General features: G+C 47.0%; 117 protein-coding genes, 1 other RNA gene and 3 other annotated features (2 of these 121 running past the window's edge). Of the genes, 21 read left to right on the plus strand and 97 right to left on the minus strand.

Annotated features, from left to right (window positions below; translation table 11 throughout):
- Positions 1 to 116 carry the 5' portion of a DNA-dependent RNA polymerase subunit epsilon gene (locus KNQ04_RS00570; protein WP_214846610.1) on the minus strand. It extends 103 nt beyond the left edge of the window, so the window shows 116 of its 219 coding nt (coding positions 1–116); its start codon is at positions 114 to 116; the stop codon falls past the left edge of the window.
- Between the two features lie 171 nt (positions 117 to 287).
- Between KNQ04_RS00570 and KNQ04_RS00575 the strand changes: the two genes are divergently transcribed.
- Positions 288 to 1,064, plus strand: coding sequence for a Cof-type HAD-IIB family hydrolase (locus KNQ04_RS00575; protein ID WP_214846611.1), 777 nt, complete (start codon positions 288 to 290; stop codon positions 1,062 to 1,064).
- Positions 1,065 to 1,522: 458 nt separating this feature from the next.
- Here KNQ04_RS00575 and KNQ04_RS00580 read toward each other — a convergent pair whose 3' ends face one another.
- The 5 genes from KNQ04_RS00580 to KNQ04_RS00600 form a co-directional block, all read right to left on the minus strand.
- A complete protein-coding gene (locus tag KNQ04_RS00580; protein WP_214846613.1) occupies positions 1,523 to 2,191 on the minus strand; it encodes a potassium channel family protein in 669 nt (222 codons plus the stop codon).
- A 107-nt stretch (positions 2,192 to 2,298) separates the two neighbouring features.
- On the minus strand, positions 2,299 to 3,321 hold the full coding sequence (locus KNQ04_RS00585; protein WP_214846615.1) for a cytochrome d ubiquinol oxidase subunit II: 1,023 nt from the start codon (positions 3,319 to 3,321) through the stop codon (positions 2,299 to 2,301).
- 12 nt (positions 3,322 to 3,333) lie between these two features.
- The gene (locus tag KNQ04_RS00590) at positions 3,334 to 4,722 is read right to left on the minus strand and encodes a cytochrome ubiquinol oxidase subunit I (protein ID WP_214846617.1); all 1,389 of its coding nucleotides are present in this window, start codon (positions 4,720 to 4,722) and stop codon (positions 3,334 to 3,336) included.
- A 236-nt stretch (positions 4,723 to 4,958) separates the two neighbouring features.
- Complete coding sequence (locus KNQ04_RS00595; protein WP_214846619.1) at positions 4,959 to 6,071, minus strand: N-acetyldiaminopimelate deacetylase; 1,113 nt, start codon at positions 6,069 to 6,071, stop codon at positions 4,959 to 4,961.
- Positions 6,055 to 6,945, minus strand: coding sequence for a transcriptional regulator CcpC (locus KNQ04_RS00600; protein ID WP_214846621.1), 891 nt, complete (start codon positions 6,943 to 6,945; stop codon positions 6,055 to 6,057). Before KNQ04_RS00600 ends, KNQ04_RS00595 begins: the two co-directional genes overlap by 17 nt.
- A gap of 65 nt (positions 6,946 to 7,010) precedes the next feature.
- Here KNQ04_RS00600 and KNQ04_RS00605 point away from each other — a divergent pair, with 65 nt between their 5' ends.
- Positions 7,011 to 7,400, plus strand: coding sequence for a disulfide bond formation protein B (locus KNQ04_RS00605; RefSeq protein WP_214846623.1), 390 nt, complete (start codon positions 7,011 to 7,013; stop codon positions 7,398 to 7,400).
- A 78-nt stretch (positions 7,401 to 7,478) separates the two neighbouring features.
- Here the strand turns inward: KNQ04_RS00605 and KNQ04_RS00610 are convergent, their stop codons facing one another.
- From KNQ04_RS00610 to KNQ04_RS00640, 7 genes are all read right to left on the minus strand, one after another.
- Positions 7,479 to 8,753 carry a phytoene desaturase family protein gene (locus tag KNQ04_RS00610; protein ID WP_214846625.1) on the minus strand — a complete coding sequence of 425 codons (1,275 nt, stop codon included), beginning with the start codon at positions 8,751 to 8,753 and terminating at the stop codon, positions 7,479 to 7,481.
- 176 nt (positions 8,754 to 8,929) lie between these two features.
- A complete protein-coding gene (gene nadE / locus KNQ04_RS00615; protein ID WP_214846627.1) occupies positions 8,930 to 9,745 on the minus strand; it encodes an ammonia-dependent NAD(+) synthetase in 816 nt (271 codons plus the stop codon).
- 50 nt (positions 9,746 to 9,795) lie between these two features.
- Entirely contained in the window at positions 9,796 to 10,275 is a 480-nt protein-coding gene (locus tag KNQ04_RS00620) for a BsuPI-related putative proteinase inhibitor (RefSeq protein WP_214846629.1), read from the minus strand.
- Between the two features lie 85 nt (positions 10,276 to 10,360).
- On the minus strand, positions 10,361 to 10,573 hold the full coding sequence (locus KNQ04_RS00625; RefSeq protein ID WP_214846630.1) for a hypothetical protein: 213 nt from the start codon (positions 10,571 to 10,573) through the stop codon (positions 10,361 to 10,363).
- A gap of 356 nt (positions 10,574 to 10,929) precedes the next feature.
- Entirely contained in the window at positions 10,930 to 12,021 is a 1,092-nt protein-coding gene (locus KNQ04_RS00630; protein WP_214846632.1) for a conserved virulence factor C family protein, read from the minus strand.
- Between the two features lie 90 nt (positions 12,022 to 12,111).
- Positions 12,112 to 12,825, minus strand: a complete 714-nt coding sequence (locus KNQ04_RS00635) for an alpha/beta fold hydrolase (RefSeq protein WP_214846633.1) — start codon at positions 12,823 to 12,825, stop codon at positions 12,112 to 12,114.
- Between the two features lie 8 nt (positions 12,826 to 12,833).
- A complete protein-coding gene (locus KNQ04_RS00640; protein ID WP_251136807.1) occupies positions 12,834 to 13,394 on the minus strand; it encodes a GNAT family N-acetyltransferase in 561 nt (186 codons plus the stop codon).
- 133 nt (positions 13,395 to 13,527) lie between these two features.
- Here KNQ04_RS00640 and KNQ04_RS00645 point away from each other — a divergent pair, with 133 nt between their 5' ends.
- The 4 genes from KNQ04_RS00645 (at position 13,528) to KNQ04_RS00660 (ending at position 17,611) form a co-directional block, all read left to right on the plus strand.
- Positions 13,528 to 14,256 carry a hypothetical protein gene (locus tag KNQ04_RS00645; protein ID WP_214846634.1) on the plus strand — a complete coding sequence of 243 codons (729 nt, stop codon included), beginning with the start codon at positions 13,528 to 13,530 and terminating at the stop codon, positions 14,254 to 14,256.
- A 260-nt stretch (positions 14,257 to 14,516) separates the two neighbouring features.
- Positions 14,517 to 14,810 carry a hypothetical protein gene (locus KNQ04_RS00650; protein WP_214846635.1) on the plus strand — a complete coding sequence of 98 codons (294 nt, stop codon included), beginning with the start codon at positions 14,517 to 14,519 and terminating at the stop codon, positions 14,808 to 14,810.
- A gap of 540 nt (positions 14,811 to 15,350) precedes the next feature.
- Complete coding sequence (gene brnQ / locus KNQ04_RS00655; RefSeq protein WP_214846636.1) at positions 15,351 to 16,676, plus strand: branched-chain amino acid transport system II carrier protein; 1,326 nt, start codon at positions 15,351 to 15,353, stop codon at positions 16,674 to 16,676.
- Between the two features lie 65 nt (positions 16,677 to 16,741).
- The gene (locus tag KNQ04_RS00660) at positions 16,742 to 17,611 is read left to right on the plus strand and encodes a DegV family protein (protein WP_214846637.1); all 870 of its coding nucleotides are present in this window, start codon (positions 16,742 to 16,744) and stop codon (positions 17,609 to 17,611) included.
- A gap of 53 nt (positions 17,612 to 17,664) precedes the next feature.
- Here the strand turns inward: KNQ04_RS00660 and KNQ04_RS00665 are convergent, their stop codons facing one another.
- Genes KNQ04_RS00665 through KNQ04_RS00675 form a run of 3 tightly spaced genes read right to left on the minus strand, consistent with a single transcriptional unit; the run spans position 17,665 to position 19,327 of the window.
- Positions 17,665 to 18,159 carry an HAD family hydrolase gene (locus tag KNQ04_RS00665; RefSeq protein ID WP_214846638.1) on the minus strand — a complete coding sequence of 165 codons (495 nt, stop codon included), beginning with the start codon at positions 18,157 to 18,159 and terminating at the stop codon, positions 17,665 to 17,667.
- Positions 18,159 to 18,782, minus strand: a complete 624-nt coding sequence (locus KNQ04_RS00670) for a phosphatase PAP2 family protein (RefSeq protein ID WP_214846640.1) — start codon at positions 18,780 to 18,782, stop codon at positions 18,159 to 18,161. The genes KNQ04_RS00665 and KNQ04_RS00670 overlap by 1 nt, the downstream gene beginning before the upstream one ends.
- Positions 18,782 to 19,327, minus strand: coding sequence for a phosphatidylglycerophosphatase A family protein (locus KNQ04_RS00675; protein ID WP_214846642.1), 546 nt, complete (start codon positions 19,325 to 19,327; stop codon positions 18,782 to 18,784). The genes KNQ04_RS00670 and KNQ04_RS00675 overlap by 1 nt, the downstream gene beginning before the upstream one ends.
- A 145-nt stretch (positions 19,328 to 19,472) precedes the next feature.
- On the opposite strand from KNQ04_RS00675, the gene KNQ04_RS00680 reads away from it, so the two are divergent.
- A complete protein-coding gene (locus KNQ04_RS00680; RefSeq protein WP_214846643.1) occupies positions 19,473 to 19,985 on the plus strand; it encodes a YjcG family protein in 513 nt (170 codons plus the stop codon).
- An 8-nt stretch (positions 19,986 to 19,993) separates the two neighbouring features.
- Here the strand turns inward: KNQ04_RS00680 and KNQ04_RS00685 are convergent, their stop codons facing one another.
- The gene (locus tag KNQ04_RS00685) at positions 19,994 to 20,197 is read right to left on the minus strand and encodes a hypothetical protein (protein ID WP_214846644.1); all 204 of its coding nucleotides are present in this window, start codon (positions 20,195 to 20,197) and stop codon (positions 19,994 to 19,996) included.
- A gap of 131 nt (positions 20,198 to 20,328) precedes the next feature.
- On the minus strand, positions 20,329 to 21,102 hold the full coding sequence (gene fabI / locus KNQ04_RS00690) for an enoyl-ACP reductase FabI (RefSeq protein ID WP_214846645.1): 774 nt from the start codon (positions 21,100 to 21,102) through the stop codon (positions 20,329 to 20,331).
- A gap of 144 nt (positions 21,103 to 21,246) precedes the next feature.
- Between fabI and KNQ04_RS00695 the strand changes: the two genes are divergently transcribed.
- A complete protein-coding gene (locus KNQ04_RS00695; protein ID WP_214846646.1) occupies positions 21,247 to 22,416 on the plus strand; it encodes an FtsW/RodA/SpoVE family cell cycle protein in 1,170 nt (389 codons plus the stop codon).
- 38 nt (positions 22,417 to 22,454) lie between these two features.
- Here KNQ04_RS00695 and KNQ04_RS00700 read toward each other — a convergent pair whose 3' ends face one another.
- From KNQ04_RS00700 to yjbM, 3 genes are read right to left on the minus strand one after another with little or no spacing between them, the layout of a single operon-like run.
- Complete coding sequence (locus KNQ04_RS00700; RefSeq protein WP_214846647.1) at positions 22,455 to 23,339, minus strand: RluA family pseudouridine synthase; 885 nt, start codon at positions 23,337 to 23,339, stop codon at positions 22,455 to 22,457.
- A 19-nt stretch (positions 23,340 to 23,358) separates the two neighbouring features.
- Positions 23,359 to 24,162 carry an NAD kinase gene (locus tag KNQ04_RS00705; protein WP_214846648.1) on the minus strand — a complete coding sequence of 268 codons (804 nt, stop codon included), beginning with the start codon at positions 24,160 to 24,162 and terminating at the stop codon, positions 23,359 to 23,361.
- 10 nt (positions 24,163 to 24,172) lie between these two features.
- Positions 24,173 to 24,823, minus strand: a complete 651-nt coding sequence (gene yjbM, locus KNQ04_RS00710; RefSeq protein ID WP_214846649.1) for a GTP diphosphokinase — start codon at positions 24,821 to 24,823, stop codon at positions 24,173 to 24,175.
- Between the two features lie 105 nt (positions 24,824 to 24,928).
- Here yjbM and KNQ04_RS00715 point away from each other — a divergent pair, with 105 nt between their 5' ends.
- The gene (locus KNQ04_RS00715) at positions 24,929 to 25,504 is read left to right on the plus strand and encodes a CYTH domain-containing protein (RefSeq protein WP_251136808.1); all 576 of its coding nucleotides are present in this window, start codon (positions 24,929 to 24,931) and stop codon (positions 25,502 to 25,504) included.
- A gap of 90 nt (positions 25,505 to 25,594) precedes the next feature.
- Positions 25,595 to 26,386 carry a DsbA family protein gene (locus KNQ04_RS00720; RefSeq protein WP_214846651.1) on the plus strand — a complete coding sequence of 264 codons (792 nt, stop codon included), beginning with the start codon at positions 25,595 to 25,597 and terminating at the stop codon, positions 26,384 to 26,386.
- A gap of 167 nt (positions 26,387 to 26,553) precedes the next feature.
- Here KNQ04_RS00720 and pepF read toward each other — a convergent pair whose 3' ends face one another.
- The 3 genes from pepF to cls are packed head-to-tail and all read right to left on the minus strand — an operon-like array spanning position 26,554 to position 30,949.
- A complete protein-coding gene (gene pepF / locus KNQ04_RS00725) occupies positions 26,554 to 28,356 on the minus strand; it encodes an oligoendopeptidase F (protein WP_214846653.1) in 1,803 nt (600 codons plus the stop codon).
- 21 nt (positions 28,357 to 28,377) lie between these two features.
- Entirely contained in the window at positions 28,378 to 29,424 is a 1,047-nt protein-coding gene (locus KNQ04_RS00730; RefSeq protein ID WP_214846655.1) for a competence protein CoiA family protein, read from the minus strand.
- A 13-nt stretch (positions 29,425 to 29,437) separates the two neighbouring features.
- Complete coding sequence (cls, locus tag KNQ04_RS00735; protein WP_214846657.1) at positions 29,438 to 30,949, minus strand: cardiolipin synthase; 1,512 nt, start codon at positions 30,947 to 30,949, stop codon at positions 29,438 to 29,440.
- Between the two features lie 73 nt (positions 30,950 to 31,022).
- Between cls and KNQ04_RS00740 the strand changes: the two genes are divergently transcribed.
- Entirely contained in the window at positions 31,023 to 31,745 is a 723-nt protein-coding gene (locus KNQ04_RS00740) for an SDR family NAD(P)-dependent oxidoreductase (protein ID WP_214846659.1), read from the plus strand.
- A gap of 56 nt (positions 31,746 to 31,801) precedes the next feature.
- Here the strand turns inward: KNQ04_RS00740 and mecA are convergent, their stop codons facing one another.
- The 3 genes from mecA to KNQ04_RS00755 all read right to left on the minus strand — a co-directional run bounded on the left by mecA (position 31,802) and on the right by KNQ04_RS00755 (position 33,324).
- Positions 31,802 to 32,428, minus strand: a complete 627-nt coding sequence (gene mecA / locus KNQ04_RS00745) for an adaptor protein MecA (RefSeq protein ID WP_214846661.1) — start codon at positions 32,426 to 32,428, stop codon at positions 31,802 to 31,804.
- Between the two features lie 176 nt (positions 32,429 to 32,604).
- Positions 32,605 to 33,003 carry a transcriptional regulator SpxA gene (gene spxA / locus KNQ04_RS00750; protein ID WP_029330996.1) on the minus strand — a complete coding sequence of 133 codons (399 nt, stop codon included), beginning with the start codon at positions 33,001 to 33,003 and terminating at the stop codon, positions 32,605 to 32,607.
- A 183-nt stretch (positions 33,004 to 33,186) separates the two neighbouring features.
- The gene (locus KNQ04_RS00755; protein WP_167331086.1) at positions 33,187 to 33,324 is read right to left on the minus strand and encodes a hypothetical protein; all 138 of its coding nucleotides are present in this window, start codon (positions 33,322 to 33,324) and stop codon (positions 33,187 to 33,189) included.
- Between the two features lie 223 nt (positions 33,325 to 33,547).
- Here KNQ04_RS00755 and KNQ04_RS00760 point away from each other — a divergent pair, with 223 nt between their 5' ends.
- Positions 33,548 to 34,081 (plus strand): HD domain-containing protein, encoded by a 534-nt coding sequence (locus tag KNQ04_RS00760; RefSeq protein WP_214846663.1) that lies wholly within the window; start codon positions 33,548 to 33,550, stop codon positions 34,079 to 34,081.
- A 40-nt stretch (positions 34,082 to 34,121) separates the two neighbouring features.
- On the opposite strand, the gene KNQ04_RS00765 is transcribed toward KNQ04_RS00760, so the two are convergent.
- From KNQ04_RS00765 to KNQ04_RS00785, 5 genes are all read right to left on the minus strand, one after another.
- Positions 34,122 to 35,075, minus strand: coding sequence for an ABC transporter ATP-binding protein (locus KNQ04_RS00765; RefSeq protein ID WP_214846665.1), 954 nt, complete (start codon positions 35,073 to 35,075; stop codon positions 34,122 to 34,124).
- Complete coding sequence (locus KNQ04_RS00770; protein WP_214846667.1) at positions 35,075 to 36,148, minus strand: ABC transporter ATP-binding protein; 1,074 nt, start codon at positions 36,146 to 36,148, stop codon at positions 35,075 to 35,077. The genes KNQ04_RS00765 and KNQ04_RS00770 overlap by 1 nt, the downstream gene beginning before the upstream one ends.
- Before the next feature lie 27 nt (positions 36,149 to 36,175).
- Complete coding sequence (opp3C, locus tag KNQ04_RS00775; protein WP_214846669.1) at positions 36,176 to 37,207, minus strand: oligopeptide ABC transporter permease; 1,032 nt, start codon at positions 37,205 to 37,207, stop codon at positions 36,176 to 36,178.
- The gene (locus tag KNQ04_RS00780; RefSeq protein WP_214846671.1) at positions 37,207 to 38,133 is read right to left on the minus strand and encodes an ABC transporter permease; all 927 of its coding nucleotides are present in this window, start codon (positions 38,131 to 38,133) and stop codon (positions 37,207 to 37,209) included. The genes opp3C and KNQ04_RS00780 overlap by 1 nt, the downstream gene beginning before the upstream one ends.
- Before the next feature lie 333 nt (positions 38,134 to 38,466).
- Positions 38,467 to 40,077, minus strand: a complete 1,611-nt coding sequence (locus KNQ04_RS00785) for a peptide ABC transporter substrate-binding protein (RefSeq protein ID WP_214846672.1) — start codon at positions 40,075 to 40,077, stop codon at positions 38,467 to 38,469.
- Positions 40,078 to 40,347: 270 nt separating this feature from the next.
- Here KNQ04_RS00785 and KNQ04_RS00790 point away from each other — a divergent pair, with 270 nt between their 5' ends.
- Positions 40,348 to 40,728, plus strand: a complete 381-nt coding sequence (locus tag KNQ04_RS00790; protein WP_214846673.1) for a DUF3899 domain-containing protein — start codon at positions 40,348 to 40,350, stop codon at positions 40,726 to 40,728.
- Between the two features lie 60 nt (positions 40,729 to 40,788).
- Positions 40,789 to 40,997: a binding site (T-box leader), on the plus strand.
- Between the two features lie 56 nt (positions 40,998 to 41,053).
- Positions 41,054 to 42,055, plus strand: a complete 1,002-nt coding sequence (gene trpS, locus KNQ04_RS00795; protein WP_214846674.1) for a tryptophan--tRNA ligase — start codon at positions 41,054 to 41,056, stop codon at positions 42,053 to 42,055.
- Positions 42,056 to 42,140: 85 nt separating this feature from the next.
- Here trpS and KNQ04_RS00800 read toward each other — a convergent pair whose 3' ends face one another.
- The 16 genes from KNQ04_RS00800 to recD2 all read right to left on the minus strand — a co-directional run bounded on the left by KNQ04_RS00800 (position 42,141) and on the right by recD2 (position 58,690).
- Complete coding sequence (locus tag KNQ04_RS00800) at positions 42,141 to 43,784, minus strand: peptide ABC transporter substrate-binding protein (RefSeq protein ID WP_214846675.1); 1,644 nt, start codon at positions 43,782 to 43,784, stop codon at positions 42,141 to 42,143.
- A gap of 216 nt (positions 43,785 to 44,000) precedes the next feature.
- Entirely contained in the window at positions 44,001 to 45,539 is a 1,539-nt protein-coding gene (locus KNQ04_RS00805) for a peptide ABC transporter substrate-binding protein (protein WP_214846676.1), read from the minus strand.
- Between the two features lie 97 nt (positions 45,540 to 45,636).
- A complete protein-coding gene (fabF, locus tag KNQ04_RS00810) occupies positions 45,637 to 46,875 on the minus strand; it encodes a beta-ketoacyl-ACP synthase II (protein WP_214846677.1) in 1,239 nt (412 codons plus the stop codon).
- A gap of 1 nt (position 46,876) precedes the next feature.
- Positions 46,877 to 47,821, minus strand: a complete 945-nt coding sequence (locus tag KNQ04_RS00815; protein ID WP_214846679.1) for a beta-ketoacyl-ACP synthase III — start codon at positions 47,819 to 47,821, stop codon at positions 46,877 to 46,879.
- Positions 47,822 to 48,032: 211 nt separating this feature from the next.
- The gene (locus tag KNQ04_RS00820; RefSeq protein WP_214846681.1) at positions 48,033 to 48,218 is read right to left on the minus strand and encodes a hypothetical protein; all 186 of its coding nucleotides are present in this window, start codon (positions 48,216 to 48,218) and stop codon (positions 48,033 to 48,035) included.
- A 69-nt stretch (positions 48,219 to 48,287) separates the two neighbouring features.
- Positions 48,288 to 48,995 carry a 5'-methylthioadenosine/S-adenosylhomocysteine nucleosidase gene (mtnN, locus tag KNQ04_RS00825; protein ID WP_214846683.1) on the minus strand — a complete coding sequence of 236 codons (708 nt, stop codon included), beginning with the start codon at positions 48,993 to 48,995 and terminating at the stop codon, positions 48,288 to 48,290.
- A 54-nt stretch (positions 48,996 to 49,049) separates the two neighbouring features.
- Positions 49,050 to 49,523, minus strand: a complete 474-nt coding sequence (gene greA / locus KNQ04_RS00830; protein ID WP_214846685.1) for a transcription elongation factor GreA — start codon at positions 49,521 to 49,523, stop codon at positions 49,050 to 49,052.
- A gap of 56 nt (positions 49,524 to 49,579) precedes the next feature.
- A complete protein-coding gene (udk, locus tag KNQ04_RS00835; RefSeq protein ID WP_214846687.1) occupies positions 49,580 to 50,227 on the minus strand; it encodes a uridine kinase in 648 nt (215 codons plus the stop codon).
- Positions 50,228 to 50,243: 16 nt separating this feature from the next.
- Positions 50,244 to 50,885, minus strand: a complete 642-nt coding sequence (locus KNQ04_RS00840) for an O-methyltransferase (protein WP_214846689.1) — start codon at positions 50,883 to 50,885, stop codon at positions 50,244 to 50,246.
- A 71-nt stretch (positions 50,886 to 50,956) separates the two neighbouring features.
- The gene (mltG, locus tag KNQ04_RS00845; RefSeq protein WP_214846691.1) at positions 50,957 to 52,105 is read right to left on the minus strand and encodes an endolytic transglycosylase MltG; all 1,149 of its coding nucleotides are present in this window, start codon (positions 52,103 to 52,105) and stop codon (positions 50,957 to 50,959) included.
- A gap of 80 nt (positions 52,106 to 52,185) precedes the next feature.
- Complete coding sequence (locus KNQ04_RS00850; protein WP_251136809.1) at positions 52,186 to 52,482, minus strand: DUF1292 domain-containing protein; 297 nt, start codon at positions 52,480 to 52,482, stop codon at positions 52,186 to 52,188.
- On the minus strand, positions 52,466 to 52,753 hold the full coding sequence (locus KNQ04_RS00855) for a DUF1292 domain-containing protein (RefSeq protein ID WP_029331015.1): 288 nt from the start codon (positions 52,751 to 52,753) through the stop codon (positions 52,466 to 52,468). The genes KNQ04_RS00850 and KNQ04_RS00855 overlap by 17 nt, the downstream gene beginning before the upstream one ends.
- Positions 52,754 to 52,768: 15 nt before the next feature.
- On the minus strand, positions 52,769 to 53,191 hold the full coding sequence (gene ruvX / locus KNQ04_RS00860) for a Holliday junction resolvase RuvX (protein WP_029331016.1): 423 nt from the start codon (positions 53,189 to 53,191) through the stop codon (positions 52,769 to 52,771).
- Positions 53,188 to 53,457 carry an IreB family regulatory phosphoprotein gene (locus tag KNQ04_RS00865; RefSeq protein ID WP_029331017.1) on the minus strand — a complete coding sequence of 90 codons (270 nt, stop codon included), beginning with the start codon at positions 53,455 to 53,457 and terminating at the stop codon, positions 53,188 to 53,190. The genes ruvX and KNQ04_RS00865 overlap by 4 nt, the downstream gene beginning before the upstream one ends.
- Positions 53,458 to 53,491: 34 nt before the next feature.
- Positions 53,492 to 56,134, minus strand: a complete 2,643-nt coding sequence (gene alaS, locus KNQ04_RS00870; RefSeq protein ID WP_214846693.1) for an alanine--tRNA ligase — start codon at positions 56,132 to 56,134, stop codon at positions 53,492 to 53,494.
- 330 nt (positions 56,135 to 56,464) lie between these two features.
- Positions 56,465 to 58,690 carry an SF1B family DNA helicase RecD2 gene (gene recD2, locus KNQ04_RS00875; protein WP_214847371.1) on the minus strand — a complete coding sequence of 742 codons (2,226 nt, stop codon included), beginning with the start codon at positions 58,688 to 58,690 and terminating at the stop codon, positions 56,465 to 56,467.
- Between the two features lie 123 nt (positions 58,691 to 58,813).
- Between recD2 and KNQ04_RS00880 the strand changes: the two genes are divergently transcribed.
- The gene (locus KNQ04_RS00880) at positions 58,814 to 59,362 is read left to right on the plus strand and encodes a VOC family protein (protein ID WP_214846694.1); all 549 of its coding nucleotides are present in this window, start codon (positions 58,814 to 58,816) and stop codon (positions 59,360 to 59,362) included.
- 189 nt (positions 59,363 to 59,551) lie between these two features.
- Here KNQ04_RS00880 and KNQ04_RS00885 read toward each other — a convergent pair whose 3' ends face one another.
- Genes KNQ04_RS00885 through cymR form a run of 4 tightly spaced genes read right to left on the minus strand, consistent with a single transcriptional unit; the run spans position 59,552 to position 62,910 of the window.
- Positions 59,552 to 60,265, minus strand: a complete 714-nt coding sequence (locus KNQ04_RS00885) for a tetratricopeptide repeat protein (RefSeq protein WP_251136839.1) — start codon at positions 60,263 to 60,265, stop codon at positions 59,552 to 59,554.
- On the minus strand, positions 60,222 to 61,346 hold the full coding sequence (gene mnmA / locus KNQ04_RS00890) for a tRNA 2-thiouridine(34) synthase MnmA (RefSeq protein ID WP_214846695.1): 1,125 nt from the start codon (positions 61,344 to 61,346) through the stop codon (positions 60,222 to 60,224). The genes KNQ04_RS00885 and mnmA overlap by 44 nt, the downstream gene beginning before the upstream one ends.
- Before the next feature lie 12 nt (positions 61,347 to 61,358).
- Positions 61,359 to 62,489 (minus strand): cysteine desulfurase family protein, encoded by a 1,131-nt coding sequence (locus KNQ04_RS00895; protein WP_214846696.1) that lies wholly within the window; start codon positions 62,487 to 62,489, stop codon positions 61,359 to 61,361.
- A gap of 13 nt (positions 62,490 to 62,502) precedes the next feature.
- Entirely contained in the window at positions 62,503 to 62,910 is a 408-nt protein-coding gene (gene cymR, locus KNQ04_RS00900) for a cysteine metabolism transcriptional regulator CymR (protein WP_029331024.1), read from the minus strand.
- 67 nt (positions 62,911 to 62,977) lie between these two features.
- Between cymR and KNQ04_RS00905 the strand changes: the two genes are divergently transcribed.
- A complete protein-coding gene (locus tag KNQ04_RS00905; RefSeq protein ID WP_214846697.1) occupies positions 62,978 to 64,291 on the plus strand; it encodes a replication-associated recombination protein A in 1,314 nt (437 codons plus the stop codon).
- 41 nt (positions 64,292 to 64,332) lie between these two features.
- On the opposite strand, the gene KNQ04_RS00910 is transcribed toward KNQ04_RS00905, so the two are convergent.
- The 20 genes from KNQ04_RS00910 to KNQ04_RS01000 form a co-directional block, all read right to left on the minus strand.
- Positions 64,333 to 65,097: a tRNA threonylcarbamoyladenosine dehydratase gene (locus KNQ04_RS00910; protein WP_214846698.1), complete on the minus strand. Its 765-nt coding sequence runs from the start codon at positions 65,095 to 65,097 to the stop codon at positions 64,333 to 64,335.
- 111 nt (positions 65,098 to 65,208) lie between these two features.
- Positions 65,209 to 65,397, minus strand: a non-coding RNA gene (ssrS, locus tag KNQ04_RS00915) — 6S RNA.
- A 67-nt stretch (positions 65,398 to 65,464) separates the two neighbouring features.
- Positions 65,465 to 66,667 (minus strand): DASH family cryptochrome, encoded by a 1,203-nt coding sequence (locus KNQ04_RS00920; RefSeq protein ID WP_214846699.1) that lies wholly within the window; start codon positions 66,665 to 66,667, stop codon positions 65,465 to 65,467.
- 309 nt (positions 66,668 to 66,976) lie between these two features.
- Entirely contained in the window at positions 66,977 to 67,561 is a 585-nt protein-coding gene (locus KNQ04_RS00925) for a DNA-3-methyladenine glycosylase (RefSeq protein ID WP_214846701.1), read from the minus strand.
- Positions 67,562 to 68,009: 448 nt separating this feature from the next.
- The gene (gene aspS / locus KNQ04_RS00930) at positions 68,010 to 69,773 is read right to left on the minus strand and encodes an aspartate--tRNA ligase (RefSeq protein WP_214846703.1); all 1,764 of its coding nucleotides are present in this window, start codon (positions 69,771 to 69,773) and stop codon (positions 68,010 to 68,012) included.
- Entirely contained in the window at positions 69,770 to 71,050 is a 1,281-nt protein-coding gene (hisS, locus tag KNQ04_RS00935; RefSeq protein ID WP_251136810.1) for a histidine--tRNA ligase, read from the minus strand. Before hisS ends, aspS begins: the two co-directional genes overlap by 4 nt.
- A 43-nt stretch (positions 71,051 to 71,093) precedes the next feature.
- Positions 71,094 to 71,315 (minus strand) — a binding site (T-box leader).
- Positions 71,316 to 71,371: 56 nt separating this feature from the next.
- Positions 71,372 to 71,809 (minus strand): D-aminoacyl-tRNA deacylase, encoded by a 438-nt coding sequence (gene dtd / locus KNQ04_RS00940; RefSeq protein WP_214846705.1) that lies wholly within the window; start codon positions 71,807 to 71,809, stop codon positions 71,372 to 71,374.
- A 12-nt stretch (positions 71,810 to 71,821) separates the two neighbouring features.
- A complete protein-coding gene (locus KNQ04_RS00945) occupies positions 71,822 to 74,020 on the minus strand; it encodes a RelA/SpoT family protein (RefSeq protein WP_214846707.1) in 2,199 nt (732 codons plus the stop codon).
- A 140-nt stretch (positions 74,021 to 74,160) separates the two neighbouring features.
- On the minus strand, positions 74,161 to 74,679 hold the full coding sequence (locus KNQ04_RS00950) for an adenine phosphoribosyltransferase (protein ID WP_029331033.1): 519 nt from the start codon (positions 74,677 to 74,679) through the stop codon (positions 74,161 to 74,163).
- Positions 74,658 to 76,967 carry a single-stranded-DNA-specific exonuclease RecJ gene (recJ, locus tag KNQ04_RS00955; RefSeq protein WP_214846709.1) on the minus strand — a complete coding sequence of 770 codons (2,310 nt, stop codon included), beginning with the start codon at positions 76,965 to 76,967 and terminating at the stop codon, positions 74,658 to 74,660. The genes KNQ04_RS00950 and recJ overlap by 22 nt, the downstream gene beginning before the upstream one ends.
- A gap of 70 nt (positions 76,968 to 77,037) precedes the next feature.
- Entirely contained in the window at positions 77,038 to 77,955 is a 918-nt protein-coding gene (secF, locus tag KNQ04_RS15800) for a protein translocase subunit SecF (RefSeq protein ID WP_353049697.1), read from the minus strand.
- Positions 77,945 to 79,249 (minus strand): protein translocase subunit SecD, encoded by a 1,305-nt coding sequence (secD, locus tag KNQ04_RS15805; RefSeq protein WP_353049698.1) that lies wholly within the window; start codon positions 79,247 to 79,249, stop codon positions 77,945 to 77,947. The genes secF and secD overlap by 11 nt, the downstream gene beginning before the upstream one ends.
- Positions 79,250 to 79,402: 153 nt before the next feature.
- On the minus strand, positions 79,403 to 79,693 hold the full coding sequence (gene yajC, locus KNQ04_RS00965; RefSeq protein WP_214846710.1) for a preprotein translocase subunit YajC: 291 nt from the start codon (positions 79,691 to 79,693) through the stop codon (positions 79,403 to 79,405).
- A 70-nt stretch (positions 79,694 to 79,763) separates the two neighbouring features.
- Positions 79,764 to 80,909: a tRNA guanosine(34) transglycosylase Tgt gene (gene tgt, locus KNQ04_RS00970; protein WP_214846711.1), complete on the minus strand. Its 1,146-nt coding sequence runs from the start codon at positions 80,907 to 80,909 to the stop codon at positions 79,764 to 79,766.
- Positions 80,906 to 81,949, minus strand: a complete 1,044-nt coding sequence (queA, locus tag KNQ04_RS00975; protein WP_214846712.1) for a tRNA preQ1(34) S-adenosylmethionine ribosyltransferase-isomerase QueA — start codon at positions 81,947 to 81,949, stop codon at positions 80,906 to 80,908. The genes tgt and queA overlap by 4 nt, the downstream gene beginning before the upstream one ends.
- A 3-nt stretch (positions 81,950 to 81,952) precedes the next feature.
- A complete protein-coding gene (gene ruvB / locus KNQ04_RS00980) occupies positions 81,953 to 82,948 on the minus strand; it encodes a Holliday junction branch migration DNA helicase RuvB (protein ID WP_088837524.1) in 996 nt (331 codons plus the stop codon).
- 7 nt (positions 82,949 to 82,955) lie between these two features.
- Positions 82,956 to 83,549, minus strand: a complete 594-nt coding sequence (ruvA, locus tag KNQ04_RS00985) for a Holliday junction branch migration protein RuvA (protein ID WP_214846713.1) — start codon at positions 83,547 to 83,549, stop codon at positions 82,956 to 82,958.
- 127 nt (positions 83,550 to 83,676) lie between these two features.
- The gene (gene nadA / locus KNQ04_RS00990) at positions 83,677 to 84,774 is read right to left on the minus strand and encodes a quinolinate synthase NadA (RefSeq protein ID WP_214846714.1); all 1,098 of its coding nucleotides are present in this window, start codon (positions 84,772 to 84,774) and stop codon (positions 83,677 to 83,679) included.
- Complete coding sequence (gene nadC, locus KNQ04_RS00995) at positions 84,764 to 85,606, minus strand: carboxylating nicotinate-nucleotide diphosphorylase (RefSeq protein ID WP_214846715.1); 843 nt, start codon at positions 85,604 to 85,606, stop codon at positions 84,764 to 84,766. Before nadC ends, nadA begins: the two co-directional genes overlap by 11 nt.
- Positions 85,575 to 87,005: an L-aspartate oxidase gene (locus KNQ04_RS01000; protein ID WP_214846716.1), complete on the minus strand. Its 1,431-nt coding sequence runs from the start codon at positions 87,003 to 87,005 to the stop codon at positions 85,575 to 85,577. The genes nadC and KNQ04_RS01000 overlap by 32 nt, the downstream gene beginning before the upstream one ends.
- Positions 87,006 to 87,102: 97 nt before the next feature.
- On the opposite strand from KNQ04_RS01000, the gene KNQ04_RS01005 reads away from it, so the two are divergent.
- Complete coding sequence (locus KNQ04_RS01005; protein WP_214846717.1) at positions 87,103 to 88,188, plus strand: cysteine desulfurase family protein; 1,086 nt, start codon at positions 87,103 to 87,105, stop codon at positions 88,186 to 88,188.
- 26 nt (positions 88,189 to 88,214) lie between these two features.
- Positions 88,215 to 88,757 (plus strand): transcription repressor NadR, encoded by a 543-nt coding sequence (locus KNQ04_RS01010; RefSeq protein ID WP_214846718.1) that lies wholly within the window; start codon positions 88,215 to 88,217, stop codon positions 88,755 to 88,757.
- A gap of 649 nt (positions 88,758 to 89,406) precedes the next feature.
- On the opposite strand, the gene KNQ04_RS01015 is transcribed toward KNQ04_RS01010, so the two are convergent.
- The 23 genes from KNQ04_RS01015 to KNQ04_RS01125 form a co-directional block, all read right to left on the minus strand.
- Positions 89,407 to 90,684 carry a hemolysin family protein gene (locus KNQ04_RS01015; protein WP_214846719.1) on the minus strand — a complete coding sequence of 426 codons (1,278 nt, stop codon included), beginning with the start codon at positions 90,682 to 90,684 and terminating at the stop codon, positions 89,407 to 89,409.
- A gap of 48 nt (positions 90,685 to 90,732) precedes the next feature.
- Positions 90,733 to 92,028, minus strand: coding sequence for a GTPase ObgE (gene obgE, locus KNQ04_RS01020; RefSeq protein WP_029331046.1), 1,296 nt, complete (start codon positions 92,026 to 92,028; stop codon positions 90,733 to 90,735).
- A gap of 15 nt (positions 92,029 to 92,043) precedes the next feature.
- Positions 92,044 to 92,529, minus strand: coding sequence for a Spo0B domain-containing protein (locus KNQ04_RS01025; RefSeq protein ID WP_214846721.1), 486 nt, complete (start codon positions 92,527 to 92,529; stop codon positions 92,044 to 92,046).
- A 69-nt stretch (positions 92,530 to 92,598) separates the two neighbouring features.
- A complete protein-coding gene (gene rpmA, locus KNQ04_RS01030) occupies positions 92,599 to 92,877 on the minus strand; it encodes a 50S ribosomal protein L27 (RefSeq protein WP_012370976.1) in 279 nt (92 codons plus the stop codon).
- Positions 92,878 to 92,891: 14 nt separating this feature from the next.
- Entirely contained in the window at positions 92,892 to 93,230 is a 339-nt protein-coding gene (locus KNQ04_RS01035; RefSeq protein WP_214846723.1) for a ribosomal-processing cysteine protease Prp, read from the minus strand.
- 3 nt (positions 93,231 to 93,233) lie between these two features.
- Positions 93,234 to 93,542 (minus strand): 50S ribosomal protein L21, encoded by a 309-nt coding sequence (gene rplU / locus KNQ04_RS01040; RefSeq protein WP_012370978.1) that lies wholly within the window; start codon positions 93,540 to 93,542, stop codon positions 93,234 to 93,236.
- A gap of 15 nt (positions 93,543 to 93,557) precedes the next feature.
- Positions 93,558 to 93,627 (minus strand) — a sequence feature (ribosomal protein L21 leader region).
- A gap of 67 nt (positions 93,628 to 93,694) precedes the next feature.
- A complete protein-coding gene (locus KNQ04_RS01045; RefSeq protein WP_214846724.1) occupies positions 93,695 to 95,041 on the minus strand; it encodes a ribonuclease E/G in 1,347 nt (448 codons plus the stop codon).
- Positions 95,042 to 95,103: 62 nt separating this feature from the next.
- Entirely contained in the window at positions 95,104 to 95,952 is an 849-nt protein-coding gene (gene minD, locus KNQ04_RS01050) for a septum site-determining protein MinD (protein WP_214846725.1), read from the minus strand.
- A gap of 5 nt (positions 95,953 to 95,957) precedes the next feature.
- Positions 95,958 to 96,632 (minus strand): septum site-determining protein MinC, encoded by a 675-nt coding sequence (locus KNQ04_RS01055; RefSeq protein WP_214846726.1) that lies wholly within the window; start codon positions 96,630 to 96,632, stop codon positions 95,958 to 95,960.
- Between the two features lie 3 nt (positions 96,633 to 96,635).
- Positions 96,636 to 97,139 carry a rod shape-determining protein MreD gene (mreD, locus tag KNQ04_RS01060; protein ID WP_214846727.1) on the minus strand — a complete coding sequence of 168 codons (504 nt, stop codon included), beginning with the start codon at positions 97,137 to 97,139 and terminating at the stop codon, positions 96,636 to 96,638.
- On the minus strand, positions 97,132 to 98,016 hold the full coding sequence (gene mreC / locus KNQ04_RS01065; protein WP_214846728.1) for a rod shape-determining protein MreC: 885 nt from the start codon (positions 98,014 to 98,016) through the stop codon (positions 97,132 to 97,134). The genes mreD and mreC overlap by 8 nt, the downstream gene beginning before the upstream one ends.
- 14 nt (positions 98,017 to 98,030) lie before the next feature.
- Complete coding sequence (locus KNQ04_RS01070; protein ID WP_214846729.1) at positions 98,031 to 99,065, minus strand: rod shape-determining protein; 1,035 nt, start codon at positions 99,063 to 99,065, stop codon at positions 98,031 to 98,033.
- A gap of 162 nt (positions 99,066 to 99,227) precedes the next feature.
- A complete protein-coding gene (gene radC / locus KNQ04_RS01075; protein ID WP_353049699.1) occupies positions 99,228 to 99,881 on the minus strand; it encodes a RadC family protein in 654 nt (217 codons plus the stop codon).
- 26 nt (positions 99,882 to 99,907) lie between these two features.
- The gene (locus KNQ04_RS01080) at positions 99,908 to 100,486 is read right to left on the minus strand and encodes a Maf family protein (RefSeq protein ID WP_214846730.1); all 579 of its coding nucleotides are present in this window, start codon (positions 100,484 to 100,486) and stop codon (positions 99,908 to 99,910) included.
- A gap of 106 nt (positions 100,487 to 100,592) precedes the next feature.
- Positions 100,593 to 101,315 carry a hypothetical protein gene (locus tag KNQ04_RS01085; protein WP_214846731.1) on the minus strand — a complete coding sequence of 241 codons (723 nt, stop codon included), beginning with the start codon at positions 101,313 to 101,315 and terminating at the stop codon, positions 100,593 to 100,595.
- Positions 101,312 to 103,027, minus strand: a complete 1,716-nt coding sequence (locus KNQ04_RS01090; protein WP_214846732.1) for a fimbrial assembly protein — start codon at positions 103,025 to 103,027, stop codon at positions 101,312 to 101,314. The genes KNQ04_RS01085 and KNQ04_RS01090 overlap by 4 nt, the downstream gene beginning before the upstream one ends.
- An 18-nt stretch (positions 103,028 to 103,045) precedes the next feature.
- A complete protein-coding gene (locus KNQ04_RS01095; RefSeq protein WP_214846733.1) occupies positions 103,046 to 103,801 on the minus strand; it encodes a prepilin peptidase in 756 nt (251 codons plus the stop codon).
- A 65-nt stretch (positions 103,802 to 103,866) separates the two neighbouring features.
- The gene (locus tag KNQ04_RS01100; protein ID WP_214846734.1) at positions 103,867 to 104,349 is read right to left on the minus strand and encodes a type II secretion system protein; all 483 of its coding nucleotides are present in this window, start codon (positions 104,347 to 104,349) and stop codon (positions 103,867 to 103,869) included.
- A gap of 133 nt (positions 104,350 to 104,482) precedes the next feature.
- The gene (locus tag KNQ04_RS01105) at positions 104,483 to 105,700 is read right to left on the minus strand and encodes a type II secretion system F family protein (RefSeq protein ID WP_214846735.1); all 1,218 of its coding nucleotides are present in this window, start codon (positions 105,698 to 105,700) and stop codon (positions 104,483 to 104,485) included.
- 4 nt (positions 105,701 to 105,704) lie between these two features.
- Entirely contained in the window at positions 105,705 to 106,748 is a 1,044-nt protein-coding gene (locus KNQ04_RS01110) for a type IV pilus twitching motility protein PilT (RefSeq protein WP_214846737.1), read from the minus strand.
- Positions 106,745 to 108,409, minus strand: a complete 1,665-nt coding sequence (locus KNQ04_RS01115; RefSeq protein WP_214846739.1) for a GspE/PulE family protein — start codon at positions 108,407 to 108,409, stop codon at positions 106,745 to 106,747. Before KNQ04_RS01115 ends, KNQ04_RS01110 begins: the two co-directional genes overlap by 4 nt.
- Before the next feature lie 8 nt (positions 108,410 to 108,417).
- A complete protein-coding gene (locus KNQ04_RS01120) occupies positions 108,418 to 108,735 on the minus strand; it encodes a hypothetical protein (protein WP_029331064.1) in 318 nt (105 codons plus the stop codon).
- A gap of 25 nt (positions 108,736 to 108,760) precedes the next feature.
- Positions 108,761 to 110,089 carry a VanW family protein gene (locus KNQ04_RS01125; protein ID WP_214846741.1) on the minus strand — a complete coding sequence of 443 codons (1,329 nt, stop codon included), beginning with the start codon at positions 110,087 to 110,089 and terminating at the stop codon, positions 108,761 to 108,763.
- Between the two features lie 175 nt (positions 110,090 to 110,264).
- Here KNQ04_RS01125 and KNQ04_RS01130 point away from each other — a divergent pair, with 175 nt between their 5' ends.
- From KNQ04_RS01130 to KNQ04_RS01140, 3 genes are read left to right on the plus strand one after another with little or no spacing between them, the layout of a single operon-like run.
- Positions 110,265 to 110,789: a prepilin-type N-terminal cleavage/methylation domain-containing protein gene (locus KNQ04_RS01130; protein WP_214846742.1), complete on the plus strand. Its 525-nt coding sequence runs from the start codon at positions 110,265 to 110,267 to the stop codon at positions 110,787 to 110,789.
- Positions 110,752 to 111,369 (plus strand): PilW family protein, encoded by a 618-nt coding sequence (locus tag KNQ04_RS01135; RefSeq protein WP_214846743.1) that lies wholly within the window; start codon positions 110,752 to 110,754, stop codon positions 111,367 to 111,369. Before KNQ04_RS01130 ends, KNQ04_RS01135 begins: the two co-directional genes overlap by 38 nt.
- 17 nt (positions 111,370 to 111,386) lie before the next feature.
- Positions 111,387 to 112,967 (plus strand): type II secretion system protein, encoded by a 1,581-nt coding sequence (locus KNQ04_RS01140; RefSeq protein WP_214846744.1) that lies wholly within the window; start codon positions 111,387 to 111,389, stop codon positions 112,965 to 112,967.
- Positions 112,968 to 113,009: 42 nt separating this feature from the next.
- Here the strand turns inward: KNQ04_RS01140 and KNQ04_RS01145 are convergent, their stop codons facing one another.
- Both KNQ04_RS01145 and KNQ04_RS01150 read right to left on the minus strand, forming a co-directional pair.
- Positions 113,010 to 113,699: an ankyrin repeat domain-containing protein gene (locus KNQ04_RS01145; RefSeq protein ID WP_214846745.1), complete on the minus strand. Its 690-nt coding sequence runs from the start codon at positions 113,697 to 113,699 to the stop codon at positions 113,010 to 113,012.
- A gap of 17 nt (positions 113,700 to 113,716) precedes the next feature.
- Positions 113,717 to 115,343, minus strand: partial view of a DUF5057 domain-containing protein gene (locus KNQ04_RS01150; RefSeq protein ID WP_214846746.1) — the 3' end only. 1,976 nt of this gene lie beyond the right edge of the window; the window shows 1,627 of its 3,603 coding nt (coding positions 1,977–3,603); its start codon lies beyond the right edge, outside the window; it ends in the stop codon at positions 113,717 to 113,719.

Consider the following 115,343-nt stretch of genomic DNA (forward strand, 5'->3'; position numbering starts at 1 on the left):
TGATCAATCGATGTTCGCACGTCACGAATGCTCTCTCCTTCAACATACATAACCTCTGTCCGTTCTCTTACTGGTGCTTCCGAACGAAGCGGTTGATAAAATACTTTAAAAATCATACTTAGCAACTCCTTATCAGTCCATTGTTTTTTGTCCTTAGATTAGTATACACGAAAACGGTTCATTTTTTCATCCTTATTCGACAACTGATGTCTGCTTGAACCTTAGGGCTATGCTATACTTTCATTTGTATCCGGCTAATCAGCCAATTAAATAGAGAAGGTGAAACCATGGCAAATCAAAAAGTCGTCTTTTTCGATATCGATGGAACCTTGCTTCACGATGGTCATTTCATACCGGAATCGACAAAACAAGCAATTAAACAACTCCAAGCAAACGGCGTCTACGTCGCCATCGCGACAGGTCGCGGTCCAGCAATGTTATCTGGCGTCCGTGAACTACTCGGCATCGATACGATCATTGGCTATAACGGTCAAATCGTCATTCATCAAAACGAAGTCATCTATAAACGGCCGCAACCCGTCGATGATCTGAAACACTTAACGTCACGTGCAAAAGATAATGGACACACCCTTGTCTATCTCGGTGAGAAACAGGGCTTCACGACGCGTCAAGCGGACGAGACGGTCGCGACATCACTCGGCGCACTCGATATCCCACTCCCTGCTTATAATGAAGAAGCTTACGCGACACACGATATCTTCCAGACACTTGTCTATTGTCAGGCAGAAGAAGAAGCGATCTATACGGAAAACTACCAAGCGTTCGACTTCATCCGTTGGCACCCACAGGCAATGGACGTCATCAATGCCGGATCGTCAAAAGCAGATGGAATTAAACAATTCCTCCGTTTAACGGACATCAAACGTGAAGATACGTTTGCCTTCGGTGACGCGCTGAACGACCTCGAGATGCTACGGTATGTCGGAACCGGCATTGCGATGGGCAATGGGTTAGACGAAACAAAAGCCGCCGCTGACTTCGTCACGAAACATATCCTCGAAGACGGCATCTCCCACGGTCTGAAAGAATTCCAATTAATTTAAAAGCTACACAAAAAAGCTGAGGAAACCCCTCAGCTTTTTACAGCGTGTAGACAAACTCTTATGAAACGTGAACAGGCGATAACGAGAGACAATCCGGTCGCGCTTCCCTGTCTCGCCTCGTCTTCAAAGCGGCAATCGGTCACGCCGCTACAGCAAAGCTGCAGGGTCGCGACCGATTGCCTTTCGCTTCAAAAGCGATTCGAGACGGATTGCTCCCTAAACCGTCTGCATGACTGGCTTTTCGTCATGGTATTCTCTAAAAAGCATCACGTTTCGTTGACTCCTGCGGGGAAAAGTGCGTTTTTTACGCACTTTCAGAGGCAGGCAAGACCCTGCTCGTTGTCCGTTAGAATCAAGGAGCAACGGCTTGTGCCTCGCCCGAGGAAAGCAACGAAAAAAGACGTTTTGATCTCCCGATAGCACGTTGTCTACAGCCTGAAAAAAGCTGAGGAAATCCCTCAGCTTTTTACTTTATGAATGGCTCGTTCGAGACGGTCTAAGTCTTCATTCTCCCCGATGACGACGAGGTAATCCCCTTTTTCGATGATTTCATCTGCTTGCAACGAAATCATGACACTTTCGCCCCGTTTGATGGCGACGACGTTCGCCCCATACTTACTCCGTAAATCAAGGTCGATCAACGTTTTATTTGCCATTCGATCACTGACCTTAATCTCGACGATTGAAAATTCTTGTGACAAATCGAGGTAGTCCAAGATATTTGAGCTCATCAGACCGTTCGCGATTCGGACACCCATATCCCGTTCCGGATGGACAATGAAGTCAGCCCCGATTTTCCGTAAAACTTTTTCATGGTAATCATTTGTGGCTTTGACCGTGATCGACTTGACCCCGAGTTCCTTTAAAATCAAGGTCGTTAAAATCGAAGCCTGGATGTTCTCACCAATCGCAACGATGACATGGTCAAAATTTCGAATCCCAAGACTCTTCAAGACGTTTTCATCCGTCGTATCGGCGATGACGGAGTGTGTCGCGATCCCCATGTATTCATTGACACGTTCTTCATCCGAATCGATTGCCAGGACATCGTACCCATTCTTTGACAACTCACGGACGATCGAACCGCCAAAACGCCCCAAACCAATTACTGCAAACTCTCCATTCATGTTCAACTCTCCTTCACATTTCGCTTCGTCAGTAGTAGTGTACCCGATTCCTTCTTAAAATACTATAAACGCCTTCACAGTGCGTGAAGGCGTTTAAGGTCTAGTAGTTATTTAGATTTTTTTCCTCTGACATAATCATTATCAAACAGGAAGAGGCGTAAGATCAGATAGAGTGCCGGAATCAAGAGCAACAATCCAAAAATAAAGACTACGACGAGTGATGTCGCCATCGTCTCATTGACGACTGACTTATTGATATCGATATATGGATACAGGATATAGGGAAGGTGTGTGTATCCGTACCCGAACCACGCAACACCGTACTGGGCCATGACAGCGATAAACGCAATCCCATAGTTTTTCTTCAAGTACACAAGCGTCAATGCAACACAGAAAAATACAAAACTTGCTGCGAACCACCACCAGTTGCCGTTCAGAATATTTTCATAGTGCCACGCCGCTTGATTTTTTAAACCGAAGAAGACAAGCGCACAGACGATGATTGTCGGAATACTCCAAAAGAGTGCCCATTTTCGAATCAAATCACTGGCTACCGTGTCCCGTGCCTTATCTGCATAAAACAGTAAGAACATCGCACTGATATAAAGAACAGACACGATGGCGAGCGCGACGACCGTCCAGGAATAAAAGTTCGTGAATAACTTCGTCCCTAAAAATTCGACAGTCTCGTTCGTTTTACGAATGAATCCACCTTGACTGATTGTCAACGTCGTTGACATCGCGGCTGGAATCAACAGCCCTGTCGCCCCGTAAAGAAACGTATAAAACATACTGTCATTTGAGCCATAGTTCGCAAAGGCATAAAAGCTACCACGTATTGCAATCAACACAAGTACGATTGACGCCGGCACGAGGAGAGCCGTCCCGTAATAATAAGCGGTATCCGGGAAAAACCCGACGAGACCAACAAAGAAGAAAACGAAGAACACGTTCGTCACTTCCCAGACGGGTGAGAGATAACGTAAAATCAATCGATTCGTCAAATGATCCCGTTTTGTATATTTCGAGTAAAACGCATAAAATCCAGCACCGAAGTCAATTGAGGCAACGATGAGATATCCATAAAGGAACGTCCAAAGTACGGTTATTCCTAGTGTTTGAATGTCCAACTCGTTCCCTCCTTATTTTTGATCGTCTGCAAACATCGCTTCACCACGTGTATGATGATTTTCTGCGAGTTCTTTGCCGACCGGGTTATTTTTAAACATTCGCAATAAGACAATTGTACAAATCGTCCCGAGCAAGAGATACAATAAGCTGAACAAAATCAACATCGGTCCGACAGCAGTTGATGTCGTCGCCGCGTCAGCCGTTCTCATAATACCATACAGCGTCCACGGTTGACGTCCGATTTCGGCATACATCCAGCCCGCTTCAATCGAGACAATCGCGAGTGGTCCACCGATAAAGATTCCACGAAGTATCCACTTGTTATGTGGATTTAGCTTCTTCAGTCGGAAAGCTAAAATGAACAGCGCAGAAATCACTGTCAAATACATTCCGATTGATACCATGATGTCGAAGAAATAGTGAACGAATAATGGTGCTTGATCTTCTTTTGCAAACTCGTTCAAACCAATAACTTCCGTATCAGGTGCTCCACCTGCAAGAATTGATAAGGCATATGGGATTTTGACGGCACCTTTAATATCATAACTCCCATCTTCCCGTTGATCGAGAATCCCGCCAAAAATTAGTTCAGCTTCATTCGTTGTCTCAAAATGCCACTCGGCTGCCGCTAATTTTTCCGGCTGATACTTCGCAAGGTATTTCCCGGAGAAGTCTCCGACAAGTGCTGTCGAAAAGGCAAAGATTAATCCGGCCATGACCGTAAGACGAAGTGCTTTTTTATGATAGGCTGTCTCGGCTGCCGATAGTGTTTTTTTACGTAACAGATGGAACGCCGCGATAGCTGCTAAGATGAAGGCAACCGTCAAATAAGCCGAGACGATGACGTGCGTCGCTTTTGTTGGTGTTGCCGTATTGAACATCGCTTTCAATGGTTCGATTTGTGTCAATGTTCCGTTGACGATTTTAAACCCTTCCGGCGAGTTCATGAACGAGTTGACCGTCGTGATGAAGAAGGCCGACGCCGTCGCTCCGATGACGACCGGAATTCCGATTAACCAGTGTAACCACGGATTTTTAAACCGATCCCATGTGTAGAGATAAATCCCGAGGAAAATCGCTTCAAAGAAGAAGGCGAACGTTTCCATAAAGAGCGGCAAGGCAATCGTCTGTCCGGCTACTTGCATCAATGAAGGCCATAAGAGTGATAATTGTAACCCAATCGCCGTCCCCGTTACGACTCCGACCGCTACCGTTACGATATAACCGCGCGTCCAGCGTCGTGCCAATAAAATATAATCCGGATCTTTTCGTTTAATTCCGATGTACTCGGCTGCGAGTACCATCAATGGAACTCCGACACCAATCGTCGCAAAGATGATGTGGAACGCTAGTGTGAGCCCTGTCAACAATCGACTGAGCATTACTGGATCATTGAACATGTGTGTAGCCCCCCTCTTCCTAAACGTACTTCTATATATTGTTTATATCCGTATCATAGAGAACATAACCCTTTGTGTCTGTTCTAAATGTTTGATGTAACAAATTGTTCACATCTATTCGTGATTTTTTTCACAAAACGTTCGAAAACTATATCACATCGCTAAATGAAAGCCCTTCACTTCATTTTTAAAGAAGCAAAGGGCTTTTTGAAACTCATTTTTACATTCCATCCACCTTAGACATATTCACGGAAATAATGGTCCATCAAATTAATGATGAAAGGAATCGCCTGTTCATCCGGATTCAGCGTCGGCTGATGTAATCCGGACGTCGGATTGTTGATTCCGAGCCAAAACATCATGCCCGGAACTTCTTTTAGCATGAATCCAAAATCTTCGCCCGTCATCGCAGCGTCACACTCGACGTAGTCAGCATTCATTTTGACGAACGATGAAAATTTATCGACGACGTTTTTGTCATTGACGACTTCATAATATCGGTTCCCGAACTGTAAATCGATCGTTACACCAAACGAAGCTTCGATTCCACGGACAATATCGCGGACCCGTTCTTCTAGCTTCTCCATGTCAGTCCCGTTCAGCGCACGCATCGTGCCGTCTAAAACAGCCCGACCGGCGATGACGTTTTCCCGAATCCCCGCATCGACTTTCCCAATCGTGATGACACTACAATTCATCGGGTTGATCGATCGGCTGACAATCGTCTGAAGTTGCATGATTAAAGCAGCCTGTGCGACGACTGTATCGACCGTCAGATGTGGAAATGCGGCATGACCACTTTGTCCGTAAATCGTGATGTGGACTTCTCGTGCACTTGCGAAGAGTACGCCTGGTCGGCTTGCGATCGTCCCGACCGGATACTCAGGAGCCACATGGAGACCATACATTTCACTCGGGCGATATTTTTCAAATAACGGACTTTTAATCATCGGTTCCGCTCCACCCGGCCCTTCTTCCGCCGGTTGGAATAAGAAGACGACGTCATCCATGATCGGCAACTCGACGAGGCGGCGAAGCAGACCTAACGCAATCGATGAATGGACGTCATGTCCACACGCATGCATCATGCCGGCATGTTCCGAACAAAATGGCAGACCCGTTGCTTCTTCAATCGGTAGACCATCGATATCTGCACGGTAACCAATCGTCCGATTTCCCGTCAACCCTTTGACACGAACGAACACACCTGTCTCGAACGTATCGTAGCTAACACGGTCTTCAGGATAGCTTCGAATCTGATTTAAGATGAACGCTTGCGTCTTGAACTCCTTAAACCCAAGTTCCGGTATTTTATGAAGTTCTCTCCGCATTTCAATCGCATATTCCATCTGACTGACTTCCTCCTTCTTCTTTTACGATGTCCCAAAAGGCTTGGACTTGTTTTAATTCAAGCATGGACTCCGTCGATAAAATCCAAGTATCTCGTTTCAGTACTTTACCAGAAGACGTCTTCAACGGAATCTGCATCACTTCGCTCGATTCTTGAATCGTCGACTCTGGTAAAATCGCGAATCCAATTCCATGTAACGCCATTTGCTTACACGTTTCGATTTGGTCGACGACGAGTGTTCGAGCAGGCGGGCTTGAAAAACGATCTTGCCACCATTCGAGTATCTCTTGATAGTACGTCGAATCACTTTTGAACTGGATGAATGGTCGGTCTGTTTTACGGAGCTGTTCAAGTGATGTCAATTCGCTATCCACGAGATAAAGAGGGTCTGAAAATAATCGTTCTTTGACGCCTTTCCAGTCCGGGTTTCCGCGAATGATCCCGATATGAAAATGTTCTTCGAGCATATGCCGCATCATTTCACTCGACCACCCCGTTACGAGTTGGACACGGACGTGTGGATAACGCTCAACGAAACGCTTGAGTACACGGGGTAACCAATACTGACCCATGATGGAAGCAACCGCAATCCGAAGGGTCCCGTATACCGCTCCTTCTTCGGCAGTCAGTTCACTTTTTAACTCTAATTCTTTTCGATTCATTTCTTTTGCGAGCCCGATGACTTTTTCTCCTTGGGGCGTAATGCTTAATCCACGGGAAGAACGGATGAACAACTTCGTCGCCCACCTTCGTTCAATCGCGACCAGTCGTTGGCTGAGTGCTGGTTGCGAGACGAAAAGACGTTCGGCTGCTCTTCGCATATTCAACTCTTCCGATAAAGTAATCAACATTTCCATTTCCGACACTTGCAATGTAAGATTCGACTCCTCATGATATAAGATGGCATTAGTTTAACACGTTAGAAAGGAAGGTACATATGTCACGCTATCATTTTATGTTAATCGTCTCAACGATCGCGACTTTAGGAAGTCTTTACTTCAGTGAAGTTCGTGGCTTTATTCCTTGTCCGCTTTGCTGGTGGCAACGAATCTTCATGTACACGACGGCATTTTATTTAATCATCACACTCTTTCGCAACCGTCCGGTCGACGCATTTTTCATTCGTTCGTACGTCATATTCGGTTGGGCGGTCGCCGTTTACCATGTGATTTTAGAACGTCTCCCGGATGGTGAAGCCTTATGTACAAGTGGATGCTTGATTAAGTGGGTCAACTATTTCGGTTTCTTGACGATTCCGACAATGAGTCTTATCGCCTTCTCCACCCTCTTAATTCTCGCTTTTTATCCGAATAAAAAAAGCGTCTAATCTGCGCTTTTAAAGCACGTCCTCCAATCCGTTGCAAAGCAGGCATTCTCTTCCTGAAAGAAGAAAACGCCTGCTTTTTTATTGCCATTCGTGTGCTACTGCATAGGCGCTAGAAACGGACAACTCCGAAAGTTGCCCCTCCCCTTCACACCAATCCCCGGCAAAAGCGATCGCTTCGTCCGATTCTAAGAAACACGGCAACGGGTGTTGACCCATCTTCCACTTGATTTCTTGGACGATCGCCCGCTTCATCGTCCGTTCCGTCACAAGACGGTCACGCCAGCCCGGATAATGGTGATCCAACAGTTCATGAATCTGTTCTACTTTTTGTTCAATGTAAGCTGCTTGATCAACTTGACCGTGTTCAAGATAGGCAACCGTCTGTAACACTTGACCATCAGTCGGACTAATACTTGCATCATAGTGTGATAAATCCGTTACAAAAAGCTGATGTGTCCGGTCAAAAACATATGAATATGGCGTATCGATGTACGGACAGAGTCCGACATCATAGACAAGGACTTCGACCGGTTCAAACCGGGCATAGGGTTCAATAAACTGTTGGACGGATTGCGGAAGAGCCATTTTCCGCATTTCTCGCGGAGGAATTGCGAAGATTACACGATTCGCCGCCCATTCGACTTTTTTTCGGTCACGTACTCGGTAACCGACTCCACTTTCTTCAACTGCTGTAACCTTCGTTTTCCGGTGAATCGTCCCACCATGTGCGAGAAAAACACGCTCCAGTTCATCGATTAACGTCTGCCAGCCACCAGCGATATAGGAGACCGGTTTTCGGGTTCGAAATAACTTTCGATAATAGTCGAAATAAACAGACGATGGAATGTTTTCAGGTTCTGCCGTAAAAAAATTGCTCGATGCTAAATCAAGCATCAGTCGCGCGACGTCCTCCTCAACCTTTTCCTGAATCAACCACTGTCCAATCGAAATCTCTGCTTCCCCACGCTCAATCGACAGCATCGTTTTGACGACTTCCCACGTAAAGCGAATCTTATCTGTTCCTTCGACAAGCTCTGTCTTTAACAATCCCATTGCGTTTGCCGGAGCCGCAGTCAAATGTCCGGCAAATTCATATTTTGCTTTTGCCGAAGAAAAATCGAGCCAGGTGATATCAAGTTTTAATTGTTTGATGAGCAATCGTATTGCGGATTGATCGCGCCCATACACCGCATGCGCCCCGTAATTGAACGTGAATCCTTTAAGTACTTGTGAAGTTGCCCGTCCGCCTAAGGCACCGGCATCGTACAAATGAATCTGTTTCCCTTGTGCAGCGAGTAATGCCGCTACAGATAAACCGGCCAATCCTCCTCCAACGACTGCAATTGTCTCCAAGTAACATCGCTCCCTTTTTAGTCGAAAGTAATTGTTTTAGTCTTTTCCCGAATCCATACAAAAAAAACGGCGACCACACGGATCACCGTTTCAGACGGTAAAAAATCAAATTTCTTTTTTAGGAGTGCAGTCGTTCATGTCTCTCACATGTGTGGAAACTTTCATCAACGCAGCTATTATTTCCACCAGTCATCTAACGGCGAGACTGGCATATGGTGCTTATGCCCAACTCGCTTGTACTGCGTTTCAAGCTTCTGTTGGCTCGCACTCGAAATCTTTTTCCCTTCAAGGTAATCATCGATTTCATTGTATGTCATGCCTAAAGCAAGTTCGTCAGGTAAACCTGGACGATCGTCTTCTAAATCCGCCGTCGGAACTTTATCAATTAAACCGGTCGGCGATTCGAGATAACGAAGCAATTCTTTTCCTTGCCGTTTATTCAGTCCTGTCAGTGGTGTCAAGTCACATGCACCATCACCATGTTTCGTGTAAAACCCTGTTACGAACTCTGCCGCGTGATCCGTACCGACGACTAAACAACCATAATGTGCCGCTAAATCATATTGCGCCTTCATTCGTTCCCGTGCTTTTGTATTTCCTTTACTAAAGTCTGATAAGACAGCGCCTGTCGCCTGCTCAAAAGCTGCCATTGAGGCTTCGACGGCGGGTTTGATGTCGACACGTAACGAATGATCCGGACGAATGAAGGATAGGGCAAGTTGCGCATCCGATTCATCTTGTTGCTGACCATATGGTAATCGGACTGCGTAAAACTGAACCGCTTTCCCCGTCTCTTCTCGAAGTTCTTCGACCGCTAATTGACAAAGGCGACCGGCAAGCGAGGAATCTTGTCCGCCTGAAATACCAAGGACAAATCCATTTGCCCCTGTATGAAGGAGGTATTCTTTTAAGAACCGAATCCGGGTCGTTACTTCTTCTTTGGCATCGATGACGGGTTTGACACCTGTTACTTGAATGATTTCTTGTTGCATTGTTTCGTCACACTCCCATTTTTCTATTTTTACCTGCTATTATTTTAGCATCATGGATTCGCTTTCGAAATATTCGCTGTTGCTTTTGTGGACGGCACCGTCGCATCCTCAAACTGTTGCACAGTCACAACCTCGACTTGTTGTGCTGTATCCCCCTCTACTAGCTCAATTGTTATTTGGTATTCCTTTTCTTCTTTCGGCTTAAACGGTTCCGTCTCAATTGCCTGGGTGAATACTTGTTCTTTTGAATACGTATAGACGTTTTGTTCATTAGAATCGCGTACTACCAATTCAAATTTCTGTGAAGAGGGATAGGTGACGCTGACTGCATGGTCATTTGGATTTCTTAAACGAACGGTCGCTTCGATTTCTGTCGCTGTTACTTGTTGTGCCGTTACCGAGATTGTAATCGGTTGCTTCGACTTGTTCTGATTTGTTTGACTCGCTGAATTACTTTCTTTCACTTGACCGCAGCCTCCTAACACAAGCAGTAGTCCAATCAGTAATAGGTGTATCCAACTCTTTTTCAATGAATCCCCCTCCTTCTCCTCTTTCATTTTAGCATACAAAAAAGGAGAGACCGTGGTCTCCCCTCGGTCTCTCCTTCATCGTTCATTAAGCAACCGGCATTGCTGTTACACCCGTCGTGTGCGCGAATAATTGTTCCATCCCCGTCGCAAATAATTCGTCACAAATGGCATCCGTCGCAGTCGCTGGTGCAACAAGTGTAATCGTCCGGCTGTCGCCTGTTTCGATTGTTACGAATACCCCTGAGCCTGTCCGTTCTTTATATCCTACCGCCAAGTCTGTTTCTGCAAAAAGTATCATTTCCCCGCATCTCCTTCGTTATGTTAGATTTCAGTGGAACCAACGCTCTTGGTTGCTCGCGAATCCGTTATGTTGATTTCACTTTATCAAACGTCGAAAAGAGTGGGTAAATTGTCATTCGACAATTCATGTCAAAACTTTATGCCACTTATAAAATCCATAATTTGGATGATATAAAATGAGTGTATTTTCTTATAATTCATAAAGAATACCGTTAAATTTCAAACAGATTTCAAAAACATTACAATTATTTTTTCATTTTTTACCAGGACATAAGTCTCATAGGTAAAAAATGACTAGACACATGTCATGTTATTTTGTCGAATGATTGTCTTAATCAGGTTATTTTCAGGTTCTTATGAACTTTCATCTATCAAACGATTCATTTGTTGCCAAACTGTCCCTAGTGCTTCTTCCCCACTCTCGATCCGTGCTAATGCAAGCTCCGCTTGAAGCGCTACTTCATATTCTTTATCTTGGCTCGCTTCTTTTAAACAGGGAATTGCCCGTTCCGTTCCGACATCGAAGAGAAAACGTGCTGCCCGCCACCGGACTAGTTTGTTTTTATCCGTTAATGCTTCAATCATCATCGGTTCTGCTTGAGGTAATGCCCAGTCCGATACCGTGTCTCCGGCCGTCCGGCGAACGATACTTGACGGATCATGCAGGGCGTTCGTGATATATTCGAGCAGTTCCTCCCGATTTTCTTCGAACATCCCAAGTTTAACAATCGCCTGTCTTCTAATTGGCATCTTTTCATCTTGGAGCATCTTCGCATACGCCGATACCCACGTCAGGTCGATTGGTAATTCGTCAAGCGCTGCAAATCGCTCTTTCCAATCGCTCGAACTGAGCGCCTGTCCGTCAAACGTGACATCCTCTCCTGAGGCGAGTACTTTTAAGCGTTCGACGCGTTCTGGCGGATAGGCAATTTCAAGTTCTTGCGCAACTTCGGTCAAACTTGCTTCTAGTTCACCATAGCGAGGGGCTTGTTCCACCCAACGTCGGTCACTGATGACGTTTTTGACGAAGGGTTGGACAAACAATGCCGCCTCCCGAAACCGTTCTGGCAACCCTTGGCGTTTTTCTTCTAATCCTTTGACACCTTTAATCTGCATCGGTACGCCGAGAATAAATTGAACGAATAGATGGACCGGCTCAAATGCGGCATCCGTTTCATGTTTTTCGACGTCACTTAAGACTTCACCGAATGCCCGTCGTATTTCGATGACGAGTGTCCGCCAATCATATTTCGGATATCGTTCGACCGCTAAAAAATCACTGACTTGATAAACCGATTTGATTCCCGGAATGTCTAACAGTTTCGTTACATGATCCGGTGCACCAAAAGCATGTTCGAACGTCTGTCCCTTCTCGGAAAATGTTTCATCCACAATCACCTTCATATTGTTCGGACTCGGTGTTGGTTCAATTGCTACGATTTTCATATTGATCCCTCCCACTCCATCATTCAGAAAAATGAACGAAAATGCAATGCAAAAGCTCTACGAAATGATTCGTAGAGCGTTGGTTATCGATTACGCAAATCGCTCCTCGATGATCTCACAAAATTCATCTGGCGTTTCGAGCATTCCCATATGTCCGCTCGGTGTAGATTGGAATACGACGTTTTGATTTTTGAACGCAAATGCACTTTCTTCAGAAATCAATGAATCATATTCGCCGTGAATAATGAGACCAGGAACTGACGTTTGACTCAAGACGGCCGTTTCATCTCGACGATCGCGCATGGCTGCGAGCGCCCGGATGGCCCCTTCAACCGTCATCATGTATCCAATTTCACGCGCCTCTGAAATCAGCATTTCATCTGCACCCTCGGCAAATAAACCGGGAATCATCCCGTCGACGAAAGCACGGACTCCAATTTCCTCGACACGGCTGATATTCTGATTCCGCTTTTGTTTCGCTTCTGCCGTGTCTGCTTTTCCCGTCGAGTAGACGAGACCAAATCCGGCAATTTTTTCATGATAGGCTTCGACGATTGCTGCCGTAATGTATCCGCCAAACGAATGGCCGATGATGATCGGATTCTCTATTTCGCGCCGCGCTAAATCGTTCATGACCCATTCCGCAAACCCTTCGACTGTATCAGGGCCTACATCTTCTCCTTCATGACCAGGTAGACGTAAAGGAAGTACATCAAATGACAATCGAAGTTTAGCCTCGACCCGGCTAAAATAATCCGTTCCCCCAGCAAATCCATGTAACAATACGAGTGTTTTTTTCGACATCGACTAACTCATCCCTTCCATTCCGATGCAAGCATGCGGTAGATTGTTAAATCCATAAATCGCCCATGACTGTAGGCATAATCTTCAAGTAACCCTTCAGCTTGAAAACCAAGCTTTTGGACAAGGGCATTCGAGGCACTATTTTCAGGTGCGACGAGGGCGCTGATCCGATGAAGCGCAAATTCTTCAAAACCATGTGTCAAAACCGCTCTGGCCGCTTCTGAAGCGACCCCCTGCTTCCAGTAATCTTGACTGACTTCAAACCCGATTTCGGCCCGATGATACTGCGCCAACCAGTTATGGAAGCCAATCGTCCCAATCAGACGATTTGTTTGTGCATCAGCAATCGCCCAACGGATGGCTTTTCCTTGTGTGAACTGTTCTTTAAAGTAATTGATGACATTTTTAGCTTCATATACTGTGACGAGTGGATCCGAACCGTAGTAATACATCACTTCTTCGTCAGAAAGAATTTTAAATAACTCACGCGCATCTTTATTTTCAAGTTCTCTTAGGACAAATCGTTCTGTCGTCAATTCTGGAAATGGTTTTCGTAATCCCCACATCATCTATCACCTCTTTTTTGCTTCTATTCTTTATTATGCCCGTTTTTAAAAGGAAATATCCTTTTAGGTCGATTGAAGTTTTGCTAATATGAAAATAGTATTTCAGTGAGTCAAGAAAGAAAGGAAGAATGTCAGTATGTCGAGTTCCATGCTTTACTTATATGAGGATGCTGAAAATCATCGCCTAACCTTGTCTGGAGTATCCTTTTCACATTTTATTACCGCACTCGATCTAAAACGTCCGCTACTTGTGTCTGGAGTTGACTTCAAGTCGGTCAAACAATCATTTCGTACTGGACTAAGTTATGTCGAAGCACATGAAATCAATCAATTTTCGCAATCGACCGATGTCATGCGCCATCCGCTGAATGCAATTGATATTCGTTCTTCCCACTCACTCGATACATTAACAGATGCTGAAATTGCCGAGCTCCTGTTTTTGATGCATATGAAGCGCGGCATGCCTAGTCCTTTTGCGCCGTCGATTGAAAACGAGTTCGCTTACTTTAGCGAGTCAGATGGTTTACAAGCGACCGTTTACTTGAAGGACTGGTCGCAAATCGAACAAATCATTTCCGTCTTAATTCAACAAAAAATCCGGCACGAACTACGTGGTTTGTCCCCACTCCCGCTAACGGCTGAGATACTAATCCGGGTACGTCAGTTGCTGAGCGAAGGCGTTTTGATCGATTTTGCAAACATCAAACGATCAGTGTTCACACGGCAAATTCATATCCCGCTTTATATTGCTGGCCGGTACGAAGATATGAACGTACTTCGAGAAGATTTTGAATCTGAAAAAGAATCGATCATTCCTCGCGGCGAACTGATTCACCGTAAAAAACACTGGTATTTCGAGGTATGATGATCTTCAGCATCGCTATCAATAAATGATAGGATGCTTTTTTCATATTCGTTTCCAATGAATTCAGGAGTATCATTTCAAAAAATCTAGTATGATACAATACTATTTTTAATTAATTGAATTTTCTCACAAAATAACACTAGCTTCTTTTCTATACTTCGCTATAATGAGGATAACCTTTTAAAGAAATTAGAAGTTGCATGTGTTTTTTCTTAAAAATGTCTACCTATTCGTTGTGTTAATCGAAGGAGGAACTAGTTATGGATCAGTTAAAAGTGAACGGAATCGGATCATTCACCAAATTCGTGACGAATGGCAACATCCTCAAATTAAAGGATGCGTCGATCGGCGAACTGAAAGTATCGTTGAATGATGCGAGCTCAATGGCAATTTCACCAATCGATGAAGAGACCGGAATGTTTATCATCCGTGGTCAGCAACAAGAACCCCTTGTCGAGCTGACACTCCCTCGTCAATCGTGTGAAGTCGTTCACGCTTGGCTACTCCATAAAATGAGACGACACAAAAAAGGTCGTTTCATTGCTACTAGCTAAATTTTCATTTCAAATCCTGATCTCTCATTTCAAGAGGTCAGGATTTTTCTTATGGATTTCATCAGCGTGACTCAAATTTTTTTCTTTAGTCCTGTCAACAATGGTATCGGTTACAATCCATTTCTCTTTAAAATAAGTTGTCAGAAAATATTGATTAATCATTTTTCACGTGTTACCCTTAGACAAATTCAAGCGAGAGGAGCACCATATCATGACGAACGTAGACATGACTTTGAACCAGCGACTGATTATTCTATGCACGAGGGACTGAAAACATTTCACTTTGTAGGTTGAAATGATTTTCGGGCCCTCCTTTCGATGCATCGAATGAGGCGCCCGGTGAGACGTGAGGCGCCTATCCGACAATGGATAGGTTTTTTTATTTCCGTTTTACGGTTTTTTCTGACAATCGATAGCAGTTAAAACATGCATCTTTTAACTCCTTGAAGCAAGAAAGACAAATGTTTTGAAATTTATTTATATCGATCAATTTCTAATGGTATAGTGAGTAAGATTATGAGGAATCAGGAGGCATTATATATGTTGAACCGTAAAGATTTATTTGCTTTAGGATTTATGATTTTTGCTCTATTCTTTGGTGCCGGAAACTTAATTTTCCCACCTGAGCTCGGTGCCCTTGCCGGAACACAATTTTTACCTGCTATGCTCGGTTTTATCGTGACCGGGGTCGGATTACCGTTAGCAGGCTTAATTGCAGTCGCTTGGGTTGGCGGAGGCATTAGTACATTAGCAAATCCGCTTCCGAAAGCCGTTGGTGCTTTCTTGACGTTTGCACTTTACGTCGCAATCGGTCCCTTCTTCGGAATACCGAGAACGTCCGTCGTCACGTATGAGCTTGGTGTCGTCCCCTTTTTAGGTGAACCAAGTCAGACGACTTTAATGATTTCGTCTTCACTCTTTTTCCTAGTGACGGTTTACCTCGTCTTAAAACCCGGTAAGTTACTCGATATCATCGGACGGTTCATCACACCGTTATTGTTGACTGCACTGATGATCCTGAGTATCAGTAGCATCGTGAACCCGCTTTCTGCTGTCAAAGCACCAGCTCCTGCATACGATAGCTTTACGAACTCCTTTGTCCAAGGGTTCCTTCAAGGATATTTAACACTTGATGCACTCGGCGCACTCGTCTTTGGTGTCATCGTCTTGCATACGCTTCACACAAGAGGCATTAAAGAACGGACGATGCAATTGAAGACCGTCACACGCGCCGGTTTAATCGCAGCTGTATCGTTGACCGTCGTCTATACGGGTCTTGGATTCATTGGACGAAACAGTTTTGGTGCCGTCGGTTCGGTCAAAGGACCTGCACTGTTGCAACAGTATGCGGATAGCACGTTCGGTACGGTTGGATTAGTCATCTTAGGAACAGCGATTTTACTCGCTTGTTTAACGACATCTGTCGGACTTGTCACTGCATTTTCAGAATATTTGGTTTCGTTATTCAAAGCTCTGTCATTTAAAGTCGCTAGTCTCATGACAACCGTTCTTGGTTTCGCGATTTCAATCTTCGGATTGTCGACACTATTATCAATCGCCATCCCTGTTTTGATGTTCCTTTATCCAATCGTCATCGTCTTGATTGCCCTGACATTCATTCGTTCGTTCATCAAACGACCCGCTATCGTATATGGCGCGACACTTTTCGTGACAGCACTGCTCTCTTTATTGAGCGCCCTCGCGTCACTAAAAGTTTTATCAGGCTTCGCCAGCGAACTTTATAAAGCCTTCCCACTTGTTGATCAGAATATGGCTTGGTTATTACCTGCCCTCGCCACATTCATCATCAGTTCATGGATTGGACATGTATCGAGCAACTCCGTCGCCCAAAAACAAGCGAGTTGATGATTCCGCTTTCATGCTTATGGTATGATAGAGGAAATTGAATGTTTACTGGAGGCGTCGTTTGAATGGATAAAATTGCTTGGATTACCGATAGTATGGCATTTTTCCGCGAAGGAGAAGCAGAAAAAATCGGAGTCCACGTGGTGCCGACACAACTCATCATCAACGGAGAATCTTACCGAGAGTATGTCGACATCTCAATTGAACAATTAGATGAAAAAATGAAACAGCATGCTTCTGCCATACCGACGACTTCTCAACCGTCGTTCGGTGAGTTAGTTGAATTGTATGAACATCTAAAAGCTGAAGGATATGATTATGGTTATGCGATCCATATTACAAGTGGTCTGAGTGGAACATATGCCAGCTCGGTTGCCGCAGCAGATGCTGTCGGCTTCAAGTTATATGCGATCGATTCCTATACGGGCGCAGCAAACCAACAAGAAATGATTAAGCTTGCGATGGAACTCGCCGCTTCAGGTAAACAACCGGAAGACGTCATGGGCGTCCTTGAGAAGTTCAAACATGCCTCTCATTTTTATTTAATCATCGGCAACATGGAAACGATGCGGCGGGGTGGGCGTGTTTCTAGCAGTCAATTTTTACTCGCGAACATGCTGAACATAAAACCGATCGTGACGTTTAACGAAGAAGGTAAACTTGTACCGTTCAAAAAAGTTCGGTCCTTAAAAAAAGCCTTCCAAGAGATGGCGACAGAAGTCGTAACGAAAATCCAACAGCATGGACTACACCGGCAGACGCTTTACATCGGTCACACGTTAGCACGCGCTGACGCTGAAAAACTGCGTGACGCGATTCAGTCAAAGATGGCTGAGATTTCAATTGAAATTACTCAGTTCGGTCCTTCAATCTTATCTCATGCAGGGTCTGAAACAGTTGGTGTCTATTGGTTCGACAACATCGAATACGCTTGATGAAGCAAATAAAAACAGCATCCTGCCTCGTGGCGGGATGCTGTTTTTCCACTTTATCCATGCGATCGCTTAAACAGTTCTTCTAACAAAGCCGCTTCGTCTTCAACCGGCATCAATGCTTCGTGGGGGCGATCAAGTAAGGGAGACAAGGTCGTTGCCGGATAGACGGCCCAGTCAACTGTTTCAACTTCTTCCAAGTAGGTCAAAATCGAACTTAAGTTTGCCTCTCGGTCGTATTGACGTAACCAGTTCACATATCGTTTATCGGGTTTGCCGTCCTTTAGCAAGACCTCACCTTTTTCAAGAATCGCCCATTTTGGTTTGGCATCAATCTGAAACAATTCAAGCTGTTTAAATTGCTCGATTGTGCGATTCGTCACGGGAATCACTTGATTGATTTCGACTAACCGCTTCAGACGTAAATGTGACCGCATCGTCATAAACCGTTTGTTCCCGTCCATTCGTTCAACGAGTAAGGTCGGTTTATTTATTTTTTGCATCGTCGCTTCATCAAACAAAATACTCGCATCCATATCCAGTAACAACATTAATTATAAATCCCCTTTTTTCGTCTCGGTGCTACGAACGCATACGACAGACTGAGGACGAAGGCCGCAAATAAAAAGCCTCCGAGTACATCAGAGAAGTAGTGGACGTTCAAGATAATCCGTGAAGACCCCATTGCGAGAACCATTAATGTACAAAGTGTGCTGACGACAATCCGTCCTGTCCGATTCAAGAAACGCCACGCAAGGACGATGAATCCGCCGTAAACGGCAAATGCCATCGATGAATGTCCACTCGGAAAACTATAACCTACACCACCAACTAAGTCGTTGAGGGACGGACGTTCTCTGACAAAAATCAATTTTACGACTTGATTTAACACACCGACGGAAAGGCAGGCAACGAAGTACCAAATGCTTCCGACTTTATCCCGCCAAATCAAGTAGCTGCCGATGGCAAGTAGACTCGTAATCGTCACGGCTCCTACGCCTGATCCAATCTGTGTGAACCAAGAAACGTAACTCCCGGGGACACGTTCAGCCATCTCGTTTGATAATTGTGCGTCAAACAAAAAATACCCGGTCAGGCGAATCGATAACGCAATCGTCAAAAAAAGAACGAGTACGATTCCTGAGACGATTAACGCCCGCTGATTTGGTTTCATTAGTAAGTTCCCTTCCGTTGCTCAAGTTCTTCTGCAGAGTAATCTTCTTTATCCCGTAAACGGTGCGCAAGTCGTCCGGATGCGTTCGCTGCAATTGCGGCAACGATATCATCCATAAAGGTATTGACACGCCCATCATCGACTTTCGTATCTAATTCTTTGATGATACCGATTTTTGCTTTGTCAAGGTAACCGAATGTCGTGACGGCAATCGAACCGTAGGTGTTGACTGCACCAATCGCAATTGTTTCATCGACACCAAACAATCCCTCATCACTTCGAATTATCGATAGGAGTGGTTCGGACAATAAACCTTTTTCCGCAAGGATATCGAGTTCTGCTCCCACTAAAATAGCGTGTTGGAGCTCACGTTTCTCGAGAACACGTTCGACTGAGCTGAGACATGTCTCAAGTGTCAGCGCGTCCGTATAAGGTGCTTGCATCTGATATACGATTTCAGCAATTGCATGAATCGTCACACCTCGTTCATGTAGTTTTTCAATCGCTGCTTGTTTGACCTCTTTTGAATGTGCTTTTTCTTTCATGGCTAAATCCACCTCTCTGACAAAGTTCTTCACAAGTATACACGGATTCCTAGACTCCCTTCAAACTTCTTTGACATCGCGCTCATAATCCGTCATGATTATTTTGTAAAGCGTTATCATTTTAGGGGAAAGTAGGGGATTTTCGATGAACATCGGGGTAGTTTTGTTTCCATCGAAACGCATACAAGATTTTGCGAACTCGTACCGGAAACGATACGATTCGAAGTATGCTTTGATTACACCACACATTACGATGCGTGAACGTATTAATGTAGATGAAAGTGAGCTTGAAACAATCGTTGCTGAGCTGAACAAGGTTGCGCAACAAACGAAGCCACTAGCATTACACCTTCAAGGGGCACGTTCGTTCCACCCGACGAACAATGTCTTGTTCTTAAAAGTCATGCCGACGGACGAATTGGAACAATTGCACCGCGCCTTACATTCAAATGCACTCGAACACAAACCGAAATATGATTTTTTGCCACACATCACGATTGGACAAGATCTTTCTGACGTCGAATTGTTCGATGTGTTAGAGCGATTAAAAATGGAAGACATTCGTTTCCAAGAAGAGGTCACAAAAATGGCGCTTTTATATGAACTAGAAAACGGTTCATGGAGCGTCTATGAAACATTCCGTTTCACACAACACTAATAAGATAATTAAACTTCCCGGTCGAACTTACGACCGGGAAGTTTTAGTTCGGGCAATACTCCGTATGCATTCGCTTGTTCCTCTAATTCGTAATCGTGTGATTGAATGCGTTCAATCGGATTGATGCGCGCAACGGGTTCTGTTTTTCGTTCCGGCTCGACTCTGACTTGTCGGTTAACATATTGAACCACCGTGAAATCGATTTGATACATACGTCTTCCCTCCCTATCTCTGTAGTCGTTATTTTCCTCATCTATTTGTCTTATTCCCAAAATAGCTTTTTAGAAAACAAAAAAAACCAGGGTTCCCCCCGGTTTAGATACACAGTAAATAGATTGAGTACTTAAAGAATGTGGAAACCACTATCGACGTGAAGAATTTCACCCGTTACACCGCTCGACATTTGTGACAAGAGGAACAATCCACTTTGACCAATCTGTTCTGTCGAGACGTTGCGGTGAAGTGGCGCACGCTCTTCGATGCTATCGAGAATCGAATTGAAGTCCCCTACACCTTTTGCTGAAACCGTACGTACCGGACCAGCCGAAATCGCATTGACACGGACACCTTGTTTTCCGTATTCCGCCGCTAAATAACGGACGCTTGCGTCAAGTGCAGCCTTCGCGACACCCATGACGTTATAGTTCGGGACCATCTTCTCGCCACCGAGGTAAGTTAATGTGATGACTGAAGCATCTTCTGTGAAAAAGTCTTTCGCTGCTTTGACGACTGCCGTTAAGCTGTAAGCAGAAATATCAAGGGCTTGGGCAAACTGATCACGCGTTACGCCTGAAAATTCGCCTCGCAACGCCTCTTTATCGGCAAAGGCGATTGAATGGGCGATCCCTGAAATCTGTCCGTGATCCGCATGAATCTTTTGGAACACTTGCTCGATTTCTTCATCACTCGTTACGTCACATGTATAGTAAGTAGCTGGTCGCGATAATTCTTTTCCTAACTTTTCGAGCGGCGCTTTAAACCGTTCGCCTACATACGTAAACGCAAGACTTGCACCTGCCGCGTCAAGCGCTCGTGCAATTCCCCAAGCGATTGAGCGTTGATTGATGACACCCATTACAACATACGTCTTCCCCTCAAGTGAAGGATAAATATTCATTATGAGTTCCCCCTTAAATTAGTACCTGGTAATAACACCTATATCTAGGTTACAAAAACGTAACGCTTCTGTCAACCATCGCTCTTGATATTGCGATTTTGATAAATTACGTTAATATAGAAAGAGATAGAAAGTAGGGATGAAATGAACCGTTTTAAATCATTTACACAACGATATGATAACACGTTACTCTTTTTACTCGGTTGCCTAATGATCATCAGTGTCATCGCAATCTATACGGCGCAACCTTTTTTGCAAGGTGCGATTAGCGAAATCAACTTCATGGCGAAGCAGATTCAGTGGTATATCATCGGATTTATCGCATTATCCGTCGTCATCCTGATTGATTATGAACAACTCAAACGATTCCATTGGTACTTATATGGTGCCGGAATCCTTTCTTTGATCGGTCTCGTCGTCTTACGTGGAACACCGCTCGTCGCGAACATTAAAGGGGCGTACGGGTGGTATCAGCTTCCGGTCATCGGAACGGTCCAACCGGCAGAGTTCATGAAGTTCTTTTTGATTGTCTCGTTAGCCGCCGTCATCTCTGAACATAATGCACGATATGTACAACATGAACGTGATTTTTTACTTCTTCTCAAAATGGTCGGCGTAACACTACTTCCACTCGCCTTAATCATCATCCAGCCCGATTTAGGAATCGGCTTAATTTTATGTGTCATTCTGGCTTGCGCAATGCTTTTATCCGGCCTCAACTGGAAATGGCTACTGAGTTTATTTGCCTTGTTCACGGTCTCGATCGCCGCGTTTTTCTATCTCTTTTATTTTCAAAATGATGTACTTGCCACTTTCTTCCCGGGACACGCGATGAACCGGATCATGGCTTGGTTACAACCGTTCGAATATGCGGATGATTTATCGTACCAGCTCGTCCAATCAATCAATGCCATTGGCTCTGGACAAATGTTCGGCGTCGGGTACGGGAAACTCCAGGTTTCCGTGCCGGAGTTGCATACGGACTTCATTTTCACCGCCATCTCTGCCCACTATGGATTTATCGGAGCAGCTGTCGTTTTAATCATTCTCTTTTTATTCGTCTACCGTCTGATTCAAATCGCACTCGAAACCGCGGATCCGTTCGGAACATATATCGTAACCGGATATGTTGCGATGTTCACGTTTCAAATCTTCCAGAACATCGGTATGACGATGGGTGTTTTGCCGATCACCGGTCTCCCACTGCCTTTCATCAGCTATGGTGGATCGACGATGATCGTTAACTTAGTCGGACTCGGACTCATCATGGCAATTGCTTCCCAGTCACGTGTTTCGATGTTTGATGAAGATTAAAAAAAGAGTTGATTCCAAGTTATCGGAATCAACTCTTTTTATCGTTCTAAGAACAAATCACTTGGTAACGGCGCTTCGAACATGACCATCTCCCGCGTTCCCGGGTGAGGAAACCGTGCACTTGCACTATGGAGCGCCTGACGTGGAATGAGCGGCGTCCCACGATACATCGTATCTCCGACTAACGGATGACCGAGTGCTGCCAGATGAACCCGAATCTGATGCGTCCGCCCGGTTTCGAGTTTAATCTCTAACTGAGAAACCGTTCGCATGAACGCTTCAGTTGCCGTACTCTTCAAGATATGCGTGACTGCCCGTTGACCATCTTCCCGGACCATCCGTTCCATGAAGGAATGATCCGTCTGACCGATCGGTAAATCAATCGTCTGTGGAGCGAGTTCCCCTTCAATCAATGCAACATAGCGCCGATCAAGCAAACCATTTTGCTGCATCTTACTCAATTGGTGATGGGCTAACGCATGTTTTGCAAAAATCACGAGACCGCTCGTATCACGATCCAGTCGATTGACGATATGGATGGCATACGGTATCTGTTGTTGTTTATAATACCCTAACACAAAATTAGATAACGAACGTTCCGGATGGAGACGCGAGGGAATCGAAGCCATGCCTGGCGGTTTATTGACGATTAGTAACCACTCGTCTTCAAAGATGATATCGAGGTCCCCTTGTGTCGCAATCATATCTGCTGCCGGCTGTTCTTCCGGAAAAGTGACATGGATTTCGTCAGCGAGCACGACACTCTCATTGACGTTGACATGTTGACCATTTCGCAAAATGTCCCCGTGATGTTTTATCGACACGAGCATTTTGCGGGAAATTTGGAGGCGTGTCGTACAAAAGTGTCCGACACTCCAACCGACTTGTTCTTGTGTAACTGTTTCTTTCAATTCAAATGCCATCATCGCTTACCTCTTCTACTTAACTTCTTTCTTCCGCTAAAAACGACTCTCGGACACGCTCCCAGAACGGGAATGAACGAAAACGGGCGAATTTCACTTTTTTATCTGAAACACGACAACGGATTGACGTCACATTTTGGTGCACGATCGACGCATAATGATCGTACGTCAATTGAAAATCAATCGGATTGACCGGCCGGATCTCGACGTCATGGTGTTTCGGTAACAACATCGGTGAACCAATCGTCCGATACACCCGATTATTGATCGATGCCATTTCTGTGATTTGAATTGCTTCGAGTGCCGGGTGAACAATCGCTCCCCCTAATGCCTTGTTGTACGCCGTTGATCCGGAAGGCGTTGAAATACACAATCCGTCACCACGGAACGTCTCAAAGTAATCACCGCGAATCGATAAGTCACAGACGAGTGTCTGATTGAAACTCTTAATCGTACATTCGTTTAAGGCCAATAATTTGTTATGCGAGCCGTCAGCATAATCAATCGATAGCTCAAGTAACGGATATTCGACCGTCGCTAAATCCTCATCGGCGATGTGACGAATCAGTTCATCCATTTCCTCTGGACGCCAGTCCGCGTAAAAGCCTAAATGTCCGGTATGAATCCCGACGAGCGTGATGGCCTCGACTTGGTTTAAATAAGAATGGAACGCTTGTAACATCGTCCCGTCCCCACCAATCGAAATGACGATTTCAGGAGTTGCCGCGTCATGGACACTCCCTCTAGCAATCAGCGCTTGTTCTAATTGGTCGCGTAAGGTACGCGAGCGGTCATCATCTCGTGCAGTAATCGCAAAACGCATGGTCACCCTCCTACTCGCTTACTCGATTATTTGTTTGTTTAACATCTCGTTCACGTAAGACGAGCTGTGCATCTTGAATTTCTACTTTTAGTTGACTCATTTCTGCATCTAATAAAAAGGCGGCCTCTGCGGCACGTCGTAGACGTTCCCGCGTCTCTTCCGGAATATTCCCTTGATATTTATAGTTCAATGAATGTTCGATCGTCGCCCAAAAATTCATCGCCAGTGTCCGAATTTGAATCTCGACGAGCGTCGGGATTTCTCCTTCAATGGTTTGGACCGGATAGGCAATGATGATGTGGTAGGAACGGTATCCACTATCTTTTTTTTGTGTAATATAATTTCTTTCCTCGACAATTTTAAAATCACCACGTGACCGTAAGAGTTCCAGTACATGAATGATGTCGTCGACAAATTGACACATGATGCGTAAGCCGGCAATATCTTGCATCTCTTGTTCTAAAGAACTGATCGCAATCGATTTCCGCTCCGCCTTTTGCACGATACTCTTGACCGGTTTGACCCGTCCCGTGACAAATTCAATCGGTGAATGTTCCCCACGTTGCTGAAATTGTTTTCGAATGGCCTTTAACTTTACCTTCAGTTCATCTACCGCAATTTGATACGGCGCGAGAAATAAATCCCAATTTTCTTTTGTCATCGTTTTCGTCACCACTTTTAGTCTAAATTGTTGGTTCAATTCGTTCCACTACTCCATTCATGTTATCATATTTTCAAGCATTCAACTAGAAAGGTGTGAGGTACGATGAGACAAGAAATGGAAATTGAATTTAAAAACCTGCTAACGGAAGTAGAATACGAACGACTCATGAACCATTACGGCAAAGAAGTTGATCCTATATGGCAAGCAAACGATTACTTTGATACCCCTACATTCGAGTTACGCAAACAAGGGGCTGCCCTCCGGATTCGTGAAAAAAAGACCGGGCTCGTCTTGACATTAAAGCAACCAAAAGATGATGGACTGCTTGAGACGCACGTTACATTATCTGAAACGGAAGCAGAAGAACTGTTCAAGTATGGAATCATCCAGTCAGATGCAATGAACGAGCAATTGCGTCCATTCAACCTCACCTCTTCACTCGAACACTTGGGACGCCTTGAGACGACTCGCTTTGAAACGCTGCTTGAAAGTGGTCTCCTCGTTCTCGATAAAAGTAACTATCTCGGTGTGACGGATTATGAACTCGAGTTCGAGGTGACAGACTACACGCAAGGAAAAATTGCGTTCACGAAACTGTTGACAGAACACGAAATTCCGCAGCGTGAAACAAAAAATAAAATCGTCCGTTTCATGGAGCGTAAAGCGGTTTCACGCTAATCGTGTAAAAATGTACAAGCAAAACCTTTGCTCTTTCTTTTTTTTCGTTGCTAAAATAGGGTAACGATAACAACAGGAGGGGGTGAACGGATGGAACACGAACAATGTAACGGTTCATATTGTTCATTGGACGAACCATCAATTCAACAACCGACGAAACCACTAGAAATTTATCACTTTCTAGATGTGACACAAACAGATGGTTTACGGTTGATACCCGTTCTCAAGAAATTAGAGTTAGAATACGGTCATCTTTTCCGATTACGGACGATCGCAACAATTCCTTGTGCGCCGTCGCGATCAGCTTGTGATATGTCACCGTTGTTGATTTTAAAGGCACTTGAATTGCAAGGAAAGACATTTGGTATGCGTTTCATGCGACGTCTGCGGATGTTACACAACGTCGAGGGTGAGAGTGCCTATAGCCGCTCTTCCTTAATTCGCCTGGCTGAAGATTTGATTGAATTCGGTCTCGACTTGAATGAATTTCATCGTGACGTTGAATCCAATATGATTCAACGGATGCTTGAAAAGGAAACACAACTGGTGACGGAGTGGGATGTACGGATTCTTCCGACACTTGCTTTCGTTGGTGATGAAGAAGCAATCAAAGCTGAAGGTGCATATGAATATTTAGTCTATGTGTCGATTTTGAATGAATTATTAGATCAGCCGTTCGAGAAACAAGCCAAACCACCTCTCGAACAATTCTTGAGACGGTATGAAACAGCAACAACTTCTGAAATCGCCTTTATCTACGATGTGACAGAAGCTCAAATTGAACATGAACTAAAAAAACTTGCCCTCCAACAAAAATGTGTTTCACATTCTTATTGTGACGGTAAGGTATGGCGTCATTTAAAAGATTCAGCACACGCTTAATCATCAAAAAGGTGTTTCCGCAATTGCGGAAACACCTTTTTTTGATTCACATGAATATTGGATGGGGGAAAAAGAGAATCATCAGGGGATTGTGACCCTCTTCACATTATTAGTATAAAGGAGATGACCATCCTTTTCTACTGTTTGTGTAAACAGTCACAAAGTTGTCATTCTCCAAGTAACGCTTCGAATTCATCCAAGACATGCTCAAATTGACGAAGTGCTGCTTCGACTGGTGCTTTCGTCGTCATGTCGACGCCAGCCGCCTTCAATACTTCGATCGGATAATCACTTGATCCCGCTTTCAGGAAGTTCGTGATATAACGATCAACAGCCGGTTGCCCTTCTTCGAGAATCTGTGTCGTCAATGCCGCTGCTGCCGAAATGCCTGTCGCATATTGGTAGACGTAGTAATTGTAGTAGAAGTGTGGAATCCGCGCCCACTCAAGACCGATTTCTTCATCTAATACAATCCCTTCCCCAAAATATTTTTGATTCAACGCATAATACGTTTTCGTCAGGAATTCTGGTGTCAATGATTGTCCAAGACGGGCCGCCTCATGAATCTCATGTTCAAACTCGGCAAACATCGTTTGACGGAACAACGTCCCGCGGAATGTCTCAAGTTGATTGTTCAAGAGATACAGTTTTTCCTGTTTATCCGTGACCCGTTTCAGCAAGTAATCATTCAACAAGGCTTCATTGGTCGTCGACGCCACTTCCGCTACAAAAATCGAGTAATCCCCATATGCATACGGTTGGGATTGACGCGTGTAATAACTATGAACCGAATGACCGAACTCATGTGCTAACGTAAAGAGGTTATTGACGTTGTCCTGCCAATTCATCAAGATGAACGGCTGTGTATCGTATGCACCTGAAGAATATGCCCCGCTACGCTTACCACGTGTCTCGCGAACATCGACCCAGCGTTCCGTCAATCCTTCTTCTAAGATTTGCTTATACTCGTCTCCAAGCGGTGCCAATCCATCCACCATCAATTGTTTTGCTTCTTCGTACGTCACCTTCATGTCGACTTCACCGACGAGTGGTGTATACATATCATACATATGCAGCTCATCTAATCCGAGGACCCGTTTTCGTAAAGCGACATAACGATGGAGTAACGGGAGGTGCTCATGAACCGCTTCAATCAACCCATCATAGACTGCTTCCGGAATCGCATTGCCATGTAACGCCGATTGACGTGCTGACGTAAACTTACGGACGTCCGCATAGAAATTATCCTTTTTGACTGATCCTGCAAGTGTGGACGCTAATGTATTCGTATAGTTGCCATACGTCTCATACATTGCTTTAAACGCCGCTTCACGGACAGAACGGTCTTTCGACTCTAAGAATGTAATGAACCGACCATGCGTCAATTCTGTTTTTTCCCCGTCTTCGCCTTTGATTTTCGGGAATTTCAAATCAGCGTTGTTCAACATCCCGAATGTCGTACCTGATTGTCCGAGTACTTCTCCAGCTTTTGCAAGAATTGCCTCTTCCGCTTCAGTCAAAACATGTTCCCGCTCACGATTGAGTTCGTCAAATGCATGACGGTAGACGGCGAGTTTTGGATTTCGGTCTAAAAACGCCGAGATTGTCTCAACTGGTACCGCTAGCAGTTCCGGCGTCATGAACGCCAAAGATGCCCCAATTTGTGAAGCAAGTGTCCGCGCACGGTCGTTCATCGCTTGATAGAAGCTGTCTGCCGTATTCTCATCATAACGCATGTGCGCGTATGTATAGAGCTTATGCAAGCGTCTTGAAATCTCATCCCGTAGCTGTAATCCTTCAAACAGCGTTCCGTCGTCTTTGGCAAGTCGTCCTTTGTAATCTATCATCAAAGGTAACATCGCTTTGACCGATTCAAAATCCTCTTCCCATGCCTCGTTTGTTTCATAAATCGATTCTAAGTTCCACGTTTCTTCTACCGTGACATCTTTTCGTGTTAATAGTTCTGCCATATGAATCACTCCTTTACTCCATTATATACCTGTTTCCTTTTCGACAAACAACTGAACAGCTCCTGCTAAACGAACATCTTCTTCAAAACGGTTATGATGATTCAATTGATTTTCTTGATTTAAGCGTTGAGCGATGTCAATTAAGCAACTCCATTCGCCGACAACACGTTGTAGCACATCTGACGTATAGAGGATACGGCAGGTATCGAGACATGTCATCAGTGCATGCGTAAGACGGTTTTCCGTATAGGTTCCACGTAATGCTAAATAAATTGAAATTTGGAGTTCAAATGGATGGACTCGAAATGCGAGTAATGTTGTTAGTGGGAGGAAACAAAGGGCGGGAAGCGACAACACATGCATCCCTGCTTCGTAAAGGGGTTGTTTCAGGAGGTGGTTCGGCATGGAGGAGAAAAACGGACGCATCCGATACTTACGGACCATCTGAATCCAAGAGGTAAGAGGAAATTTCCGGGGAAATGCTTCAGGGGTCGGTGTCAGGAACTGTGCCAACGACATGTCAAGTCGCTGACAAATGACGAGGTGCTTCGTAAAGGGAATTGCATAACCGTAACGATTGATGTTACCATTCTCGATTAAATCGAGATAACCATTCGTCTGGAGTGCCTGTTTCATCCAACCATCCAGCTTGATGATGCGCCCGGATGTAGGATGAAACCCAATCCACCGTACCTCAAACATCATCTGGCGATCCAGCCGGTAGCGCCTCTCCCATTCTTCTCGTGTCATCTTCGAACGTTGGATCTCAATCCCAAGCCGTCGTTCAGGAAGCCAGATATCAAATCGTCGTTGACCATGCACTTTTTCTAATTCAGCAAGATAACCTACGCGACCAAAATAACGCACCAAATGCGATTTCCAGCCTAGATGCGCACTCGATTCACCTGTACATCTGGCAAGATGGACAAAGTGAATCCGTTTACGCCCCTGCCTAACCCGTAAACGGTTCAGGCAGTATGGACAAAATAACTCCATTTGTTTGAGACGTTCGGCTTGTATAAGTTGGCTGTTAATCCGCCGCCCGGATTTGTCAATAGCTTCGAACATGAAACCACTCCTTTTAGAGTAGAGGTGAGAACAGACGCGAAATCGACTCAATCAAACGTTGCGAAAAACTGCGTTGACTAAAATAGTGACGATCGACTTCAGTCGAATGCGAGAAATCCTCATAAAAATCTCGTGTGAGCTCATGAACCGAATTTGTACCATATAAAAAGGCGTTCACTTCAAAGTTTAGATGAAAACTCCTTAAATCCATATTCGCCGTACCCATCGTTGCAATCGCGTCGTCGACGACGATGACTTTAGAGTGCATGAATCCTTTGTTGTATTCATAGATTTTGACACCTGCTTGGAGCAAGTCATCGAAGTAAGAGCGACTGGCGTAGAAAACGACTTTATGGTCGGGAAAACTCGGCAACAAAATTCGCACGTCAATGCCTGACATCGCCGCTGTTTTTAGCGCTGTCATCAAATCCTCATCCGGAATCAAGTATGGGGACGCAATATAGACGGAACTACGCGCCTCCGTGATCAGCGCGAAGTAAAGCGACTTCATCGTCTCTTGCGGTTCGTCTGGTCCGCTGGCGATGATTTGAACGCCGCCTGTCGCATCCGTGACGACTTCAAGCGGTTCCATATAAAAAGGTGTGAACAGACGCTCTCCTGTCATGTAATACCAATCCTGTAAAAAAATCAATTGAAGCTCAGATACAGCCTCTCCGCGTACGATGAGATGCGTATCACGCCAAAATCCGAATGCTTTATCTTTTCCGATGTATTCATTTCCGACATTGATGCCACCTGTAAAGGCGACCGTCCCATCAATGACAACGATTTTACGGTGGTTGCGGTAATTCGATTTACTCGAAATGAACGGTAAGACGACTGGGAAAAATGCATGGACTTCAATTCCTGCTTGCATCATTTTCTTGAAATAGGCCTTATCTGTCGAAAAACAACCAACCGCATCATATAAAAAGCGGACCTCAACCCCTGCTTCTGCTCGCTCAATCAATGCAGCCTGTAACTCAAGTGCTAACGCATCATCTCTAACGATGTAGTACTCGAGATGGATGTGATGTTCTGCTCGGCGGATTTCCTCAAGCAAGAGGGGAAACTTTTCTTGACCATTCGTTAAAACCTTTGTATGGGTATTATACGAAATCGGTAGACGGCTGATTGAATCGATAAGTCTTACAACCTTCGTGTAATGTCCATGTTCGAACACTGGATTGTGTACGCCGTGATCAAACTGGGTACGATATTTAATATATGACTCTTCATCCAACATCGCTTTTAAACGGAACATTTTTTTGCGACGGTAGTTTTGACCAAAAGTAAAATAAACAAACACGCCGACGACCGGAAGTGCCATCATGACAAGCGCCCAGACCAATGTGCGCTCTGGATTACGGTTTTCAAGTAAAATAATGACAAATACACTTAAGACGATCAGGATGATGACGACCGATAGCCACCCGACCATGTAGACGCTCCAGTAATATGACAAAAACGCTAAAAGGCTAAAGGTCAACAGTAGAGTCATAAGTAATTGCACACGTCGTAGCATCTAATCCCCTCCTTTTTCTTTTTAGTTATGTATCCACATGCTTGACTCTATCATCAGAAGGGAAGTTAATGAGATGAAAACGTACATCGTAACCGGTGCGACAGGCGGAATCGGCGAAGCGACTGCGCTCCAACTCGCGAAAGAAGGACATACCATCCTTGCGTTAGGAAGAAATAGAGACAAAGGATCAGCGCTCGAACAACACGGGCAAGGCAACATTCACTTTTTCCAAGTCGACTTGGTAAATCCAGTTGAAATCAAACAGTTTTTTGACGACACAGCAACGGAATTTCCGAAGATTGATGGAATCTTCAACAATGCAGGAACTTTCGGAAAACCGGTCGCGCCGGAACGTATCACCGATTTGCAGCAGGAAGTCTTCCAAGTCAATTATCACGCGCCGGAACAAATCATTCAACTTGCAGTAAAACGTTTTACAAATGGAGCGTCAATCGTCAACAACAGCGCGATTGTCGGACATGTCAAATTCCCGGCGATGTTACTTCCTTATGCCTCATCAAAAAGTGCTCTCCTCACTCTTACGAAAACGTATGCTGCCCGGTTTCATGGAAAGTATCGCTTCAATGCGGTCTGCCCGGGTCCGGTCGATACGGCACTGAGTCACGCACTGTATGGGGGGAAAGACAAGTTCGACCTGGCGATGAAACATCACTTACGGGGAAAAGCCGCACAACCGGAAGAAATCGCTGAGGTCGTCTGTTTTTTATTATCCGATAAAGCAAGCTACATCAATGGTCAATCGTTAATCGTCGATGGCGGTTATACATTAAGCTGACTGCCCAAAAAAGGACTGCCCCTTTCGTATAGGAGCAGTCCTTTTGAGTGTACCTTTTAGTTCGTAAAATGCTTACGGATGACAGCGAAGACATCTTCTTCGATGATCGTTTTACCGTATTCTGCAATCGGATGAATCGTTTGCTCGCTAAATCGTAAATACTCGGCGATTAAACTCATCACGTTCTCTTGTCCTTCGACTTCCACGTCATCTTTGAAATGAACATGGAGGAAGTAAGAGCCATCTTTTTGATAGAGCGCTGTTTTCAATTCTTTAAAGACAGGTGCTTCTGCATATTGGCTAAGAGCAATGATATGCTCAAAATCCGTTGTTTCGAAGATGACGTCTTGGCTGAGTTCTGTTTCTTTATCGTCCGCCTCAGACATTGCTGAGCGGAGTAATGAATCTAACTCCTCTTCATCCACTTGTTCACCATCGACAGTCGTTTTAGCGATTGTGACCGTTACTTCAAGACCTTTTTCAAATGCTTGAACTTGTATCCATAGTGGACCTTCGAAGGAGATGGACTCTTTTTCATTCGCTTCATCCATCATCTGCCAGAATAACTGTTCTCCACGCTCACGGTTATACCAAATTTCGTCTCGGGCGAAGCCGCGGCGTTCGATATCCGTGTACGTAATGAAGAACTTGACCGTGTTGTCATTGACGCGTTCGATTTTCAATATGTCCACTCCTTTCATCTCGCTCTTATCTAGTATACGAACGAGCACTTAACATGGATTCAAAAAAGAATCCCTTCTTAACCATATAGGGTATATTCCTTTGTTGTCTTTATTTTAACCTTTTTTGACGGTAACAAAAAGCACACTGCTCACGGAAGCAGCGCGCTCATCATTTTTTATTCATTTACCAACCGTTGTGCTTCCATCAATTGGAAAGTACGAACTTTTCGTGGTAAGAAACGACGAATTTCATCTTCGTTGTACCCGACTTGAAGTCGTTTTTCGTCAATTAAAATCGGACGACGTAACAGACCCGGATATTCTTGAATCAAATCGTATAAATGTTGTAGTGACAAATTCTCAACAGAAACGTCAAGTTTCGAGAACACCTTTGAACGTGTTGAAATGATCTCGTCTGTTCCGTCTTCCGTCATGCGAAGGATTTGTTTGATTTCGTCGAGCGATAAAGGCTCTGAGAAAATGTTTCGTTCGACAAACGGGATTTCATGTTCTTCAAGCCACGCGCGCGCTTTACGACAAGAAGTACAGCTTGGTGAAGTATAGAGTGTTACCATTGAAAAACATCCTCCCCCTGATTTACATCATTTCGAAGCTCATGAAAAGGATGGTCCTTTTCGGAAGGTTCGATGATGATTCTATTACTTGATAGTTTACATTGAAAATAACATAAAACCCAGCTATTTTTTTAAGATGAGTGTTCTTTTCGTAAAAAAACTCGCTGGAGCCACAAAGTGACTTCAGCAAGCTGGTGTGTGATCAAAGGGCTGAGAAATCGTTTCTTTTGCTTTCGGGAGTTTCATTTCTTTTAATTTCTTTTCGAAAATATCCCGCAAAAGTCGTTTTTTCAACTTTTTCTTCTTATCACGTTCTTTCATATCCGACACCTCACTCGGTCCGAAAAAAGAACAAGCAACCAACGAAAGCTGAATTATCATCTTCTACATTAATTAGTATACCACGTTTGACTAAATTCTATTCCTACTTCAGGGAATTAAATGTGTGAGATTGTCGCTTCAGTTAGGTCCAATAGTTGCAATTTCTTGCACATTCACGTAGAGTATATAGAAATACTTACTCGTTGAAAGGAGCACTTCAGTTATGCCAGTTACTTTAGTTACGATCATCGAACACCCGATTGCCCAAAAATATTTAGAGCGTTCTGGATTAAATCATGCGATTTCAGTAGCAGAACGTGCTTTGACACTTGCGACAAAACGTGGTCTTGACGCCGATTCTGCGACAAAAGCAGCGTTGCTTCATGATATCGGTCATTATGAATGGTATACCGACGGAACGTGGAATTATGATTTATACCGTCAAAACGATATTCATGCGATTAAAGGTGCAGAACGTGCCCACAAACTATTGATCCGGTTAGGTGAAGAACCAGCACGGGCAAAAGAAATTTCGCTCGCCGTCCTCTTACACACCGATTCGTACTTGCCACCAGGCACGATCAACCGTACGCCCCTCCAGCAACTCGTCCATGATGCCGATACGTTAGAGGAACAACCGGGCGGATTGCATCACTATGAGAAAATCCCGTTTGACGAAGCCGTTAAACGGCTTGATGCGCTAGACGCTGTCGTCCACCGCTTCAGTAACCTTCCACGAATCGCTTCAGAAAACTAAAAAAAGGCATTCCTGAACGATTCAGGAATGCCTTTTTTTGTTAGACGAGCTGTGCTTGGTATGCTTCAAGTTCAGCCTCTGTCATCGATACATAATGACCTGGCTCGACTTCACGTAGTGGTGGAATACTCGAATCATCTTTCGATTTACCCACTGCTCCGCCTGCCGGACGGTCATAGATGATCCGCTTACGTGTCCGCTCATGCTCTGGGTCTGGAAGTGGGATCGCAGACAAGAGTGATTTCGTATACGCATGGACCGGGTTTTCGTATAAACGATCCGCATCACATAGTTCAACGAGGTGACCTTGGTACATAACGCCGATTCGGTCCGAAATGTACTTCACCATCGAAAGATCGTGCGCGATGAATAAATACGTCAAACTGCGGTCGCGTTGCAATTGTTTCATTAAGTTGACGACCTGTGCTTGAATCGATACGTCAAGTGCTGAAATCGGCTCATCGGCGATGATGAAGTCCGGTTCTACTGCAAGTGCACGGGCAATCCCGATCCGTTGGCGTTGACCACCAGAGAATTCATGGGGATAACGACTCGCGTGTTCCTTCGTCAGACCAACTGTTTCTAATAAATCGTAGACACGGTTATTACGCTCTTCTTTTGAATTCGCAAGACCGTGGATATCAATTCCTTCTGCGATGATGTCTCCGACTGTCATACGTGGGTTAAGCGACGCGTATGGGTCTTGGAAAATCATTTGCATCGCACGGTTGAATTTCAATTTTTCTTTGCGCGATTTTTTAGCATGAACATTTTCACCTTTGAACAAGACTTCTCCGTCCGTTGCATCATACAAGCCGATGATTGAACGACCTGTCGTCGATTTACCACAACCTGACTCTCCAACGAGACCGAGGACTTCTCCTTCATAAATATCGAATGAAAGACCGTCTACTGCTTTGACGACACGTCCGCGACCGATATTAAAGTGTTGCTTCAAGTTATTTACTTCAAGTAATTTTTTACGATTCTCCATTACTTAAGACCGCCTTTCAGAAGCGATTGCGCAAATGAGCTATCTGGACGATATTTCAATGCGAGCTCGCGGATCGCTGCTGGTGGTTCCACGTATGGAGCTTGTGGATGTAACAACCACGTTGCTGCTTCATGTGTATCTGTGATCGGGAAGAACGGAGGTTCTTTCTCGAAATCAATTTTCATCGCATACTGATTACGTGGTGCGAATGCATCACCTGTAGGCGGATGAAGTAAGTTGGGTGGTGTACCTGGAATCGCCGGTAAGTCCTGCGAACGATCGTCTGAAGGACGCGGCATCGACCCGAGCAGTCCCCATGTGTATGGGTGGCGTGGCTCGTAGAAAATCTCATCGACCGTTCCTTTTTCAATCAGTTTTCCAGCATACATAACAGCTACGCGGTCTGCCATGTTCGCAACGACACCAAGATCGTGCGTGATGAAGATGATCGCTGTACCCGTTTTTTGTTGAATATCTTTTAGGAGCTCTAAAATCTGTGCTTGAATCGTTACGTCGAGTGCTGTCGTCGGCTCATCGGCAATCAAGACTTTCGGGTTACATGCGAGCGCAATCGCGATAACGATCCGTTGACGCATTCCACCGGAAAGTTGGTGTGGATATTGTTTTAAGCGTGCTTCCGGATTCGGAATCCCGACGAGCGTCAATAATTCAAGTGTCCGTTTTTTCGCAGCGTCGCCTGTCAATCCTTGGTGACGCTTCAACCCTTCCGCAATCTGTTTATAGATTGTCATCGTCGGGTTGAGAGATGTCATCGGATCCTGGAAAATCATCGCGATATCGCGTCCGCGGACTTTTTGCATTTCTTTATCCGACAATTTGACTAAATCGCGGTCTTCAAAAATGATTTCACCCTTTGTGATTTCACCAGGAGGGTTCGGGATCAAACGCATGATTGCTTTTGACGTAACCGACTTACCTGAACCTGACTCACCAACGATTGCGAGTGTCTCGCCTTTTTTTAAATCAAACGATACGCCGCGGACGGCTTGTACCGTCCCAGCATACGTATGGAAAGCGACGGTTAGGTCGCGTACAGATAAAATAGTTTCCATTGTGGATGAACTCCTCTCTAATTTCCGTTAGCGGCGTAGACGTGGGTCGAACGCATCCCGTAATCCATCTGCCAACATGTTGAAGCTGATCATGAGGAGTACGAGGACCATCGATGGGACTACGAGCAAGTAAGGGAATGTTTTCAATTCTTTGTACCCTTCGTTGATCAATGTACCAAGGGACGGTTGTGGTGGAGCAAGTCCAAGTCCAATGAAGCTAAGGAAGGCTTCGAAGAAGATCGCACCCGGAATCGTAAACATAAGTGAGATGATGATAATTCCAAGAGTATTTGGAATCAAATGTTTGAATACTAAACGTACGCTAGAAGCCCCAAGTGTACGGGCAGCAAGAACGAATTCTTGGTTCTTAAGTTTCAGGATTTGTCCACGAACGAGTCGACTCATCCCGATCCACCCTGTAATCGTCATCGCCAGGATGATTGTCGTGATCCCCGGCTCGAGAATCAAGATGAACAAGATGATCAAGATTAAGTTTGGAATCCCTGTTAAGATTTCCGCGATCCGTTGTAAGATGTTATCGACACGACCGCCATAGTAAGCTGAAACTCCGCCATACGTAACACCGACGATGACATCGATGATCGCAGCTACTAAACCGATGAAGAGCGAGATACGTGTCCCTTCCCAGACACGTGACCATAAGTCACGCCCGAGATGGTCTGTACCAAACCAGAAGTTTTCTGAAACTTGTTTTTGGTCATAAAAATCAATTTCTTTTTCACCGAGTGTCGCCATTCCGTCAAATCCAGCCCATTCAAGACCTGTGACTTTAGGAGGTAGCTTCGCTTGCGTGATTGTTTGTGTATAGGCATCTCGTCCTGAAATCATTGGTCCAAAAATCGAGAGTAAGGCGATGATGATAATGACGACTAACGAAAGAATCGCTGCTTTATTTTTGCGGAGACGCATCCAAGCATCTTGCCAGAAGTTCAAACTTTTTCCGGCGATTCGCTCCCCCGCTTGTTCATTGAATTCGACTGTTTGAAACAGTGATGAATCAAACTGTTCAGTTTTCGCATTTGAATTTTGCTCTGCCATTATTCATTACCCCCCAAACGAATCCGTGGATCAACGACTCCGTAAAGCAAGTCGACAATCAATACCATGAGAATGAAGACCGCTGAGAAGAACAGTGTCGTTCCCATGATGACTGTATAGTCATTTTGTGTGATTGATGATACGAACAATTCACCAAGACCCGGTACAGCAAAGATTTTCTCGATAACGAACGTACCCGTGATCAAAGCTGCTGTCATTGGTCCGAGAATCGTAATCGCTGGAATCAAGGCATTACGCACCATGTGCTTCCAAGTGATTGATTGCCCGTCTAGGCCTTTTGCCTTAGCGAGCGTGACATAATCTTGTCCCGTTACTTCAAGCATCTCCGTCCGGACGAACCGGGCAATCGATGCCGTAACACCTAATGACAAGGACACTGTCGGAAGAATCGTATGTGCTGGGCTTTCCCAGAAGGCGACCGGCAAAACGCCCCATTTCACTCCAACATAGTATTGTAGAAGAGAAGCAAATACGAAGGATGGTATGGAAATCCCGAGTACCGAGATGAACATTGCGCCAAAGTCGACTGCTGTATTGTGTCGAAGCGCCGCAACAACTCCAAGTACGAGGCCCGCTAATACTCCGAGAATAAGTGCTTGAGCTCCTAATTGAGCAGATGGTCCAATCCGTTCCATGATTAAGTCTGTAACTGGACGGCTATCGTATTTAAACGATACACCTAAGTCTCCTTGGAACATGTTGACCATGTACGCTGCGTAGCGTTGTGGAAGCGGATCGTTCAAGTTGTACTTATCCCGAAGGATTTGTAATTGTTCAGGAGCAAGCTTTTCCTGGTTTTGGAACGGTGAACCCGGTAACAGATCCATCAAGAAGAACGTGAATGAAGCGATGAGTAAAAACGTCAGTACGCCGTAAGTAAGGCGTTGAGCTAAATAACGGCCCATAGATGGCACCCCCTATAAAGATTTTTCTGTTTTTTTCGAAAACATCAATAAAACCAGTATGACGTAAAATTGTCGGAACATTCAAGAATTTTGTTGTAAAATTTTAAATTCTTTTTATTCCAACCTGGTTGATGCCCCCATGGTTACTGCTTTTTCACAGTTAACCAATATTTCAGAATTTTTCGTTTGATTCCATTATACTTTGCTACCAAAGTAATTAGAACATCTTTTTTACGAAAAGTTCACATTTCATCCAGAAATGAGCATCCATTCAGAAAATGTAGTATAAAACAGGAGCGTTCCCTGAGCATATATCGGGACGCTCCAGTTTTGTTACTTCACATCAACATATTTGTACTGGAAGTCAGCACCAAATAATTGACGGTTAAAGTTTTTGATTGATGAACGGCTCAAGTAAGCAGCACCTGATTGATACAAGGGTGCAATCGCTTGATCCTTCTCGATGAGTTGAGCCTCTGCTTGTTTAAAGAGATCAAGACGTTTGGCGACGTCTGATTCGTCGTTCGCAGCATTCAACAATTTATCGTATGCTGACGATTTGTATTTCACGTCGTTTTGGCTATTTGTTGATTCGAAAATCGACAAGTTTGACATTGGATCTTGATAATCCGGACCCCAAAGCGAATACGAAATTTGGTAGTTCCCTTTTGCCTCTAAATCCAGTTTATTTTTGAAAGGTTGTTGTTTGATTGAAACTGTCACGTTCGGCAGGTTCTTCTCAATTTGTCCTTTCATGTATTCACTGATTTTTTTAGAGTCTTCGCTATCGAACGACAACAATTCAACGGTCGTTTTCTTATCTCCGTTTGCTTTTTTCCAAAGATCAGCCGCTTCTTTACCGTCACGGTCAAACCAATTGATGTCGCTCGTGTAATCTTTTCCGGCCTCATCTTTGATGAAATCTTTTGGAATGAAGCTTGTTGTTGGAATCGAACCGTTCGCAAGTAACGTATCTGTGATTCCTTTCGGATCGATGGCACGTGCGATGGCTTTACGCGCATTGACATCTTTCATCGTCGCATCTTCATTGTTGAACTTCAAATAAGCGACTGACGAACGAAGTGCTGTCTTGAACTCTGGTTTTGATTCATACGTCGCGACTTGCTCAGACGTAAGTCCTGCATAATCGATATCGTTTGCATCATAGAGATTTGCGACAGTCGATGTGTCTTTAACCACACGAATTGTAACTTCGTCCAATTTGACAGCATCTTTATCCCAATAGTTTTCATTTTTCGTTAAAACACGTTTTGAATCCGTTTTCCACGAAGTCCAGACAAATGGTCCATTGTATAACAATTTATCAGGTTTCAGTGAGAAATCTTTTTCATTCTTTTTATAGAACTCTTCACTGATCGGTGTATACGTACCGAATGACGTCAGTGACAAGAAGTACGGCGCCGGGCGCTCAAGTGTGACTTCGAGTGTTTTATCATCTAATGCTTTAACACCTAAATCGTCAACTGGTTTTTTCCCTTGTGAGACGGCTGAACCATTTTTAACGGTGTCAAAGATATATGCATATCCTGAACCTGTATCTGGGTCAACTGCACGTTTCCAGGCAAATTCAAAATCTTGAGCTTTTACAGGTGAGCCATCCGACCATTTTGAATCACGAAGCGTAAACGTGTATGTGAGCTTATCGCTCGAGACATCCGTTTTTTCTGCTAATGCAGGAACTGCCTTACCGTCTTTATCTAAGCGGTAGAGACCTTCCATCGTGTTTCCGATCATGTTGAATGCAACAGAATCCGTCGCTTTCGCCGGGTCGACCGTTGTAATGTCGGATGTATCCGTTAGGCGTAGATTTTTCTTGCCATCAGAAGATCCTGTTTCTTTATCTCCGCTAGTCGAGCATCCAGCAAGAATGGCACTTCCTGCTAACATGACGGATAACGCGAGACCGACAGTTTTTTTCTTCATCGGTGAGTCATCTCCTTTTCAATTTTCAAGTTGCCATAAATCGTTATGACATCAAAAACGTCTTGTCGATTCCACATACATTCCCCAAAATGTATTGACCTGGTTTCGAAAACTTAAACGAAGTGATAAATTGATTTTATGTGAGAATAGCAATATCGTCAAGTGAATAGTCACACTATTTGCCGTTTTGAGACACCAAACGTAATCTATTCGTAACTTTCTTAACCTTTGCGTATAATGAACATATCACCCATCTTTAGGAGGTCTAGCATGCGCTTTCAATTATTTCGTCCCATTCTGATTGCATTGATTTTATCGGTCCTTTACACCATTTGGGCAAGTGTCACGGATTCCACTCATTCTCTTTTTTATCATTTCTCCGGTGGTCTGTTCATTTCGGGGTTCATCTTACTGGCGATTGGATTGTTTTCGAATATGTCGGCGAACGGATTTTTTAAGGGGCTGACGGCTGGTTTCAAAAAACAGCGGGAGGCAAAATTACGGGAAGTCGACGGTGACTACTATGAGGACGAGGATGAAGAACAAGAAATCTTTGAAGAAAAACGGACTCGGGCATTAAAACGGACGGCACCATACCTGTCAAGCGGATTACTCTGCATCGTCCTCTCGTTACTCTTGTCATTCATTTAAGCGAATTATGCGTGACGTTGAATAGTCGACTATGGTAAAATCTTGTTAAGTTAGACGTATAATAACACAGAGAAGAAGAGTAGTACATCTAGTCGTCGCTTTAAGAGAGTCCATGGTTGGTGTGAATGGATAGCGGACGCGGATCGAATGGACTTCGGAGTGGCTGACTCGAACCATGAAGTAGAGTCAGACGGGATTGCCCGTTACAGCAATTTAGAGCGGCTATGGTTATAGCAACTTGGGTGGCAACGCGATGACTCGTCCCTTGATTTTTTCAAGGAGCGAGTTGTCTTTTTTTTATTCTATTTTTCGGAGGGACTCTGTCATGAAAACGATTTTTTCAGGTATTAAACCAACAGGTACGGTTACATTAGGGAATTACATCGGCGCGATGAAACATTTTGTCAATCTACAGGACGATCACGATGCCTACTATTGTATCGTCGATTTACATTCGATCACCGTCGACATCGACCGCGTCGAATTGATGAACAACACGCGTGCACTCGCTGCCCTGTACATCGCAAGCGGACTCGATCCGGAAAAAGCGACGATTTTTGTCCAATCCGAAGTCAAAGCACATGCACAGCTCGGGTGGATGTTGACGTGCCTAGCCGGGATGGGCGAACTGGAACGTATGACCCAGTACAAAGATAAATCGCAAGGAAAAGAACGAATTGGTGCCGGACTTTTTGTTTACCCGACATTGATGGCTTCTGACATCCTCCTGTATGACGCGGAACTCGTTCCCGTCGGCGAAGATCAAAAACAACATATCGAGTTAACACGTGACTTAGCACAACGTTTTAACAGCCGTTACTATGAAACGTTTAAACTACCTGAACCTGTCATCGCAGAAACCGGTGCCCGCATCATGAGTTTGACGACGCCTGAGAAAAAGATGTCAAAAACGGATACGAATCCAAAAGGTTACATCACGATGCTCGATGCACCGGACGTCATCCGGAAAAAAATCAAGTCGGCCGTGACGGACTCGGAAGGGATCGTCAAATTCGACCGTGCGAATAAACCCGGTGTTTCTAACCTACTCGAAATCTATTCGTTACTTGCGAATATCTCGATTCCTGATCTTGAAGCGAAATATGATGGATTGAACTATGGTGTATTCAAAACCGATGTTGCAGAGGCGATTGTCGCGGAACTTGAACCGATTCAAAAACGCTACTATGATTTGATTGACTCGGAAGAACTTGACGCGATTTTAGACCAAGGACGTGACAAAGCGGACCTGGTCGCTTCCCGTAAACTTGCAAAAGTCGAAAAGGCGATGGGGCTTCAACGTAAACGTGCGAAAGTCAAAAAATAAGAATTCATCCCGGCGAGTCGTTCATCCGACTCGCTTTTCTGTGCAAAAAAAACACTTCCGAAAAATCGGAAGTGTTTTTAAAAACTTATTTGCCTTCGATTGAAGCCCATTTGTACGAGAAGTCTGCGCCGAAGTTATGTTCGACAACACCTTTTACGTATGGTTTAACGAGGAACGCACGTCCACGTTGATAAACAGGTGAGATCCCTGCTGAATCAAGAAGGATTTTTTCTGCCTCTTGAAGTTCAGACCAACGTTTTGCTGCATCCGTTTGTGTTTGTGCATCTTTGACGAGTTTATCGTACTCTTTATCCGACCACTTACCACGGTTGTATGGTCCGCCAGTCAAGAAGAGATCGAGGAACGTCATTGGATCTTGATAGTCAGGACCCCAGCCTGCGAATGAGAATTCGAAGTCGCCTTTGTTTTCAAGATCAAGTTTGTTTTTGAATGGTTGTTGCTTGATTGTGACTTTCATACCTGGAAGGTTTTTCTCAAGCTCACCTTTCAAGAATTCACCGATTTTCTTCGCATCATCACTATCGTAGTTAAGAAGCTCGAGTTCGATTGAATCTTTTCCAATCTCTTTTAAGCCTTCTTCCCACAGTTTTTTCGCTTCGTCCGCATTGAACTCGTTGAACGTCGGATACTTTTCACGGAAGTCTTTGCCGTCAGCATCTTTTGCGAAGTCTTTTGGTACAAGATAGTTTGCTGGAAGTGATCCGTTCGCCAAGATGACGTCCGTGATTCCTTTTTTGTTGTATCCCATATCAATCGCACGGCGGATTTTTTCATTATCCAACCCTTTGACTTTTGTATTCAAGTAAAGGTAGAAGATTGTAGACTCACCTTTAGTTTTGAATTCTTCATTATCTTGATACTGGGCTACGAATTCAGAAGAGAGACCTGTCCGGTCAATCGTTCCTTTTTCGTACAGGTTGACAGCAGTTGAAACTTCCTTAACAACTTTAACGTTGATTGTTTCCAACTTGACGCTATCTTTATCCCAGTAATTATCGTTTTTGACCATTTTCCAGCCTTGTTCACGTGTCCAGTCCGTCAACTTGAACGGTCCGTTGTAAAGTGATTTATCAGCTGTCGAACCGAAGCCCTTACCGATTTTTTTCGAAAGTTCTTCTGATTTCGGCATGAATGGACCGAACCCAGTCAATCCGAGGAAGTAATCCGCAGGTGATTTTAATTTCACTTCGAACGTTTTATCGTCAACCGCTTTAACGCCTACAGCATCACGATCGCCTTTTTTCGTATTGTAGTCTTCAGCACCTTCGATGTTGTAGAAAACATACGCATATTGCGAAGCATTCTCCGGGTTAAGCACTTCTTTCCATGCATACTCGAAATCTTTTGCCGTGATTGGTGTACCGTCAGACCATTTAGCATCACGCAGCTTAAACGTGTACGTCAATTTGTCGTCAGAAACCGTGTGGCTTTCCGCAATCCCCGGTGTCGGTTGTTGCTTGTCATCCAAACGATAAAGACCTTCCATCGTGTTGTTCAACACGTTGAACGAAACCGAGTCCGTAGAAGTCGTTGGGTTGAGCGTAGGGATATCCGCGCTCTCAGTCAGGTTAAGCGTCTGTTCACTTGATTTTTTGTCCGAACCGTTGTCGCCCGATGAATCATTTGAATCAGTCGTCGAACAAGCAGCAAGGAATGCGCTTGATACGAGCGCTACTGATGTAGCGAGTGCAAAACTTTTCTTTTTCATGATACGATGACCCCCCATAAATTTCCAAAGCTAGTAATCAAAAGCTTTTGCCCGAAAAAAAAAGCAGTACTTTTTATCCGAACAAAACTCTTCGTTACAAATAGTTTACAATGTTCTGATAATTTTGCAAAGCTTTTATCCGATTTTTCTAAATATTTTTTCAAAAAAGAACTAGGACATGATCAATGTCAATGTCCTAGTTCCGAAAAAATCCATTCATTTTTTTACCGAACGCAGCAAGTACTCTGGTCCATAAACCGGTACGGTCAGGCCGGATATCCCGTCTTTTAGCAACATATTTTCTGTCGTTTGATAAAGTGGAATAATTACAGTTTCCTCTTCAATCAATTGTTGCTCCGCTGTCCGGTATCCTGTTGTTTTTTCCTGTATTGTTTTTGCTTTTCGGGTCATTTTAATCAACTTATCGTATTTTTCCGAATCAAAGTTGACGGTATTCAATGGATTATCTGACACAAATTGATTGAGATAAGCAAGTGGTCCTGGATAATCCGGCATCCAGCCCGTAAGCGTCATCGAATAATCACCGGATTGTTGCAAACGTACTTTATCTTCAATCGGTACATTTTTATTAATGATGTCAATACCAGGTAATTTTTTTTCAAGAATTTGTTCGATGTTCTTTCCGAGTGCAACTGCTTTTTTATCATCAAAATTCAACAACTCAATCTTGATTTTTTTATCGGATGCTGTACGCCATTTTTTGACCGGCTCATTTTGACGTGGTGAGAGCCACTCATCATCTGTCACGACAAACCGATTCGTCGGTTTTCCAGAGAGTCCAACCGGCAAGTCATTGATTTCCTGCATCGAAAGACTTGAAGCAATCACTTGCCGTGCTTTACGATTCTTAAACGTTTGATCCGTCATATTAAAAGCGAGATAAAAGACGCCACTGCGTTTTTTACGGTACGTCGGTTCATCGCCTGCTACTAATTTTTCATCAAAACCTTCGACTAACGGTAACATGTCGACCTGTTTTGTTCGGTAGGCATCGATTTGCTCCTGTGTGTTTTTTACGATGATGCTGTTGACCGTATCGAGCTGGACGACGTTCGCTTGATGATAATGACCGTTTTTTTCGAGTTGGTACGCATTCTTTTGCATGCTTTTGATTTTAAACGGGCCATTTCCATTCAAATCCGTCCATTCGTCCACTTTCGGTTGCGGGTAAAAGACAGACATCGCAAGTAGTTTCGGTAAATCCGACACAGGTTGATTTAATTCAATGACGAGGGTCGACTTCCCTGTCGCTTTTACACCTAAGTGGTTCGGTGCAAGTTCACCATCGTTGACTCGCCGTCCATTTTTAAAGACTTCAAACAAAAAGCCATACGGAGAATTGGTTTGATTCGACGCGACACGCCGGAAACTATCGACAAAATCCTGTGCTTCGACGTGTTGTCCATTTGCAAACTTCGATTTTTTCAATTCAATTGTATACGTCAAGCGATCATCTGAAACAAAAATCGCACGGGCCAGCCCTTTTCTGACTGTTGGTCCCCCCGTAAAGACGAATAATCCTTCATATAATTGCGCAAGCAAGGTTTGCGACCGATTATCCGTTGCTAAGGCGATATCCGGTATTTGAGGCATCGATGACTCAATCAGCGTCATCTTTTGTGGTCGTTCAGGTTCAGTCGCTTGATCGGTCTTTTGCCGAAAGAGTCCGAACCCACTAAGACTTACAGCTACTACGATGAATACTACGAGAATACGTTTTAATGATTTAGACATGTTTTTCCCTTTCTTACTTCAGAGTGACCCTATTATTCAAACAGAATTCGTCAAAAAAAGCGACCGTCCTGTCTTATCGACAGTAGGTCGCCTGACTTTACGCTTGATATCGTTTAAAGACGAGTGACGCATTGTGCCCGCCAAAACCGAGCGAGTTACTTACTGCATACTCGACGTCCCACGACCGGCTACCTTCACGGACGTAGTCTAAATCACAGCCTTCACTCGGCTGTTCGAGATGAATCGTCGGGTGGACGGTTTGCTCTTGTAGCGACTTGATTGTCGCAATCGCTTCAACGCCGCCTGCTCCACCGAGTAAGTGACCAATCATTGACTTCGTCGAATTGATGGCAAGTTTCTCTGCATGTTCTTTAAAGACAGAATGAATCGCTTTTGTCTCAAGAACATCGTTCATCGGCGTACTTGTCCCATGGGCGTTGATGTATTGAACGTCGGTCGGCTCAATGTTCGCATCTTGAATCGCCATCGCCATTGCCCGTGCTCCTCCGTCACCATCTGGGTCCGGTGCCGTGATATGGTACGCATCTGCTGTCAGACCGTACCCACTGACTTCTGCATAAATCTTCGCGCCGCGTGCGATGGCGTGCTCATATTCTTCAAGAACGAGAATACCTGCTCCTTCGCCCATGACAAAACCGTCGCGCCCTTCGTCAAATGGTCGGCTCGCCGTGTTCGGATCTTGGTTCGTCGACATCGCTTTATTCGCACAAAAACCAGCGAAGGCTAAGTTCGTGATTGGTGCTTCTGCTCCACCGGCAATCATTACATCAGCATCACCACGTTCGATTACGCGTAACGCTTCTCCGATGGCGTTCGTCCCGGAAGCACAAGCAGTGACGGAACAGTTATTCGGTCCTTTTGCTCCCGTATAAATTGAAACTTGACCACTCGCCATGTTCGGAATCATCATCGGAATGAAGAACGGACTGACACGACGGTGACCGCGTTCGAAGTAAATCTTCGCTTGTTTTTCGATCGTCTCGACGCCGCCAATCCCTGAACCGATCCAGACTCCTGTCCGTTCTGCATTTGATTTGACATCAAGTCCCGCATCCTTCACAGCTTCCATGCTCGCAACAAGTGAATAATGAACAAACCGGTCCATTTTACGTGCTTCTTTTGCTTCGATGAATTCCGTAATATCAAACCCTTGTAGCTCTCCCGTTACTTTCGTCGGGTACTCATCAATATCAAGCCGCTCCATCGGACGAATTCCATTCTCGCCAGCTTTCAACGCCTTCCAAAACGTGTCAACATCGTTTCCGATTGGCGTCAATGCGCCCATTCCTGTCACTACAACTCGTTTTCTCATCATATCAGTTGTTCTCCTTTTTCGTCCAAGTAATGTATGAAGCTCCCCATGTCAATCCGGCACCAAATCCGGCAAGAACGAGTGTCGTTCCGGGTTGTAATCTTCCTTGACGCCGTGCTTCTTCTAGTGCCAGTGGAATCGATGCAGCTGACGTGTTCGCATGTTCGTCGATTGTTACGATGACTTTATTTTCATCAATCCCTAAGCGCTCGCGTGCAGCATCGATAATACGTAAGTTCGCTTGGTGTGGAATTAACAAATCCAATGACTCAAGTGATCCATTCGCTTTCTTGATCACCTTATCAACGATGTCCGGTAATTTCCGAACGGCGAATTTAAAGACTTCGCGTCCATTCATTTCAATCGGTCCATCTAATTCTTTAAATAACAGATGTGCTCCCCGACCATCTGTTCCAAGTTCAAAAGCATTCAAACCTTGCTGTTCTGTCGGTCCGAGTACGACTGCACCCGCCCCGTCACCAAATAAAATCGCAGTCGACCGGTCTGACCAGTCAACGATGCTTGACATCTTTTCAGCACCGATGACGAGTGCATATTTTGAATTGGTCGCAGCCATCATACTGGATGCGGTTTGAAGAGCAAAGATAAACCCACTGCATGCCGCACTGACGTCAAACGCCGTCGCCCCTAATGCGCCGAGTCGTTCTTGAACGATACAAGCTGTCGAGGGAAATGCCCGTCCGGTCGCTGTACCGACGACAATTAAACCGATATCGTCTGCCGTTACATTCGCATCCAGAAGTGCTTGTTTTGCCGCTTCCATCGCAAGGTCCGTCACATCGACTTCGTCTGCCGCAACCCGTCTCGCACCGATTCCTGTCCGTGTCCGGATCCATTCATCACTTGTATCAAGCGTTTTCGCTAAATCATCATTTGTAATTCGACGTTCTGGCAAAGATGTCCCTAGTCCTACGATTCCGATATTCATATGGTTGCTCCTTTAGTATTAGTATCTGGTACTAATATAAAGCGTTAAGTTCTTTTTGTCAAAGAAAAAAGAAGAGCCCCTACGAATAGGGACTCTCAGACTGTGAACAACGTGCTATCGGGAGATCAAACGTCTTTTTCCGTTGCTTTCTTCAGGCAAGGCGCGTTAAAAACGCACTTTTCCCGTAGGAGTCAACGAAATGTGACGCTTTTTAGGGAATGCCGTGAAGAAAAGCCGGGCATGCAGACGGTTTAGAGCGCAATTCGTCTCGAATCGCTTTTAAAGCGAAAAGTAATCGGTCACGCCCCTGCAGCTTTGCTGTAGCGGCGCGACCGATTGCCGCTTTGAAGACGAGGCGAGACAGGAAGCGCGAACGGATTGCTTCTCGATATCGCATGTTCACGCTGCGTAAGAGTTTGTCTACATGTTGAGAGCCCCTAAGAATAGGGACTCTCTTGTCTCACTCTTACGCTTCCGAATCTGCAAGTGTCCGAACGACTTCCATGACCATCTTCGCAGAGTTGATTGATGCGATTTCTAAAAACTCGTCAAATGAGAGGGAAGCTTCTTCATCCGCACTGTCTGAAATCGAACGCGTCACGACGAACGGCACATCGAACTGGTGGCAGACTTGAGCAATCGGTGCTGCCTCCATCTCGACTGCTGCGACATCCGGGAAGTTCTGTTTAATGACTGTCGAACGTTCCGTGTCATGAATGAAGGAATCTCCTGTCACGATTAAACCATGGACGACGTTGATTGCTTCCATCCGCTCGATGACGGTTTCCGCTGTCGCAACGAGTTTTGCATCAGCAATGTAAGCAGCCGGCATACCCGGTACTTGTCCATATTCATATCCGAATGCTGTCACGTCGACATCATGATGTCGGACTTCCGTTGAGACAACGACGTCCCCGACCGTAAGTCCTGCTTTAAACCCACCCGCAGAACCCGTATTGATGACAGCAGTCGGTTTGAAATGATCGAGTAATAACGTCGTACCGATTGCCGCATTGACTTTCCCAATGCCGGATTTCAAGATGACGACCGGAACGCTGTTCAATAACCCTTCATAGAAATGATAGTTAGCGATTACCGTATCCTTGCGTTCAGACAGTTCATTCCGAAGTAAGTTGACTTCTTCTTCCATTGCCCCGATGATTGCGATTGGCATGCTCATTCCTCCATCAAACAGAAAGCCGGATTGCTCCGGCTTCGCAGTTTCTATTTATTTAATCGATGTAATTTTAACGGCAAAGTCTCCACCTGGAGCTTGAACCGATACTTTTTCACCCACACCATGACCGAGCAGGCTTTGCGCGATTGGTGATTCGTTTGAAATCTTACCTGTGAACGGATCGGCTTCAGCACTTCCGACAATCGTATACGTTTCTTCTTCATCATCTTCAAGGATTAAGAAAGTGACTGTCGTTCCGATACTGACGACCGAAATATCCTTTTCTTCTTCAGAAATGATGGCGACGTTACGTAACATTTCTTCGAGTTGTGCAATCCGTCCTTCGACCATCGCTTGTTCTTCCTTCGCAGAGTCATACTCCGCGTTTTCTGACAAGTCACCGAAAGATCGAGCAATCTTGATATTTTCAACTACTTCCTTGCGGCGGACTGACTTCAATTCATTTAATTCATTTTCAATGTTCGCTTTACCTTCAAGCGTCATATAATACTGTTTTTCTGCCATTTTTGTCACGCTCCTTTTTATTCCACTAGTATAGTATACTCACATCTTTTTTGGAATCAATATCCTCTTTCGTCGAGTGCGGACCGGTAATCGAGAATCGCACGAATCTTCGTCACGAGTAAATCAATCGCGACATGGTTCTCTCCACCTTCAGGGACGATGATATCCGCATAACGTTTCGTCGGTTCACAAAACTGAAGGTGCATCGGTCGGACGACATTCGTATATTGCTCGACGACAGAGTCGATCGAGCGACCGCGTTCATTCATGTCACGTTGCATCCGTCGTAAAATCCGAACGTCTGCGTCCGTATCGACGAACACTTTAATATCCATCAGTTCCCGTAATCGGTCATCTTCAAGCGCCAAGATGCCTTCGACGATGATGACGTCACGCGGCTCGAGCTTAATCGTCTCTGCTGCCCGTGTGTGTGCGACATAGTCATAGACAGGTTTTTCGACCGCGATGTTCTCACGTAATGCTTTAATATGCTCAATCAATAAATCGTTATCGAATGCAAACGGGTGGTCATAATTCGTTTGATATCGTTCTTCCATTGAAAGTGTACTTTGATCTTTATAGTAGGCATCTTGTTCAATCATGACGATTGATTCACTCGGGAATGCCTCGACAAGCGAACGTGCGACTGTCGTCTTTCCAGATCCCGTACCTCCAGCAACGCCAATTACAACCGGTTTTTGCATTGAATTTGTTCCTCCATCATTCCGACTTTATTTTCCGACTGACGGAAACACCGTCTCCGAGTGGAAAAATCGTCGTATCATATTGTTCGTGTTCCATCATCCAAACTGTGAATTCTTTGACCAGACGGACGAGGCGTCTTCTTCTGCGATCGAATGTTTTCGGATCCGTTTCGAGCACATCACCATGTAAAAACAGATTATCCGTGTATAAAATACCGCCTATTGGCACGAGTCGCCCATAACCGTTAAAGAACTTTTTATACTGCCCTTTCGCCGCATCGATGAAAACAGCATCGAACTCTTGGTCAAGGGTTTCGGCTAATTCTACTGCATCCGCAAAAACGATGTCAATCCGGTCCGCAACATCTGACCGGGCGATGAATGCTTTTGCTTCTTCATATCGTTTCGCATTTCGCTCAACCGTCGTGATGCGGGCATTCGGTAAGACCCGCGCCATCCGAATGGCACTGTATCCGATTGCCGTCCCGAGCTCAAGAATCCGTTTCGGTTGCTGAAGTGTCAGTAACGACAATAACACTTCTGATCCTGTCAGTTCAATGATCGGGATGTGGTGTTCCACCGCGTATGCTTCCATTTCTGTCAGCAAAGCATCACGTGGCTTAATCATCGCTTCGACATACGTTGTAAACTCATTCATTCGGACTGCTCCTTCTCCGCATAAACAGGTTGACCTAGGACAAAAAAACTTGTCCCAAATCAACCCGACGCTCATTGCTCTTTACTTGCTTCGTATTCGACCCATTCCGGTTTATACTTCACGACATTACGTTGGTGCTCTTCATACGTTTCTTCATAAAGTATTTGACCTTTTGGATTTTTATCACTCGGTGGTCGAGCGAAGAAATACACATATTTTGTTTTATTCGGATTCAGGACGGCAAGGACGGAGTCTTTGCTGACAGTCGAGATCGGACCGATTGGAATTCCCTCATATTTATACGTATTGTACTTTGAGTTATTCTCTAAATCCTTCAGTGTCGTCAAGGCTGTATTTTCACCTGTACCGTACCAGACGGTTGGATCTGACTGGAGTTTCATTCCATCGTCGAGGCGATTTTTGAAGACACCGGCGATTTCGCGGCGATCTTTTGCAGTGGCAGCTTCTCGTTCTACCATCGAACCGAGACTGAGTACTTCATGGAATGTCATCCCCGACTTTTTAATCGCATCTGCATTCGCATCATAGACCTTCTCCATCTCGTCAAGCATCGTTTCGGCAATTTGATTTATGCTTTTTCCTTTATCAAATTCATACGTCGCCGGGAACAAGTAACCTTCGAGGGAATAGAGTACACCCTTTTGTTTAACTTCATCCGTCAACATCGGATATTTCTCAATCAAACCGTTGATGTACGTTTGATCCGTCAATGCTTTACGAACGGTATCCTGCTTGAAGCCCGTTGCTTTCGCAATCAAAACAATCTGTCGATCCATCGTGATCCCTTCAGGAATCGTCATTTTGACATCTGCTGCCTTCATGACTTTTCCGGTTTTCAACGTATCGATGATTTCGTCAGGTGTCATCGCTTGCGTCAGCGTGTACGTTCCCGCTTGGAATGACGATTCATTCTTATAACGAACGTAATAGCGGAAAATCGTTTCATTCGCAATCAAGTCTTTATCCTTCAGGATATTTGAAATCGTACTTGTTCCAGCACCTAACGGGATTTCGACTTTAACGGATTTTGTTGCGTCTGCGTTGACGGGTTCTAATGAGTTTTTCAAAAAGATATAGATGACCGCTCCCGCTACTAAGAAAATCGTGAACAACACTGAAAGAATGATTAGCGTAATCCGGCGCGATGTCCGGCGGCGCTTGTTTTCGACTTCAGCATTGTGCTTCCATTCGTTCTCCATCGGTTCCTCCTTTTTCTCTTAAAACAAGGTGATCTCGAAAGAGCAGTGCTCCTTCGACATCACCTTATACACGAGTCGTTTTATTCAAGCTCGTCTTCTAATGTATTAAAGACTTCTTCGATTTCATCCCATGTTTCTGCATCGTCTTCTTCGATTGGGACAAGGTTGAAGTCATTGTCTCCGTCGCCATACTCGTCTAGTTCGTAAACGAAGATGTCGACTTCTTCCGCGTTGTCATAGTCAGCACCGACTGGCTCGAGGAAGATATACGTTTTGTTCGAGCGTGGGCTCTCATAACGTAACCGCTCCATAAATTCGAAATCATTACCTTCACCATCTGGAATTACGTAACGTGTTGGTTCATTCTGTTGCATCATTCATCCGCTCCTTTAATGCAGTCTCGAGTTCATCCCAAGTCTGCTCATCATTTTCATCGATCAGGCTTAATTCAAAATCATCGTCGCCTTCTCCATACTCATCAATCTCACAGATGATTAAATCATCTGCGCCATCTTCCGGATTTCCGATCATTTCGAGGAACAGGTAGGTTTTACCTGTCCGCTCGCTGACATAACGGTACCATTCTTCGAAAAGATGTTCGCCACCGTCTTCATCCGGAAAGAGATACTGGCGTTTTTCTTCAGACATGTCATTTCCCCCTCGTTATCGGTTTGCCCGATCCAAATACGATTGTAGGATCATGACCGCCGCCATCTTATCGATGACTTGTTTACGTTTCTTCCGACTGACATCCGCGTCAATTAACATCCGCTCTGCCTGCATCGTCGTGAGACGTTCGTCGACAAGAACTGTTGAAAGTCCTGTCGCTGATTCGATTTCGCGTGCAAATGCTTCACTTGCCTCTGCCCGTGGACCAATCGAACCGTTCATGTTTTTCGGATGTCCGATGACGATGATTTCGACACCGTACTCCTTAATGATTGCCTCTAGCCGCTTGAAGGCGACAGGATAATCGGGTTCTGTCCATTTGACGGTTTCGACGCCTTGCGCTGTCCAGCCCATCAAATCACTCACCGCGACCCCAATCGTCTTCGAACCGACATCGAGTCCGATCGCACGCTTCATTTTTTGTCTCCACTCTCCGATAAATAGGATTTGACGAGTTCTTCAAGCAATTCGTCTCGTTCAATCTTACGGATTAGATTACGTGCATCATTATGACGAGGAATGTAAGCAGGATCCCCGGAAAGAAGGTATCCGACGATTTGATTAATTGGATGATATCCCTTCTCTTCTAAAGCATGATAGACCGTCAACAACACTTCACGTGTCGCTGCTTTACTATCGTCTTCTGGAAAATTAAATTTCATCGTTTGATCCATCTGACTCACGTTAATCACCTCTTTCATTTACACTACTTTTCTATTATGCCAGTGATTGCGCATAATGTGAAGCATACGCCAACGCTTCATTTAATTTCGAAACATCTTTCCCACCTGCTTGGGCCATGTCCGGGCGTCCGCCGCCGCCGCCGCCGCAACGTGTCGCGACTTCTTTAATCAGCTTCCCAGCATGATAGCCTTGGTCAATCAAGTCTTTTGAGACGCTTGCGACAAGGTTGACTTTGTCTCCTTGTGCACTACCAAGAACGATGATTGCTGACTCGAGTGAACCTTTCAGTTCATCCATCATCCCGCGTAATGCATCCATATCAGACACATCAACACGTTTCGAAAGGACATGAACGCCATTGATGAGTTCAACGTCGTCTTTGAGTGAGGCCGCTTCAATATTGGATAGTTTTGCTTGTAGTGATTCGTTTGCGCGTTCTGTCTCACGCAATTGAACTTGTAAGGCTTCAATCCGGCCTGGAACTTCCGTCGTTTTCGTCTTCAGGACACGTGCTGCTTGTTCGAGCGTTTCAAGGTGTCCATTCATGACACGATAAGCGCCAGCGCCTGTCACGGCTTCAATCCGACGTGTCCCAGCTCCGATTCCTGATTCAGAAACGATTTTAAAGAGACCGATTTCAGCCGTATTCTTGACATGGATTCCACCACATAGTTCGATCGAATACGTTCCTGCCGATACGACACGGACCGTCTCGCCGTATTTTTCGCCGAACAATGCCATCGCACCTTTTGCTTTTGCGTCGGCAATGTTCATTTCTTCGATGTCAACTGCAAGTGATGCCCAGATTGCCTGATTGACATCTTGTTCAATCGTTTTCAGTTCGTCTGCTGTGACTGCACCAAAATGAGAGAAGTCAAAGCGGAGACGGTCTGCTGACACGAGTGATCCTGCTTGATTGACATGCGTTCCGAGCGTATCTTTTAGTGCTTTATGCAACAAGTGGGTTGCTGTATGGTTTTTCGTAATGGCTTTACGTGCTGCCCCTTCCACTTCTGCAACAACGTCAGCGTCTGCGAGTACAATCCCCGTCCGAACGATGACTGTATGCAAGTTCTGACCGTTTGGTGCTTTTTGAACGTCTTTGACGTCTAAGATGAAATCTTTTCCTTCAATCGTTCCCGTATCCGCCACTTCCCCACCACTTTCCGCATAAAACGGTGTGATGTCTAAGATGACTTGTGCTTCTTCTCCTGCTGCGACTTCTGTCACGCGCTCACCAGCATGAAGCAATGCGACGATTGTTGCATCTGTCTTCAAGTCCGTATAGCCGATGAATTTGCTTTCCACTGTCAATGTCGCAAGCACTTCCGACTGTTGTTGCATCGATCCGCCATCTTCGCGTGCGGCACGAGCCCGCTTGCGTTGCTCATCCATCGCCCGTTTGAAGCCTTCTTCGTCAACTGCCATCTGATGATCTTCTGCGTATTCAACCGTGAGTTCGAGTGGGAAACCATACGTATCATAAAGACGGAATGCATCTTCACCACTAATCGTATGTTCGCCGTTCTTTTTAGCGTTTTGTGCGACGGTGTTCAAAATCAACAATCCGTCATGGAGTGTCTCATGGAAACGTTCTTCCTCATTTTTGATGACACGTTTGATGAAGTCTGCCTTTTCCGGAACTTGTGGGTAGAAATCGACCATGACACTACCGACCGTATCCACGAGTTCGTACATGAACGGACGTTCGATGCCAAGCATCTTCGCATAGCGGACTGCCCGGCGAAGTAAACGACGGAGGACATACCCGCGTCCTTCGTTTGAAGGCAATGCGCCGTCCCCGATCGCAAACGAAACCGTCCGGATGTGGTCTGCGATGACTTTGAACGCGACATCTAGTTTCGAATCTTCCCGGTATTTTTTACCGCTGATTTCTTCCGTCTTATGAATGATCGGCATGAATAAGTCTGTATCGAAGTTCGTCGGCACGTCTTGTAAGACACTTGCCATCCGTTCAAGACCCATTCCTGTATCGATGTTTTTACGTGGAAGTTCTGTGTAGTTCCCGTTCCCATCATGGTTGTACTGACTGAAAACGATGTTCCAGATTTCAAGGTAACGTTCATTTTCGCCACCCGGGTACAGTTCTGAATCATTCGGGTCGTCTCCAAAAGCCGGACCACGGTCAAAGAAAATTTCTGTGTTCGGACCAGATGGCCCTTCACCGATTTCCCAGAAGTTATCTTCTAACGGAATGATTCGTTCGGCCGGCACACCAAGTTCAAGCCAGATTTGGCGTGCAGCATCGTCTTCCGGGTGGATCGTCACGGACAAGAAGTCTGGATCAAGTCCATACCATTCGTCACTCGTCAACAATTCCCAACCCCATTTGATTGCATCTTCGCGGAAGTAATCACCGACGGAGAAGTTACCGAGCATTTCGAAGAAAGTATGGTGACGGGCTGTTTTCCCGACATTTTCAATATCATTCGTCCGAATGGATTTTTGTGCATTGACGATGCGTGGATTGTCCGGGATGACGCGTCCATCAAAATATTTTTTTAAGGTCGCGACACCTGAGTTAATCCAAAGCAGTGTTGGATCTTCCACTGGTACGAGTGACGCACTCGGTTCGACAGCGTGGCCTTTCGTTTTGAAGAAATCGAGATACATCTGGCGGATTTGTGCGCCAGTCAACGGTTTTAATGGTTTCATCGAAAATACCCCCAATTAATTAGTAAGTTCATCCTGAACGCAAAAAAACGATGCATCATCCCCTAGGAAAGGGACGAAAGCATCGCTCTCGTGGTACCACCCTCGTTCGTAACATCCGCTGTTACGGATGTTACCTCGAAAAATCCAATAACGGGGATTAACCGCAAGTGTTTTCACTCGACTCAAGAAGGAGCTTCAAATGAGGCATCACGGAGCTGGTTGCAGCAAATCCATCTCTCTCTTCGTCATGATTGCCTCATTCTACTTATCTTCTATCAACGTTTTGCGTCCATTCATCTACCGTGATTATTACCTATCCGGCGTCTTCCGTCAAGTCTTTGTCGCACCACCGAGACGCTCAATCAAACGCGTCCGCCGGCGTGGTTCTTCTTCTTGCGAGGCCTTATGGAACGCCCGCGGGTCCCCGAACAACAACAAACTTGTTTTCGCCCGGGTCACGGCCGTATAAATCAAGTTTCTCGAATGCTTAAAAGCACCCGTAAAGAAAACCGGCATCAGAACGATTGGGAATTCAGACCCTTGGGCTTTATGGATCGTGATTGCATAGGCATGCGTGAACTGATCCCAATCACTGCGATTGTATTCGACTTCCGTCTGGTCAAAACGGGCGATGATCTTATCGACCTTATCAACGTTTTCTTTCGCAAAAAAGATATTAACGATTTCGCCGATGTCGCCGTTATAGACGTTTTCCTCTGCATTGTTGACGAGTTGCAGAATTTTATCCCCACTGCGGTACAGTCGATTCCCTTGCTTGACTTCGCGTTTCTTCGGCGCCTCCGGATTATAGACACTTTGTAAAACGAGATTAAGTTCATCAATTCCGACTTGTCCGCGGTACGTCGGGGCAAGGACTTGGACATCAAACTTCGAGTAGCCTTTCGCTAACGCTTTTTCAGCGAAGGCAGCGATGCCGCGTAACGATTCTTGTGGGGCAAGCGAATAAAAGCGGCGGTCCGATAACGGGGCTAACAAATCGGCTGATGTAACACGATTTTTCAAATCATGGGCCAGTCGTAAAATCGACGAATCTTCCGCCTGCCGGTGAACGACATTAAGTCGCACAACCGGGATTCCGTCCGTATCCATCAAATCAGCCAAAACTTGTCCCGGACCGACCGACGGCAATTGATCACGGTCACCAACGAACAAAATTTTCATCCCGTTCGGTACGGCACGAAGGAGACTCGACAACAGGTAGATATCAATCATCGATGACTCATCGATGATCAAAACTTTTCCGGTGATTGGTTGATCTTCATTCAATTGAAAATTTGATCCGTCGTATTTCAACAACCGATGGATTGTCATCGCCGGAACATCAGTCGCTTCAGACAATCGTTTTGCAGCACGCCCGGTCGGTGCGACGAGGACGTACGGATACACATCCCCTGATTTGACCTGACTTTTTTCAAGCGGCCAGTCATGGATTTCTTGTAAGGCATGTAAGATTCCTTTGATGACCGTCGTTTTCCCTGTTCCCGGTCCACCAGTCAAGACCATCAATGGTGCTTTAACTGCCAACTCAATCGCTTCTCGTTGTTGCGTCGCATACTCCATCCCGAATCGTTCTTCGAGCTGGCCGATGGCCGTTAAAATGGTCGCGACGTCGACTTCTTGTTCTGCTCCATTCGCCATGACACGTGCCAGTTCTTTTGCCGCCCTGACTTCAGCATAATAAATCGTTGGCAGATACAGACATCCTTCTTCTAGTTTCACTTTATCTTCCGTCAACAACAGCTCGATTGCTTGTTCAAGGCGTTCACCCGGGTCTTCACCTAACAGGCGGGGGGCGCGTTGCAACAACGAATCAATTGTCGCAAAGGCATGCCCTTCCCCTGCTTCTTGTTCGAGTATGTGCATCACGGACGCTGCAACACGTTCCGGATGAAGACCAACTAATCCGAGATGTGACGCAATTTGATCGGCTGTCTTAAACCCGATTCCGCTCACTTCGTACATCAAGGAATACGGGTTTTCACGAATCCGCACCATCGCGTCTCCTTCGTAGGCGGCATAGATTTTTGCGGCCAATTTCGGCGTGACGTCGAACGGCGCTAAAAACAACATCAATTGATCGACGCCATAAAGTGTTGCCAGACGACTAAAAATGACATCCGCTTGTTTTTGTTTTAATCCGGGTACCCGGTCAAGGGCCCGGCTGTCTTTTAAGATGACATCGATCGCATCTTCACCGAGTGCTTCGACGATATTTTTCGCTGTTTTCGGACCAATGCCGGTAAACGAACCATTCGTCAAAAAGCGGACTGCGGCATGTTTCGTCATCGGGACAGAGCGGCGAATCAACTCCGCCTTTAATTGTTTTCCGAACCGTGGATGGTCAATCAGTCGCCCGAATGCTTGATACGTGCCACCCAGTTCAATTCCGACACCGGTACCGGTAACGACGAGTTCCGTTTCTTTCAGTTCAAAGTTTTTTTCTTTTACAGCCATCAATACGATGGAATGCGCTTCTTCCTCGGAGGAGAAGAGCACACGTTTGACACGACCGACTACTTGATGGGGGTGCTCCATCACTCCACCTACTTTCTTGTACGATACGATTTCACTACGCTCTCATCATCATAGCATTCGTTTAAGCGATTTAAAATCAGGGAAAGTGAACTTCAACTAAAATTTGAATTGGAGGAAAAACTTGTGGAACGATTACCGATTGCTGGTTTATGTGAGTTAGTACTCGAAGTAGAAGATATGGAACGTGCCGTCAACTTTTGGCACGGAACGCTTGGCCTCCCTGTCGTCGAGCAGTGGGCCCCGGATGATGCGGAACCAAGTAAAGAACAAGCCGCTCAAGATGGCGTCTGGGCGACATGGCTCTACATCGGAGGCAATACCCGGCTCGGTCTTTGGCTGAAACGTGACTTTACGTTAGAAGAACGGACCGTCAAACGCCTCCCGGTCACGGAGTGGGATTCACTTTATGATGAAGGGGGCGAACACGTCCACTGTGCCTTTTACGTTGAAAAAGACCGATTCGACACGGCATTAAAGCTGTTACGTGAGGCTAACATCGACGTTAAGATTCGCGAATGGGATGAACAGGAGACGGCAAACGCCAAAGAATACTCTGCGTATTTTAAAGATACCGAACAAAACGTGATTGAACTCTACACAAAAAATATGGACGAAGCGTACAAAGATTTTTCTGGTCCACCGCAACGCGTCGTACGTGAAGTCGGAAACTAATGAACCGCCAATCTACTTACTTCGCCTGGCTATGCACTAAACGATTTTGAATCCTAAGAAGTTGTAAAAAAAATGGCCGACAATCCCGTGAAAAGTGGGATTGTCGGCCATTTTGATTGATGCAGGACGGAAACGTCCGCCGCACGGCTTGATGCTAATCTGACTTATGAGTCAGATCCATCATTGACTTCATTTTAACAAAGAGTCCATTTTCGCTTTCGCATCTTGTGCGAGCGTATGATTCGGCTGATATTCAAGAACCGTCTCAAGCTCTGTATAACACGCTTCTTGCTGACCGAGAAACGCGAGTGCGATTGCATAGTTATAGCGTGCGTCCGTGTGTGTTTCTTCTAACAATAAAACTTGTTCGAAAATTTCTGCCGCTTCTTCAATCTGTTCATTTTGCGCGAGTGCCAGTCCATATTGGAAGGCAATCTCGACGTCGACGCCGTTCAATTCCGTCGCTTGTTTTAAACGTGGAATTCCCCGAACAGGATCGCCGAGTTTTTGATATGTCAAACCAAGCATGAAATGCAGATCCGCGTCATCAAGTCCGTGGAGTAAGGCGAGCCGTAAGGCATCTTCCGCCTCGACGAGTTGCTCCGCTGCGAAGAACAATGCCCCTTTCGCATAGTGGGCACTAGCAAACGTTGGATCAATCGTGAGCGCTTTTTCATAAAAACGTAATGCCCGGTCCGCGTCATCCATCGATTGAAGCAACGTCCCCAAATTGACGTAAGCCGTCGGGTCATTCGGATTTTCTTCAATCGCATCGTTGAACGCTTGCGCCGCCAGTTCGTAATTTCCCGCTTCTAAATGTCTAAATCCTACTTCATTATAATTCATCGTGTTCTCTCCCTTATGCAAGATACGTGAGACGTTCGCCTGCTTTGTACGCTTCATCAATCGTTGCGCCACCTAAGCAGACATCACCATCATAAAAGACGACGGCTTGTCCCGGTGTGATGGCCCGTTGACGTTCGTCAAAGGCAACATCAAGGCGCCCATTTTCGAGCAAGCGGACCGTCACGCCTGAGTCTTCTTGACGGTAGCGGAACTTCGCCGTACAGCGGAATGTATCGCCGACTTTCAGTGGTGCCGTCCAGCTGATGTCTGACGCGTATAAGCCTTCCGAGTAAAGCAGTTCATTATGGAACCCTTGCTCGACGAACAAGACGTTATCCGCAAGATTTTTTCCGACGACGAACCAAGGTTCACCGTCCCCACCAATTCCTAGTCCATGGCGTTGACCCATCGTGTAATACATCAAACCGTCGTGACGTCCCATGACTTTCCCGTCGAGTGTCCGCATTTCACCTGGTTGTGCCGGGAGGTATTGGCTGAGGAATTGTTTAAAGTTCCGTTCACCGATGAAACAGATACCGGTCGAATCTTTTTTCTTCGCTGTCGCCAAGTTCGCTTCTTCCGCGATTTTCCGGACTTCTGATTTTTCCATGTGACCGATTGGGAACATCGCTTTCGCAATTTGGTCTTGTGACAGTTGGTTCAAGAAATACGTTTGGTCTTTATTCGTATCGACGCCACGGAGTAACTTGTGTTCTCCGTCTTCATAGACCGCACGCGCATAATGACCGGTCGCGACAAAATCCGCGCCGAGACGCATCGCGTGATCGAGGAACGCTTTGAACTTGATTTCCTTGTTACACATGACATCCGGATTCGGTGTCCGACCCAGTTTATATTCATTCAAGAAATACGTGAACACTTTGTCCCAGTATTCTTTTTCGAAGTTGACCGCATAGTACGGGATGCCGATCTGATTGGCGACCGCAATCACGTCCTCATAGTCTTCCGTCGCTGTACAAAAACCGTCTTCATCCGTATCATCCCAGTTTTTCATGAAGATTCCGATGACGTTGTACCCTTGTTCTTTCAGCAAGTGTGCCGTGACGGACGAGTCGACGCCGCCAGACATCCCGACGACGACCGTCGTCTCACTTGGTGCTTTTGCTCTTGTATTCATTGCTTTCACCTCTTATTTGTTCTGAAACGATTTTACGACATCTATCAATCCTTGTGCGAGTAGTTCGACTTGCCCGACATCATTGCCCCGTCCGAAACTAATTCGGACCGATTGACGTGTCCGGTCATTTTCACCGTACATCGCAGACAACACGTGCGATGGTTCAATTGAACCTGCCGTGCAGGCACTTCCGCTCGAGACGGCAATGCCGCGCATATCGAGCATGATTAAAAACGGTTCAATCTCGACGCGTGGGAAATAGAGGTTGACGATATGCGGCAATCCTTGAACCCCATTTAATTCATAAGAAATCGAAGCCGCATCGAGTCGTTCAAGTAACAGACGACGCAAGTCTTCCGTCTGTTTCTTCCGCGTGTCGCGTTCCACTACGTTCAGTTCGACTGCTTTCGCGAAACCAACGATTCCGGCAACATTCTCCGTTCCTGCCCGACGTTTCCGCTCTTGTTCGCCGCCGTACGACTGCGCTGCTAACTGGACGCCCGTCCGGACATACAACATGCCGACACCTTTCGGTCCATTGATCTTATGGCTCGATGCCGACAATAAGTCGATGTTGCATGCTTCGACATCAAGCTTCATTTTTCCGAACACTTGCACGGCGTCCGTATGAAACAGGATCTTACGTTTGCGTAAAAGTCGGCCCATCTCAGCAATCGGTTGCAGTGTCCCGACTTCATTGTTTCCGGTCATGACCGATACGAGAATCGTATCCGGACGAAGTGCTGCCGCAAGTGCTTCGACCGTGACGACGCCCGTCTCTGGAACTTCTAAATAGGTCACGTCAAATCCACGTTTTTCGAGTTCCTCGAACGCATGCAATACGGCATGGTGTTCAAAACGTGTCGTAATCACGTGGCGCCCTTGTGTTTGATATTTCATCGCTGCTCCAAGAATGGCGTAGTTATCCGACTCCGTCCCGCCTGCCGTGAATATGATTTCGTTCGGTTTTGCCTCTAACTCACTCGCGATCGTCCGGCGTGACGCGTCAATCGCTGCCCGGCCCGAACGACCGAACGCGTGGACGCTCGACGGATTTCCGAATTGCTCGAGCATATAGGGTGTCATCGCTTGAAGTACATCAGGGTGCATCGGCGTTGTCGCCGCATGATCAAAATACATCATTTCGTCTCACCTTTCATATATAGAACATATATCCTGTATCATCATCTTCCGCTAAGTCTTTTAACGTCGTCGAATCAAGGACTTGATCGACCGCACTTTGGATTTTATCCCATAACTTACGTTTCGTCACTTCGTCACAGTTATCCCCTTCGACGACGACGAGTGGTCCTTCAAGCAAACGGATGATATCGCCTGCCGTGATTTCTTCTGCTTTACGACCTAACTTATAACCGCCGTAAGCGCCACGGACACTTTTGACGAGTCCACCATTCCGGAGTGGGGCAATCAATTGCTCCAAATAATGCTCCGACAAATTGTACATCTGGGCGATTTTCTTTAAGGATAACGGCTTTTGCTCGCCTCCTTTGGCGAGTGCAATCATGATTGTCAGACCGTAACGGCCTTTCGTCGAGATTTTCATCATGCGAAATAACATCCTTTCTAGTATAGTAGGAGCTGAATCCACGTGGAAAGAAGGAACGCTACCTATGGCTAATTTATTTGAATCAAAATATCCCGCTGGACCGCTCGCCAATCGGATGCGTCCTCAGTCACTGGACGAAATCGTCGGTCAACGGCATTTGATTGGGGAGACAACACTTTTACGTCGTGCCATTCTTGCCGATCGACTCGGAACGGTCATCTTTTACGGACCACCGGGAACCGGAAAAACGACACTGGCGCGTGTCATCTCGAGCTATACGAAGTCGGCTTTCGAACAGTTGAACGCCGTCACCGCAAAACTGGATCAATTACGCGATGTCTTGAAGGCGGCAGAATCTCGTCTACAGTTCGATGATCAAAAAACCATCCTCTTCTTAGATGAAATTCATCGTTTCAATAAAATGCAACAAGATGCATTATTACCGGCTCTTGAAGCGGGTACGATCACCTTGATTGGGGCGACGACAGAAAATCCGAGTTTTGAGGTCAATGCCGCCTTACTTTCCCGGGCGACCGTTTTTCGGTTCGAGCCCCCAACTGCAGACGATTTACGTGTCGTTCTCAACCGGACTTTACAAGATAAAGAACGTGGTCTTGGAAAATATCCGATTTCGATTACAGAAGAAGCAATCGACCACTATGTCAAACTATCTGACGGCGATTATCGCGCCTTACTAAATGCACTTGAACTCGCTGTCTTGACGACACCGGAAGTTGACGGTGAAATCACAATCGACCTCGCCGTCGCCGAAGAATCGATTCAGCAAAAAGCATTAAAATACGATAAAGATGGCGATCGCCATTATGACGTCATTTCCGCCTTTATTAAGTCCATCCGCGGATCCGATCCGGACGCTGCCCTCTACTGGCTCGCCGTCATGATTGAAGCGGGTGAAAGTCCACGGTTCATCGTCAGACGGCTCTATGTCCATGCTGCGGAAGACATCGGTTTATCAGATCCTCAAGCCTTGTTGATCGTTGATGCTTGTGCACGTGCCTGTGAATACGTCGGGTTCCCGGAAGCACGCATTCCGCTCGCTGAAACGGTGCTGTACTTAGCGACGGCACCCAAATCAAATACGGTCATCACAGCGATTGATAAAGCACTCGCCCTCGTCCGTCGCTCGGACGGAGGACCTGTTCCGCCCCATCTCCGTGACGCCCATCATCCCGGTGCAGAAGGACTCGGAAACGGTGTCGCCTACCAATACCCGCATCAGTTCCCGCACGCCTATGTCAAACAAAACTATTGGCCGGAGAACTTAGCACGGACGAAACCCGTCTTTTATGAACCGAGTCCACGCGGCTTCGAGAAACAGCTCCAGGCCCGACTCGAATTTTGGAAAAAACAGCCGTAACGAATCAATATGCGAAAAAGCGACCGAAGTGGTCGCTTTTTTTAACGGACGCGCTCGATCGTAACCCCTGCTTCCCGAACAATCTCATTGATGACATGACTCGCTGCAATCAATCCACCCACCGAAGGAACAAATGCGTTCGAACTGGGTGGCATCTTCGCTTTTCGAATGACCGCTTCATCATTTCCGACGACTTGACGCACTTCTTCGATGATTTTGACGGGTGGTTCATCCGAGAAGACGACAGGAACGCCTTTATGGATGCCTTCCTTGCGTAAACGTGTCCGGATGACTTTTGCTAATGGATCATACGTCGTATCTTTGATGTCAACGATCTTAATCCGCGTCGGATCCATTTTATTAGCCATCCCCATGCTCGAGATGATAGGAATGTTGCGCCGTTTACACTCTTTAATCAAATGAATTTTGAACGATACGGTATCTGACGCATCGATGACGTAGTCTGGTTGTTGGTCAAAAAAGGATTCGTACGTTTCTTCATTGTAGAACATCTTTAGGCGGACGATTTCTAGATCGGGATTGATTAACATCAACCGATCTGCCATCGCATCGACCTTCGGTTGTCCGACGGTCGGAAGCAAGGCGTGGATTTGCCGGTTGACGTTCGTGATATCGATATCATCCTTATCGACGAGAATCAATCGTCCGACACCGCTTCGTGCTAGTGCTTCTGCCGAAAACGATCCGACACCACCGATTCCTAAGATGGCGACAGACTTTGATGCCAATGCCTCAAGTCCCATCTTACCGATTGCTAGTTCATTACGTGAAAATTGATGTAACATGTCTCTAACCTCACAATTCTCATACTGTTTTACTCGGAATTATATCATAAAAAAAAACGTCATGCGACGTGTCTTTTTTAAAGAAGCTTTTTTAATTTTAATAAAAAGACGATGGGACCCGAAGTGCCGTGTCGATACCTTATTTTGAACCTGCTGTGCAGGTGGGTGTCTTATCCGATTCCTATTCGTACGTCCTCCTGCTGTGTTACGAGGCATGTACTACTAGTTGGAACGTCAAACTCCCTATCAAAAAAGAGTGGCTCAAAGATAAAAGGCGGCTCTCGTACATTTCAGGAACCCCATCTGTTGCATTTAATATAGCATTCCCCTTATCGAAAAGCAACTGGTTCTGCCTCTGAAAATTTGGTCATTTTTCAGTCATTTCACTTGACAACCAGCGTCGGATAAATGCTCTGTTCGGATCATATGTTTGTTGTTGAAATTCAGGATTAAACCGGGGTGTCCGGGTCGCATTTCCGACACCTGCGATATATGCCCAGTTACCGTAATTGGAGGCAACGTCGTAATCAATCAATTGCTGTTCAAAGTATCGTGCACCGATGCGCCAATCCTGCTTCAAGTCGTGAATCAGATAACTGGCGGTAATTTGACGTCCGCGGTTCGACATCCAACCGGTCTCCTTGATTTCCCGCATGAAGGCATCGACAAACGGTTCTCCCGTCTGTCCGGCCATCCAGGAATCGATTGCCGCCTGATTCGTCTTCCATGTCAAGCGACCGTCCTTTAAACCGTTCGGACGAAACAGCCGGTGTCCCGTCTCGCGCATCGTCAAATGGAAGAAATCACGCCACAATAATTCAAAGTATAACCAGTAAGTCGATTCATTCGCACCGTATTCCCGTTCCACCCGTTGCAGTTCTGCCATGACCCGTCGCGGAGACAGTGAACCGTTGGCAAGCCAGGCGGAGAGTTTGGAAGAATCATCAACGTTAAAGCCGTTCCGTGTTTCTTTGTAGGTGAAAATCGGCTGTTCCAGATACGCTGTTAACCGGTCCCGGCCGGCCGCCTCGCCTCCCATGAACGGGAACGCGGTTCGCGGGTCATAACCGGCTCTCGTTTGCTGCGGTTCGATATACCGTACGTTTCCGGGTGCTTCGATCGGCTCCGCGAACCGGCCACCGTGTTCGACTCTTTTCCGGAAGGCCGTAAAAACACGTTTCAGTTCGTCACTGCCGATATCTTCCCGGAGATGGAGCGTCTGGGTCTCGTACATCCGCGTCGTAAAACGCTGCTGTACTTCGTTTTCCTGTCGTGCTTCGTATTCACCCGTCATCCGGTGAAAATAAACGACGTCTTCCGGTTGAATGAACGATGTCAGTTGTTCAACCGTCTCCCCTTGTAATATTGTCAGTTCGATGCCGAGTTGCCCTAAATGATTGCGTAAGGCATGTAATGTCTCTTGCTCAAAGATGACTTGTTGCTGTCCCCGTTGTCCCCTCTCTTGTTGAATGAAGACTGCCCGAACCTCGCCTTGCTTAGCACAGGCTTGCGTCAACGCTTCATGATCGTCGACCCGTAAATCATTTCGATACCAAACGACTCCTGCCATGTCACTCAACTCCTTTGTTATCTCTTACCCGTACTATCTCAATCTTCTTCCATCCTGCAAATGATTAATGTGCCGAAAAGGTTTCATCTTTTTGTTTTCGTGGAATATAATTAATACAAAACGCAGTAAGGAGTGACAGACCGATGGCTAAAAAAGGTAAATTAAGAACGTTGATTACGCTCGCGACGACAGTCGGACCAATCGTCTATAAATTTTACAAACAACAACAAGCTAAAAAAACAACGAACACACCTAAATAAAGCAACAAGACGCGATGGACCCCTTTGGTCCTCGCGTCTTTTTTTGTCGTTACTTTTTGCTGACACCGTGACTCCCTGCTTCATAAAACCGCCACGGATAGTGTGTTGCTTCACCGGCATTCGGAATCCCGACTCGTGTCGTCTCGACGATTTGTCCGGATGGGCCCGCAACGAGTCGAAACCGTTCTTGGTACAAATCTTCACCCGACTCAGCAGTCGTTAACCCGAAAGCCTGACAGAGCTTTGCCGGTCCATTGACTAAGTTTTTTTGTTGTGCTTTCGTCAGTTCCTGATAAGATGTCTGAAATCGTCGATTGGCAACGATGTCGTGACCCGAAAGGATTTCCGCCCCACGCAGTAAGACGGCGTACCCTTGCCCGACTTCACCACAGACGAAATTTAAGCAGTGATGCATGCCATAGGTGAAGTAGACATAGAGATGACCCGCTTCACCGAACATCGGTGCCGTCCGCTTCGTCGGGCGTCCACTATAAGAATGTGCTGCTTGATCGTGTGGTCCGAGATACGCTTCAACCTCGACGATTCGCATCGTGACGTCATCAACCGTCAGTATACTTCCAATCACTTCTTTCCCGACGTCAAGCGGTGACCGTTCAAAAAATGAGCGTTCCATTTCGATTCCCTCCTCATAAAACATCTTGCAGACAAACCTGCCTTTAGATTGTGATGTTCCTATCTGTTTTGCCGCTCTTTTCTTTCTTAGAAAAACAGACTCCCTTCCAAAAGAGGAAGAAAGTCTGTTCAGCGTGTTTACAAACGATTAAGAAGCGTAAACATGCGGTACCAAGACATATTTTGCTCTAAACCGTCTACATGACTGGATTTCCCTCACGGTATGATCTAAAAAGCGTCACGTTTCGTTGACTCCTACGGGAAAAGTGCGTTTTTAACGCACGTTCAGAGGCAGGCAAGACCCTGCTCATTGTCCGAGGACCAAGGAGCAACGGCTTGCGCCTCGCCCGAGGAAAGCAACGAAAACAGACGCTTGATCTCCTGATAGCACGTTGTCTACAATCTGAACAGACTCCCTTCCAAAAGAGGAAGAAAGTCTGTTGTACCGATTATTGTTTAACGGCCGTCCGGATCGACAATTCATTTAATTGTGCGTCCGAGACCGGGCTTGGTGCTGCTGTCAACAAGTCGCTCGCTGACGCCGTTTTCGGGAACGCAATCGTATCGCGTAAATTCGTCCGTCCTGCGAGTAACATGATCAGACGGTCAAGACCGAGTGCGATACCGGCGTGCGGCGGTGTACCGTATTCAAAGGCTTCCATTAAGAATCCGAACTGTTCGTTCGCCTCTTCTTCCGTGAAACCAAGCAATTTGAACATCCGCTCTTGGATATCACGTTCGTAAATCCGTTGCGATCCGCCACCGAGCTCATACCCGTTCAAGACAAGGTCATAGGCGACAGCAAGGACGCTACCCGGGTCTGTTTCAAGTTTGTCGAGATCTTCGCGTCGTGGCATCGTGAATGGGTGGTGATTCGCATAGAAACGGCCGTCTTCTTCTTCGAACGTCACGAGCGGGAAGTCTGTCACCCAGAGGAAATTGAAGACCGACTCGTCAATCAAACCAAGTTCTTTCGCCAATTTCTGACGAAGTGCACCAAGGCTATCCGCGACGATTGACGCTTTTGCTGCGACGAAGACGAGTAAGTCGCCTGCTTCTGCCTCTGTCGCTGCGACGAGACGCGCAGCGGCTGCTTCGTCAAAGAATTTGGCAATTGGTCCGTTTAAGCCGTCAGGAGTCACTTTGACCCAAGCAAGACCTTTCGCACCATAAATTGCCGTGAACTCTTGTAATTTATCGATGTCTTTGCGTGAGAAGTTGTCCGCTGCACCTTTGACGTTCAACGCTTTAACTTCGCCACCCGCTTCAAGCGCCATGTCGAAGACTTTAAAGCCTGCGCCTTTGACGGCTTCCGCAACATCAATCAGTTCGAGACCGAAGCGTGTATCCGGTTTATCCGAACCGAACCGGCTCATCGCTTCTGCATATGGCATCCGTGGGAACGGTGTTGTGATGTCTTTTCCGAGTGTTTCTTTCATGACTCGTGTCATCATCGACTCCATCATCGCATACAAGTCTTCAACGTCCATGAAGCTCGTCTCGATATCAACTTGCGTGAACTCCGGCTGACGGTCTGCCCGTAAATCTTCGTCACGGAAACACCGTGCGATTTGGAAGTAACGTTCAAAACCAGACACCATCAATAACTGTTTAAACAACTGTGGTGATTGTGGTAACGCATAGAATTCACCCGGGTGGACACGGCTTGGTACGAGATAGTCACGCGCGCCTTCCGGTGTCGACTTCGTCAAAATCGGTGTTTCGACCTCAAGGAAGTCTTGCTCGTCAAGGAAGTTCCGCATGATGTTCGAAGCTTTCGAACGGAGACGGAATGTCTCTTGGAGCGACGGACGACGTAAATCAAGGTAGCGGTACTTCAAACGAAGATCTTCAGACGTTTGCTCTGCTTCCTCACTGATTGGGAATGGCGTCATTTTTGAAGCGTTCAAAATGACGACTTCGTCCGCAACGACTTCAACGAGCCCTGTCGGAATGTTTGGATTCGGATTTTCACGTTGTACGACTTTCCCTTTAATATCAAGCACGTACTCGGAACGAATCGATTCTGCTAGACGGTGGGCTTGTTCGTTTTCCGGTTGGAAGACGACTTGGACGATTCCCGTCCGGTCGCGAAGATCGAGGAAAATCAAGCCCCCGAGGTCACGTCGTTTTTGAACCCATCCTTTTAGCTGGACGGATTGTCCGATGACATCTTCCGTCACGTGTCCATTCATATGTGTGCGTCCGATCATTGTGTTGCCTCCTTTAATTTTGCGACGATCGTATCTGCGACCGCCGACAAGGGAACATCTGTCTGTTCGCCTGTCTCCATGTTTTTTAATGCTGCGGCACCACGCTCGACTTCTTCATCACCGAGTATGACCGTATACCGCGCCTTCATCCGGTCCGCTGCCTTGAACTGCCCTTTAAACTTCCGTCCGAGATAATCACGGTCTGCCGTGAGTCCTTCGAGACGCATCAATTGGAGAAGGCGTGTCGCTGTTTTTTCGACTTCTTCATTGCCTTGGGCGACGATGAAGACATCGATCGCTTCGTCGATTTCCGGCAAGACTTGTTCATTCTCAAGTGCCATCAAGAGGCGCTCGATTCCGATCCCAAATCCGATCCCCGGCGTCGCAGGACCACCGATTTGTTCGACGAGTCCGTTATAACGTCCCCCGCCGCAAAGCGTCGTAATCGCACCGAAACCTTCTGCCTCGGACATGATTTCAAATGACGTGTGGTTGTAATAGTCGAGACCACGGACGAGTGTCGGATCGATGACGTACTCGATGCCTAACGCATCAAGGTGCGACAAGACTTGATCGAAGTAATCTTTCGATGACGCGTTCAAGAAATCGAGAATCGATGGTGCCGTCGCCATACTCGGGTGATTCCGGTCGACTTTACAGTCAAGGACCCGCAACGGATTTGCTTCCAAGCGGTTTTGACAATCTTGACACAGTTCGTGTGCGACCGGCTTGAAGTGATTGACGAGTGCTTCGCGGTGTGCGGCACGACTTTCACTGTCACCAAGCGAGTTGATGACGAGTTTTAATTGCTTCAGACCAAACGACCGGTAGATGCTCATCGCGAGACTGATGACTTCCGCATCGATCGCCGGTTCTTCACTGCCAAGTGCTTCGACGCCATATTGGTGGAGCTGGCGGAAACGTCCTGCTTGCGGCCGCTCATAACGGAACATCGGTCCAATGTAGAACAATTTTGTCGGCTGGTTCGGCGCCCCGTAGAGTTTGTTCGTAACGAATGAACGCACGACCGCCGCCGTCCCTTCCGGACGAAGTGTAAATTGATCTTTCCCACGTTTTTCGAGCATGAACATTTCTTTTTGAACGATGTCGGTCGTTTCTCCGACACCCCGTTTGAAGAGTTCTGTTTCTTCAAAGATTGGTGTCCGAATTTCTTTATAGTTGTATCGTTTACTGATCTCACGTAATTGATTTTCGATATACTGCCAGCGTTCAACCGTCCCTGGAAGGATATCAAACGTACCGCGTGGTAATTTCATCCTAATTCCTCCTTAAAAATGAATACAAAAAAGTCCTCGTCCGCAAAGGGACGAGAACTTGAAGATCCCGTGGTACCACCCTGGTTGCTGAAAAAATCAGCCACTCGGTGCAGTTAACGCCTGCTTACGATTTTCCCTACTGCAGTGTTCAGGAAAATACCTCGGAAGGGTCTTTCACCCAGTTCATCTGATCACCCTTTCAGCCAAGGGGCGACTCTCTAAGCAGACGAGGTCTTGGATTACTCCTCTTCGTCATCGGTTCTAAAATCGTTCTGTTACCATTTATATTGCATCGTTCCCGAAGTCCTGTCAAGACTTTGGTCACTTTTCTAAAATTAACGTGACCGGTCCGTCATTGATGAGGGCAATATCCATCATCGCACCAAACTGACCGGTTTCGACCGTAACCCCGTTCGAACGAAGCCGTGAGTTGAAGGCTTCATAAAGTTCGTTTGCAAGGTCCGGTTTCGCGGCTTCGGTAAATGCCGGACGCCGTCCTTTTTTGACGTCTCCGTATAACGTGAACTGGGAGACCGATAAAATTTTTCCGTCAACATCGTCGAGCGAACGATTCATCCGTTCTTCCTCATCCTCGAATACGCGTAGACCGGCAATTTTATCCGCTAACCAATGGACTTGATCGAGCGTGTCCTCATGCGTGACACCGACGAGCAATAAGAACCCTTGGTCGATTTGACCGATGACTGCCTCGTCAACCGTCACGCTCGCTTCTTTCACGCGTTGTAAAACGACTCGCATCCTATCCGCTCCTTACGTCATCATGACGCGATGCACGGCATACACGTCTGAGATTTGTTTAATCCGGTCGACGACTTTTTGTAAGTGATTGACGTTATTGATCGCGATCGTCATCGAAATCTTCGCTTGTTTACTGTCATCGCCCTTCCCGCTGACGGCAACGATATTCGTGTTTGTTGCTGAAACGGACTGCAATACTTCATTGAGCAGACCCGCACGGTCATACCCTGAGATTTCAATTTCGACATTATAGCTTTTGACCGTCTTGCCTTCGTGTTCCCACTCAACTTCGAGCAGCCGTTCCGGATTTTGTTCATTCAAAACATTTAAGCAATCCGAACGGTGAATCGACACGCCACGTCCGCGTGTAATATAACCGACGATATCATCCCCCGGAACCGGGTTACAACAACGACTCATCCGGACGAGCATGTTATCGATCCCTTTGACACGCACACCTTCCGGATTTTGTTTTTTCGGCCGGTCAAATGTTTTCATCTCACTGATGGCGTCATTTAACTCTAAGTTTTTCGACTCTTTGTCTTTGCGTAATTTTTCCGTCAATTTATGGGCGACCTGAGCAGCTGTCAAACCATGATAGCCGACTGCGGCATACATGTCTTCTTCTTGACCGAAGTTGAACTTTCGCGTGACGTCTTCAAGTGTTTTATCCGTGATGACTTCCTTCGGCTCAAAGCCAAGTTTTTTGACTTCTGCTTCAATCAACTCGCGACCTTTGAGGACATTTTCTTCACGCTGTTGCCGTTTGAACCATTGACGAATTTTATTTTTCGCCTGACTCGAGACACAGATTTTTAACCAGTCTTTACTTGGACCATAACTATGTTTTGACGTCACGATTTCAATGATATCGCCTGTCTTCAACTTATAATCGATCGGGACCATCCGTCCGTTGACCTTCGCACCGATCGTCCGGTGACCGATTTCCGTATGGATCCGGTAGGCATAATCGATCGGGACAGAGCCTTTCGGCAACTCGATGACATCGCCTTTTGGTGTGAAGACGTATAACATATCACTAAAGAAATCGACTTTGACGGACTCCATGAACTCTTCCGCATCGGCCGTATCTTTTTGTAATTCTAAGATTTCACGGAAATGGGCAATCTTATCTTCAAAGCCTGATTTCGCTTCCTGCTCTTTTCCTTCTTTATACGCCCAGTGTGCGGCGATCCCGTACTCGGCGATGAAGTGCATGTCTCGCGTCCGAATTTGAACTTCAAGCGGCTCTCCCTTCGGTCCGATGACGGTCGTATGCAACGACTGGTACATATTCGGCTTCGGCATTGCAATGTAATCCTTGAACCGACCCGGCATCGGTTTATATTGCGTATGGATGATACCGAGGACAGCGTAACAATCTTTGATCGAGTCGACGATGATTCGGACTGCCATCAAATCATAAATCTCACTGAACTCTTTTTTTGAGTTTTGCATCTTGTTGTAAATCGAGTAGATGTGTTTCGGACGGCCATCGACCTCGGCAGCGATTTGGACTTCTCCAAGGACGACGTTGACTTCATCGATGACTGACGTGACGAGTGCTTCACGCTCCGTCCGTTTTTGTTTCATCATCGAGACGATCCGGTAGTATTGCTGCGGGTTGATATAACGGAGGCTGATGTCTTCAAGCTCCCATTTGATCGTCGAAATCCCGAGACGATGCGCAAGCGGCGCAAAGATTTCGAGCGTTTCTTCTGCTTTTTGGACTTGCTTTTCTTTGACCATATGTTGCAACGTCCGCATATTATGCAGACGGTCAGCGAGCTTAATCAAGATGACACGGATGTCTTCTGCCATCGCGATAAACATCTTCCGGTGATTCTCTGCTAACTCTTCACGTTTTGATTTATATTTGATTTTCCCGAGTTTCGTCACACCATCAACGAGCATCGCGACGTCCGGTCCAAACCGTTCCGTCAACTCTGCAAGCGTAATCTCGGTATCTTCTACGACATCATGAAGAAGTGCCGCAACGATCGTCGTGGCGTCGAGTCCGATATCGACAAGAATCCCGGCGACTTGAACCGGGTGGATGATGTATGGTTCACCCGACCGACGAAATTGACCATCATGCTCGTCTTTTGCGAATTGGTAGGCACGTTCAATATCGTTCACTTCTGCTTCTGTCATGTACTCCGCACATCGAGCGAGAAGGTCTTCTACATTTACGATTTGTTTATTTGTCATCCCTTTTCCTCACCCAGTCCCCGGGATTATATACGCCTCAATCCCTAATATATATCTTCTATTATCGTGAAATTTTTATAGGATGTCAAAATAAAAAGAAATACCCCCCCGACAAGTTCGTCGGGAGAGTATTACCGTCATCAGTCTTCGTAGCGAATCAATGACAAAATATCGTAACCTGCTAGTTTTTCACGTCCACCAAGCCCGTCTAATTCGATCAAGAACCCGATTCCCGCAACCGTACCACCAAGTTGTTCAATCATTTTGATTGTCGCTTCGATCGTACCGCCTGTTGCAAGCAAATCATCTAAGATGACAACACGTTGCCCTGGTTTGATGGCATCATGGTGCATCGTCAAGACATCTTTTCCGTACTCAAGACCATACTCGACACGGACTGTCTCACGTGGCAACTTCCCTTCTTTACGCACAGGCACAAACCCGATTTCCATTGCGTATGCCGCTGGACATCCAACGACGAAACCACGTGCTTCAGGTCCTGCGATGACATCTGCCCCTTGCTTACGTGCATAGTCGACGAGTGCATCGACCGATTGTTTGTAAGCTGGACCATTTTCCATCAATGATGTGATGTCTTTAAAGCTAATTCCTTCTTTCGGCCAGTTCTCGACCTCTTTTATATGCTGTTTGAACTCCATGTCATTTCCTCCTGCTTCGCCGCTTCCACTAAAGTATCAAAACGCTCTTTCAACTGAGCGAGTGACGAATAAATGTATTGTTGCTCGAGACGTTGACGTTCTTCATGACGCTTGTACGTCGCGGCCTCCGTCAAATCCCGTTTTTCAGCGTCTGGGTTCACACCCGGTAGCCCGTCCTCCATTGTAACAAGAAAATCCAGTTCCGAAAACACTGAATGCATAAAGTTAATCGAACGTTTCGACCATTTTCTTGTTTTCGACAAACGAACGAGTCCGATTCGTAACTCTTCACGTGGACATTTTGCGAAGTAATTAAAGTAATGTTTGAAGTCTTCACGGGACGGAATCGCCTCGAAGTAGTAGCCTTCATCCTTAAACGCACAATAAATCCGTTCCGCCTGTTTCAAGTATGGTAAGAACGCTTCTTCCGTCTCTGGTAAATCAAGGAAGACGATATTTTCTTGAATTGATCCATTCAGCGGACGTTCGGCATATTTTTGTTTTGTTTCGTCCGAAAACGCAACGAGCGTCGTTTGTTCTTGCGGCAACTCAAAAATGTCCGTTAATGGTTTTTTTCCGCCGCGGTAATCAAATAACTGATAATCTGCGACGGCTAAATCTTGAATCATCAATTGGGGTTTCCGAAAACCATTCCACTCATTGATGTTCAGACTCCCCATCAAGGAAACTTCAGCGAGCAGTGAAATTTCGTCAACCGCATCTCCGAAACCAAAACCAATCCCATCTAACTCTGATGTTCCATCGGATAATAGTGCCTTCAAATGGGTCAAATCACGACCAATCCGTTTCATGTCCCGAATTTTAGCGTCTTCGATGACGATGCGTGGCGCCGGATTCCCCATACCGAACGGAGACAAGCGACCGATCTCCTCAATCAATCCGATTGAGACATCAGAAACATGTAACCGCAAGTCGATTTCAATCGTCGCGATGAAGGCCTCATCCGGAAGTTTCGCAGCCTGTGCATTCAAGCGTTCACGTAAAGCTACGACGTCATCCGACGAGAGTGTCATGCCGGCAGCAGCCGGGTGACCACCGAAGTGCGGTAAGATGTCTTCGCATAACGTCAGCTCGGCAAACAAATCGAACGCCGCAATCGACCGGCCAGACCCTTTCGCCGTCCCTTTCTCCGCATCATGACAGAGCATGATGACCGGACGGTGATATTTCTCGACGAGGCGTGAAGCGACAATCCCGACGACACCTGGATTCCAGTTGTACGCGTCCACAACGAGGACACGATCCCCTACATACTTTTCTTCGACAAGTGCTGTCGCTTCTTCCGCGATTTGTTTGACGATGTCTTGCCGTTGTTTATTTTGTTGGTCAAGCTGGTTTGCGAGTACGACGGCTTCCTCGAGTGTCTCAGCAAGTAACATTTCGAGTGCCGGCATCGCGGAATCGAGTCGTCCGGCCGCATTGATGCGGGGACCAAACGCAAATCCGACCGATTCTTCTGTCAGTTCATCTTCCGTCAAACTACAGACTTGGCGTAAAGCGAGGATTCCCGGTCGTTCACTTGCATTCAACGCTTCAATTCCTTTTGTCGCAAGCAATCGGTTTTCGTCAACGAGCGGAACTAAGTCGGCAATCGTTCCGAGCACGGCGAGATCCAGGAGCTCCGTCGGGACACGTTCGAGCAACGCTTGCGCGACTTTAAACGCGACGCCTGCCCCAGCCAGTTTCGAGAATGGGTAATTGCGGTCGACGCCCGGATGAATCATCGCATAGGCGTCCGGAAGAACCTCTTTCGCCTCATGGTGATCCGTGATGATGAGGTCGACACCTAACTCTTTTAAGACGGCCGCCTCCTTGATGCCAGAAATTCCACAGTCGACGGTGATGATGAGACCAAACCCTTCTTCGACTGCCCAGCGGAACGCTGCTTCATTTGGTCCATACCCTTCCGTGAAGCGATTCGGGATATAACACTCCGCCATCGCCCCGATTTCGGTTAAGGCATGCCACAGGATGGCAGCCGAGCTGACACCATCGACGTCATAATCGCCATAAATCAAGATCATTTCACCTTGATCGGCCGCTTCCTTAATCCGTGAGACGACTTTTTCCATGTCCTGAAACAAAAACGGATCGTGGAACGGCATGTCCGCTGCCTCTAAAAAGGCCGTTGCTTGTGCCGGTGTCTCGAGACCACGCTGGACAAGCAGACGCGCTACGTTCGGTGAGACGGACGCTTGCGCGACCAGCTCGTCTATTTTTAGTGGGTCGACTGCTTTGTCGAGCCATGTTTTTTTTGAATGATACATCCAATCCCTCCAATCAACTTCCCCATTATAAGACAAAATCCGCGTCAGTGATACCCAACGCGGATTGTCTTCATGAAGCTTGTTTTGGTTGTTTTAATGTGCGTTTTTTCATAACGAGCCATAGTTGTGCTGCGATGAAGATGGACGAATACATCCCCATGAATAATCCGACGAGTAAAGCAAGGCTGAATCCTCGGATTGCTTCGCTCCCGAAGATGTACAAAGCAGCAGCCGTCATGATGACGGTCACGACCGTATTGATCGAACGGATAATCGTTTGTTGAATCGATTCGTTGACAACTGTACATAACTCGTCAAACGATGCCGTTTTGCCACCTTTTTCAAGACGCCCTAAGTTCTCCCGCACCCTGTCGAACGTCACAATCGTATCATTGACCGAGTACCCGATGATCGTCAGGACGGCGGCGATGAAGTACAAGTTGACTTCGATTTGGAAGAGTGAGAAAAAGGCGATGATCATTAATGCATCATGGAGCAATGCAAGTACCGTCGCGATTCCGTAAGCCGGTTGGAAACGGAATGAAACGTAGATGACAATCCCGAGTGAAGCGAGCAAGACCGCATAAATGGCATTTCGGGCAATTTCGCGTCCGACTTGCGGTGACACCGTCGAGATGCTTGGTGCTTTTTTATACTTCGCTTCAATCGTTTTGTTCATTTCCGCGATTTGATCTTGGCTGAACTCACCGACGAACGTGACGTTCGCGAGCGTTCCGCCTTGCGCAAATTGAATCCCGTCGATTTCTTTAGCATCGATTCCCGCTTCTTCAATGACAGACCGGACTTCGCTTTCTTGAATTTTATTTTCTGAAGAAATTTCGACCCGCGTTCCTTCCGTGAAGTCAATCCCGAGGTTCAATCCCCGAAACGACAGCAACAAGACGGACAGGAGCACTAAAGCGATCGTGATTGTAAAATAAACTTTACGGTGTTTGACATAATCGAATTTCGTAGGATTAAAGTTCACGAATTTCACTCTCCTTTACGCCGAACCATGATTTTTTCTTATCAAACCAACGGCTGCTGACAAGAAGTTGCATCAAGTAACGAGAGATGAACACGTTCGTGACGAAAGTAACGGCAATCGAGACCATTAACATGATCGCAAATCCTTTGACGGTACTTGTTCCGAAGTAGTAGAGCACTCCTGCTGAAATCAGCGTCGTTAAGTTCGCATCAAGAATCGTACCGAATGAACGGCGGTTACCGGCTTTGAATGCCGACATGACCGATTTCCCACTTCGTAATTCATCTTTAATCCGTTCCGCTGTGATGATGTTCGCATCGACCGCCATCCCGACCCCGAGAACAAGTGCCGCGATACCCGGCAACGTCAAGACGGCATTGATGCCGTTAAAGAAGATCATGACAAGGTAGATGTAGAACAACAATGTGATGATGGAAACGAATCCAGAGACACGATAGAACAACAACATGAACAAGAAGACGGCCGCAACACCAATCATCGAAGCAAACAACGTTTGGTCAAGCGCGTCTTTCCCGAAAGCAGCGGAAACGGATGTCGAGTAGATTTCGTCGAGTTTGACCGGCAATGCTCCGGCGTTTAAGATCGATGACAATTGTTTGCCGTACTCGGCGTCGATGTCACCACCCGAGATGATCGCCTTGTCCGAGTTGATCGGTTGATTGACTGATGCATCCGAGACGATCTTTGAATTCTCTTTTTGGATTTCTTTTTCGTACGTATCACCTTTAGCGTAGTCGAGCCAGATGACGAGACGGTTCGCTGGTGCTTGCATCTTCGAAATCTGCTGGGTCACTTCATAGAACTTTTCTTTTGATTTCATAGTCAGTTCGACGAGCGGTTCATTCGTTTGCGGGTCGTATCCGACTTTGGCACCTTTCGCCTTTAAGTCCGATCCGTCAAGCAACAACTTATCGTTGATATCACGGAACGATAATTCCGCTGTCGAAGACAGAATTTGACGTGCTTCGCTTTGGTTTTTGACACCCGCGAGTTGGACACGGATTCGGTCTTTTCCTTCAATCCGGATGTCCGGCTCCGATACGCCAAGGACGTTGACCCGGTTCTCGATCGCCGTCAGCGTCGCGCTCATCGCCGTGTTGTCGATGACATCTCCTTCTTTTAAAGGTTGTACTTCATACAACACTTCAAATCCACCCTTTAAATCAAGACCGAGTTTCGTGTCTTTTAAGAGCCATGTCGACGTCGTGCCGATCAATATCAGTAATGCGGCGACGATAATGAAAAACGTGGCTAGTTTTCCTTTCTTAACCATGCTACATTGTCCTTTCTCTAAACCCCAGTATATTTTCAGACAACTTTCGTATCCTATCCTAGCTTACATAAGAACTGGTAATCATAGCAATCGTTTTTCTCATATAAAGACAGAAAAGACGCCCCGAAATTCGGAAAGCGTCTTTTTCTTGCCTTATTCGACGGTTTCGTCGTCCATGACAGTCGTTGATTTTTTTGTAACTTCCGCGACCGCACTACGATTGAACGTCAATTGGGAATTCCCTGATTTTAAAGTAACTGTCGTTTCATCAACCTTTTGTACGACTCCGTGGAGTCCACCGATTGTGACGACCGTGTCACCGCGTGATAATTGTGTTTGCATTTCACGGACTTGCTTCTGGCGTTTGTTCTGTGGACGAATCAACAAGAAATAAAACACCACGAAGATCAAGATCATCGGGAGGAATGTGAATAGTTGTTGCATCTGAGTCAGCTCCTTTTCATTCAAATCACGTTCATTATACCTTGAAACGATTGATTTGTCAGACGATAAATCAGAAATTCTTTGCGTTTGGTAAATTATAACCGTATTCTTCGAAGAACTCCTCTTTGAAATCAAGCAGACGGTCCTCACGAATCGCTTGACGGACGCCTTCCATCAACTTGACGAGGAAGTGAAGATTATGTGTCGAACAGAGGTGTAAGCCGAATGTTTCTTGGGCCCGAATCAAGTGGTGGATGTAGGCACGTGAATAATTTTTACATGCGTAGCAATCACATTTTTCGTCAAGCGGACGGAAATCGCGTCCATACTTCGCGTTACGGACGACCAGTCGACCGCTTGACGTCATCAATGTTCCGTTACGCGCAATCCGTGTCGGCAAGACACAGTCGAACATATCGATGCCGCGAATCGCTCCTTCAATCAAGGCATCTGGTGATCCGACACCCATCAAGTACCGTGGTTTATCTTCCGGCATGAGTGGCGTCGTGAATTCAAGCGCCCGGTACATGACATCTTTCGGTTCTCCAACCGACAAGCCGCCGACGGCATAGCCCGGGAAATCGAGTGATGCGAGATCACGTGCGCTTTGACGACGTAAATCTTCGTACTCGCCGCCTTGGATGATACCGAACAACGCTTGGTCTTCTGGACGTTCATGTGCTGTCAAACAACGTTCTGCCCAACGGCTTGTCCGTTCGACCGATGCTTTCATGTATTCGTGTGACGCCGGGAACGGCGGACATTCGTCAAACGCCATCATGATGTCTGAACCGAGCGCATTTTGAATCTCCATCGCTTTTTCCGGAGATAAGAACAGCTTGTCCCCGTTCAAGTGATTCCGGAAATGGACACCTTCTTCCGTGATATTTCGAAGATCCGCGAGCGAGAAGACTTGGAAACCGCCGGAATCCGTTAAAATCGCGCCATCCCAGTTCATGAATTTGTGCAGGCCGCCTGCTTCTTTAATGACATCATGTCCCGGACGGACCCAGAGATGGTACGTGTTCGCAAGAATGATGTTCGCGTTCATGTCCTTGATTTGTTCCGGTGCCATCGTCTTGACCGTCGCTTGTGTTCCGACGGGCATGAAGACCGGTGTTTCAAAGCTACCGTGCGGCGTATGGACGATTCCTAACCGCGCACCTGATTGTTTACATGTCTTAATGTGTTCGTATGTTACTGCGTGTTTTGTCATCGGTTTAATTCCTCTCTTGTTAAGAACATCGCGTCCCCGAAACTAAAGAATCGGTATCCGTTTGCGACGGCTTCTTCGTAAGCATGTAAGATATGTTCCCGCGTCGATAAGGCGGAGACGAGCATGATCAGCGTCGACTTCGGTAAATGGAAGTTCGTGATCAAACCGTCGATTGCTTTCACTTCTTGCCCCGGATAGATAAAGATATCCGTCCAGCCCGTTGCTTCGACAAAATCACCGTGATCGCGAATGACCGTCTCGAGCGTCCGCGTCGACGTCGTTCCGACGGCGATGATGCGTCCGCCACGCGCCCGTGTCTCGCGTAAGATTTTAGCAGAGCTTTCCGGCAACTCATAATATTCACTGTGCATTTTATGGCTGTCGACGTCATCGACCGAGACGGGACGGAACGTTCCGAGTCCGACGTGTAGCGTCAATGGAGCCAGCGTGACACCTTTATCGGTCAATGCTTTCAACAATTCCGGCGTGAAGTGGAGTCCAGCAGTCGGTGCCGCAGCACTTCCGCGTTCGCGCGCATATACCGTCTGATAACGGTCTTGATCGTCGAGTTGCTCGTGAATGTATGGCGGAAGCGGCATCGTCCCGAGTTCGTCAAGAACTTCATAAAAGATACCGTCATAGGAGAACTTCAAAATCCGTCCCCCATCGTCAAGTGCTTCGACGCACTCGGCCTTCAGTAAACCGTCACCAAACGTAATCACCGTTCCCGGCTTCACCCGTTTTGCAGGTTTCGCGAGCGTCTCCCAGACATCATCACTCGTCTGTTTCAGCAGCAACAGCTCGATTTTCCCACCGGTTTCTTCTTTGACACCAAACAAACGTGCTGGCAAAACTTTTGTATCGTTGATGACGAGCGTGTCGCCGGCATTGAAGTGCGACACGATATCATGGAACCGTTCGTGACGTAACGCACCCGTCTCGCGGTCAATCACCATCAGCTTCGAACTCGTCCGGTCGAGCAGTGGCACTTGGGCAATCTGGTCTTCCGGTAAATGAAAATCAAATAAGTTTACATCCATGGGTCAATTTCCTTCTTTCAATCCTAAATGTTGCCGCGCGAACGGTGTCAACACCCGACCGCGTGGCGTCCGTTGTAAAAATCCTTGTTGTAACAGGTAGGGTTCATAGACGTCTTCAATCGTCTGTGCGTCTTCGCCGATCGTTGCAGCAATCGTTTCGAGTCCGACGGGTCCGCCGGCAAACCGTTCAGCGAGTGAACGGAGTAACCGGTGATCGACATCATCCAGTCCGAGCGCATCGACATGAAGCCGGTCAAGTGCACTCGTCGCGAGTGTCGCATCGATTTCCGTTTGATGGGCGACTTGGGCAAAATCACGAACCCTCCGCAAGAGACGGTTGGCGACCCGTGGTGTACCACGCGAGCGGAGCGCGATCGCTTCCGCTGCCATCCGGTCTGCTTCAAATCCGAACAGGCGGGACGTCCGCGTGACGATCGCTGAGAGTTCAGGCATCGTATAATACTCGAGTTTCAGTGTCACACCGAAGCGGTCACGGAGCGGGGCAGACAACATCCCGGCCCGCGTCGTCGCACCGACGAGCGTAAACGGTGGTAAATCAATCCGCACGCTTCGAGCCAGTTCGCCTTGCCCGATCACGATATCAAGGCAATAATCTTCCATCGCCGGATACAAAATTTCTTCGATTGAACGACTGAGACGATGAATCTCATCGATGAATAAGACATCTCCCGGTTCGAGTGACGAGAGGATTGCCGCTAAATCACCTGGGCGCTCAATCGCCGGTCCTGCCGTCGTCTTGACACCGACGCCCATTTCGTTGGCGATGATCGTCGCAAGTGTCGTTTTCCCGAGACCGGGGGGACCGTAAAGCAGGACGTGATCGAGCGTCTCTTGACGAATCTTCGCTGCTTCGATGAAGACACTTAAGTTGCCTTTTGCCTTCTCTTGACCGATGTACTGATCAAGTGTTTGTGGACGTAAACTCCACTCTTCTTGATCTTCTGCATGGGCTGATTCTGATAAAATCCGCTCTTCCATTCCGTCCTCACCTCACATTCAATAACAACTGAAGTGCCCGCTTGACATACTGATCCGTCGAGAGCACTTCTGCTTGAAGCGCCTTTTTGACTTTTTCGACTTCCCGGTCACTGTACCCGAGAGCCGTCAATGCTTCACATGCTTCGTTCAACTCGGCATTACTTTGAGCAAACAACCCTTCGCTCGGTACATAATCAGGAGCAAGTTCAGCAAGTTTTCCTTTTAAATCAAGTGTCATCTGTTTCGCCGTCTTTTTACCGACGCCGGGGAACTTGATGAGGTAACTTTCTTTTTCCTGTTCAATGGCTTCGACGAGCGCGTCGACGTTCCCGGACGCGACGATTGCGAGTGCTCCTTTTGGACCAATCCCTGTCACGCCAAGTAATTTCGTGAACAACGCACGCTCGCGTCGCGAACGGAATCCGAATAACACTTCTTGATCTTCCCTTACATAATGATACGTATATACGATAATCTGTTCGTCTCCGGTCCGATAAAAAAACGGGTTCGGTGCTACGATTTTGTAGCCAATCCCCCCGACTTCGATCGTCACGAATTCTGCACAGACATAAGCGACTTCGCCGCGTACGAATTCTATCAATTTAGAACGCTCCCATCCAATTACAAACTCTCGTGCTATTGTAGCATATAAGTCTGATTTGCTTCAAAATGTTCTTCCGACAAAAAACGCCTCACCGATGATGTTAATCGGCAAGGCGCTGTCTGATTTATGATCGGTCGAGCATCCGCTCCAGTGCCAACACGGCATATTCTGTCGTCTCGGCATCCACGCTGATGATGTTGACCGGTGTGCCACGCTCGACTTGTTCGAGTGACCAGGCGAGGTGTGGCAAGTCAATCCGGTTCATCGTCAAGCAGGGACACATGAATGGATTGAGGGACACGATATCTTGGTCCGGGAAATCCTTCGCCAACCGGTTGACGAGATTCATCTCCGTCCCGATCGCCCATTTCGTGCCGGCTGCTGCTTGCTTCACTTGATCGATGATATACGCTGTCGAACCGTTTAAATCTGCTGCTTCCACGACCTCAAACGAACATTCCGGATGGACGAGAATCCGGCGTGCCGGGTCCGTCAGTCGGAACTGTTCAATTTGACCGACCGTAAACTTTTCATGGACCGAACAATGCCCTTTCCATAAAATGACACGGATGTCCGAGTCATCCCCGTCAAACACCAATTGATCGTTGATCGGATCCCAGACCGCCATCTGTTCGAGCGGAATCCCAAGCGCATGGGCCGTGTTTCGTCCTAAATGTTGATCCGGCAGGAAAAACAGAATATCCCGTTCCGCGAGTGCCCATTCGACCATCTTGACGGCATTCGATGAGGTTACGGTCGCTCCTCCATGTCGTCCGACGAATGCTTTGATTTCCGCTGTCGAGTTGACATAGGTCAAAGGTAAGATGGAATCGCCTAAGCGATCGACGAGATAGGCATAGGCACGTTCCGTTTGATAGCCGTTCGCCATGTCCGCCATCGAACAACCGGCACGCATATCGGGTAAAACGACTGTATGCGCGGCACCTGTTAACATATCGGCGGTTTCCGCCATGAAATGGACACCACAAAAAACGGTATACTCCGCCTCCGTCATCTGTTTTGCGATTTGCGCCAGCTGAAGCGAGTCACCCGTCGCGTCAGCAAACCGGACGACTTCATCTTTTTGGTAATGGTGCGCCGGCAAAAACAACCGGCTGCCCATCCGTCGTTTGACACCTTCAATGATTGCTATTAATTCTGCCTCTGTTTTTTCTAAGTACTGTCCGGGAATCCCTTGATTCGCCAATAAATCAAAGCTCATCTTTTTTTCCTCCTTGAATTTTCATGCTGATGTCGAGTGCCGGCGCTGAATGCGTCAGCGCCCCGAGTGAAATGACGTTTGCTCCGCTATCCGCGTAGTCTGGTAGCGTTCCAACTGTAATACCGCCGGAAATTTCCACCGTGATATGCGGTGGGATCAGTTGCCGAAGCTGTTTGATTTCTTCCGGCGATCGGTTGTCGAGCATGATGATGTCGACACCGGCCGTGACGGCTTCATTGACTTCCGCTTCCGTCTCGACCTCGACTTCGATCGGTGTCGTATGTCCGACGGCACGCTTTGCCCGTTTGACCGCCTCCGTGATTGATCCTGCTGCCGTGATGTGGTTATCTTTAATCATTACGGCGTCGTCTAAGCGCCCCCGGTGATTGAAGCCACCACCGACGCGGACAGCATGTTTCTCAAGCATCCGTAGACCTGGTGTCGTCTTACGTGTATCCGTGATGCGAATCCGTCCGTCTGCCCGGTCAACGGCACTACGTGTCAATGTCGCGATACCTGATGTCCGTTGAATCAAGTTAAGTGCCACCCGTTCTCCACTCAGAATCGAACGCAAGTCGCCCGTCCATTCCGCAAGAACCTGTCCCCGCTTGATTGCCTGTCCATCTTCAACCTGTTGAATGCATGTCACCTCTAACAATTGTGCAAGCTCCCGCAACACAGTGGCGCCGCAAAAGATGCCCTCCTCTTTCGCAAGGAATCGTCCCGTCCCGTGCTCGTCTCCCGTCAGACAAAGTTCACTCGTGATGTCTTGATGTCCGATATCCTCGATTAAAAATCTTTCAAGTTGTTGCCGCAGGTGCCATCTGTTCATTTGTTAACTGTTCTCCTTTTAATCGATGTAACGCTCCTTCAAGGAGGAGACGCGCCGTCGTTATTTGTAACCGATGTTGTTCCGCCCGCCGTCCTGTTTGACGAAACGACTTGTTCGTTAACTGTTCAAGAGCGGCTTGAAGACGGTCTTCTTGAAGTTCCACCGCTAAGACTTCACTCAACTGTTGCTTTGAAACACCATCCTCACATCCGAAAATCGGTCGTAATGTGGGTAATGCCCTCCGTGGTGGGAGCTGCAACTGCCGGGCCAGTGCTTTCCCCATCACAAAACATTCGAGCAACGAGTTCGAAGCAAGACGGTTCGTACCATGTAATCCGATTGACGCCGTCTCGCCGACTGCATATAAACCAGCGACGGACGTTTGTCCTGCAAGATTCGTTTTAATCCCGCCCATCAAAAAGTGGACACCGGTCGTCACCTCGACAAGCCCTGGATTTATGTTCAGTTTTTCACATTTTTGGACGAATGTCGGGAAGCGTTCCGCCAACTGTGCGACGGGTGTCGTGTTGAGGTAAACCGATTCCTGTTTTCGGATTGCCGTGATCGCAGCCGCCACTTCATCCCGTGCTGCTAAATCGCCTTCCGGATGATGGTCCATCACACGCCGTCCATCGCGCGTCATCAAGTACGCACCAGCTCCCCGCAATGCTTCCGTAATCAACCCGGCCGATTTTCCTTGATGGACTAAAATCGTCGGATGGTGCTGGATGTACCCTAAATCAGACAACTCCGCTCCGACGTCAGCAGCAAGTGCTAAGCCGTCTCCGGTGATCATGTCATCATTCGTCGAGGTCAAAAGCAGTCCACCGATTCCACCACTTGCGAGGACGACGGCCCGCGCCGAAATTTCGATTCGCTCGTCACCTTCGTAGCCCGCTGCCCCGACGACCCGTCCGTCAGCCGTTAACAGTCGTGTGATGACGGTCTGTTCCAGGACCGGGTGGTTCATCTTCTTCAGTAACTGTTCCATCATCTGTCGTCCGGTCCGGTCACCCCCACTATGAAAAATCCGTGGAATGCCGTGCGCTCCTTCACGTCCAACCGCGTAGTCACCTTGTTTTTTACGATCAAACTTGACACCGAATGCCTCAAGTTCAGAAATCACCGTCCGTCCTTCGCGTGTCACGAAGTCGACGGTCGATGGGTTGGTCCGATTTTTGGCAGCACGAATCGTGTCTGCACTGTGCGCTTCATGGTTTTTCTCGAGTTGTGCCGAAGCAATTCCGCCTTGCGCCCGCATTGAGTTCGTCTGTCTCTGTGTTCCTTTTGTGACGAGCAATGCCTGCATCCCATTCGGTAAGTGCAGTGCGACACTAATTGCCGCTAGACCTGTACCGATAATCAGGACATCCGTTTTCAGTCTTTTATGTAAAGACATCTGTTTTACACCTCTATCTTTTGTGTTTACTATTGACTTGACAATAAGTTTGGCATATTTTTAGCTGAGTGACAAGACGAAAGGACACGATTCAATTATGATTTATTTAGATTATGCTGCGACGACACCGATGCATCCGGATGCACTCGAACAGTATCGTTTGGCAGCAGAACAAGCCTACGGCAACAGTTCTTCCCTGCATGACGCCGGAAATCGGTCAGCCCAAACCTTAGAACGGGCACGCGTTCGTCTCCTCGAATTACTCGGTCAAGCGGAAGGAAATATCGTGTTCACCGGTAGCGGATCAGAAGCGAATTACATTGCAATAAACCATCTGTTGCGTCAAAGTAAGAAGACAACTGTCTTGACACTTGCTTGCGAACACGATTCTGTCCTCCTTCCGCTCGCGCAGTTAGCGACGCAAACGATTTTACTGCCGTTACGCCCGGACGGTACTTTTGATTGGGAAGCTTTCGAGACGCATTGTACGGACGAAGTCGGTGTCGTTTCCATCCAACATGTCAATTCGGACACCGGATTTATTTTCCCAGTCGAAGACATCGCTAAGGTTTGCCAAGCGAGAGGCATCTTCTTTCACTGTGATGGCGTCCAAGGTTTCTTAAAACACCCGATTTCACTCGACGGTTTCGATGCTTATACGTGCAGCAGTCATAAAGTCTATGGACCAAAAGGACTCGGTGCTGTCTACTTACGACGTCCGTTGTTCAGCCCGTATTACGCCGGCCACCACGAAATCGGGATTCGTCCCGGAACAGTCGATGTCCCAGGAATCGTCGCTTTCTTGACCGCTTGCGAGCGGTATCAATCTGAAAATCGGCGCATCCAAGCCGCAAGTCAGAAATTTCGTGTTATGCTAAAAAAAAGACTTCCTCTTGCGGGTTATCACATCGTCGAATCCCCACATCAACTGGCATCGATTTGTGCCATTCATACAAAACGGATGGATGGACAATTTGCGCTACTCGCCCTGAACCGTGCCGGAATTGCAGTTTCAGCTGGAAGTGCTTGTCGAGCAGGCGAAAATGGACCGAACGCGACGCTACGCGCCATCCAGTATGATGAGACGGCGGCACATGGATTGATTCGTCTCAGTTTTGGTCTTCATACGACCGAAGAGGAAGTCGAGCGGTGTATCGACCTCTTATGTGCGCTTGATACATGATTTTTTGAAGAAGGGAAGGAGTCACAATGGGAAGAAGACAATCTGGAGAAGAACGTCGAAACTTGCTCTTACAGCTAATCGAGCAGAGTGAACACCCGATTACAGGTACGTCACTCGCAAAACAGGCTGGCGTCAGCCGGCAAGTCATCGTTCAAGATTTATCGTTACTCAAAGCAAAAGGCCATCCTGTCGTAGCAACGGCCCGGGGGTATCTTCTCAATGAAGTAGAGAGCAATCCGTCACGAAAGCGAAGAAAAATCGTCTGTCGGCACGGGTATGACCAACTCAAAGAAGAGTGTGACGCGATTGTTGATGAAGGGGTGACGGTTCTCGATGTCATCGTCGAACATCCGGTCTACGGCTTCCTCACGGGCGAGTTGATGCTAAAGAGTCGCCGGGATGTCCGCGTCCTGATGGAACGACTTGAGGAAACACAAGCAACGCCATTATCGAGCCTGACCGATGGTGTCCATATTCATACGTTAGAAGCAGACAACGAGGAAGCGCTTGAAGCAGCAATCGAAAAGTTGGACCGGCTCGGCATCTTAGTTTCTGAGTTGGACGTCTAACAAAAATGCCTGGAAAAACACGCATTTGACCGTTATGAATGACAAGTATATGTACAGAAAACGCCGATGACTCCGCATAAACGGGAGCATCGGCGTTTCGTGTGATAGGCACCCCCCCTGACGTTTGAGCCAAAAGGAGTCGCTTCACGCTTCAGAAGAAGTTGTCCATCGTCTAAAAAAGGGACTGCCCATCCTGTAGATGGCAGTCCCTTCAGGCTGTAGACAACGTGCCATCGGGAGATCAAGCGTCTTTTTTCGTTGCTTTCCTCGGGCGAGGCGCAAGCCGTTGCTCCTTGATCCTAACGGACAAGAAGCAGGGTCTTGCCTGCCTCTGAAAGTGCGTTAAAAACGCACTTTTCCCCGCAGGAGTCAACGAAACACGACGCTTTTTAGGGAACACTATGACGAAAAGCCGGGCAGGCAGACGGTTTAGGGCACAATCCGTCTCGCATCGCTTTTGAAGCGAAAAGCAATCGGTCGCGACCCTGCAGCTTTGAAGACGAGGCGAGACAGGGAAGCGCGACCGGATTGTCTCTCGTTATCGCATGTTCACGCTTCATAAGAGTTTATCTACACGCTGAAGGGACTGCCCATCCTGAAGATGGCAGTCCCTTTTTGTTTATCTGAATCCACACGTGATGCGTCACGATCAAGATTGTTCTTCCACCGTTTCAGTGACTTCTGAAGAGAATGTCGCGAGTACTTTTCGGACACGACGATTCTCGACATGCAGTACAGTAAATGTCACACGTTCATATGTCATCCGTGTCCCGATTTCCGGGATTTGACCGACACGTTCCATGATCCAGCCGCCTAGCGATTGGGCTTCGGTTTCCGGCATCGTCAATCCGAATTGGTCACAAAAATCTTCGATGTCATATTCTGCGAGACATTCGTAGCGGTTTACACCAATCTGTTTCGTATATTCAAGTGATTCGTCATGCTCATCCCAAATTTCACCGACTAATTCCTCTAAGATATCTTCAAGCGTAATCAGACCTGCCGTTCCTCCAAATTCATCGAGGACGACTGCCATGTGCGATTGTTTGACTTTGAGTTCAGGAAGTAAATCCATCAAGCGTGTTTGCGGTACGACAAACGATACCGGTCGAATCCATTCACGGATCTCGACGTGCCCATTCTTGACGAACTCACGTAAGAAATCGCGTTCAGAAAGGACACCGATGATGTGATCAATCGAGTCCTTGTATACAGGAAGACGGGAAAATCCACCTTTTTGCACTTCACGTAAGATGTCTTCAAAGCTGTCATCGATATCAATCGCTTGGATATCTGTCCGTGGCGTCAATGCTTCTTCAACCGTAATGTTCTTAAAATCGACAGCCCGGTGCACAAGCTCTGCTCCTGCTTCATCCATGACGCCTTCTTCCTCACTGATGTCGACAAGTGCCAACAGCTCTTGTTCCGTCACGAGCGGTCCTTTCGGATCAGCACCAATCAGGACAAGTGCAACATGACGTAACTTCAAGAACAGGAAGACGACTGGTTTAAACAGACTCAAACACAACCGTAGCGGACTACTAATCCAGAGGACATACTTTTCAGCATGCTCCCGGGCATACGATTTCGGAATCAATTCACCGAATACTAAAATCAGTAAAAACGTTGCGAAGATGATGCCGACACGCGGTAGCGACTCGGATGACAGCGTCATCGCAAGCCAGCCGCCAATCATCGCGACACCGAGGTTCGAAATCGTATTGCCAATCAAAATTGCGGTCAAGGTCTCCTCATAGCGTTGAAACAAGCGTAGTGCTTGTGATGCACGACGGTCCCCTTCTTCCGACTGGTGCAAGATCCGTAACCGGTTTGCACTCGATAATGCCGTTTCAGAAGAAGAGAAGAACGCTGAGATGACTACTAACACGAGCAGCCAGATGAACGGAATCGCGGGAAGTGGGTCCACGATGACTTCACACTCCATTTCCTAAATGAATGATTTAAGTGATGTTTCTTAGAACGAAGACTCGATGAATTCGAATTCGAAGTCACGGATACGAACGACGTCTCCATCAATCGCACCTAGTTTACGAAGCTCATCATCGACGCCCATTTGACGTAATGTCCGGGCGAATCGTTTAATCGACTCTTCACGCATGAAGTTCGTCATCGTAAAGAGTTTTTCAATCCGCGGTCCTTGGATAACGAAGCAATCGTCTTCATCTTTCGAAATCGTAAAGCCAGCTTCTGGCGCCTCGTAACCATAGACGACACGAGGAGTCGCAGCTTTTTCTTCGAGTTCTTCAAGACCGAATTCTGGTGTCGCGTCAACGAGATCGGCAATCCGGAATAACAGATCACGTAATCCTTGACGTGTCGCAGCAGAAATCGCAAAGACTTCAAGATCCGGGAACGCCTCTTTGAACGCTTCGAGATTCGCTTCTGCATCTGGCATGTCCATTTTGTTTGCGACGACGACTTGCGGACGATCCGTCAAACGTAAGTTATAATCTGCGAGTTCTTTGTTGATGATGTTGTAATCCTCAACAGGATCGCGTCCTTCCATTCCACTCATATCGATGACGTGGACGATGACTTTTGTCCGCTCGACGTGACGAAGGAATTGGTGACCCAGTCCGACACCTTCACTTGCCCCTTCAATCAATCCCGGTAAGTCGGCCATGATGAAACTACGGCTGTCTTCCGTTTCGACGACACCGATGTTCGGTGTGATTGTCGTGAAGTGGTATGCTCCGATTTTCGGACGTGCCGCTGAGACGATGGATAACATCGTTGATTTCCCGACACTTGGGAACCCAACAAGTCCAACATCAGCGAGCATTTTCAATTCAAGTTTCAAGTACTTTTCTTCGCCCGGCTCACCATTTTCCGCATGTTCCGGTGCAGGGTTCGCTGGTGTTGCGAAACGTGAGTTTCCACGTCCGCCACGCCCACCTTTTGCGACGACGGCTTGCTGTCCATGATGGACAAGATCGGCGATGACCGCATCCGTATCATCATCGTAGACGACCGTGCCTGGTGGTACTTTGACGACGAGGTGCTCGGATTTACGTCCGTGCATCCCTTTCGACATTCCGTTTTCACCCTGAACGGCTTTAAAGTGGCGTTTGTAACGGAAATCCATCAACGTCCGAAGCCCTTCATCCACTTCGAGAACGACGTGAGCACCATGCCCACCATCTCCTCCGGCTGGTCCACCGTCTGGAACGTATTTTTCGCGACGGAACGCTACTTGCCCGCGTCCACCATCTCCTGCTTTTACATAAATATTTACCTGATCGACGAACATGTCAGATCCCTCCTATTACTTCTCTTCCCTTACAGAAAGACTTTCGATTTCAATCACACACTCAACTTCCGTCTGTGACTCGATCTCCATCGGCGTCACTAGATCTTTAAGGCGCGACGTATCTAGTAGATCCCGATAGATCTCGATGGTCACGCCCTCATGGAAGGTCACGGATACTTCTCCATCTCCCACTTCTATCATATCAATCGCAGCTTCGATGATATTCGCTATTCGTGCGTCATCAACCTGCTTTGGCTTCTCGATTACATCATATTCGACAGTCAAACCTGTCCAATCCGCCCGTTGCAGTGCGAGCGCTGTTTTCGGTAGTTCAATCAACGTTAGGCGTCCTTCTCGTGACGCTTGCTCGCGATAGACTGAACAAATCGACTCAACCGCTGCCTCGTCACCCATCGCGCTGTACGAACGAACGAGTTGTAACCGATTCAACCATTCGTGACGAAGTGTCTTTAAAAGATCAAGTACCTGTTCATCCTTCATCGGTCGTTCCCTCCTAAAAAAAACAGACCCTAACCCCCGAAAGTGGCTAGAGTCTGCTTCATCGATCACTTATGCTGGGTAAACGCTGACTTGTTTTTTGTCGCGTCCAAGACGTTCGAAACGAACGACACCAGTTGCAGTTGCGAAAAGTGTATCATCGCCACCACGTCCGACGTTCATACCTGGGTGAATCTTCGTACCGCGTTGGCGGTAGAGGATTGAACCAGCAGAAACAGTTTGACCGTCTGCACGTTTCGCCCCAAGGCGTTTCGATTGAGAGTCACGACCGTTCTTTGTCGAACCTACCCCTTTTTTCGATGCGAAGAACTGAAGATTAAGTTTCAACATGTGGAATCCACCTCCTATATTTGTTCAAGTTGGATATAATCACCGTAACTTTCAGCGATGGTTCCGAGTTGGACCAATGTCGCCTCCAGTAACAATTGGGTGCGTTCACTGACATCCGGTGCTAAGTCAGCGTACGGTTCTACATAAAAGTAGCCACCTTCTTGTTGTTCTGCCATTTCAAGGAGCAGGACCTGCCCGAGTAGTGATTCGATCGCATTGTATGCGCCGAAAATCACGCTTGATGTACCGGCACAGACTAAATCTAAACCAGGCTCAGCAAACTCGGCATGTCCTGTCACTTCGATGGAGCGGATTAACTCCGCTTCATCTCGTCGAATCTTAACACGTATCATGGCTTACGCTTCGATTTTCTCGATGCGGACCTTCGTGTAAGGTTGACGGTGACCTTGCTTACGACGGTAGTTCTTTTTAGCTTTCATTTTGAAGACTGTGATCTTTTTCGCGCGAGCGTGTTTGATGACCGTTGCTACGACCTTCGCACCTTCTACGAGTGGAGCGCCGACTTTAACATCGTCACCACCAAGGATCAAGACTTCGCCGAATTCTACTGTGCTGTCGACGTCTGCGTTTAATTTCTCAACGTAGATCTCTTGGCCAGCTTCGACTTTAACTTGTTTACCACCAGTTTTAATAATTGCGTACATTACGTGCACCTCCTCTTAGGAACTCAGACTCGCCATCACGGGCAGCGGATGCTTTAAAACCCGGTCTGTGCGGTTGTAGTCATTTGGGTGCTTCCAAACGAACTAACGTTATTCAGAATACCAAACGAAGTTGACTATTGTCAATAACGTTCTTACTGTTTTTGCTGACGATCGACAAATTCTTCACATTCCTGCTTTGTTCCCGTAAATAAGATGCCGGTTTCACCTTCGACGATTAACACGTCAAGCGGGCAGTCTTGTTCGAATAACGGACTTAATGATTCGCGCGGCGCCCGGACGACGGCTGCTTCCGCATGGGTCGCGATTGTTATCAGTTGTGGTTCGAGCTGCCGGTGAATCGCGATCCGCGACGGTTTCCCTTGTGCAACGGACCGTTCGAGTAACGATTTCCCGTGCCGTTGCCGCGTCAATTCGCAAAGCCCCATCTTCGTAAACCCATACACTTCGATTTGTTTCGTTTCTTGGGCGGCGCGCTCCTTGAGCAGTTGTGTCACACGCGTCTGCCCTTTACTTGAACCACGCAGGAAGTCGACGGCAATCATACCGCTGATATTGCGTAACCGTAATTGGCGCATGATTTCAAGCGCTGCCGCTTCATTGATTTGATCAAATGTCCGTTTTTGGTCTTTGACGGATACCATCTTTCCACTATTGACGTCAATCACTGTCATCGTCTCGACTTCTTCAATCAATAAATAGGCGCCGCCATCGAGCCAAACGACTTTTTCGAGCGCTTTTTCGATCACTTGGTCGACATGCTCCATCTCCGGAAGTCGTCCTTTCAGTACAGGACGGTCGACGCTTAATCCGAGTTGCTCGAGCCGTTCCTTTTCCGTCCTGCTCGTCACGCGCGCTTCTGCGACGAACGGGAGCCGTTTTGCTTCTTGGATGACTAAAGCTTCATCTTGCTCTAACGTGTCCTGTTGTAACATCTTTTCATGACGGGTCCGCAATTGAAACAGTTCTTTTTCAAGCACGCTGCCTTCTGCTTGCGAGGCTTCCGTCCGATATAGGATACCTTCCGTCTCCTCGGTCTGAATCAGTTCTGCGAGCTGACGTTGCGTGACGAGATCGAGTTTCCGGCTAAAGCGGACACGCCGCCCGTACGGGAAGTAGACGAGATAACGTCCGCCGTATGTGATGTTTTGTGTGACTTTATGCTGTTTTGGTGACGTGCCTTCCTTGACGACCTGCACGAGGATGGTCTGACCGACTTGGACAGCTTGACCGATTGTCGGAACATCCGGGTAACGGCGTAACGTTTCCAGTGTTTCGTTGACCGGTAAGTAAAGCGGCGTCCCATCAGTCGCAATCAAAAAGGCAGCCTCAAGCGTCGGATGCAGCCGGTCCACCTTGGCGTACAGCAAGGTACCGACCCGAATCTCGTCACGCATCCGTTCATGATACTCGACGACCCGTCCGCCTTCGACTAACGCAACACGCTCGAGCGACGGGGTTTGTTCACTAATCCATTTCATAAGAATTCCTCCAAAAAAAATAGACAAGAAGCACGATGCCCTCTTTGTCTATTTTCCCAAACTTATTTCATACCAAGCATTTTTTTCAACTTCACGAGGAATCCTTTTTGCGGTTGTTCGTTCAAGTCGAGCAACGGAACAGACTCCCCAAGAATCCGGCGCGTGATGTTTCGGTACCCGAGTCCGGCACGATTGTCCGGATTCATCGTCACCGGAACACCACGGTGTGACGCCGCGATGACTTCTTCATCATCGACAATCAAGCCAAGCAGGTCGATCGACAAGATGCGCATGATTTCATCGATATCCAGCATGTCGCCTGAAGCCATCATGTGCGAACGGACACGGTTGATGACGAGACGCGGGACGATTTCACGATCCGACCGTTCAAGCATTCCGATGATACGGTCTGCATCTTGAACAGCTGCTTTTTCGGGTGTCGTGACGATGACAGCTTCATCTGCCCCGGCAATCGCATTCATGAACCCTTGCTCGATTCCGGCAGGACAATCAATGAGGACGAATTCATAGTCCAGTTTCAACGTATCAATGATCGCTTTTACCTGTTCCGGTGTGACGGACGATTTGTCCTTAGACTGGGCAGCAGGCAACAGATACATCTCTTCAAAACGTTTATCCCGAACGAGTGCCTGATGCAATTTACATTGCCCCGTCACGACGTCGACGATGTTGTAGATACTCCGGTTATCGAGACCGAGAACGATATCGAGGTTGCGTAACCCGATGTCCGTATCGACGAGACAAACCGAGTGTCCCATCAACGCGAGCGCAGTCCCGATATTCGCAGTCGTCGTCGTTTTCCCGACGCCACCTTTACCAGACGTGACGACAATCGCCCGTCCGACATTCGTTTTGGCATCTTTATGTACCTGTTCTTTCACTTGTTCCATGTCTGTCACCCTCTTTCACTATCGATCGCAAACTGATCCATCCGCGCAAGCGGAACGGTTTGAAGACGAGAAAATTCGATTCCCGCTTCCCCTATAAAAGCACAACCCATTTCTAATGCCGGTACTGGTGCATCATCTGGTTCATCGTGAACGATATCCGAAATCGAAATCCATTTCGGCTCTAACACACTTGCCGCGATGACCGCTTCGTCATTCCCGCCTTTTCCGGCATGGACGGTTCCGCGCAACGCACCAAGACAATAAATACTGCCTGTCGCATGGACGACGGCACCCGGATTGATATCGCCGATGACGACGATTGATCCTTCGATATCGAGGACTTGCCCACTGCGGGCCGTTCCGCCGAAATAATGAAACGTCCGCTCCCCGTATAATGCTTTTGCCTCGTCTTTCGTCAGGCATTCACTATCGTAACCATTAAACGAAAACGAGTCATGTCGCGCGACAATCGACTCAACCGCTGTCACGACACCTTCGTCGACGTAACGTCGTCCGAAAAAGAACGTAATCGGTACGGCGCGTCCGTTCTCGACGGATTTATCGGCAAGCGTCAATTCTAGGTCGTCAAGAAATTCATCCACACTGCACCGTTCGTTTACATAAACGGCAAGGCCACCACGATGACCTTTCATCGTTACATAACGCTTACGTTCAATCATGACTCATCCTCTTTTCTCGTCAAGTGTAGACTGCACGAGCCGGGTCATCGGATAATATAAAACAATGATCCCAATCAGCTGTGCAATGAGACTCTTCGGAATGATTTGTGTCGTCAGTTCTTTAAAAGCAACATCGACACCTAAGACCGAGGCCGTAAAGAAATAAATATCAAATTCGAACAATAGGGCACTGAACGTAAATGTGACGATAATCGTCAATACGTTCTCCTTTACATATTTTAGCACGAAGCTACTAAAAAGCGGAATGGCAGATAACGCAAATAAGTAAATACCGATGATATCGGAATACACGAAATCGTATAGGAGACCAAATACTAAACCAAACCCAAGTGCCTGTTCGATTTTTCCGTACCGTCCGAGGAACATCAAGGCGATCAATGTCAGGTGAACCGCATACGGGGAACCGTCACCGAGCGGACCCGCAAAAACGGTTCCTTCTAAGATAAAAAGAAGGAACACGGCGAAAAACAACTTGACGTTATTCACGAGTGTCCCCTCCCTTATCGGTCTCAGCGAAAGGTTCCTTCGCTTCCCGTTCAATCACGAAAACGTGTCCGAACTGTTCGAAGTCTGCTGCCGGTTTGACGTATGCAATTTTCGAGGCACCGTACCGATCCGACTTAACCTTCTCAATCTTACCAATGACGACGCCACTCGGATACTTCCCGCCCAGTCCGGATGTCGCGACATCCTGTCCTTTTTTCAACTTCGCATCGTTCGGAATTTTCGTGAATTTCAACAAATTCGTTTCTTCGTCGAATCCTTCAATCGTTCCGAAAACACCTTTGCCTTTCGTATCGTCGGCAACAGCTGACACATTGTTCGTCCTGCTCGTATCCGACAGAAGTTGGACAAGCGATGTATACGCACTCGTCTGAATGACACGCCCAATTAATCCATCTGCCGTCACGACGGCCATATCGGGTTTGACACCCTTTTGTTCACCGATGTTGACCGTAACGAAGCGTTGCCATTCGGATGGTGTGCGCCCTATCATCTCAGCCGGAAGTAACGTATAGTCACGAATCGAACCATTCAAGTCGAGCATATCCTTCAATTCTTTATTCTCACGTTCTAAATCACGGACTTTGACGGAAGTTTCCGCGTAGTCGTTCAAACGCGATTTTAAATACTCATTTTCCTTATACACGTCACGCACTTCTGTAATCGAAGTGACCGTATCATCAATCCAGCCAATCGGTGTCGCGAAAAGACGTTGACCGACCCCGACAGTATCACGGACAAAACTTTGATACCAGTGGGATTGATTACGTCCTTGCAACGAAATACCGATCAATATCACCAAAAGGAGAAAACTAAGGAGTGTGATGAGCAGTTTTCGATTATTTAAAAATCGCTTCATCGCTCATCCCGTCCTTATCTTTTTTGTGAGATGCCTGATCTAGAACGAAGGACAGGCATCATCTCAAGTGATTTTCCTGTACCGATTGCGACACAATCCAGTGGCTCTTCAGCAACAAGCGTCAAGATACGCGTTTCGTCTTCGATGACAGCATCCAGATTTTTAAGCAACGCACCGCCACCCGTTAAAACGATTCCGCGGTCCATGACGTCAGCTGAAAGTTCCGGTGGTGTCTGCTCAAGCGTATGCTTGACACCTGCTAAAATCGCATCGACCGTATCCGATAACGCATCGCAAATTTCCGCACTCGTCACTTCGATTTGTTTCGGAAGACCGGTTACGAGGTCGCGGCCACGGATTTCCATCGTTTCGTTTTCCGACTCCTCGTCAATCCGTGCATAACCAATCGTCATCTTGAGTGTTTCAGCCGTCCGTTCACCGATCATCAAGTTATATTTTGATTTGATGTAACGAATGATCGACTCATCCATTTCATCTCCACCGACACGAATCGATTGACTTGTCACGATCCCGCCAAGTGAGATGACTGCGACTTCCGTCGTACCACCACCGATATCGACGACCATCGATCCCGTTGGTTCAGATACTGGAAGACCGGCACCGATTGCTGCTGCGAACGGTTCTTCGATCGTGTAGGCTTCCCGTGCGCCGGCAAGTTTTGCTGCATCTTCAACGGCACGTTTTTCGACTGACGTGATGCCGCTTGGCACACAAATCATGACGTTCGTCTTCGAAGAGAACAATCCTTTTTTCTTTGTTGCTTGATCCATGAAGTACTTGATCATCGTTGCTGTTGTTTCATAATCGGCAATTACGCCGTCTTTCATCGGCCGTCGTGCCGTCACGTTGCCCGGTGTCCGTCCAATCATGTTTTTTGCTGCGTTCCCGACTGCTTCAATCTTACCTGTATCGGTACGGAAAGCGACAACAGAAGGTTCGCGTACAACGATTCCTTGCCCCTTCACATAAACGAGTGTGTTTGCCGTACCTAAGTCAATGCCGATTTCACGGCTAAATGATCCAAACATTATTCAAAAAACCCCTCTCTGAAAATACAACTTCACTAATTATAACGGAAAAGCACTCCTAAAAAAGCGCTAAAACGTTACAGCTTGTTTACAGTTCACCTATTTTTCAAAACATAAAAACGCCTGAGGTCAGGAAGTCCACTTCCCCCTCAGACGTTATTCTTACATAAATCCGCGTTGTTTCATACTAATAAATTGTCCATGACCGATGACGAGGTGATCGATACAACTGATTCCAATCAATCTTCCCGCCTCGACCATCCGTTCCGACACCTCGATATCTTCCCGACTCGGAGTCGGGTCGCCGGACGGATGATTATGGACGGCGATGAAGCTAGCTGCCGAGCAGCGAATCGCTTCTCGGAAGATGTCGCGTGGGTGGACGATTGACGTGTTCAATCCTCCGATGAAGAGCGTCTTTTTCGAAATGACCTCATTTTTCGTATTCAAGTACAAACAGATAAAGTGCTCTTGCTGATAGAGGCGCATCTCTTCAAGCAATAATTCAGCCGCATCTTCCGGTGAACGAACGACCGGTCGAACCCACTTCGGTTCTGTGACGAGCCGACGTCCGAGTTCGAGTCCCGCCATGATTTGTAGTGCCTTTGCTTTCCCGACACCGGGTGCTTTCTCGAGTCCGCCGACTCCTGCTGCCTCGAGTTCAATCAGCGATGGGTAAATGTCGAGTAACTCTTCTGCGACTTCAAGCGGTGAACGATTGCGTGTCCCGCTTCGGACGAGGCATGCCAGCAACTCGACCGTCGTCGCTTGTGCCAATCCTTTTAATTGAATCATATCCTTCGGCCATTCGATCACTGGATCCGACCTCTCTGTATTCAGATTTACGCAAATTCCGGCTTGATCCCAAATGCTTCGAGTCGCTTCGCAATCGGATGGATCGGTAATCCGACGACATTGTAGTAGTCCCCTTCAATCGCTTCGACAAATACGCCACCGATGGTCTGAATTCCGTATCCACCGGCTTTGTCGTACGGCTCGTCCGTCGCCGTATACCGTTCAATCCACTCACTCGGCAATGATCCGAAACGAACCTTCGTCGCCACGGTGAACGTCTCGCTTTGGTCATCGCGGACAATCGTCACCCCCGTCAAGACCGTATGCGTCCGACCCGACAAACGGTTTAACATTGTCCGTGCCGCGTCACGGTCTAACGGTTTTTCAAGAATCAAATCGTCGATGGCGACGACCGTATCTGCCGCGAGAATCACTTCTCCCGCTCGCGCAACGGCATGTGCTTTTTTCTGCGACAAGTAGGCGACATATTCAGCAGGTGTCATCGGGTGCGGGGCTTGTTCGACGACATCTGCCGGGCGTACTTCATGGTGGACTCCAATTTGTCGTAATAAGGACGTCCGTCGTGGGGACGCGGAAGCAAGAATCAAGGGTGGTTGCGTTAGCATTAGTATCACGTTCTTTCTGATAAATTTCGAACTGCCTTAATTCAGTCAAGTTTTAGTATAACGAAAAACAAGCACCACTCCAGTCCGGAGAAGTGCCTGTTTTGCTTTAATTTCCTGTGACATCGACAAAGGGATCCGATTTAGGTGTCGTTTCCTTGAGTGGTGTCTTTTTGTCCGGGACTAGCTTCGTCAAGTCCGGGCGGTAGTATGTCTCGATTTCAATCGTAAAGGTCATCATCTCGTCGTCAAGCAGGATCGCGTCACTCCCGGCACCCGGTTCATCCGGTCCCGTCAATTGGATTTGACGTAAAATCGTAATCCGGTCCGTCCGTTCGATTTGCTTCAAAAATGCCATCAGTTCGAGGTAAGACGGCGCTTCGACCGATAACGATGCCGGAAGTGTCGTCGCTGTCGTCGTCGCGACAGGTGCTTCTGCTTCAGCCGCATTGATGTCGGATTCTGTCGCCATCGCGCCATCGACAACTGGTGTCGATTCGACGACCGGTGCAGGGACGACGTCCGTTTGGCCAAACGTGATCGACTGGACTTTCACACCGGCGATTTGACTTGACGCATTGATGGCATCGATGACATCATCGTTTGCCGGAAGGACGGGCACTTTTTTCTGAAGGAAACTCGATTCCGCGACATCGACTTTTTGTTCACTTGCTTTCGCGAGTTCAAGTGCCGTCTGTTCCCGGTCAAGCGTCGCTTCCGTTTCATTGAGTTCTTGATATGTCGTATAGGTCGTATAGCCGAAGTAAGCAACACCACCAATTACGAGGAGGAGCGTAATCCCAAGGAGAAGGAAACTACTATACCGTTTCAATTGTCCTCCACCTCCTCAATTTCGGTCGAAATGATTTCGCCCGCTTGCTCTTCCGGACTGACTGTCTCGCCGTCCGTCGTCTCACCGTTCTCTTCTTTCGGTACATCCGGATTCGCTTCATTCGTCTCCCCTTTGACGACTTCCGCCGGGAGGACGGATAACGTGAATTGGCCGATGTAACGCGGTTCTTCCGACTGTTCGTCCGTCGCCGGTGTGATCGTCGTCGTCGGAACTTCTTGTCCTGTCGCAGGATCAATCGTTGTCGATGTGACGACATCCGTTTTTTCATTCATCGTTTTCGTCGTGATGCTCGTTAACGAAACGCCTGTAAAGACATCATCCGTCAACAATTGTCGGTAAAATCCATTCAGTTCCTCAAGGGTCTCGAATTGCGCATTCATCGTCACGAGATGGTCCGCACCGTAGGCAAATTGTAAAAGATAGCCCCGCTCCGGCAAGTACCGTGTAATCCGTTCAAGTGTCGGTACGGCAGGACGTGGTGTTTCTTCGAGCCCATCGACCGTCTGCTTCAACTGGGCGACCTCTTGTTTCGTCGATTGAGCCGACTCTGCTTGTAATGTCCGGACGATTTGGATTTGATTGTTCGCCGTTTCGATCCGGTCCGCGAATTGATCCGTCTGCCAGAATAAGTATCCACCAATCAATCCGCCGAACAACAGGAGAACAAGCGACGCGACGAGTGGGAATTTCGGCATGACGTCGTTTTCCGGTAGAAGGTTGATGCGGTCCTTTCGTGGAATCGCGAGTCCGATCAGTGGCAGATAGGGCCGCGGAATTGCTTGCGACGCCACTTCGACCTGTTCAGGAAGCTGTTCGAGCCGTAAGTCGAAATTCGCTTCGAACCGCGTGACAAGTGCTTCCTGGAACGGGAAGTCTCCGGCTAAGATGACACGACTGATTTCCCGCTGATCACGCGCGAGCGAAAAACGGTAGAAATCAAGGACACGTGAAAACTCAAGCAACATCTCGTCGAGCGTCATCTCGACTTGCGTATCATCCAAGCGGTAGCGGTAGTGCAAGCGATCATCAATCACATCGACTTCCCAGGCGTTTGAGCTGAACGTATCGACCGACCGGATCAGACGCGGAATTTTATCTTCGATGATGATCAATTGATGGTTCGTCGCATTGACGTTCCAAATCAACAGACTGCTGCTGTCTTCGATTTCATACAGCGACTCGATTCCGAAGAACGTAGCGAGCGGTTGTGGTTCAGCCGCAACAAGACGGAGATGTTTCTGCTTGAACAGTTGCATGTATTGTTTGATTGCCTCGTTCGGCGCTGCATACAGCATGATTTCCCGTTTGCCGTCTTCTTCGAGCAGTGTGTAATCGAAGTACGGTTCTTCAAACGGCAGGACGATGCTGTGTCCGAGTTCCATGAACAAGTAACCACGGATTTGGTTCGTCTCGACCGACTCCGGAATTTCAAGTTTCCGTGCTAAAACAAGGGATCCGTCAAGCGCAAGAACGGCTTGCGAACCACGCGGCACTTTCAATTTCGTCAGCAGGCTGTCAAAAATCAAATCAAGCGAAGCTTCCGGTTGGAGCCAGCCCCCTTGGAGCGTCCCCGCTGGCAAGGACGCGACGGCACGCCGTTTGATCGTCCCGTTCTTGACGACGGCACCGAACACGGCGACATCTGTGAAGTTAAAGTAAATATAAGTACCCCTGCGCCTAGCTTGCGCCATATGTACGTTCGTCCTTTCTCATAGGAACAGATTAAGATATAACGTTACCCAATCGTCCGCGAAATAATAAGTTAGTAAAGTCCCGATGGCAATCGAGGGGACAAACGGAATCGGTTGTTTCCGTTCGATCCGTTTTAATCCAAGTAGTGTCAAACCGATGAGCGAACCGACAAACGCCGAGACAAATAACGCAATCACGACATCGAGTGGTCCGAGAAAAATCCCGAGTAAACCAAACAGTTTGACATCCCCTGCCCCCATCCCTTGGCGTGACGCCAAAAAGATGACGAACAGTAAGCCGAAACCGACGATCCCACCAATAATTGGATTATACCAGTTCTCGAGTGGGGAAAGGTAGCGAACTATCAGACTAATCGGTAAAAAGAACAGCAATATTTTATTCGGGACGAGCATGTAGGCGAGATCCGACATGACGAGGATGAATAACAGGCTTGTCAAAATCAGCGTCAAGACAAATTGCATCGACCAGCCGAACTGATAAAAGGCGTAGGCATACAGCACGCCGCCAAGCAATTCCAGTGCCGGATACTTTGCGGAGATCGGCTGCTTGCAGTCGCGGCATTTTCCGCGTAAAGCAAGATAGCCGATGACCGGCGTCAGTTCGAGTGGACCAAGGACATGTCCACAGTTCGGACAATGCGACCGGGGACGGACGATCGATTCCCCAAGCGGAATCCGCAGACCGACGACGTTCGTGAACGACGTAATCAGCATGCCAATAATGAAAAAATAGACCGTAAAAACGATTGTCATGACTAGGCTCCTTTCTTAAAAAACTTCAGAAAAAAACCCCCGAGGTGGGGGCTGATTTTGTTTGATTATTTAATTGCTGATCGTTTTAATTCAGAAGAAGATTCACCTTCAAAATATTTCTTATCGTTCGAACCAATCATAGTAACCGTATAAGTAAATTTACCATTTTCTTGCTGACCAATTGTTACAGATGCTTGTTTATAAGCCTTATCACTGTTCATTGGATCTTTCATCGAATCGATGTATTCATCCAAAGAATTTTTATCTTCTGTTGTACTCGGGTCACCAATAAAGTATAAAACATCATCTTTTTTTATTCCAGCTGCATCTGCTGCAACCTTCAATTTCGCTGCACTCACTAATTGTTTCGCATTTGATACTTGCGCATCCTTACGCGAGTTCTCAATCAATCCACCAATCGCTACTACCGCGATTGCGGCAATAATTCCGAGGATAACGACGACGACGAGTAACTCGATCAACGTCAAGCCACGCTCATCGCGCATTTGTTTTGCATCTAACCAGATTTCTTTTAACCGTTCTAACATTTTAGTATTCCTCCCTAGTGCTTTTTAAGTGTGATGTATAGGTAATACTATCCAGATGATTACTATTATAGTAGCACCATAATTTTTGTGAATAATGTCTTTTTTATACAACAGGTAAATGTTTTTACAGTTGTTATTCGCCTTGGATGTCGGAATAGATCTTAAACATCGGAACGACGACGGCGATGACGATGACACCGACGATTGCTGCGAGCACGACGATCAGTAACGGTTCGATGATGGATTTCAAGCGGTCCGTCGTCGTCTCGACCTCCGTCTCATAAAAGTCTGCGACTTCCGTCAACATTGAGTCGAGGCGCCCCGACTCCTCACCGATCGCAATCATCTGCGTCACAAGCGGCGGAAAATATTTATTTTTTTCCAGCGGCTCGTGCATCGGAATCCCGCGTGACATCGCTTCGTTCGCGGCTGCGATCCCTTTACGGATGACACGGTTCGTCACGATCCGTTCCGTGATGTCGAGCGACGCAAGAATCGGGACGGACGCATTCAGCAGAACGGCCAGTCCACGGGTCATCAAGGCGATTTGCGACTTTTGAATCAAAGGTCCGAAGACCGGCAACATCAACAGGACACGGTCAAAGATGACCCGTTGCCGTTCATTTTTTAAGTTAAAGTAGAGCAGCCCGAGCAGTCCGAAGGCGGCAAGCAACAAGACCCACCAATAGGCAACAAAAAAATCGGACACGGCTACGACGAGTTTCGTGATTAACGGCAGTTCACTCCCGAGTTGGTCGAAGATCGACGCAAACGTCGGGACGACGTTCAGCATCAAAAAGACGACGACCCCGATTGCGACAATCGAGACGACAGCGGGATAAATCAACGCCGAGATGACTTTCCGTTTAATTTCATATTGTTTTTGAAGCTGGGTGACGATGTTATCGAGTGCTTCTTCTAAGTTCCCGCTCGCCTCTCCCGCCATCGCCATACTGACGAAAAACGTATCGAAGACACGTGGATGTTTTTCAATCGCTTGCGAGAACTGAATCCCACTTCGTAAGTCATCCTCGACTTCGACGAGGGCTCGTTCGAGCGGTTTCGATTCCGTCTGCTTGCGTAAGATTTCCGTTGCCTTGACGATTGAAACCCCCGAGCGGACAAGCGTCGCAAACTGCCGGGCATACATGACGAGATGTTCGATTTTTGGTTTTGCCGTTAAAAATGTGATTTCCGTGTTCAAGCCTTTTGACTCTTGTTTCTCAAGTAACGTCACGGCAATTTGATCCGTTCGGAGGCGTTCTGCCGCCTCCCGTTTCGTCAATGCCGTAATCTTGCCTTTTTTCCGTTTTCCAGCCATCGTCCGACCTTCATAGATAAATACTGCCATCTGCTCACCCCGATATGTAAGGTGTCGCGGCTGATGCTGGAATCAGTCCCCGACTAACTAAGTCTTGTAATGCCATTTGCATCGTCTGCATCCCATATTGTTTTCCGGTTTGCAAAACAGACTGGATTTGATATTCCTTGCCCGTCCGAATCAAGTTCGACACGGCTGGCGTCTCGACCATGATTTCAAGCGCCGCGACACGTCCCGATCCATCTGACCGTGGCATCAAACGTTGTGAGACGACACCGGCTAAAACGTTCGCCAGTTGCGCCCGGATTTGGTCCTGTTGCTCGGACGGAAAGACGTCGATGATACGGCTGACCGTTGACGCGGCCGTCGACGTATGGACGGTCGCAAAGACGAGATGTCCTGTTTCCGCTGCCGTGACGGCTGTTGAAATCGTCTCCAAGTCGCGCATCTCCCCGAGCAAGATGACGTCCGGATCCTGGCGGAGCGCCGAGCGGAGTCCACTCGCAAACCGCGGCGCATCGATGCCGATTTCCCGTTGATCAATCAAACTTTTTTGATGGCTGTGCAAATACTCGATTGGATCTTCGAGCGTGATGATCCGTTTGTACATCGTCTGGTTGATTTCGTTAATCATCGCAGCAAGTGTCGTCGACTTTCCTGACCCCGTCGGTCCGGTGACGAGGATCAAGCCATGCGGCTTCGTCAAGAACCGTTTCAAGACCGGTGGTAACGACAGTTGTTCGAGCGTCGGGACTTCGGTCGGAATCGTCCGAAATGCCATCGAAAGTGCGCCGCGCTGATAAAAACAGTTGACGCGGTATCGGGCGACACCCGTCACACCAAACGAAAAATCGATATCACGATCCTGTTTGAGCTGCAGGTACATTTCGTCCGTAATCAAGGAGCGGACAAAGCCATCGATGATGACCGGTTTTAATTTATCTGTTCCAAAAGCCGTCAAGACGCCGTTGACACGGAAGACCGGTGGCGAACCCGCCGTCAAGTGGACGTCGGACGCTCCTTTTTCTTTCGAGGACCGGAGAATGTCTTCAATTTGTGCCCGTTCCATCTTACTCATTCAGAAATCACCGTCCGTAAGATTTCTTCCGTCGTCGTAATCCCTTGGGCGACTTTTGTCAGTCCGTCTGCCAACAGGAAACGTTGACCTTGTGACTTGACGTACAGCGTGATTTCGCTTTCCGTCGATTGGTTCATGATCATCCGGCGGAGTACTTCATCGATCATGACGACTTCCTGGATCGCGAGTCGTCCCCGGTATCCGGTCATGTTACATGATGAGCACCCGCGTCCCCGCATGACGGTCGTCGCTTCGATGCCTTCTTGTTCAAACAATTCCTGCTCACGTTTTGAGAGCGGCTGGACTTCCCCGCAATCACGGCAGACACGTCTGACGAGCCGCTGCGCGATCAAGCCTGTGACCGATGCCGCGACAAGGAATGGTTCAACTCCCATGTCGATCAGCCGGGTGATTGAACTAATCGCCGAGTTCGTGTGTAATGTCGAGAGGACGAGGTGACCGGTTAACGACGCCCGGATTGAAATTTCTGCTGTTTCAATGTCACGAATCTCTCCGACCATGACGACGTTCGGATCTTGTCGTAAGATCGAACGTAATCCACTTGCAAACGTCAACCCGATTTTACTGTTGACCTGGACTTGATTGATACCGTCGACTTGGTACTCGACAGGGTCTTCGACCGTGATGATGTTCCGTGTTTCATCATTTAATTCATTGAGTGCCGCGTACAACGTCGACGATTTCCCGGATCCGGTCGGTCCTGTAATCAAAATGATGCCGTTCGGACGTTTCAGCATGTCACGGAATTGGGATTCATTTCGTTCACTGAAGCCGATTTTTGAAATCGAGATATTCGAGTTCGAGCTATCAAGAATCCGGATGACGACTTTTTCGCCGTAGACGGTCGGTAACGTCGAGACGCGGAAATCGTAGGCCAGTCCATTGTATATGTACTTAATCCGTCCGTCTTGCGGCAGGCGCGACTCCGTAATATCGAGTTCACTCATGACCTTAATCCGGGTCGTCAAGATATTTTGAATCTGCTTCGGATAGTTGTTTTCCGTCCGAAGCTCCCCGTCAATCCGAATCCGGACCGATAATGACGTTTCTTGCGGGTCCATGTGGACATCGGACGCACGTTGGGAAATTCCGTTCTCAAGAATTTGATTGACGAGGCGAATGATCGGTGCATCTTCGCGCGTCACGACATCCCGGGTCGCGTCCGCCTCCATCATTTCATCGGATTCAAGTAATTCACGCAGTGACGAATCGATATCATAATACTTTAAAATCGTCCGGCGAATTTCGTCACGGGTCGCAATCCCGACTTCAATCATCAACCCGGTCTGTAGACGCAGGTCATCAATCGCAATCAAGTCGAGCGGATCTGCCATCGCGATAAACAGACGATTTCCTTCCCGGTAGACTGGGACGAGTGTGTGCCGCTGGGCAAGTTCTTTTGAAATCAGCTTCGTGACCGCGACATCGACCGGGTAGTTATACAACTGAATGATCGGAATCTTTAACTGGTGGTGAAGTGCTTCGAGTAATTGTTGTTCTGTCAAATGACCGAGACGTAACAGGGCATCGCCTAATTTTTCCGTCGGCCGTTTGACCGTCAGTGCTTCATCAATCTGTGATTCTGTCACGAGGCTTTCTTCAAGTAACATCTCCCCGAGACGTTTCCGTTTCATCGCCATTTAATTCGTCACCCTTCCGCGTGCCATGTTTCTTCTTCATCAAGTGCTGTCGGTCGTTGTTGTTGTTTTTCATCCATCGTACTCGTCACCGCAGTCGCCACCAAAAGGGTGACGACATATCCTGCGATGACAAACGGATTCATCATCCAATCGAATTTGACGAGCAGATATAGTGCGACGACGAGCACAAGTGCCGTGACCGAAAGAATAACCTTCGCCCGTGTCGTCGCGATAAATGGAATTTGAACGGCAAACATCAAGCCACAGATAATCGTCGCTAGTCCGACGATGATTCCGAGTTCAACCAATAAATCTGTCCAGTTCATACAATCCCCTCTTTTCTAATCTGAATTAACCGACTGCCGGTTCCGCTGTATCACCTTCGACGGGAGAAGCAGGGTCTCCGTCTGTTGGAGTATCTGGTGTATCGGGTGACGTCGGTGTATCCGGTGATGTCGGTGCATCTGGACCTGTCACATCCGACTCTGGGTCGGTTTGATCCGTCGTATCAGATTCATCATCAGTCGGATCCGTCTCGTTTTGGTTCTCTTCAGCAGGTGGTGTGACGACCGGGGCTTGCTCCGTTTGACTGCTTTTCATCACGATGGCCGGTGTCGCTGCATAAAAATCAAGTGCAATCAGGATTTTTTGTTCGCCTTTATTTGATTTGATAAGGCGGTACAATTCAATCGATTTGCCATCTTCACCGGATTGTGTGTCACTTGTCGTTCCGGCAGATAACGTCGCGGAATAACGGGTGATCGTCCGGTAAGGAATCGATTTTTCTCCCTCAAGTACGGCAGTCACCGTCTCTTTGAATGGCGTTCCACGCAATTCAAGTGTCACGTCACTACCCGTCTTCGTCGCAACGAGTTGGTAGCTGCTCGCTTGCGTATTCCGCACGGCAAAATCTGTTTTTTCATCAATTCGGACATCGTAACCGAGTGTGATATCGTCCGGTAATTGATCGTGCGGCATCCGTTCGACGATTTCAAACGGTGTTTTGGCGAATAACTCATACAATTTACTTCCAATATATGAAGCAGCTACAGGATCCATTCCGTACGTTTTTGTGTTCATCAATTGTCCGGCCTTTAGTTCTACCTGGGTCATGGCTTCGACCATTTGTTCTTCTGCTGCTGATCGTGTCGTAAAGGAAATCGATGAAACGACTTCATCCGTTCCCGTTGCTACGGTCATCGTAGTCGGATCATAGTTTCCTTCCTTTAACTCTCGGCTCATCTTTGTAAGCCATGTCTTGAACTGTGTCGTCTGTTCCGCCGTATAGGCGACCGGTTGCGTCGACAAATAGTCCTCGATTGCGGCGTCATCCATACTTACTGATAACTTGCCCCCTTTTTTTAACGAGGCTGCTTCAATTGCTTGATCCGTTTTAAAGGTTACAAGTGTTGTCGGGATCGGTGTCGTCTCTTCACCTGTTCCCATCGTTAAAGGCGTCATGTTGGACCAGGTCGTAATCGCTTTTTGTACTTTCGGTTTCGCTTCGTCACGCGTCATCCCGCCGACTGGGACGGATGCAATCCGTGCACTGTCAGAGAACTTTTCGCTGACAGTCGCTTGGCCCGTGAAGGAGATGAGCGCGAATGAAGGAACATAGATTAAGACAATCAATAGGACTAAAAGAAGAGTATGTACTGCAAAACGCTTAAGATTTATCATCATCTGTTTCCTTTCCGTTTGAAATAACCATTTCAGGTGTCTAGTATTTCCATTATAATGAATATTATGATGAAACATAAGTCCTAGCTGACAATAACTTTCATCCTACGTGAATACATACCGTTTTTCATTTTCGAACTGATAACTCATATTGAATCGGATAAGAGGTGCATCCATGCAAGACGAGCAACAAGGCTTTTCCTTAATCGAAGTATTAGTCAGCATTACGATTCTTTCGATCATTTCCGTATCACTCATCAGTATTTTTTCACAGTCTTTATCCGCTTCTCGCAAGAGCACGGAGTTGACGTTCGCTAATTATCTGGCCAAAAATGCCGCTTCCTATATTGAACGGGAAGCAATCGAGTCCGAGACGGGACCGTTCGCCTTTGACCGCCTCGCTGAACAGACGGAAGGAGTCCCCTATTTAAATGGTGCCTATACCATACCGACACCGAACACGCCGTCATGTGGTGTATCGGCTATTTGTGACTCAATCTTCAATGATGCTGAGATAAATAATCTGCCGTTCGACGTTAAATTTAGCGTCACGCCACACAAAATCGATAGTGAAGAAAATCCGAACCTGCTCGATTTATATGTCTATGTCTATTTAGATGGTCAAAACGAACCGATTACATCATTGAAGGGATCGATTACGAATGCGACGCTTAATCAAAGTTTCCCTTCGACGAACTGAAGGATTTTCGCTCGTCGAACTCCTGGTTGCGATCGTCATCGCCGCGATATTTAGTGGTGTCATCTTGACGGTCTTCATCTCGGGGACAAAAAGTTTTCAAGCGACCGGGATCATCAGCGAGCTCAGGAGTGAAGCCGACAGTTCTGTCGGATTGATATTAAATGAAATCACAGGCTTTGATGCGATTCGTGTCGATCAGGCAAAAGAATTGGCTTTTTATCAAAAAACGGCCCCACGCTTGAGCACGGATTCCGAGTTACTCGAGCGGTCTGCCGGATTCATCCCCTTTAATGCAAATCTTGAACAGCAAAACGAAGTCACCGTGGATCCGATCACATATACCTTTACGGCAGAGCGCCTCGACGGTGACACACTTGTTTATGAAGGACCACTCGAAAATGTAGATGATCAAACTGAGATTCAAAAAACCTTCACGATTTCAAGTCCCGAGTACGTCGACATCACGACCGGTGACTACCAGGGCAGATACGTCATCCATGGCATTTTGACGATGACGTTACGGATTCAGTCGACAGATCAGGAAGAAACGCAAACGTTGAAGAGCACGATTGGATTTTAGTTCAGAAAGGACTAATTATGAAAAAATCAGAAGAAGGTTACACACTTTTGTTCGTCCTCGTGACGTTGACCGTCTTGTCCGTCCTCGCAATCGCAACGATCGGTGTCAGTCTCCAATCGACGCGCCTGACGGAAATACGCGGGGCGAACATCAAAGTCGATACAGCGACTCAAAATGAACTTGACCAAGCGATTGCTGCCCTCCAAAAAATCGTCGCAACGACAAGTAACGCCACACCGACGAGTTCCTCAAAGCAACTGTTCGCAGACATTCCGAATCAAATCGTTTTGCCTCTAACAACATCGGCGCCGAACGTCACGGTCGAAGTCAATGAAGACGATTCGAATGCCCGCGTCAAAGCGCTGGATTTGACGGCTCACGTTGAAGAGACAAAAGGCGATCAACCGACCGTCAAAAAAGCGTATACACAGCGTGTCTATTTATCGGCCATCCCCAGTTTTTTGTACTATACATTAGGGTCTGATAATCAAGTCGTCCTGAACGGTGCGCCACGGATTGAAGGAAATGTCTTCTCACGGGAAGCACTCAAAGTTTCCGCGACCCCGAACTTCGTCTACAACGGTCAAACAGGGCGTTATACGGATAAATTAGCCCACCCTTATATCGATGGACAGGTCCGTGTCTTTCAGCCGCAAAACGAACCGCTGTTAGCGTGCGATGATTTTTTACCCTGCGATCAGACCGTCTTTGATCCCGCGGTCAAAACCGCCCTCGTCTCAACGAAAGATACACTTGTTCCATTTGACTTCGAATTCGCACTGAACGACTTCTTAGACATTCCGAGTAATATCTCGCTTGCCACTTTGTCTGATTACTTAAAAGACCAAATGTCCCCACCAATCGAACGATCCGTGTTGACCGGGCCATTTTTAAATGAGTTAAGTACAAAAAAACAAATCATCGTCCCCTCCCCAGCGGAACAAAGCACCGTGACCATCACTGATGATATCGTCAAGGAATCGCCTGAACCGCTAATCATCGATGGTAACTTGACGATTTCGTCGCTGAACCCGATCACGCAACCACTTGAGATTAAACGTCCGATCGTCGTACTCGGTAATTTATTGATTCGTGGAAACGTCAGTTTTGCTACGACGATGTTCTCGACCGGATCGAGCCGTCTCGACGATGCCAACATTCAAGGGATTACCAGTTCTACGAACCAAAATACATTGATTTTGCTCAGTAAAGGCACATTGACAATCAACCGGGTCAATAAATTTTCGACACCCAAGACAGATGCACCAGACATGAATGCGTTTCTCTATAGTGACGCAACTTCACTAAACCGAATTTATTCTGTTGGCTCGACGATGAACCTCCAAGGTGGAATCTTTACGAAAGGACAACTCGAAGTCAATGCGTACCGTGGACAACTTGATTTACCAGAAAATCAGTTTCCGCAAGATGTAACAGCGCTTGAAGAATTAATGGCACTCAAAAAATCTGCTGAAGCGGAAAAATCCCGTCTTCGCCTAAAGTATGACGCAAGTGTATTAAAAAATCCGACAGCGATGCTTCCACTTAGCCGCGCCGTCAAAATGTATGTCGAGACCCCGAAACGAACCATGCCTTGAGGATAGACAAAAACACGACATCACGCGATGTCGTGTTTTTTTTCATTTAAATGATGTCGCACCATATGCACGTGCAATCTTTTTGACTTCCATCTGCTTGACTTGAGCACCATGCTTTTTTAACAACTGATAGATATCCCGACGATTTTGTTTTACTGCCTCATAAATCGGGGGATTCTCTCCGAGATTCGGATTTGCTCCAGCTGCGAGCAACATTTCGATTACAGGCTCATTTTGATCGATCGTCGCGTAATATAAAGCTGAATTCCGATATTGGTCAAGTAGATTGATTTCTTTAGCAGACACCCGTTTGATGAATAAGGCATAGACATCTGCCGATCGGTTGATACTCGTCGCAACATGCAGGACTGTCTGTTGCTGCTCATTCGTTTGCTCGACGGAAGCTCCCGCATCAAGCCATTGCTTGACTACAGAAGCTGGTCCGAACCGGGCGACATAAAACCAGTTCACTTGATTTTTCACACTCTTGTCGTCCAGCAAAACGAGTGCTTTTTCATAGTCGAGTGCTTCTTGGAACTGCTGAATGTACTGATTCCGGTCTTTTGTCGATAAAGAAACGTGTTCGACTGCTGACGCAAATGCGTTAACATCTGACGTATCGATACTCTTTTCAAAAGCTTGCTGGTTTCGCTGTTCAATCAACAAGTATGTCGTTACTCCAATTCCGATTAGAAACAGGAGAACGACGCTAATGATTTGTTTTTTCTTCACGTCATTTCCCCCGTCACTTAATAGACATCCGTATCTGGTGAAGTGCTTGAACCTTCAGAAGAAATCGTCACTTTAAAGGTCGCCGTCAACGGTTGTTTCTCCGTCGCACCGGTTTTGATGACTTCAAGAACCGATTGATCTGCTTTTAATGCCGTCACTTTGACACGTGCGACACCTGGGCGAATCGGTTTTAAGGCTTGTGCCGATGAATCAACCTTCACATACTCTTTTCCTTGGAGCACTTCTAGACGATAAAAACGCTCTGTCGCCGTCACAGGTAACCAGTTCAAGACAGGCTGCTTTTGAACATCCTGCATGGAAAGTGTCAAATCGTTCGCCGTCAAATCAGTTGGATTTTCACGCACCATGATTTTCGTGATAGCTTGTGTCGCTGTAAAATCTCGAAGTTCCAACAAAGCGTCGACTGGACCAGCCGGTGTCCCCGTTATTCCCTTGACTGTGTAACCAGCCGCCGTTTGGATGAGTTCGATCGCCGGACTAGACGTCGAAACGGTGAACGGTAACTGAATACTTGGTGTAAAGGTCGCCGTGACATCTTGTGTCGTGTTGACCCATAACTCTAGAGTATTCGGTGTTACGGTTAGTTCCGGTAATTTGACTTCAATCGTATAGACTTGCGACTGTGCTAAATAGGTTGTGCTGCCGCTCGATGCCGGAACAACGGCTTGAACGGTCATTGTGCCTGGTTTTTTTCCTGTTAGCGATAACTCATCTGTTGTCAGACCGCTAGCCTCGACTAAATCGTTGTTCGTCACAAGCCATTTAATCGGTGCATCCGTCCCGGACAACATGGCTGCTTCGCCCGTCATCGCTTTCGTTTGTCCGACGTATAAAACGTCAGGAACATCCCTGACAATTAATCCTTTAAAGACATCGTTGATCGTCAACTTCGAAGTCGCGACTAACTCACGTCCATTCGCAACGGGAACAATCAATTTAATCTCTGTCGTTCCGATTTTTTTCGGGATGATGATTCCCGATGGATCGATTGTTGCAATACTCGTGTCCGCGACCGACCAGTTTAACGTCCCGTACTGACTGCCTGCCGGGCTGATTTCCGGTAAAACTTTATAGGAAGGTGTATTAAGATCAATCCGGACAGCCGGAATTTGGGCTCTCGTCGCATATGGCGTCGATAACGCATATCCAAGGGTCGGGAAGGATTGATCGTCGTTTGCGAACGACTTCGATTTGCCACCGCCGTTTTTCTTGTCGCGGTAGACCGTCTTCGTCGATACAATCATGTTATTTTTTTTATCGAACTCATGGACACCGGCCGCATCCTTCGCCCGCACTTTGACGGTAAAGGTCAACTCAGACGGTTTTGCAATCCATAACCCTTTTTGAAGTCCTTCGATTTCTTCATCGTATTCGATGTCAGGTACAGTTCCTGTCAATTTTTGATTGACGACTTTGACCCCACCAAGTCCGGTCGCCGAAACCACTTCGACGTTACTCGGGAAGTTTTCCGTAAATAAGATATCTTCCATCGTCACTGAAAATTGCCCCATGATGTATCCGTTATTTCCGATGGCATCTTTTTGGACCATCGGTGTTGTTTTGACCGTATACGTAATCGTTGCTGTTTCGCCTTGGGGAATTGTCGCCGGGTCAATCGACCGT

It is taken from the genome of Exiguobacterium sp. s193 (assembly GCF_018618755.1).
In the GTDB taxonomy this organism is placed as follows: Bacteria; Bacillota; Bacilli; order Exiguobacteriales; family Exiguobacteriaceae; genus Exiguobacterium_A.

Excerpts from the sequence above, each read along its gene's own strand:
- KNQ04_RS01080 (WP_214846730.1), bottom strand. The coding sequence starts at position 100,486 with ATGCTAACGCAACCACCCTTGATTCTTGCTTCCGCGTCCCCACGACGG.
- fabF (WP_214846677.1), bottom strand. The coding sequence starts at position 46,875 with ATGATGAGAAAACGAGTTGTAGTGACAGGAATGGGCGCATTGACGCCA.
- KNQ04_RS00680 (WP_214846643.1), top strand. The coding sequence starts at position 19,473 with ATGAACATCGGGGTAGTTTTGTTTCCATCGAAACGCATACAAGATTTT.
- KNQ04_RS00780 (WP_214846671.1), bottom strand. The coding sequence starts at position 38,133 with ATGGGCCGTTATTTAGCTCAACGCCTTACTTACGGCGTACTGACGTTT.
- KNQ04_RS01045 (WP_214846724.1), bottom strand. The coding sequence starts at position 95,041 with ATGAAATGGATTAGTGAACAAACCCCGTCGCTCGAGCGTGTTGCGTTA.
- udk (WP_214846687.1), bottom strand. The coding sequence starts at position 50,227 with ATGCAAAAACCGGTTGTAATTGGCGTTGCTGGAGGTACGGGATCTGGA.
- KNQ04_RS00765 (WP_214846665.1), bottom strand. The coding sequence starts at position 35,075 with ATGGAGAATCGTAAAAAATTACTTGAAGTAAATAACTTGAAGCAACAC.
- KNQ04_RS01110 (WP_214846737.1), bottom strand. The coding sequence starts at position 106,748 with ATGAGTAAGATGGAACGGGCACAAATTGAAGACATTCTCCGGTCCTCG.
- KNQ04_RS00800 (WP_214846675.1), bottom strand. The coding sequence starts at position 43,784 with ATGAAAAAGAAAAGTTTTGCACTCGCTACATCAGTAGCGCTCGTATCA.
- cymR (WP_029331024.1), bottom strand. The coding sequence starts at position 62,910 with ATGAAAATCTCGACGAAAGGCCGTTACGGTCTGACAATCATGATTGCA.
- rpmA (WP_012370976.1), bottom strand. The coding sequence starts at position 92,877 with ATGTTGAAACTTAATCTTCAGTTCTTCGCATCGAAAAAAGGGGTAGGT.
- KNQ04_RS00605 (WP_214846623.1), top strand. The coding sequence starts at position 7,011 with ATGTCACGCTATCATTTTATGTTAATCGTCTCAACGATCGCGACTTTA.
- ruvX (WP_029331016.1), bottom strand. The coding sequence starts at position 53,191 with ATGAAGCGTGCGATCGGACTCGATGTCGGTTCGAAGACGATTGGGGTC.
- aspS (WP_214846703.1), bottom strand. The coding sequence starts at position 69,773 with ATGATCGGACGCACACATATGAATGGACACGTGACGGAAGATGTCATC.
- KNQ04_RS00905 (WP_214846697.1), top strand. The coding sequence starts at position 62,978 with ATGGCTAATTTATTTGAATCAAAATATCCCGCTGGACCGCTCGCCAAT.
- KNQ04_RS01025 (WP_214846721.1), bottom strand. The coding sequence starts at position 92,529 with ATGAAGGATGAACAGGTACTTGATCTTTTAAAGACACTTCGTCACGAA.
- KNQ04_RS00920 (WP_214846699.1), bottom strand. The coding sequence starts at position 66,667 with ATGGCAGGAGTCGTTTGGTATCGAAATGATTTACGGGTCGACGATCAT.
- KNQ04_RS00730 (WP_214846655.1), bottom strand. The coding sequence starts at position 29,424 with ATGTTCGAAGCTATTGACAAATCCGGGCGGCGGATTAACAGCCAACTT.
- KNQ04_RS00850 (WP_251136809.1), bottom strand. The coding sequence starts at position 52,482 with ATGATGCAACAGAATGAACCAACACGTTACGTAATTCCAGATGGTGAA.
- KNQ04_RS01105 (WP_214846735.1), bottom strand. The coding sequence starts at position 105,700 with ATGGCAGTATTTATCTATGAAGGTCGGACGATGGCTGGAAAACGGAAA.
- alaS (WP_214846693.1), bottom strand. The coding sequence starts at position 56,134 with ATGAAACCATTAAAACCGTTGACTGGCGCACAAATCCGCCAGATGTAT.
- KNQ04_RS00740 (WP_214846659.1), top strand. The coding sequence starts at position 31,023 with ATGAAAACGTACATCGTAACCGGTGCGACAGGCGGAATCGGCGAAGCG.
- KNQ04_RS00720 (WP_214846651.1), top strand. The coding sequence starts at position 25,595 with ATGGAACACGAACAATGTAACGGTTCATATTGTTCATTGGACGAACCA.
- KNQ04_RS01130 (WP_214846742.1), top strand. The coding sequence starts at position 110,265 with ATGCAAGACGAGCAACAAGGCTTTTCCTTAATCGAAGTATTAGTCAGC.
- cls (WP_214846657.1), bottom strand. The coding sequence starts at position 30,949 with ATGCTACGACGTGTGCAATTACTTATGACTCTACTGTTGACCTTTAGC.
- recJ (WP_214846709.1), bottom strand. The coding sequence starts at position 76,967 with ATGTATCATTCAAAAAAAACATGGCTCGACAAAGCAGTCGACCCACTA.
- KNQ04_RS00790 (WP_214846673.1), top strand. The coding sequence starts at position 40,348 with ATGCGCTTTCAATTATTTCGTCCCATTCTGATTGCATTGATTTTATCG.
- KNQ04_RS01070 (WP_214846729.1), bottom strand. The coding sequence starts at position 99,065 with ATGTTTGGATCATTTAGCCGTGAAATCGGCATTGACTTAGGTACGGCA.
- hisS (WP_251136810.1), bottom strand. The coding sequence starts at position 71,050 with ATGAAATTACCACGCGGTACGTTTGATATCCTTCCAGGGACGGTTGAA.
- KNQ04_RS00630 (WP_214846632.1), bottom strand. The coding sequence starts at position 12,021 with ATGAAAATCGTAGCAATTGAACCAACACCGAGTCCGAACAATATGAAG.
- KNQ04_RS00910 (WP_214846698.1), bottom strand. The coding sequence starts at position 65,097 with ATGTTACATCAATTTTCACGTAATGAACTAGCAATCGGTAAGATGGGA.
- KNQ04_RS00755 (WP_167331086.1), bottom strand. The coding sequence starts at position 33,324 with ATGAAAGAACGTGATAAGAAGAAAAAGTTGAAAAAACGACTTTTGCGG.
- secD (WP_353049698.1), bottom strand. The coding sequence starts at position 79,249 with ATGGTTAAGAAAGGAAAACTAGCCACGTTTTTCATTATCGTCGCCGCA.
- KNQ04_RS00840 (WP_214846689.1), bottom strand. The coding sequence starts at position 50,885 with ATGAATGAGTTTACAACGTATGTCGAAGCGATGATTAAGCCACGTGAT.
- obgE (WP_029331046.1), bottom strand. The coding sequence starts at position 92,028 with ATGTTCGTCGATCAGGTAAATATTTATGTAAAAGCAGGAGATGGTGGA.
- KNQ04_RS00665 (WP_214846638.1), bottom strand. The coding sequence starts at position 18,159 with ATGTTGTTACTGGATATGGATGCGAGTATTTTGTTTGATGAAGCGACG.
- KNQ04_RS01140 (WP_214846744.1), top strand. The coding sequence starts at position 111,387 with ATGAAAAAATCAGAAGAAGGTTACACACTTTTGTTCGTCCTCGTGACG.
- yajC (WP_214846710.1), bottom strand. The coding sequence starts at position 79,693 with ATGCAACAACTATTCACATTCCTCCCGATGATCTTGATCTTCGTGGTG.
- mnmA (WP_214846695.1), bottom strand. The coding sequence starts at position 61,346 with ATGAATACAAGAGCAAAAGCACCAAGTGAGACGACGGTCGTCGTCGGG.
- ruvB (WP_088837524.1), bottom strand. The coding sequence starts at position 82,948 with ATGGAAGAGCGGATTTTATCAGAATCAGCCCATGCAGAAGATCAAGAA.
- KNQ04_RS01090 (WP_214846732.1), bottom strand. The coding sequence starts at position 103,027 with ATGGCGCAAGCTAGGCGCAGGGGTACTTATATTTACTTTAACTTCACA.
- mreC (WP_214846728.1), bottom strand. The coding sequence starts at position 98,016 with ATGAAGCGATTTTTAAATAATCGAAAACTGCTCATCACACTCCTTAGT.
- fabI (WP_214846645.1), bottom strand. The coding sequence starts at position 21,102 with ATGAATATTTATCCTTCACTTGAGGGGAAGACGTATGTTGTAATGGGT.
- KNQ04_RS00805 (WP_214846676.1), bottom strand. The coding sequence starts at position 45,539 with ATGTCTAAATCATTAAAACGTATTCTCGTAGTATTCATCGTAGTAGCT.
- rplU (WP_012370978.1), bottom strand. The coding sequence starts at position 93,542 with ATGTACGCAATTATTAAAACTGGTGGTAAACAAGTTAAAGTCGAAGCT.
- nadA (WP_214846714.1), bottom strand. The coding sequence starts at position 84,774 with ATGAGCTTTGATTTATTGGCGAATCAAGGGATTCCCGGACAGTACTTA.
- KNQ04_RS00670 (WP_214846640.1), bottom strand. The coding sequence starts at position 18,782 with ATGAAACCAAATCAGCGGGCGTTAATCGTCTCAGGAATCGTACTCGTT.
- KNQ04_RS00760 (WP_214846663.1), top strand. The coding sequence starts at position 33,548 with ATGCCAGTTACTTTAGTTACGATCATCGAACACCCGATTGCCCAAAAA.
- KNQ04_RS00885 (WP_251136839.1), bottom strand. The coding sequence starts at position 60,265 with ATGAAGCGTACAAAGCAGGCGAACGTCTCACGTATCTTGCATAAGGGA.
- KNQ04_RS01035 (WP_214846723.1), bottom strand. The coding sequence starts at position 93,230 with ATGATACGTGTTAAGATTCGACGAGATGAAGCGGAGTTAATCCGCTCC.
- KNQ04_RS01115 (WP_214846739.1), bottom strand. The coding sequence starts at position 108,409 with ATGGCGATGAAACGGAAACGTCTCGGGGAGATGTTACTTGAAGAAAGC.
- KNQ04_RS00695 (WP_214846646.1), top strand. The coding sequence starts at position 21,247 with ATGAACCGTTTTAAATCATTTACACAACGATATGATAACACGTTACTC.
- KNQ04_RS01125 (WP_214846741.1), bottom strand. The coding sequence starts at position 110,089 with ATGATAAATCTTAAGCGTTTTGCAGTACATACTCTTCTTTTAGTCCTA.
- yjbM (WP_214846649.1), bottom strand. The coding sequence starts at position 24,823 with ATGACAAAAGAAAATTGGGATTTATTTCTCGCGCCGTATCAAATTGCG.
- KNQ04_RS00945 (WP_214846707.1), bottom strand. The coding sequence starts at position 74,020 with ATGACAAATAAACAAATCGTAAATGTAGAAGACCTTCTCGCTCGATGT.
- KNQ04_RS00700 (WP_214846647.1), bottom strand. The coding sequence starts at position 23,339 with ATGGCATTTGAATTGAAAGAAACAGTTACACAAGAACAAGTCGGTTGG.
- KNQ04_RS00685 (WP_214846644.1), bottom strand. The coding sequence starts at position 20,197 with ATGTATCAAATCGATTTCACGGTGGTTCAATATGTTAACCGACAAGTC.
- queA (WP_214846712.1), bottom strand. The coding sequence starts at position 81,949 with ATGGATGTAAACTTATTTGATTTTCATTTACCGGAAGACCAGATTGCC.
- KNQ04_RS00575 (WP_214846611.1), top strand. The coding sequence starts at position 288 with ATGGCAAATCAAAAAGTCGTCTTTTTCGATATCGATGGAACCTTGCTT.
- trpS (WP_214846674.1), top strand. The coding sequence starts at position 41,054 with ATGAAAACGATTTTTTCAGGTATTAAACCAACAGGTACGGTTACATTA.
- KNQ04_RS00660 (WP_214846637.1), top strand. The coding sequence starts at position 16,742 with ATGGATAAAATTGCTTGGATTACCGATAGTATGGCATTTTTCCGCGAA.
- KNQ04_RS00635 (WP_214846633.1), bottom strand. The coding sequence starts at position 12,825 with ATGTCGAAAAAAACACTCGTATTGTTACATGGATTTGCTGGGGGAACG.
- KNQ04_RS00640 (WP_251136807.1), bottom strand. The coding sequence starts at position 13,394 with ATGATGTGGGGATTACGAAAACCATTTCCAGAATTGACGACAGAACGA.
- KNQ04_RS01135 (WP_214846743.1), top strand. The coding sequence starts at position 110,752 with ATGCGACGCTTAATCAAAGTTTCCCTTCGACGAACTGAAGGATTTTCG.
- KNQ04_RS00815 (WP_214846679.1), bottom strand. The coding sequence starts at position 47,821 with ATGAATATCGGAATCGTAGGACTAGGGACATCTTTGCCAGAACGTCGA.
- KNQ04_RS01095 (WP_214846733.1), bottom strand. The coding sequence starts at position 103,801 with ATGACAATCGTTTTTACGGTCTATTTTTTCATTATTGGCATGCTGATT.
- KNQ04_RS01055 (WP_214846726.1), bottom strand. The coding sequence starts at position 96,632 with ATGATTGAACGTAAGCGTTATGTAACGATGAAAGGTCATCGTGGTGGC.
- KNQ04_RS01000 (WP_214846716.1), bottom strand. The coding sequence starts at position 87,005 with ATGTCTTTACATAAAAGACTGAAAACGGATGTCCTGATTATCGGTACA.
- recD2 (WP_214847371.1), bottom strand. The coding sequence starts at position 58,690 with ATGGAGCACCCCCATCAAGTAGTCGGTCGTGTCAAACGTGTGCTCTTC.
- KNQ04_RS00715 (WP_251136808.1), top strand. The coding sequence starts at position 24,929 with ATGAGACAAGAAATGGAAATTGAATTTAAAAACCTGCTAACGGAAGTA.
- KNQ04_RS00625 (WP_214846630.1), bottom strand. The coding sequence starts at position 10,573 with ATGATACTTTTTGCAGAAACAGACTTGGCGGTAGGATATAAAGAACGG.
- KNQ04_RS01010 (WP_214846718.1), top strand. The coding sequence starts at position 88,215 with ATGGGAAGAAGACAATCTGGAGAAGAACGTCGAAACTTGCTCTTACAG.
- KNQ04_RS00645 (WP_214846634.1), top strand. The coding sequence starts at position 13,528 with ATGTCGAGTTCCATGCTTTACTTATATGAGGATGCTGAAAATCATCGC.
- opp3C (WP_214846669.1), bottom strand. The coding sequence starts at position 37,207 with ATGGCAGAGCAAAATTCAAATGCGAAAACTGAACAGTTTGATTCATCA.
- KNQ04_RS00950 (WP_029331033.1), bottom strand. The coding sequence starts at position 74,679 with ATGGAGTTCAAACAGCATATAAAAGAGGTCGAGAACTGGCCGAAAGAA.
- KNQ04_RS00820 (WP_214846681.1), bottom strand. The coding sequence starts at position 48,218 with ATGCGATATCGAGAAGCAATCCGTTCGCGCTTCCTGTCTCGCCTCGTC.
- KNQ04_RS00675 (WP_214846642.1), bottom strand. The coding sequence starts at position 19,327 with ATGAAAGAAAAAGCACATTCAAAAGAGGTCAAACAAGCAGCGATTGAA.
- nadC (WP_214846715.1), bottom strand. The coding sequence starts at position 85,606 with ATGAACAGATGGCACCTGCGGCAACAACTTGAAAGATTTTTAATCGAG.
- KNQ04_RS00925 (WP_214846701.1), bottom strand. The coding sequence starts at position 67,561 with ATGGAACGCTCATTTTTTGAACGGTCACCGCTTGACGTCGGGAAAGAA.
- KNQ04_RS00580 (WP_214846613.1), bottom strand. The coding sequence starts at position 2,191 with ATGAATGGAGAGTTTGCAGTAATTGGTTTGGGGCGTTTTGGCGGTTCG.
- minD (WP_214846725.1), bottom strand. The coding sequence starts at position 95,952 with ATGGAACAAGTGAAAGAACAGGTACATAAAGATGCCAAAACGAATGTC.
- KNQ04_RS00785 (WP_214846672.1), bottom strand. The coding sequence starts at position 40,077 with ATGAAGAAAAAAACTGTCGGTCTCGCGTTATCCGTCATGTTAGCAGGA.
- KNQ04_RS00705 (WP_214846648.1), bottom strand. The coding sequence starts at position 24,162 with ATGCGTTTTGCGATTACTGCACGAGATGATGACCGCTCGCGTACCTTA.
- spxA (WP_029330996.1), bottom strand. The coding sequence starts at position 33,003 with ATGGTAACACTCTATACTTCACCAAGCTGTACTTCTTGTCGTAAAGCG.
- nadE (WP_214846627.1), bottom strand. The coding sequence starts at position 9,745 with ATGCAACAAGAAATCATTCAAGTAACAGGTGTCAAACCCGTCATCGAT.
- KNQ04_RS01005 (WP_214846717.1), top strand. The coding sequence starts at position 87,103 with ATGATTTATTTAGATTATGCTGCGACGACACCGATGCATCCGGATGCA.
- KNQ04_RS01100 (WP_214846734.1), bottom strand. The coding sequence starts at position 104,349 with ATGTTAGAACGGTTAAAAGAAATCTGGTTAGATGCAAAACAAATGCGC.
- KNQ04_RS00770 (WP_214846667.1), bottom strand. The coding sequence starts at position 36,148 with ATGGAAACTATTTTATCTGTACGCGACCTAACCGTCGCTTTCCATACG.
- brnQ (WP_214846636.1), top strand. The coding sequence starts at position 15,351 with ATGTTGAACCGTAAAGATTTATTTGCTTTAGGATTTATGATTTTTGCT.
- KNQ04_RS00595 (WP_214846619.1), bottom strand. The coding sequence starts at position 6,071 with ATGGAATATGCGATTGAAATGCGGAGAGAACTTCATAAAATACCGGAA.
- pepF (WP_214846653.1), bottom strand. The coding sequence starts at position 28,356 with ATGGCAGAACTATTAACACGAAAAGATGTCACGGTAGAAGAAACGTGG.
- greA (WP_214846685.1), bottom strand. The coding sequence starts at position 49,523 with ATGGCAGAAAAACAGTATTATATGACGCTTGAAGGTAAAGCGAACATT.
- KNQ04_RS00855 (WP_029331015.1), bottom strand. The coding sequence starts at position 52,753 with ATGTCTGAAGAAAAACGCCAGTATCTCTTTCCGGATGAAGACGGTGGC.
- mtnN (WP_214846683.1), bottom strand. The coding sequence starts at position 48,995 with ATGCCAATCGCAATCATCGGGGCAATGGAAGAAGAAGTCAACTTACTT.
- KNQ04_RS01120 (WP_029331064.1), bottom strand. The coding sequence starts at position 108,735 with ATGAACTGGACAGATTTATTGGTTGAACTCGGAATCATCGTCGGACTA.
- dtd (WP_214846705.1), bottom strand. The coding sequence starts at position 71,809 with ATGCGAGTCGTTTTACAACGCGTGAAAGAAGCGAGCGTGACGGTTGAC.
- tgt (WP_214846711.1), bottom strand. The coding sequence starts at position 80,909 with ATGACAAAACACGCAGTAACATACGAACACATTAAGACATGTAAACAA.
- KNQ04_RS00895 (WP_214846696.1), bottom strand. The coding sequence starts at position 62,489 with ATGATGTATTTTGATCATGCGGCGACAACGCCGATGCACCCTGATGTA.
- KNQ04_RS00590 (WP_214846617.1), bottom strand. The coding sequence starts at position 4,722 with ATGTTCAATGATCCAGTAATGCTCAGTCGATTGTTGACAGGGCTCACA.
- mltG (WP_214846691.1), bottom strand. The coding sequence starts at position 52,105 with ATGGAGAACGAATGGAAGCACAATGCTGAAGTCGAAAACAAGCGCCGC.
- KNQ04_RS00650 (WP_214846635.1), top strand. The coding sequence starts at position 14,517 with ATGGATCAGTTAAAAGTGAACGGAATCGGATCATTCACCAAATTCGTG.